A 115343-nucleotide genomic window follows, 5' to 3' on the forward strand; every position below is an offset into this window, starting at 1 on the left:
AGCTGGGTCTTGTGCATAGGTTTTCGCCACAAACACAGTGCTGAGTGCGGCAACACTCAGCGACAGTCCTGTGCGTTCAAACAGTTTGAACGCGCTCATAAATCCCCCTAAGTTTTCGTTGTTATTTCACGTATCAGTTCACTTGTTTAATTTCAAAACCAAGTTCGAGCAATGCTTCACGTTTTGACACAGGTGCGACTACGGCTTTAGATGCTTGCTGCTGACGCAAATATTGCTCCGCAACACGTTTTAAATCGTCTAAAGTCACCGCCAATAAACGCTCACGTAATACTGTGCGGAATGAGGGTGTACGCGCGTGCAATAATGCATAACATGCAGTAATCGCTTCACCTGCAGGCGAACCTGGTTTATCCATACTAGCAATTAAACCTAAAATCGCTTCTTCTAGTTGATGCGGCAATTGCTCTGCATTAAATAACCAATCAATACTCGCTTCAAAGTCTGCGAAAGTTTCTGCCAAGCGTGGATCACGATAACTGTAAAAACGGAATGAACATGCATTGCCATCGTAGCTTGCACCGCCACCGTAAGCACCGCCTTTTTCACGGATTGCGCTGTGTAAGAAACCATTGCGCAAATATGCAGCCAATACCATCAAAGGTGCAGCATCAGGATGCGACACTTCCACCGCAGGATACGCAGCCGCACAGAATTGCACATTGGCTTGAATCAACCATGCCTGATCTTGCGTTGAATGATCTACAGGAACTTGAGTTAAAGCAGCAGGATTTTCTGCAACAATAAGTTTATCCCAAACTTCTTGAACTTCTTCGACCAAACGGTCAGATTGATGTTCTTCACATACTAACAAAAATTGCTTAGGTGCTTGCAGTAATTTATGGTGAATCAATTGCAATTCAGCAATCAATTTCTCGTATTCCGCTGCATCTTTTTCAATTTTAGCAACCAAGTCTGCCAACCAATTTAATGCGCCCAAACCTGTGTTGTTGTAATCACGCTGCGCCAAAGCACTGTGATGACGCCCTGCAATTTGCATGGCATAACTGTGCCCCGAACCCGACAAACGTGACTGCCAACGGGTTTTTCGTTGTTGTAACAGCTCAATAATGCGGTCTTTTTCATCAAAACGTAATTGCTCAAATGCTAATTTCAGCAAGCGGATGGCTTCAAGATTATTCACCAAAGACTTAGTGGTTAATGTGAGCCATGCACTGATCTGATTTTTGTCATCGACTTTAGAACGTAAAGATGCACCCATGCCCAAACCACCGCTAACTGCGGTTTGTAGCTGTTGCAATTCTAAATAGCCGTATTCACCTGCACCCACTTCGCCCATTAAAATGGACAGCAAATTAAAGTATGGCGATTGTACAATTTCATCTGGAATTTGAATCAACACTTGCTGATAGTAAATTCCATTGGTTCCTGCATGATATAAATTTAAAGGATAATCAATGCGGTTACTGATAATTTCACGCAACTCACCCTGCACAATATGCAAGGCTGCAGGCACATCTTCCAAACCAACTTTTGGCAATAAGTTCAAATCATCGGGCGTATCTTGACGGACTTTTAAAGCTTCCGTTTGCGCGACGATTTCTGCTTTTTGCTCATCTGTGAGTTGTGCGCCTATCTCAGCCAGACGTGCTTTTTCAAGTGCAGCATCTTTGGCCGATTTTTCTGCATCTGGAACCAAAGTCATTTGAACACGGTGCGGGTTATCAATTAAATGCGTCTGAATTAGCCGTGATAACCACATTGGATCTTTAAGTTCTTCTTTGACTTGCTCAATCGCAGTATCTACATCCCACACCTGAATTGGGTCATTGTGGTGAATTGCACTGCTTAAACCATTTAAAATCAAGCTCAATCCGTATGGCATACCATCGCCATTAATTTCACGCTGATGCAATTCAATTTGATGCAAAATTGCATCGACCAATGCCGTATCCACAGGCTGTGCAGCCACGTCTTGTAAAACTTTTAAAACGCCCGCCTGAAATTCTGCTGCATGTTCAGGGTTAGAACCTTGCACACCACAGAAGAAGGTCATTTCAAAGTTGGAATCATCCACGCCCGTCAATGGCCCTGTAGATTGTGCATGCGCCCAAGTTTCCAAATAATGACGCAGTGGTGATGCAGAATTTTCAAGTAAAACACCTTCAACCAAACGCATACCTAAGCGTAATTTAATATCGCTTGCTTCAGGCAATAACCACGCCAAAACATGATAAGTTTTATCTTTCAGTTCTTCTGCATCGACTGCATAACTTTCAGTCACTGCCACTGGCGCAGCTAAACGACGCTCAGGCTTCGAATACAACGTTTCGCCCTGTTCAAATTTCGCCAAAGCCAACTGTTCAAACTGTTCTTGTAAATCGTATGCAGGCGTATTGCCAAAAGTCATAAATACCGCATTACTTGGGTGATAATGTGACTTATAAAAATCTACCAATTCTTGATAGGTTAAATCTGGAATATCTTTCGGGTCGCCACCTGAATTGTAGTGGTAAGTTGTTTCAGGGAATAAATGATAAGCCAATTGGTGATAAAGCTGATCGGATGGCGAACTCATCGCACCTTTCATTTCATTAAATACCACGCCTTTATAAACAGGCTCGCCATTTTCCAGCTCAATACGAATACCTTCCTGAGCAAAATCGAGAGGATTTAAATTGGCTGCAAAAGCCGCATCCATATACACCGCAAGCAGGTTTTGGAAATCTTTTTTGTTTTGTGTTGCAAATGGATAAGCTGTCCAATCTGCCGCGGTAAATGCGTTCATAAAAGTATTCAATGAACGACGAATCATTAAAAAGAACGGGTCACGGACAGGGAATTTTTCAGAACCACACAACGCAGTATGTTCTAAAATATGTGCCTCACCTTTGGAGTCCATCGGCTGAGTGCGAAATGCGACTAAAAATACATTTTCATCATGTTCTGTCGCTAAGTGATAATGCACCGCACCTGTAACTTTATGTTTATATTCAGACACTAAAATGTCTAAGGCTTCAACATGGTGTTGACGTACCAACTGAAACGCAGGATGTACAGTCTGGGAAATGGTTTCAGTGACATCTACAGTCATGTGATCTCCTAAAAATAAGCAAATAAAAAACTAAAGCCATTATAGCTTTAGTTCTTTAGATAATTCACGTTGAAAACCCGACTAAATTGATTGAAATTTGCAAAGTATCAACAAAATGCTGCGCTGCACTGGCTGTAGCATGAGCAAAACTAGATCAGGTATTTAAAATAACTATAGTTTGGATGATTTTCGACATACACATAATTCTGTTTTTGATAAAAATGCGCTGCCAATTTGGTATCAGTGTTTAAACACAACGCCGAAAAATTAGCACGTGCTTTTTTCTCTAAATGTTGCAAGAGCTGTTTACCTACGCCATGTTTACGATAATTTGGCAAAACATAAAAACGACGTACACGTCCAATACGACTTTCAATATCTTGCTCATTCCATTGCTGGTTTAAGCCACCACATGCAACCAATTGATCACCATCGTAAACAAACAATAAAAACTCACCAGGCTGATTAAAGCGGTTTTTACCACTTTCCCATTCTTCAATTAAACGATGGACAAAATCAAAGCCTTCTTGAGCAGCATGTTTGGCCAAAGTCTGAATTTGCGTTGGTAACTCTTGTGCTTCTTTAATTTCGATGTTCATCTAACCTTCCTGATAACTCTGCTAAACCCCTATTTTTCATCAATAACATTCATTCAGCTGAATTTTATTCATGAAACTACAGCAATCCTGAGCATTGGTGTAAACTTAGCGTTTTTAATTTTGACTGTGATTTAAAGACATGGCAACTGTTGACCTTTTTGCAATTGGTAATGCATTAATTGACCAAGAATTTCAAGTCTCGGATGACTTTCTCATTCAACATAGCTTGCAAAAAGGTACTATGCAATTAACCGATGGTGAAACACAAGCAAATTTATACAACAACTTAATTAAAACACAAAGACATAAAGGCCAAGCTTCGGGTGGTTCTGCCGCAAATACCACCGTTGCATTTAGTGCTTTAGGTGGTCAAGCCTTCTATGCCTGCCGTGTTGGTAACGATGAATTGGGTGATATTTACCTCAAAGGCTTAAATGAAGCAGGTATTCACACCACAACCAAATCGGTCAGTGAAGGCGTTACAGGGACTTGTATGGTACTTGTGAGTGATGACTCTGAACGTACCATGCACACTTACTTGGGCATTACCGCAGAACTTTCTGCTACACAAATTGATTTTGAGCCACTTAAAACAGCAAAATGGCTTTATATCGAAGGTTATTTATCTACTAGTGATACTGCACGTGCTGCGGTAAAACAAGCGCGTGAAATTGCCAAAGCCAATCAGGTTAAAATTGCACTGACTTTATCTGATCCTGCCATGGTGCAATATGCGCGTGAAGGTTTGGATGAGTTACTAGATGATGGTGTGGATTTGATCTTCTGTAACCAGCAAGAAGCCATGATGTACACAGGAACGGAAACGGCTGAAGCGGCATTAGAACAACTAAAACAAAAAAGCAAATACATTGTCATTACATTGAGCGCACAAGGTGCCCTAATTTATGATGGCAACAACGCTTTTTCTGTACCAGGTCGTCAAGTCACTGCTGTTGATGCCAACGGTGCGGGTGATGCCTTTGCAGGTTCATTCCTGTATGCACTCAATGCAGGCTTAGGTTTCCAAACTGCAGCTCAACTTGCCATTCTGATTTCAAGTGAAGTGGTTTCTCAATTCGGCCCTCGTCTTGCGGTAGAAGATTACGCTAAACTTTTGCATAGCATTCAAAAGGAATCTGCATAATGAATAAAATTTGTATGATGGAAGACATTCCTGAGCGTGAAGCACGTGCCTACGAAACGCCAAATGGTGACACAATTTTTATCACCCAACGTGATGGCATGTATTACGCTTACCAAAACGTCTGCCCACACCTACAAGTGGAATTAGAATTTTTAGAAAACCAGTTCTTAGACCGCGACCAAGAATATATCGAATGCTCAACGCATGGTGCATTGTTTATGGTTGAAACAGGTGAATGTATTTCTGGCCCTTGTTTAGGTCAATCACTTGAAAAAGTCGAGATCAGCGTTCATTCAGATGGTGGGATTTACTTGATCAACGACTAACTTTTTTGCAACTTTCAGAAAGAAGCGAAAAGTTCCAAATCTTAGCTCTATACAAAACTAGATCATTTATCTATGCTCTCTAAGCAGAGCTAGATCAATGATCTGTGTCTAAATAGCATCACCTATAAATATTTCAACACGTGAGTTTAGCGCATGCATGAGTTTTTATCTGATTTGAACTTAATGCCCTTTCACCTCAGCCTAGTTGTTTTATTGCTACTCAGCACTGTCGAAACGATTGGTTATTACTTTAATTTTCGTCCAAGTCAGTTGCTCAAACGTGCATTTTCACAACGAATTACAGAATCGCCACTTTTAGATGTTAAATTTTCTAAAGTACTGATTTTTGTTTTTTTACTGATGAATTTCAGTGTTGCAGGATATTTTTTACAGTTTTTGATTTACTCACAACAACAACATTTCGTTCCTGCTTATTACATTATTATTCCAGCGTTTATTATTGCCATCTTTTTTACAGTCTTCATGATTCACTGTTTAGACCAAGTGATTAAGCCCAAATATAGCGTGCGCCAAGTCGATTTACTCGGACGTTTAGCCACAATTTCCAGTGGTAATGCCCGTCCTGGTTTTTCTGCACAAGCACGTGTACGTGATGAGTTTGGGCAACTGCATTATGTGCAGGTTGAACCTGAATTTGGTGAGCTTGAATTTCAAGCTCAAATTATTATTGTGCGCAAAAAAAGATCTCACTATCTTGCCAAAAAAATTTCGGCATCAAATAACCTATTTAGCAATCAATAAGTTATTTTTTAAGATTTAAAACCAATCTTGCTGACCTAAGAAAGTTAAAATTTTTCACTCAAACTCAACACAATCTGTTTGTTTATAAACGATACATTTCATGTGATCTGAACAATATTTACACAAAATCATTATGAAAAAATGCTGTTTACCCTAGACTAAGCCAAAGACAAAGCACCACTACATTGTAGGGAAATAAAAAAATATGCGGAATCGTCATTAAACTTTAACAAAAGAATGAGAATAATTATTAGCTGATAATATCTCTAATTTATTGCTATTTTTAGATTGATTTTTATTCATAGCAATTTAGTCTGATTTGCTTTTTAAAATATAAGTATTTTAGTCAGATTTTGAATTATTAATTACAAGTGTTTCTGTCAAGTTTAAAAAATATTACTTTCCTCCATTTATTCTCTGCAACACCCAAAAACAAACTATTGATTTATAATAAGTTAACAATATATTTGCATTTTAACTGTGCCAGCTATTTTTTTTTGTATGTTTTTGTTTAATAATATAAAACACAGTTTAAAAAATAGGCTTATAAAAGTGAGCTTAGTTCCTAAAGATTTAAATAGAAAAGTAGTTCGTGAACTCACGATCATTTTAATAATTAAGGTCGTGCTGTTAATGGTCATCAAAAATATTTGGTTTGATGCCCCAACTATTCCTCAAAATTTTGATTCACAAGTTGCTGAGCGTATTGCTGGCAGTCCTTCCTCAATCAAGGAGACACGTTGATGATTTCTGAAAGCGTGGTCGATCTCTCGCGGTTCCAATTCGCAATGACCGCGATGTATCACTTTATTTTTGTTCCACTGACTTTAGGTCTGGCTTTTATTCTTGCCATTATGGAAACCACGTATGTGATTTCTGGTAAAGAAATTTATAAAGACATGACCAAATTCTGGGGAAAACTCTTCGGTATTAACTTTGCTTTAGGGGTAACCACAGGTTTAACCATGGAGTTCCAGTTTGGTACAAACTGGGCATATTACTCACACTACGTGGGTGATATCTTTGGTGCACCACTTGCAATTGAAGGTTTAATGGCCTTCTTCTTAGAATCGACCTTCATTGGTTTATTCTTCTTTGGATGGGATCGCCTCTCCAAAGTGCAGCACTTATGTGTAACGTGGCTGGTTGCGCTTGGCTCTAATATGTCCGCACTCTGGATTTTAGTGGCCAACGGCTGGATGCAAAACCCAGTGGGTTCTACCTTTAACTACGAAACCATGCGTATGGAATTGGTTGACTTCGGGGCTTTAATTTTTAACCCTGTTGCGCAAGTTAAGTTCGTACACACTGTTTCTGCAGGTTATGTAACCGGTGCTATTTTCGTTTTAGCAATTTCAAGTTATTACTTATTGAAAAAGCAAGACTTACCATTTGCGCGTCGTTCATTCGCAATTGCAGCAATTTTCGGTTTAGCTTCTACTTTATCTGTAATTCTACTTGGTGATGAATCAGGTTATGAATTAGGTGATGTTCAAAAAACCAAACTCGCAGCAATTGAAGCAGAATGGGATACTCACCCTGCTCCTGCAGCGTTCACTTTATTTGGTATTCCAAACGAAGAAACGCAAACAACAGATTACGCAGTTAAAATTCCTTATGTCATGGGGATTATTGCAACCCGATCTATCACCGAAGAAGTGTCTGGTATTAAAGACCTGATCGCAAACCACGAAGTTCGTATTCGTAACGGTATGGTTGCTTATCAACAACTTGAGCAATTACGTGCGGGCGACCAATCTCCTGAACTTAAAGCTGCATTTGAGCAAACCCAAGTTGACTTAGGTTATGGTTTATTGTTGAAAAAATACACGCCAAACGTAGTAGATGCGACTGACGAACAAATTAAAATGGCTGCTGCGGATACTATTCCACACGTACCAAGTTTGTTCTGGGCATTCCGTGCCATGGTAGCTTCTGGTTTCTTAATGCTGTTGTTATTCGCACTTGCAACTTTTGCAGTGGCTAAACGCAACGCAGAAAGCAAACCTTGGTTATTAAAATTTGCGTTATTCTCATTACCATTACCTTGGATTGCTGCGCAAACAGGTTGGTATGTTGCAGAAGTTGGCCGTCAACCATGGACAATTGGTGAAGTACTTCCTACACACCTTTCTGCATCTTCACTCAGCACAGGTGACGTATGGGGCTCAATCATTGCATTGGCTGCGTTCTACACCGTATTGCTGATTATTGAAATGTACTTGATGATCAAATTCTCACGTCTAGGCCCAAGCTCGCTTCATACTGGTAAATACCACTTCGAGAAACTTGAAGCTGCGAAAAAAGCCAATGAGGAGGCTTAAGCATGATCGAATATGAATTACTCAAAATCATTTGGTGGGTGCTAGTTGGTGTACTACTAATTGGCTTTGCCCTTACCGATGGCTTCGACATGGGCTCAATGGCAATCATGCCATTTGTAGGTAAAAATGACGAAGAACGCCGCGCTGCAATCAACACGATTGCACCGCACTGGGATGGTAACCAAGTTTGGTTCATTACTGCTGGTGGTGCGTTATTTGCAGCATGGCCTATGGTATATGCAACTGCATTCTCAGGCATGTACTGGGCACTACTCTTAGTTCTGTTTGCCCTATTCCTGCGCCCAGTTGGTTTTGACTACCGCTCAAAACTTGAAAACACCAAATGGCGTACATCTTGGGACTGGGGTTTGGCTGTAGGTGGTGCAGTTCCTGCATTAGTGTTCGGTGTTGCGTTTGGTAATATGTTCCTTGGCGTACCATTTACCCTAGACGAAACTGTACGTTCAACATATACAGGCAGCTTCTTTGCATTATTAAACCCATTCGCTTTAGTGTGTGGTTTAGTCAGCTTGTCTATGCTTTGCGCGCATGGTGGTGCATGGTTAATGCTGCGTACCGATGGTGACTTACGTGCACGCTCTGCAAAAGCAACGCAAATCATGGGCATTGTGTTCCTTGTGTGTTTCTTGGGTGCAGGCGCATGGCTATACTTCGGTGGTATCGAAGGTTATACCCTAGTCACTCCATACGACACGAACGGCGTAGCAAACCCATTGGCTAAAGAAGTTTTAACCAATGCAAACCCAGGTTGGATGAACAACTACTCAGCGTACCCTATTACCATGATTGCACCAATTATGGGCATCTTGGGCGGTATTTTGATTATTCTTGCAGCAGGTAAAAACAAAGCTGGTTTAAGTTTCACAGGTTCATCTTTAGCGGTGATCGGTGCGATTTTAACTGCAGGTTTTGCATTGTTCCCATTCTTAATGCCATCAAGCCTCAACCCAGTTGCAAGCTTGACCATGTGGGATGCGGTATCAAGTAAAAACACATTAACTGTAATGACTGTTGCAGCATGTATCTTCGTACCAATTATTTTGCTATACACCACTTGGTGTTACTACAAAATGTGGGGCGTTATCACCAACAAGCACATTAAAGAGAATTCACACAGCCTTTACTAAGGCTGTGTCTAAGGAGAATAAATTATGTGGTACTTTGCATGGATTCTCGGTATTCTGATGGCATGCTTTGCAGGTGTCTTGAGTGCCCTGTATATTGAATCTCATCAAGACCTTGACGAGGAATAATTAGATGACAGACACTGCAGTGAACGCTGAAACAACAGTTCAAAAACCGAACAAGATTGCGATGGTTATTTCATGTTTATTGGCATTCCCACTCGCAGCTGTACTGCTTCTTCATCCAGCAGCAATGCTGGATGCCAACGGTGAATATAGCCACCGTGCCATGATGTTTATTATGATTGGTATTTCAGGTGGCTTTGTACACGGTGTTGGTTTTATTCCACGCTTTTGGTTTTGGAAATGGTTATTTAGCCCATTTGTGGCTTGGCCATTGATGATTTGGGGTTATTACACTTGGTTTCTTTAATGAGGTGTAAATAAGTTTCTTAAAAAGAGCGCGATATGCGCTCTTTTTTATTGGCCTAATTTTAGGAGCCGCAGATCATTCCTTGCATCTTCATTATAAAAAACAGCGTACAAAATTTTGAAACGCACAATCTAAAAGATGAACTAAGCTCAAAATTCAGGTATTAAAAAGCCAAACGCTGGGGTTTGGCTTCTTTCTCAACAATATTTTTATAACTATCGATGACAATACGTCTTGCTTAAAGCATATTGTTATTTTGGCTGAATGGGTGCAAACGGTGCAACAACATCGGCATTTTGCGCACGATGACGCATGAAATGATCCATCAACACAATCGCAAGCATAGCTTCTGCAATTGGCGTTGCACGCACACCTACGCAAGGATCATGGCGTCCTTTGGTCAGTACGTCTGTATCTTCACGGTTTAAATTAATGGTTTTGCCTGGCGTGGTAATACTGGCTGTTGGTTTTAAAGCAATCGCAACACGAATATCTTGACCACTAGAAATACCGCCTAAAATACCGCCTGCATGGTTCGCCAAAAAGCCGTCAGTGGTCAGTTCATCACGGGTTTCATGCCCAAACTGCGCTGCCACTGCAAAACCATCTCCAATTTCAACGCCTTTCACAGCATTGATAGACATCATGGCATGGGCAATATCGGCATCTAAACGATCAAAAACAGGTTCCCCCCAACCCACAGGAACTTTTTCAGCCACAATTTCCAGTTTTGCACCACAGCTTGTACCCTGTTCACGCAAAGACGTTACCAAAGCTTCAAAACGTGGTACAGCATCGGCATCGCCACAGAAAAATGGATTGTTTGGTACTTCGTTCCAATCTAGCTTTTCAGCTTTTTCTGTACCAATTTGAGTGACGTGACCACGAATCACAATTCCAAATTTTTCGAACAGGTATTTTTTTGCAATTGCACCTGCTGCAACGCGCATTGCTGTTTCACGTGCGCTTGAACGTCCACCACCACGATAATCGCGGAAACCATACTTTTGCGTATAGGTATAATCTGCATGCCCAGGGCGGAAAGTCTGTGCAATATTACCGTAGTCTTTCGATTTTTGGTCAGTATTACGAATCAGTAAACCAATTGAAGTTCCAGTGGTTTTACCTTCAAAGACACCTGAAATAATTTCAACTTCATCGGGTTCTTTACGCTGTGTCGCAAACTTAGACGTACCCGGTTTACGGCGATCCAAATCTTTTTGTAAATCTTCTGCAGACAGTTCAATCCCCGGTGGCACGCCATCGACAATCGCCATCAGACCTACGCCATGAGATTCACCACAAGTCGTTACACGGAAAAGTTGCCCTATACTATTACCTGCCACGTCCAACGACTCCTTATGCTTGAACAGATTGAATAAATAAATCGCGATATTGACGGCATTGTGCTGCAGTCAATGCAAAAATACCTGAACCACCTTTTTGGAATTTTAACCAGTGCAAATCAACCGTGTTGAAATTCTGTTTCATCGCCCATTCAGAATTACCTACTTCAATCACAATCAGACCATCTTCAGTTAAGTAATCTGCCGCCTGCGCCAACATTTTACGGACTAAATCTAAGCCGTCTTGCCCTGCTGCCAATGCCAATTCTGGCTCATGATGGAATTCTTCAGGTAAATCTGCCATATCTTCCGCATCAACATACGGCGGGTTAGATACGATTAAATCATACTGATTTTCGGCTGGGATTTTGGCGAATAAATCAGACTCAAGCAACGCCACTTGGTATTGTTTGTTGTGATGTTCACAGTTAATTTGTGCGACTTCCAAAGCATCTTTTGAAATGTCAGTTGCATCGACTTCAGCATCTGGAAAAGCATAAGCCAAAGCAATCGCAATACAACCTGAACCCGTGCACATATCCAAAATACGTTGAGGGGTTTTAGGCGCAGCATTGGCTGGTAAATTGTTATCTGCTTCGCGCATTTGACCTTCTTCATCTAGGCAATATGGCGCAAAACGATTTTCAATTAGCTCGGCAATAGGTGAACGTGGAATTAGAACACGCTCATCGACATAAAATGGTTTTCCGAAGAAATACGCCAAGTTTAATAAGTAAGAAGTTGGTACTTTTTCATTGATACGACGTTCGAGCAAGCTTAAAAATTCAGCTGCTTCGCTCGGCAATAATTTTGCATCTAAAATTTCAGCGTCTGCATTCCAGTCTAAAGACAAAGTTTGTAACACCAATGCAGAACTTTCTGCAAAATAATCTTCTGTACCTTGACCTAAATGTGCATCGTATTGACGTAGTGCTGTAACCCCAAAGCGAATAAAATCACGAATGGTTGATAGGTTTTCAGCAGCTTCCTGCAAATGTTCAGGGCTAATTGTCGGTCGATCCACTTAAGGCGCTCCAAGGTCAAATTTTAAAACGCCTTATGATACCTTGTTTTGCTCGGTTTTATAATGTTTAAGCAGTTTCCAAGTAATTTATTTACTATGGTTTTACTTATTTGATTCCCACAAACTGACCTTGATAATAATCAGCGCGCTCTGCTGTTTGCAGCAAAACACATTGTGCACGTTGTAATGCGGCAAAATCGCTTTGAGTCGATAAATAACAGCGTTGTTTTACACGGTTTTCCCAAAGTTGATGCTGTTGTTGAATATTACTGGCATTGCCTGCGCTGCGTTTTACATAGGCTTTATAGTGTTTTTTGAGTCGTTTGGTTTGTGCTTTTTGCTCAGTTTTAATACATTTTTGCGATTGGGAAATTTTGCCATAACTATTGTTCATACATTGCGTATAGCCTTGTGAAACGCCATTCGCCCAAACTTGAGCTGTACCCAAAGTCAGCATCCCCAATAGTGTAAATATCCAAACTTTCATATTTTCCCCTGAGCGCAGTCTGTTTTTAAAGCGCGGTAAATTTTCAATATTTTATAATTTTACAAAACCCAAATTGCTGCATTGATGCTACAAGATTCAGGTTAAAAAGCATATAGTCAATCCCCTGCTTTTTATGATTCAGTCTATGATAAATGCACAACAATCATTGAAAAATGTGACAATATCCCAATAATTGAATTACTCATTTTATAGATGAAACTTTCAGCCTTATGAGCTACAAACACAATAATTTGATGGCCATGCGCCAAAGCTATTGGAACGACAACCACTCCGAAGCAGTCTTGATTGAAAAACAATTTTTTCAGCAAATTTTGATTGAAAACGGCATTTTTGAAAATTCGTCATTAGATGATGCCAAATATCTATTTTTTAGTTTGCCCAGCGTGATTATTGTTAAGGGATATGCGCATGGTTTTTTACACGATTCTGTAAAATTGATGATTCTCAAATTTATCCAAGACAACAAAGCGCAATTGATGAAAAAAGCCGAAACCAAAGTGCAATATCGGATGTAAAAGTACTTTTAAGCCGTTTTTCATACTTTTTTCACGAGGAAACTCGTCGTTCAGCAAGTTGAACTTTTTTAATACGTTAAGACGCGCTAATATCCGTTACAATCTAATTTTCCTGCGTATTGCTGATTTAAGGATTGATTTTAATGTCAGATCAGAACGATAAGCTTAAACAACTCAAGACTTCCTCTATGGATCGACGCTTATCCATCGCAAAGGCATCTTTACTTGCAGGAACACGATGGGCAGCCTCGAATGCCACCTCTATGTTTTCAAGCGAAGAAGAAAAAGAACGTAAACGAAAAAAAGCCATGAAAGAACAAGCCGATTACTTGGTGGCTGAAATTGGCAAACTCAAAGGCTCTATCGTGAAGATTGGGCAAATGATGGCGCTGTACGGCGAACATTTTTTACCTGAAGAAATTACGCAAGCACTCAACACGCTGAATAACCAGACTGTCGCATTGGCATGGCCTGCGATTAAACAGCAATTACAGGCACAGTTAGGTGCCAAACTTGATGATCTCACCATTGATCATGAGCCATTAGGTACAGCCTCTTTGGCTCAAGTTCACCGCGCGACCCGCAAGTCGGATGGTTTGGAGTTGGTATTAAAAATCCAATATCCAGGCGTAGCAGATGCGATTGACTCAGACATGAGCCTATTTAGAAATATGCTCAAATTGACACGCATGGTGCCGCAAACCCGTGAATTTGATCAGTGGTTTGATGAAGTGCGTGAAATGATGCATCGTGAAGTCAACTATCAAATTGAAGCGGAAACGACACGTCGTTTTGCTGCCCGTTTAAAAGATGATCCGCGCTACATTGTGCCGCAAATTGTGGATGAATACTGTAGCGACCAAGTGCTGTGTATGACCTTTGAACGTGGCGTACCGATTAACAGCCCTGTCATGCTCTCATTACCTCAAGAACGCCGTAACCAATTAGGCGAAGCCTCTTTAGAAATTGCTGTGCGTGAAGTATTTGAATGGGGCGAAATGCAGACTGACCCGAACTTTGGCAACTACTTAGTTCGCTTAGGTAATGGTGAAGATATTCACGATAAAATTGTACTGCTCGACTTTGGTGCTATTCGTCAATTTGATCAACACTTGCTGACTGTGGCGCGTAATTTGATCAAGGCGGGTTATTACCACGACCCACAAATGATGGTGAATGCCATGACGGGTTATGAGTTTTTTGACAGCATCCCTGAAAGCATTAAACCTGACATGGCAAAAGTGTTTCTATTGGCAACCGAAGCCTTTAGTCACTTAGACAATAACCGCGATTTACCTGCAGGCGTGATGGATGAACAATCGCGCTATGACTGGAAAAAAAGTCAGCTGCATAGCCGTGTCATGCAACAAGCATCTAAATCGATGGCTTCGCGTTACTTTAGTGTGCCGCCTAAAGAATTTATGTTTATTAGCCGTAAATTTATTGGTGCCTACACCTTTATGACCGTGATTGATGCGAAAACCAATGTCCGCAAAATGATTCAAAAGTTTATTTAAGTCCCAACTTTTATTTCTTTGATCAAAGCTGTTATATAGACCTAAATGATTGTTGCCCACTCGATGCAATTGTCATTTAGGTCAATTTATTTTAAAAGCGTAGATTTCTATAAAATTAATAATCTATAAAAATCCACATATTAGTCCAGTTATAAGAAAATTTTTACCGTTTATCTTTGACAATTCTGCATGTCAGCAATGACATAGTTTTTTTATAGTCTGCATGTCAGCATAAAAAACAAGCATTCTCTGTGTAGGACAACACAATCATGAGTCAAATGATAAACAAAGCCCAAGGATTCGGCTTAGCGCTACTCACTAAAATGGCATCGAGTGATCTGCTCGATCAATTCAAATTACGCAAATGGGTTGAACAATCTCTATATCACTCAGCCAAAGCAGGTTTTAAAACCTTTGAAACCACTCAAAAAAATTTTAAAAGCACACAAAAATTACCGCAACAACGACTGACACGTCAATCCAAAGATTTATTTGATTTGTCATTGAGTGAAGAACAGCAAATGCTGGTCGATGCCATGCAGCAATTTGCTACAGAAGTGATCTATCCATTGGCACATCAGGCAGATCATGATGCGAAATTCCCACAAGTATTATGGCAATACAGCACAGATTTAGGTTTGAACACCTATGCTCTGCCCGAAGCTTTAGGCGGTGTTGCCACTGAACAAAATATTGTCAGCCATATTTTAATTGCCGAACAATTGGCACGTGGCGACTTTGGCTTAACCGCAGGATTACTTTCCACATTTGGCGTAATGAATGCCATAACTCGCTGGGGTTCAGAACAGGTTCAAAATCAGTATTTATCTGCGTTTTCCGAAACAGACGCGAACCATCCAACGCCACTTCAAGCCACTTTTGCGATTCAGGAAAATACTGCTGCGTTTAATCCGTATCAGCTAAAAACCAAAGCGACTTTGCAAAATGGACAGTACCTAATTACAGGTGAAAAAACGCTGGTGATTTTGGCCGAAACAGCAGATTTATTTTTGGTTAGTGCAGAGCTAAATGGTCAAGCCGATGTGTTCATTGTGCAACGTGATGCTTCTATTCAATTTAAAGCAGCGCCTGCAATGGGCTTAAAAGCCTGCGAAACGGCGACTTTAAAGTTTAATCAAACCCCTGCGGAGCGTTTAGGCACAGATGATTTCGATTACAGCGCATTTTTAGATTTAGGCAATCTCATGTGGTGCGCCATGGCAGTTGGTTGCTGTGAAGCAGTGAAAAGTTATTGTATTCGCTATGCCAATGAGCGCACTGCATTTGGCGAACCAATTTCACATCGTCAAAGTGTGGCTTTTATGATTGCAGATATGGCCATTGAAATTGAAGCCATGCGCATGCTGTTGCTGAATGCAGCGAGTCTTGCCGAATCGGGTAAAAACTTTCATCGAGAAGCATATTTAGCACGTCTGCTCTGTGCAGAAAAATCTATGCAAATTGCCACCAATGGCGTGCAAATTTTAGGTGGTCATGGCTTTACCAAAGAACATCCTGTAGAGCGTTGGTATCGTGATTTACGTGCGACTGCAATTATGCATTCAGGCTTGCATGCTTAATCTCACACCATCAATAAACGATAGCCAGCTAGAAAAATAAGGAATACATCCATGAATTTACAAAATCCAAAAAAATTCAAAATGTTGGTCGATCAGGCACATGAAGTTGCTTTAAATGTATTACGTCCCATTTCAAGGAAATATGATAAAGCCGAACACGCCTACCCGAAAGAATTAGACATGCTTGCCGCCTTAGTTGATGGTATGAACCAAGCGGGCGATGGCATGAATGCAGGTGCAGCAGTCAACAAACGTGGTGACACATCTACAGGTAACAAAAATGGCGTAAATATGTCTACCGCACTGAGTATTGTCGAAATGTGTTATGGCGATACAGGTTTATTACTCAGTATGCCACGCCAAGGTTTAGGTAATTCTGCGATTGCTGCGGTGGCCAATGAAGAACAATTACAACGCTTTAATGGTGTTTGGGCAGCCATGGCAATTACCGAACCCAACTGTGGTTCTGACTCTGCGGCTATTCGTACCACTGCCACCAAAGTAGACAATGAATATATTTTAAATGGTGAAAAGATTTTTGTGACCTCTGGTGACCGCGCCGATGCCGTTGTTGTGTGGGCAACCTTAGACAAAAAACTGGGACGTGCTGCGATCAAATCCTTTGTTGTGACTAAGGGCACACCTGGCATGACCGTGGAACGCTTAGAATATAAATTAGGGATTAAAGCCTCGGACACAGCAACAATTCGATTTGAAAATTGCCGTGTTCCTGCGAGCAACCTTTTAGGCAATGCAGAAATTGATGTTACCAAAGGGTTTGCAGGTGTGATGGAAACCTTTGATAACACTCGCCCTTTGGTGGCAGCTATGGCCGTTGGTTGTGCCAAAGCCGCTTTAGAGCGGATTAAGGAAATTTTTAAAGACCAATTAGATGCAAATTATGCCACGCCCTATTTACAGTGTTCACATATCGCAGCACAGACTTATCGGATGGAAGCAGAATGGGAAGCCGCACGTTTATTGATGCTCAAAGCAGCATGGATGGCAGACAATAAACAGCCTAACTCACGCGAAGCTTCTATTTCCAAAGCCAAAGCTGGTCGCGTGTGTAATGAAATCACGCTCAGGTGTGTCGAGTTAGCTGCATCGGTGGGTTATAACGAAGATGAGTTATTGGAAAAATGGGCACGTGATTCGAAAATTTTAGATATTTTTGAAGGTACGCAACAGATTCAGCTATTGATTATTGCCCGTCGTGAATTAGGTAAAAGTTCGAGTGAGCTCAAGTGATTTTATGATTTAAGGCATATAGTAAAGTAAGATAAAAGACAGATTTTCATAGAAATATTGCTATAAATTTCTGTCTTTTTCGATATAAATTAATCTTCAGGTGAAAAAATTGCGATATATCTTGCTAAAACCTCATCCAAAACATCTGCGTGCGAGGATTCTAAAAACCGCGCGTGTCTAGCTTCAAAATCTAAAGCTCTAGATTGATCACAACGCACAATACCTGTAGTTTTCCCACCAATAAGCTCTACAGCGAAACCCATATTTCGTGCAAAGTTTCCACCAGAAGTAATAGGCAAAACAATCGGCATTTTAGTAATAAGATTAAATGACTTAGGTGAAATAACAAATACAGGTCGCTTACCTTGTTGTTCATGTCCAAGTGTTGGATCTAATGAAATCAAATAAATATCGCCTTGATTCATTAGATTTCTTCTCGCCCAACTGCTTTTACATCATGCCACGCATCTTGCTCTAATGCTAAAGCTTGATGCTCTTGCAGCAAGTCAGCCAATTTATAAGATGGCTTCGCTTTAGGTTCGACCACTAACTTACCATTCACAATGCTCAGAGAAACCTCCTTTCCCGCATCTAAACCTAAACTTTTTAATAATGTAGGCGGTACGGCAAGCATGACCGAACCACCTACTTTTCTCAAGTTTGTATGAATCATACCCACCTCAATATTATATAAATATATAACTTTATTATGCGCCAAAATGAGATGAAGTCAATTCATAGTAAGATGAGTGAAAATAGACATCTGGTATACATCTCAATCTTTCCTTTGAAAGATATATACAAAAGAAATATCAAAATGAATATTAAAAAATAATCTTAATAATTCAATCAATTATCCACCACACCAAATTTCTTAAAAATTCGTGCACGGCGTTTAGGCTGAATATTGGCTTTGTTTAAATTGCCTTGATAATGTTCAAATACACGTTTATCCATAATTTTAAACCACAAAGGTGGAATCATGGCAGGCAGCAACATGCTGGCATAACCGCTTGGTAATTCAGGCGCTTCATCAAAATGTCGCAAAGCCTGAAATGGTCGGGTTGGATAAGCATGATGATCGGAATGACGTTGTAATTGATACAAAAACAAATTGGTCACAATATTGTTATTATTCCAGCTGTGTTCAGGCATAGTGCGCTCATATTTGCCATGCGCATCTTTTTGTCTAAGCAAGCCATAATGTTCTATATAATTAATTATTTCAAACAGGCTAATGCCATAAAAAGCCTGTGTCGCCAAATACGGAATGATCCCAGTACCAAAACGCGCCAACAATGCAGCATGAAATGCCGCACTCATGCCCCAGCCTTGTAATAATTCATTGTCTTTCGACCAAAAACTTTTGCCTTTACGTTTTAAACGCTGAGTTTCAATTTGCAGTGCAGACTTAAACGAACCTTTTACCGTGCGGGGCCAAAACTCATAAAATGTTTCTCCCATACGTGAAGATGCAGGGTCTTCAGGTGTCGCAGCACGTTTATGATGCCCATACGGATGCTCAACCCGAAAATGGTTATATCCTGTTGGTGCTAAAGCCAAATGTGACAGTAAGTGATCTATTTTTGAAGATTTATGGCTGAGTTCATGCGCAGTATTGACAGCAATACCATTCACCATCCCCATGGAAATACCCAGAAAAATTTTATCGACTAACGAGGTTTGTGGCCGTCCAACCAAATAAGCTGCATAAATATTGGCGGCATATTGCAAAGGAATAAAACTTTTCACCAAACGCGAATAATACCGATCTTCCTCAAGTCGTTTCACATCTTCATTGCTTGGGTTATTGGCATCTTGACCAATTAAAGTATCAATTGTTGGAATAATCACATGCAATAATAAAGGGCCACCTAGAGCAAAAACTTTTTTCGCAGGCTTCGGAGCGAATTGATAACCCGCCAAAATCCCCATCCCCAATACAGGTAAAAATGGGCTGATCAACCATAAATAACGCTTTTTATCGAGTTGAGCCGCGCTTTTATAAGGAACATCCTGTTCCATCTCTTTAAGCAAATGAAGTGGTGCATTCATCTTATTTTCTTCCTTCTACGCTGTTCTACCTATATATTTGAGGAAAGACACGAGAATGAACAGTTGCAGACGTCCAAAAAAGCTATGCAAAAGTCTTTGGCGCAAAAATGCGCTATATTGTCCTGAAATCACAGGTTTATTTTTTATAATGATTTATGCTTAAAATATGGATGCTTTAAGTAAAATTTTTGATGATATACATCTGCACCAATCAGAATATATCTATTTAAATCCTCAAGGAGATTGGTCATTTCAATATCGTGACCAAGGGGCAATGCTGGCTTATGTAGTACTACAAGGCTCGCTGCATATCCATTTATCTGCACAGACACACCTTCACATTGATGCAGGTGATATTGTCCTGATTCCATCGGGTTGCAGTCATTACGCAAGTGCAACTGCAGACACTCACTGGACAGAACACTTTGATATTTCGGATTTATTTCAAATTCAGTCACAGCAGTCAATAAATTTTGGCACGATAAATCACACACAAGCTGAAGACGCATTTATTTTGGTGATTCAATGCCACATGGACACCACCATGGCAAAACCGCTTTTAAGTGCCCTACCCGAATATCTGCATATTCCGCATATCATGTGCAGCACAGCGCCCGAGTGGTTACAAATTGGCTTGCAATTTTTAGCGGTGGAAAGTCATCAAATCCGACCGGGACGGGATAAAATATTAGATCACTTGGTCAGTATTTTACTGATTGAATGTGTGCGTGATTATATTTTTCAGCTTGATGACTCAAATAACTGGCTCGGCGCTTTGGCACATCCTGAACTTTCCAATGCGCTCGCAGCTATTCATGGTCAACCCGAAAAAGCATGGACGGTAGAAAGTTTGGCAGAACAATGTTGCATGTCACGTTCTAAATTTGCCAATTTGTTTAATCAGGTGATTGGTGAGCCGCCTTTGGCATACTTACAACAACATCGGCTACGCTTGGCATCGCATTATTTACAGCAAGGACAATTGTCGATTCAACAAATTGCCCATCGTGTCGGTTATTCTTCCGAAACCGCCTTTAGCCAAACTTTTAAAAAGCAATTCGAGCTAACACCTAGCCAGTATCGGCAGCAGTTTCAAAACAACAATGCAATCACGAAATGAACAGTTTAACGATCTAAAATCGCCAAAATTGCTTGTGCAGGGTCTTCGCTGTTATCGGACAATAATTGCTTATGCATAGTGATATGTTGCATCACTTGAATTTGTGCAGTTTCGATATAAATTAACTTTTCAATTTCTGCTGCCAAACGCTCTGGTGTTGCATCATCCTGAATTAATTCCTGAATCACCTTTTTACCTGCAATAATATTTGGCAATGAATAATAAGGAATTTTCACCAACAGTTTCGCAATCCAGTACGTAATGCGATTGAGCTTATAAAACGTAACCATTGGACGATGTAATAGCATCGCTTCTAACGTCGCCGTGCCTGAAGCCAGTGCAATCATATCGGACGCATTCATTACCTGACGACCAATTTTGGATTCTGTGCCACGATTTTCCATCAATTGCACTTTGTCTTGTAATGCACTCGGATAAGACTGCAGTAACGCTTCAATTTGTTGTTTACGTGCATCATTAATTGCAGGAATTAAAAACTTAAACTGCGGATATTTTTGCGTCAAAATATAAGCCGCATCTAAAACTAACGGCCCTAAACGCTCAATTTCACCACGTCGGCTACCAGGCAATAACGCAATATGTTGTTGCTGTTGGTCTAAACCCAATTCTTGTTTTGCTGCAGCAATTGGATTTTCCAACGGCAACTGACTCGCCAAAGGATGTCCGACAAAGGCTGCAGGCACATCCCATTTTTTAAAAAAGGCTTTTTCAAACGGAAATAAACACAGTACCAAATCTATACTGGCTTTAATGCCATGTACCCGACCTTGTCGCCATGCCCATACCGAAGGACTGACATATTGCACGGTTTTAATCGGCAAGTTTTTCTGTTTTAAACTTTTGGCAAGACGTAAATTAAAATCAGGCGCATCAACTCCGACAAAGACATCGACGGGATGTTGAGTCCACTTTTCGACCAAACCATCCCGTACTGCAAAGAGTTTTTTCAAATCTTTCAGCACTTCAACAATGCCCATTACCGATAAAATATCCATCGGATAATAACTTTTAAACCCTTCCGCAATCATTTGCGGACCACCAATGCCTTCAAACTCAGCATCAATGCCTTGCTCACGAAAACGTCGCATGAGTTGTGCCCCCAAAGCATCACCCGATACTTCTCCCACAACGATACCTATTTTAAGTTTCCGATTTTGCAAGCGTTTTGTCCTCTAAATTTTAATGGATATGAATTTTCGCATTTTAGCATAGCCACTGTATTTTGTAAGAAACAGAAAGTAAGCCGTGGCTTGAATCTGCGATCTTTTGCACTGATTTTCCACATTGACTATATCTGTTTTAAGAATAAGTAAATCATTAATCAAGACAACAGCTTATTGCCAAAAGGCATAATATATTCACGATTTTTGACTTCGGCATATCTTCATGGTTGGTCCTTTAGAGTTTATTTTGGCAGGTGTATTGGTCGGCTTCTGCGTGGGTGTGACTGGCGTAGGTGGCGGTTCACTGATGACTCCCATTCTGATCAGCTTGTTTAAAATTGAACCGCATATCGCAATTGGAACAGACCTACTTTATGCCGCCATTTCAAAATTCTGCGGCTCATTGGTTCATGCCAAAAAAATGAATATTGTATGGCCCATTGTAATTTGGCTTGCAGTGGGCAGTATCCCTGCTTCATTTGCGACCCATTGGGTTTTAGAGAATTATTTAAGCCAATCTACCCATTACAAAATGGTACTGACCGTGGTACTGGGCTTTATGTTGACCTTAACTGGCATCTCAATTGTGTTTCGCGGTCAAATTGAAACATTTTTCAATAAATACCGTAAACAAGAATTGCCTGATATGACTCAAGACCTTGAAAAGGTCAAAATGCAGGCTGCAGATAAGCGTGCCCTCATTGTAATTATGGGAGTTGTACTGGGTGTATTTGTCACACTTTCTTCAGTGGGTGCAGGTGCTTTTGGCATCATGGCATTGGTACTGATGTTCCCGAATCTACCGATGATTCGTATTATCGGTTCAGATGTCGTACATGCAGTCTTACTCACCCTAGTTGCAGGTTTAGGTCACATGAGTTCAGGTAATGTCGATTTTCACCTATTGGTTTGGCTGTTGGTTGGCTCGATTCCTGCAATTGTGGTGGGAACTTTAGTCAGTTCACGTTTACCTGAAAAAGTGATTCGTAAAGTTTTAGGTATTACCTTATTTATTATCGGGATTAACTTTATGGTTAATCCTGTGAAATCAAAACCTATCAGCACACTAGAAACTGCAACAGCAGTTTCTGAGGCACAAGCCAGCCAATAATGAATGCTTTATCTGACAGGATTTTGCTAAAACAGACCGTTTAATTTATCTACCCGATTCATCACTTATTTTTTAAAGAAGTATTCATCTTTTTATAACAAAATACAGTGAAATTCATGTTATATTCAGACTATTAAACAATCTTTTGTATGATCAAACCAGTGACGGCAATGAATACTTTACAGTCTAATCCTCTTACACAATCAGACATCGATGACGTGAATATTGAAAGTATTCAGCCACTCGTGACTCCTGCAGAATTAAAAACTGAGTTACCTTTGACTGAAAATGCTTATCAAACCGTTCTTCGTGGTCGTGAAACAATCCGCAATATTTTAGATGGTAAAGACAAGCGTCTATTTGTGGTGATTGGTCCATGTTCTATTCATGACCCTGCTGCTGCACATGAATATGCAGATCGTTTAAAAGTATTAAGCGAAAAAGTAAAAGATTCTCTTTATATTGTGATGCGTGTTTATTTTGAAAAACCACGTACTACAGTGGGCTGGAAAGGCTTAATTAACGATCCAGACATGAATGACTCTTTTAACATTGAAAAAGGCTTGCGTCTTGGTCGTAAACTTTTACTTGAGTTAAATGAAAAAGGTTTGCCATGTGCGACTGAAGCACTTGATCCAAACTCTCCGCAGTATTATCAAGATTTAATTTCTTGGTCTGCAATTGGTGCACGCACTACAGAAAGCCAAACGCACCGTGAAATGTCATCTGGTCTTTCTTCTCCAGTCGGCTTTAAAAATGGTACAGATGGCGGCTTAACAGTTGCTACCAATGCCATGCAGTCGGTAAAACACGGTCACAGCTTCTTGGGTCTTAATGATCAAGGTCAGGTTTCAGTAATTCGTACTAGCGGCAACCCGTATGCACACGTGGTTTTACGTGGTGGTAATGGCAAGCCTAACTACGATGCAGGCTCTGTTGCAGATGCTGAAAATGCATTAAACAAAGCCAAAGTCAGCACCAAAATCATGATTGACACCAGCCACGCTAACTCAAACAAAGACCCATTCTTACAGCCATTGGTATTAAAAAATATCACTGAGCAAATTTTAGATGGCAATAAGTCTATTGTTGGGATTATGGTCGAAAGTCACCTGAAAGGTGGTCGTCAAGATATTCCTGAAAACTTATGCGATTTAGAGTATGGTAAGTCTGTGACTGACGGTTGTATCGACTGGGATACCACTGAAAAAGCATTGCTTGAAATGCATGAAGCATTAAAAGACGTTTTAGTGAATCGTTAAGATTTAAAAACGCCATCTTCATGATGGCGTTTCTATTTGTAGCATAGGAAATTCTGCGCGCATGAATGACATTGAAACCCAACTTAGCCAAATTAAAAATTTCCAGTTCATTCATGAGCGTTTGTTTTCTTCAGGTCAGCCTACGGCTGAAGAATTAAAACAAATTAAAGAATATGGTATTGGCACTGTCATTAATTTGGCTGAAAGTGATGCGGAACACGCCCTTCCCCATGAAGACAAAATTTGTCTGGATGTTGGACTAAACTATATTCAACTGCCAATTTCATGGGAAACACCATCCTCTGATCAATGTTTATTATTGCTCGATTTGGTCAATCATTTATTAGAAAGCCAAATGGTGTGGGTACATTGCAGCAATAACAACCACGTCAGTAGTTTAATGTATTTGTATCGTCAATATTTTATGGATGTGGATATTGCAACGGCTCAAGACTTTTTACATGATATCTGGAAACCCAATGAAACTTGGACAGGCTTAATTCACGCCGTTTCTTTGCAATTACAAGGTCGTAAAGCCACGCAAGATTTACAACAAGCTTTAGAATCTGCTGAACTTTCTTAATTCAGCAGATTGTATAGATAAAATTCTAACGCGATTATTTTGTATGAGAAATCAATACAATCGCTGTTGCTAAAATACCTTCCTGACGCCCAGTAAAACCTAATTTTTCAGTGGTTGTCGCTTTGATACTGATTTGTGTGACCTCTACATCCAATACATCAGCGACACTTTGGCGCATTTCTAGCGTATGCGGTGCAAGTTTAGGACGTTCGCACGCCACAGTAATATCGGCGTTATTCAGTTTATAGCCACGGTCTAAAATGAGTTGATAAACCTGTTTAAGCAATACCCGACTATCTGCACCTTTATAATTTGGATCGGTATCTGGAAAATGCTGCCCAATATCCCCCAGCGCCAAAGCACCTAATAATGCATCGCATAGTGCATGCAGCACTACATCACCATCTGAGTGTGCTTTTAAACCTTGTGTATGAGGAATTTGAACACCTGCAAGCGTCACAAAATCTCCCGCTTCAAAGGCATGAACATCTAATCCTTGTCCAATACGAATCTGTGCAACCATGTTCAACTCCTGTAGAAATAAATCATTGAAATCTTGTATTCATACTTTCGATTTCGCTATATTAGACCTAGCGCAACATAGTGAAAGTATAAGCGATCATGCTGTTGAAATCTGAGATTCATCTTATCAAAAACTTAAGTACACTGCTGTTATTTGGCTGTTTATATTCATCTTTCTCTTATGCACAAGGGATTGATTGTAGATCTACACCCAATAAAAAGTTGGCGCAGGTGTGCACAGAAAATTTCTCAGAATTGCGTGAAAAATTAAGTGATCAACATTTAACAGCTTATTTGATGAGTGATGCGCCTATTCGCTTGTTAGAAGATACTCAGCAATTGTGGATCCAACGCTTACAGCAATGCAAAAGCTTAAATTGTTATACTCAGCAATTTGATTTTAGAATTGATCAACTGAATTTTTTCACTTCAATGAATCAAAGCATGACTCAACATTATTTAAAATATGAAAATGGTCAATTTGCTGCACAACCCGTACATTTACAAATTCATCAACTCAATAAAAACAGCATTAAAATTGAAGGTATTGCTTATCGCAATCCAAATAACCGCCTTGAAAGCCAAAGTATTGCCTTTTTAGCTTATACAACACCTGATCAAAAAAACAAAATCATCGACAATGAGCACGATTGCAGTTATGAGTTTAATTATTCTAAAGCAATCTTAAAAATTCAAACCAAACAAAAAGGTTGTGAACGCTTTGCGGGCATCTATCGTTTATACGATTAATGCTGAACAATAGATTGTATTAGACAGATTAAATGAGCAACCACAACACAATTGGCAAAGTTAATGCGGCGAATACGGTTTGCAAGCTAATAATTGAAGCCATTAAACGACTATCTCCCCCTAAAACTTGTGTAAGTACATAAGCTGCCGATGCAGTAGGTAAAGCAAAAAACAAGACTAAAATTTGCGACTCCAACACTGGAACATTTAAGCTCTGACAAATTAGCCAAGCCAAAGCAGGCATAAATAACAAACGCCCGAACACATTCAATGCCAATGCGAATACATCTCGTTGCAAGCCATTAAATTGTAATGCTGCGCCCACACACATTAATCCCAAAGGCAAACTGCATAACGCTATTTGACGAATAAAATGCGCTGCACCTTCCCACAAGCTCAAACCTGATAAATTAAATAGACCGCCAACAATACACCCTAAAATTAATGGATTTTTCATTAATGACCATAAGATTTGCTTTGCCTGTAAAGTCTTAGTATCGCTTAAAGCCAGCACAGATAAAACATTCACCAATGGAATGCAGAACACCAAAATAATCGCAAACAGCGCCATGCCCTGCACCTGAAACAATGCTGCGACCAAAGCCAAACCGATATACGTATTGAAACGTACCATGCTTTGCATATACACCCCAAAACGGACTGCGGGTGTTTTGAAATAGCCGCGCAAGGCATATAACAGACAACTTACTAAAGCCACAATAATCCCTACGACCGACAAAATCTGTGCGATTGATTTCGCTTCAATGTTTGCTGTAGCGAGGTTTAAAAACAACATGCTAGGAAACAAAATATAGTAATTTAACTTTTCTGCACCCTTCCAAAATGGCTCATCCAACATACGTGATTGCTTAAGCAGATAACCCATTGCAATTAAGGCAATCAAAGGGAAAAGTGCAATAAAAATTAAATGGGTCATGGGGTGCTCTGTGTTACTGTTATGCTGTTCTTTTTAAATTATTGCTTAATAAATAAAGTAAATTTACTGGATATTATAAGGATTGTTTTGTGTTTATCCTAATTGCTTAGGCTTTTTAAAACCACAAAAAGAGAAAAAGATGATAATAGCAAAACTCACCTACATCATCTTTCAGATGGATTCTGTATTAACGATGAGTATGGATAGACATCACAATCCCCATACTCGCCAACATGGAAATAACAGCCGTTCCACCATAACTCATCAGCGGCAATGGGTCACCCGTTACAGGTAAAATACCACTCACCATCCCTGAGTTTAGAAATACAAAGAAAAAGAAAGTCAGACCAACCGTGCCTGCATACAAACGTCCAAAATTATGGAAACAATTCATCCCAATCATCAAACAACGTAAAATAATGGCAGCAAACAAACTGAACAGTAAAAATACGCCAATAAAACCAAATTCTTCGGCATAGGTCGACATAATAAAGTCAGTATGATGTTCAGGCAGATAACCCAAATGTGATTGCGTTCCTTCTAAATAACCTTTACCTGTAAAGCCGCCTGAACCAATGGCAATTTTAGATTGAATAATATTCCAGCCTGCCCCCAAGGCATCCGACTCTGGGTCAAATAAGGTTAGTACCCTTTTCTTTTGGTACTCCTGCAAAAAGAACATCCAAAGCAATGGTGCTGCGAGCGCCAATGCAGTGATTGCTCCTAAGATTAATCGCCATGACATGCCACTTAAAAATAGCGCAAAGACACCAGGAATAATCAAACCAATGTTTAAATCGGGTTGCAATGCCACCAAGACAAAAGGAATCATCATAATCACTAAAGCGACAATGATATGGATCAATTTAGGCGGGAAAGCACGACGCGAAAAATACCACGCCATCATCAATGGCATGGCAAATTTCATAAATTCACTGGGTTGCATACTGCCAATACCCGGCAAGCTGATCCAGCGTTTTGCCCCCATACGGGTTTCACCAATGACCAAAACCAAAGCCAGCATGATGACTGCAAAGATATAAAAATATGGACTGGCAGCTTGATATACCTTAGGCGGAATTTGCGCCAAAATAATCATGGCGATAAAACCAATGCCAAAACTGGTTGCTTGACGCAGCACCATCCCCATATCTTGCGCGGTGGCACTATATACCACCATTAAACCCAGAATCGCATTTAAAATCAGAAAACACAGCAACCATGGATCTAAATGTAATTTAGTCCAGCGTGAGGAATCATTTTTAATGCTTCTACCATCACGTAATGAGTGACGTAAAAAACGATACTGCTGCGATGGATTCATGCGACTCAAAGGTATTTAAAATAGACAGGATGGACAATTATAGAAGCAAAGCGGCACAGAGTGAATCATTAAAGCTTAATCGTTGAAGATTCAAGTTTAACGCGGTGTTAATTACACTAGATTTTTATCATCCATGTTGTTGTGAGGCTAAAATTAAACGTGCCAGCTCTAAATCATCGGGATAGGTGATTTTAATATTATCCGAACGACCGTGCACAACATTTACAATTTGCCCTGCTGCTTCTAAAGCACTGGCCTCATCGGTAATCGTCAATTGCTGTTTTAATGCAGATTCAATGGCTGTTTTAAGCACATCAAGTTTAGCAATTTGCGGAGTTTGCGCTTGCCAAAGTTGGTCACGGCTTACCGTGGTTTCAATTTTTGTGCCTTGGCTTACCTTTTTTAAAGTATCACGCACTGGAATAGCCAAAATTGCACTTTGATCTGTTGCCAGTGCAGTCTGATACAACTGTTCAAGGCAAGCAGCTGTCACACAAGGACGCGCTGCATCATGCACCAAAACCCAGTCATCTACATGGGCGATTTCAGATAAATAATGCAGTGCATTCAAGACTGAATCCACTCGCTCTGCACCACCTACGCAAAAATGTGCTTTTTCTTTTTGTGCCAAGTTTAGGTTTTGCGCCACATCATCTGCTTGACCAATCGCCAAAACATAACCCGCTAAAGGCAAGTGATTTAAACGTGCGATGCTGTGCGCTAAGACTGTTTGATCTTGAATATACTGATATTGTTTAAGTTCAGTTCTAGAAAAACGACTACCAGAACCCGCTGCGGGAATAACCGCCCAAAGTTTAGGGTGTCGGGGCGGTTGCTGCTGCAAGTTGTTGTGATTCATTGGTGCGTAAATCTACTGTGGAATTCGGTTGAATATAAATTGGTTTATATTGTGTGCTGATGGTGCTCATTTGCACAAAGGTTTCATGTGGCTTAATTAAGCCTAAATCTAAACGGGCATGCTCTTCAATGGCTTCTACCCCATTTTTTAAATCATAAACTTCTGCTGCAAGTACACGATTGCGCTCCTTCAGCTCTGTATTTAATTCTATTTGTTGTTGGATTTTTTCTGTCAGTGCAGCATGGTCACGATAACCACCTTCACCAAACCAGTGTAAATATTGCAACCCTGCGATCAAAAAGATCGCAAGGCCCAACAATGCTTTACTCGCTTTGGAGTCAAATACATTTAATAATGACATCTACTGATTTCGCTTAGTTCAAACCTTTGAACTCAGCTTTACCGCGATATGCAGCATTCGTCAATTCTTCAATACGAAGTAATTGGTTATATTTTGCTACACGGTCAGAACGGCACAGTGAACCAGTCTTGATTTGACCTGCTGCTGTACCTACTGCAAGATCCGCAATTGTAGAATCTTCAGTTTCACCTGAACGGTGTGAAATAACAGTTGTGTAACCATTGGCTTTCGCAAGGTAAATTGCATCAAGCGTTTCAGTCAAAGTACCAATTTGGTTGTACTTGATCAGGATTGAGTTACCTACTTTTTCATCGATACCGCGTTGTAAGATTTTCGGGTTAGTAACGAACAAGTCATCACCGACCAATTGAATCTTGTCACCTAAGATCGAAGTGAGGTAAGACCAACCTCCCCAATCAGACTCATCTAAACCATCTTCAATTGAGATAATTGGATATTGATTTACAAGACCAGCTAAATAGTCAGAGAATTGGTTGCTTGTGAATGCTTTGTTGCCTTCACCTGCAAGAATGTACTGACCATTTTTGTAGAATTCTGAAGATGCACAGTCAAGCGCCAACATGATGTCAGAACCCGCTTTGTAGCCAGTCTTCTCAATAGCTTCAAGAATAACTGTGATTGCTTCTTCGTTAGAACGTAAGTTTGGCGCAAAACCACCTTCATCACCCACTGCTGTGTTTAAACCTTTTTGATTCAATACAGATTTTAATGAGTGGAAAATTTCTGCACCAGCACGTAATGCTTCAGAGAATGAAGTAAAGCCCACTGGCTCAATCATGAACTCTTGAATATCAACGTTGTTGTCTGCGTGTGAACCACCATTTAAGATGTTCATCATTGGTACAGGCATGGTTAAAATGCTGTTGTTACGAAGGTCTGCGATGTATTGGAAAAGAGGAATTTTCTTTTCATCAGCAGCAGCGCGCGCAGCAGCCAAAGACACGGCTAAAGTTGCGTTAGCACCTAATTTTTCTTTGTTTTCAGTACCATCAAGCGCAATCATGGTGTTGTCGATGTCTTTTTGTTCAAACACAGACTTACCAAGTAAAGCATCACGAATTAAAGTATTGACGTTATTTACCGCAGTTTTAACGCCTTTACCCAAGTAACGTGCTTTATCGCCATCACGAAGTTCTAGAGCTTCACGAGAACCAGTTGAAGCACCTGATGGTGCACATGCACGGCCAACTACGCCAGATGCTAAGATTACGTCTGCTTCGATGGTTGGGTTACCACGAGAGTCCAAAATTTCACGTGCACGAATGTCAACGATTTGGCTCATGAACAATTCCTCAGTTGATTAATAACGTGATGCTTTAGGCATCAATGAGTCTATAATTTAATATGGATCTAATTTAGTGTGTATCTAGCTTTTGGAAACCTTTTACCAAGGTATCCAATTCTTTAAGCTGTGCCAAGAACGGCTCAAGTTGTGATAGACGCAATGCACATGGGCCATCACACTTTGCCTGCTCTGGTTCAGGATGTGCTTCTAGGAATAAACCTGCCAAGCCAGTTGCCATACCTGCACGTGCCAAGGTGGTAATTTGTGCACGACGACCACCTGCCGAATCTGCACGACCACCCGGAGTTTGCAAAGCATGGGTTACATCAAAGAACACAGGTACATTCATTTCTTTCATGATGTCAAAGCCCAGCATATCGACAACCAAGTTGTTGTAACCAAATGCTGAACCACGCTCACAAAGAATCAATTTGTCATTCCCTGCTTCTAAACACTTATGCAAAATATGACGCATTTCGTGCGGCGCAAGGAATTGTGCTTTTTTGATGTTGATAATGGCTTGAGTTTTTGCCATCGCTTCAACCAAATCGGTTTGGCGACTTAAAAACGCAGGAAGCTGAATAATATCTGCCACTTCTGCCACAGGCGCAGCCTGATACGGCTCATGCACATCGGTAATAATTGGCACATTAAAATGCTTTTTAATGTCAGCCAGCCATTCAATACCTTTTTCTAAACCGGGACCACGAAATGAGTTCAGGCTAGAACGGTTGGCTTTGTCAAAACTGGCTTTGAATACATACGGGATATTTAAGCGTGTGCAAATATCCACATAAGTTTCAGCAATTTCAAATGCAAGGTCTTTAGACTCAAGTACATTCATGCCGCCAAACAATACAAATGGCAAATGATTCGCCATTTGTATATCACCCAAACGTACAATTTCTTGTGGTTTTAATTGTGACATTTCAACTTCCTAGTTTATCCCTAAAGCCATCTTATTTGGTTTTTTGATGCTGTTGTTTTGCCGCACCGATAAAGCCAGCAAACAATGGATGTCCATCACGTGGCGAGCTGGTAAATTCTGGGTGGAATTGTACCGCAATAAACCAAGGATGTTGCGGAATTTCAACAGTTTCAACCAAGTGCTGAATTGGTGAATAACCCGAAATTTTAAGACCTGCTTCTTCAAGCACAGGAATATAACGGTTATTCATTTCATAGCGATGGCGATGGCGCTCTACAATTTCTGCAGAACCATACACTTCACGAGTTTTGGTACCTTCAACCAATTCAGATTTTTGTGCACCTAAACGCATAGTGCCGCCCAAGTCAGAATCGACAGAACGCTGTTGAACTTCGCCGCGCTCATCTAACCATTCAGTAATCAAACCAATAAGTGGCGACTTAGTCGAACGGTTAAACTCTGTTGAACTTGCATCGGCAATACCTGCCACATTACGTGCATATTCAATCACAGCCAATTGCATACCCAAACAGATTCCCAAGAATGGGACACCGTTTTCACGTGCATATTTGATGGCTTGCATTTTACCTTCGGTACCGCGCTCACCAAAGCCGCCCGGAACTAAAATTGCATCGGCATCTTTAAGTACAGTATTAACGTCTTGGCTTTCAAGGTCTTCTGCATTGACATAGTCAATTTCAACTTTGACGCGGTTTTGAATACCCGCATGCAATAATGCTTCGTTTACAGATTTATAGGCATCTGGCAGTTCAACATATTTACCCACCATCGCCACACGAACGCTGTATTCAGGGTTCAATAATGCATCAACTACGTTATCCCAATCAGATAAATCTGCTTCTGGAAGATCATTGAAGCCAAAACGCTCACAAATTAAATCATCAACGTCTTGTTCATAGAATGTACGCGGAATTTGGTAGATGGTTTTGGCATCTTTACATACCACAACCGCACGTGCTTCTACGTTGGTAAATAACGCAATTTTACGGGTAGTGTCAGCATCAACATCATGTTCAGTACGGCAGATGAGAATATCTGGCTGAATACCGATAGATAACAATTCTTTAACTGAGTGTTGAGTTGGCTTGGTTTTTAACTCTGCCGCAGATTTGATATATGGCAATAAAGTTAAGTGCATGAGCATAGTACGCTTATGCCCTAATTCCACCATCAATTGACGTACAGATTCCATGAATGGGAGAGATTCAATGTCGCCTACTGTACCGCCAATTTCTACGATTGCGACATCGTAGCCTTCGCCAGCGCGAAGTACACGTTCTTTAATATTATCGGTAATGTGTGGAATCACCTGAACAGTACCGCCCAAGTAATCACCACGGCGCTCTTTGTTTAGAACGTCTTGATACACGCGACCAGATGTAAAGTTATTTAACTTGGTCATTTTCGCACGACGCAAGAAACGTTCGTAATAACCCAAATCTAAGTCAGTTTCGGCACCATCCTCTGTGACAAAAACTTCACCATGTTGGAAAGGACTCATTGTCCCTGGATCGACATTAATGTATGGATCCATTTTGACCATGGTTACTTTTAAACCACGGGCTTCTAAAAGTGCAGCAACTGAAGCAGCTGAAATACCTTTACCTAGTGATGAAACTACACCACCAGTCACGAAAATAAAATGGGTCATTGGGTTTCTCGTACAATCGAGCCTAAATCGGCCTGCAATGTTGCGCAATTTTACTTTACTCTGCACCAATAAAGCAAAGTCATTCCGCATCAATTCATAGAACAATAAACAATTGGTTATTCTATCAGCATTTCCTATAAAAAATTAGAACTTCTTGAGAGGATTTTCATCTGTCATTTTATTGCTATAATACGTCCGTCTATCCGATCTTTTATTTTGTGCAATTATGAATAAGAAACTTTTAATTTGTGGTGCAATTGCAACGGCGTTGTTATTAACTGCATGTGTAAAAAAAGAACAGCCAAAGCAAGATGAGCAAGAACAAGTAGAGGTTCAAACTGAACAAACTACTGAAACTGCTCAATTTGAACCACTAGAACCTGTTGAAAACATTCAAGATGCTGAACCAGAAGCGCCTGCACAGGTAGAAGTGGAGCGCACTGAAACAGTGAACACCACAACTGAAATCCGTCGTGAAACACCTGCACAACCTGCTGCTGCACCTGCGCCTGCGCCGAAAGCGGCAGCTCCTGTAGCAGAAGATAAACCAACTCAAGCACGTCCAAGCAATAACACAGGTGCTCAATCTGAAGATGATGCTGTTGCCGCTGCGATTGCTGCTGCAACCCCAGCACTTGAGAACTAAGTGCTCACTTAAAACTAAGCTTTAAGTTAAAGTCAGTTTTAAGGTGTAAGTTCTTATCTTAGATTTGAATTGACGTTAAAAAACCCAGTCATTGTGTACTGGGTTTTTTATTCATTTGGATGAGTCTTCGCTGAGATAACTCGTGAATACATTTGCAATACAGCTACCTATTTCTATATAGGTTTGTGCGCTTCACTTTAACTTGCCTGCAGCAACTGCGATTGCACTTTAAAATAATTAGAAATTAAACGCGATGCCCAAGATTTAGTAAAACCGACACCTTCATAAAAACCACAATGACTGCCTTTACGGGTCGTCACTACCATAATATTTGGCATTTTCCGTATGGTTTCTTTATAAGGATCAAAGTTTTTGATGTGGCACACTGGGTCATCTTCTGCATTTAAAACCATAAGCGGAATTTTGACATTCTCAAACACATAAATTGGGTTAATGGCTTGTGTGTAGCTGTCATAATCTTCAAAACCCGCCAATTCAAAATACGCCTTTTCAAACTCTGCCAATGTAGTCGCACTTAACACTTGCGATAAAGATTTTACGTTTTGCCAAATGTCCTGATGGGGCTGAATAAAAAACTGGAATAATTTTTTGGTCATCACTTTACTGTAAAAAGGATGCACATGCTGAAAGCCTAGTTCAGTGTTATATCCTGGGCACAGTGCAAACGCGGCTTTAATTGGGGTTTGCTCGCCTTCTTCGCCCAAATAGCGCACCAATAATCCTGTCCCTGCGGAAGAACCAACAGCATATAATTCAGATTGTGGAAATTGTTGCTGAATAAACACTATTTGTTCACGCAAATCATGCGTCGAACCAAACAGATTCATTTGTGGTACAGGCATAGGTAAATTGCCATGCCCACGACGTAAACATAAGGCAATACGCCACTGTGTCTGCTGATGTAAATCGCGCACCAACTCACGCATACTTTCCAAAGAACCTGTAATGGTATGCATTAAAACAATTGTGGGAGTATCTGCAGGTAAGTCATAACCCACCCAAGCAACTGCGGTGATACCGCCATCTTGCATAGTGAGTTGATCAACCCGATCATACTGCTGACGAATGGTTTTCTTTTTAATTAAATCAAAATATAAAAGATGCGCATGTGTATTGGACAGCCACGGTGTTGGACGGTATTTTTCTTTGAGCTGTGGTAAATAATCCAATACCCGACGGATTTCTCCATGTGGATGATAATACAACGTCGGTAAATCTGCGCCTGTGACCTGATCTAAAACCGCTTGTGTAATTTTCGCTATTTTTTGTAATGTAGACATCATTTTACTCCCAAGCAATACATGCACTTTCAAGCATGCCAACCCGAAACCGATTTCTATAAAACAACTTCATTGCCATACACACGCGGTATTTTATTTTTCGGTTGGCATAAAGGCAGCCATACGTTGTCCCATTTGCACAGCCAATGCCTCTAAACCACTTTTCGGGCGAATCATCACTTCAAAGTCCACAATTTGTCCTTGTGTATTGAATTGAATCATATCAATTCCTTTAAGTTTTTTATCTCCCACATTGGCGGAAAATTCAAGTACAACATTGCAACCATCTTCAGTATAAAACTCACGGTGATAAGTAAAGTTTTCAAAGACCTGAATTACATTGGTCAAAATAAAAAATACCACTTGTTTACCCGCATAAGGTTGGTACGCTACAGGTGAACGAAACACCACATCATCTGCCAGCAATTCATTCAAAATAGACATATCATGGTTTTGCAGCATTGTATGCCAACGCTGTACCGCTAATTTTGTTGTTTCCAAAGTCATGTTAAGTTCCTTTTTTTTGTTTTGATATTTCATTTCTATGCAGAGTCCCTGAGTGAGACTGAAGCACTGCTGCACTGGGCAGAAGCGATTATTAACTCTCTCCCCAGCCCCCTCCCAAAGGAGAGGGAGAAGGAATTACATTAAATTTTCGCTGCCAATTCAGCACCCTGACGAATTGCACGTTTGGCATCTAACTCGCCTGCTTCTTTCGCCCCACCAATTAAATGCACATTTTTGCCTGCTGCCTGTAATTGCTCATACATGGCGGTGTAAGACTCTTGCCCTGCACAAATCACCACATGATCAACTTCGAGCACTGTACTTTGACCATTGACGGTGATGTGCAAGCCTTGATCATCAATCAGGTCATAACTTGCCCCTGCAATCATTTTAACGTCACGGTTTTTTAAACCTGTACGATGAATCCAGCCTGTTGTTTTACCCAAGCCAGCACCCACGGATGATGCTTTACGTTGCAATAAATAAATTTCACGTGGCGATTCTTCAACTTTTGCTGCTTTTAAACCACCGACATGCGCATAATTGGTATCAATTCCCCATTCATCGTAGAATTTTTCAGGATTTAGACTACCACTTTCACCTTCATGGCTTAAATATTCTGCAGTATCAAAACCAATACCACCAGCGCCAATAATCGCGACACGTTGACCTACAGGCTTACGCTCTTTTAATACCTCAATATAGCTCAGCACTTTAGGGTGATTAATACCTGCGATATCCAATTGACGCGGGGTTACACCTGTTGCCACAACCACATCATCGAAGTCAGCATTGAGCAATTGTTCAAAACTAGCCGTATGATTCAATACCAATTTAATATTCGGTTGCAGCTCAATTTGGCGTTTGAAATAGCGCAAAGTTTCGTAAAACTCTTCTTTACCAGGAATGGTTTTAGCAATATTAAACTGCCCACCAATTTGATTCGATGCTTCAAAAATCGTCACCTGATGCCCACGTTCTGCAGCATAGGTTGCAAAGCTCAAACCTGCAGGCCCTGCACCAATCACCGCAATTTTTTTAGTCTGTGTTGCTTCTTTAAAAATGAGTTCTGTTTCATGGCAAGCACGTGGATTGACCAAACATGAAGCAATCTTCATTGAGAAAATATGGTCTAAACAAGCTTGGTTACAACCAATACATGTGTTGATTTCATCACTGCGACCTTGCTCTGCTTTTTGCACAAAGAAAGCATCTGCCAACATTGGACGTGCCATCGATACCATATCGGCATGTCCTGCAGCCAAAACATGCTCAGCCATTTCAGGGGTGTTAATACGGTTTGAAGTGATCAGTGGCACTTTAACCAAACCTTTTAATTTCTCTGTCACCCATGTAAAAGCTGCGCGAGGGACTTTGGTAGCAATGGTTGGGATACGTGCTTCATGCCAGCCAATCCCTGTATTGATAATGGTTGCACCTGCTTTTTCAATCGCTTGTGCCAATTGCACCACTTCTTCAAAACTCGAACCGCCTTCGACTAAATCCAACATCGACAAGCGGTAAATAATAATAAAGTTTTCACCCACTTCTGCACGGGTACGTTTAACAATTTCAATTGGGAAACGAATACGGTTTTCATAACTGCCGCCCCATTCATCATCACGATGGTTGGTACGCGCAACAATAAACTCATTAATTAAATAGCCTTCCGAACCCATGATTTCGACACCATCATAGCCTGCGTATTGTGCCAATTTGGCACAATTCACAAAGTCGGCAATGGTTTGCTGTACTTCTGCCGATGTTAGTGCATGTGGTTTACTTGGGTTAATCGGTGCCTGAATTGCTGACGGTGCGACAATATCGGGCTGATAGGAATAACGTCCCGTATGTAAAATCTGTAAAGCAATTTTGCCGCCTGCATCATGCACAGCCTGAGTCACCACTTTATGTTTTTCTGCTTCTTGACGAGTATCAAGTTTATTGCCGCCCGCAAAGGTTAAGCCTGCATCATTCGGTGAAATACCACCTGTTACAATCAGCCCAACGCCACCTTTGGCACGCTCTGCATAAAAAGCCGCCATACGTTCGTATCCACCTGGTGCTTCTTCTAGTCCAACGTGCATTGAACCCATTAAGACCCGATTTTTTAAAGTGGTAAAGCCTAAATCTAAAGGCGCAAGTAAATGTGGATAGTCAGACATAGAATCTCCCTGCTGGCAAAAATGCTGGCTGTTTTATGCTTAATGCAACTTGTTGCATACTTTTATATTCTAGATTTAATTTTTATGCAACATGTTGCATAATTAAAGCTGAAAAAAATAAAGTTGCTCTGTTTATGTCGCTCGCTCACGTTTTATTGACCAGTTTAATTGAAAAACCCAGTAACGGTATTGAATTGGCACGCCGTTTTGACCGCTCTATGGGGTTTTTCTGGAATGCGACCCATCAACAAATTTATCGCGAACTAAATACCATGCTGAAAAAAGGTTGGATTTCAACCTTAGAAGATGAAGATTCTAGCAGTCGTAGCAAAACCTATCAGGTAGAAGCTTTGGGGCGGCATGAACTGGCAAACTGGATGGTCGAGCAAAGCCCGCCTGCACAATTACGCGAAGAACTTATGGTACGTTTACGTGCCGAAGCCCAACTTGGCGGCAACAGCGTCTTACCCGAACTAGAACGACATTTGCTGCTTCACAAAGCCAAGTTGCACACCTATCAACAGATTTTTGCCAAAGACTTTAGCCAAGCACCTGCGAACAACCGTACCCTGTATATTCATAAAATGATTTTGCAGCTAGGGATAGATCAGGAAATTGGCTGGATTGAATGGCTAGAAAATGTGATTCCTGAACTGAAAAAGTTTGATGCCGAAGCCTCATCTTAAAAGTATATTTTTAAGTAATAGCAACCACATCAATGTGAAATCAGGGTTGCTCACCATACAGAAATGATCAGGCTATGCTATAAAGAATAACGCATCTTTAATTACAACCATGCAAGGAAATGCTGATGCCTTTTTACCGCATGCCCGATGGCGAAGCTCTATTTGTACGTGAATTTGGTCAAGGTGAGCCTGTGGTTGTGCTTTCAGGTTTAGGCATGCACAGTTGGCAATGGTTGCCATTTCTGTATCAACATAAAAAGCAGTATCGTTTTATTATTCCAGACTGGCGTGGTTTTGGGGGTTCAAACCTGTGTGCCGTTCCAGAACTGGATGCTATTTCGAGCCATTGGCAAGATTTAAACAGTCTGCTTCAACAACAGAACCTGCAACAATTTAAACTGATTGGCTATTCCATGGGGGCAACCACTGCCATGCATGGCATGCAATATGGACAATTGGCTGCGCATTTAAGCAGTTATTTACAAATTGACCAAGCACCAAAAATTGGGGTAGATGAAAACTGGCCTTATGGCTTATTTGGCAATCAACATCAACAATTTAAACAGTTATTGATTCATCTGTCCGAGTTTTTACATGATCACGCGCAATATACTGATATTCAACAAATGGATGTGTTGCAGCGTAAAAACTTAGTCGAACTTTGGCTAGAATTTATAGAATTACAAGCCAGCAATAAAATCAGTCCGTTTTTATTTAAACTGGCCGTCAAACGTCCTGTTTTACAACGCTATATTTTACCTACACAGCGTTTAGATTATTTACGCTGGTATATCGACAATTATTTACACCATCAGGAAGATTATCGTGAGGCTTTAACTCAACTGGGTTGTCCGACAGTCTTTTTTACAGGCGCACAATCGACCTTGTATGCGGCAGAAGGACAACGTCAAGTGGTAGAAGCTATGCCGAATGCGAAACAAGTCATATTTCACCAATCTGGGCATACCCCTTTACTGACCGAACCGTTGAAATTTAATCAGGAAATTAGCCAATTTTTAAAACTAAACAGCTAAAGTAAAACGGTGGAAAATGTGGTTTGCAATATTTTCCACCGTAGCATCATTAGACCTAGATTTAGTTTAGATCTAGATTTAATTGGCAAAAGCCGCGATACCCGTTTGCGCACGACCTAAAATTAGCGCATGCACATCGTGCGTCCCTTCATAGGTATTCACGACTTCCAAATTGACCAAATGCCGCGCCACGCCATATTCATCACTGATACCATTCCCACCAAGCATATCGCGCGCCATACGAGCAATTTCTAAGGCCTTGCCACAGTTGTTGCGTTTAATCAGCGAAGTACCTTCGAGTGAAGCAATACCCTCATCTTTCATACGACCAAAACGTAAAGCAATTTGTAAACCCAGCGCGATTTCGGTTTGCATATCGGCAAGTTTCTTTTGAATGAGCTGATTGGTCGCCAAAGGACGTCCGAACTGAATCCGATCCATCGTATATTGATGCGCAGTATGCCAACAAAACTCAGCCGCACCCATAGCACCCCAAGCAATGCCATAACGTGCACTATTTAAACAAGTGAACGGCCCTTTTAAACCACGCACTTCAGGTAACATATTTTCTTCAGGCACAAAAACATTGTCCATGACAATTTCACCTGTGATTGAAGCGCGTAAACCAACCTTGCCTTGAATGATTGGTGCAGAAAGTCCATCCCAACCTTTTTCTAAAATAAAACCGCGAATATCACCCACTTGCCCATCTGCTGAAACTTCTTTTGCCCACACCACAAATACATCGGCAATTGGACTATTGGTAATCCACATTTTCGCACCGTGTAAACGATAACCGCCTGCAACTTTATGTGCTCTGCTGTTCATACTGCCAGGGTCGGAGCCAAAATCAGGTTCAGTCAGACCAAAACATCCGATCCATTCACCCGAAGCGAGTTTGGGTAAATATTTTTGTTTTTGTGCTTCACTGCCAAACTCATAAATTGGCACCATCACCAATGAACTTTGCACACTTGCCATTGAACGATAACCTGAATCGACCCGTTCAATTTCACGTGAAATTAGCCCATAACTCACATAATTTAAACCTGCACCGCCATATTGTTCAGGTATGGTTGAGCCTAACAAACCAAGCTCACCCATTTCACGGAAGATGCTGCGATCTACCGTTTCATGTCTAAACTGATCACGTACCCGCGGCAGTAATTTTTCCTGACAATAAGCATAGGCACTATCACGAATCATACGTTCGGTTTCAGTCAATTGCTGTTCAAGCAAAAAAGGATCTTTCCAATCAAATTTCACTTTTTCACTGTGAGTTGCAGGCGTGTGATTTGGCGATGGATTGTGTTGTGACATGGCATCCTCTGCACATTATTATAGGTTCTGGTTCATCAATATTTGATTTTGTAGCGTCATACTACTTTACTTTATGTTCTATCATTAAAATGAAATAACAAGCAATAAAAAGTGAACTTTGATTCAATTATTCAGCAAAGTTATAGACAGCACTAAACTTTCACATATTTAGATACTTAAAATTCTGAAAAAATGAGCTGTAGATTTGTGTTTCTATTTTCGGCACTTATACTCAAATCTAACCATCCATCAAGAGAATAAAACATGCGTAAATTAGTAGTTTTTTCGGGTGCAGGTATGAGCGCAGAAAGTGGAATCAACACCTTTAGAGATGGTGATGGCTTATGGGAAAAACATCGCGTGGAGGATGTCGCAAGTCCTGAAGCATGGGCAAGGAATCCTGAATTAGTCCAACGCTTTTATAATGAACGTCGTAAAAACATTCTTAATGCGCAGCCTAACTTGGCGCATCGCTTAATTGCTGAACTTGAAGATGATTTTGATGTACAAGTGATCACCCAAAATATTGATGATTTGCATGAGCGTGCAGGCAGTTCAGAAGTTTTGCATTTACACGGCAATATTCGTTTAGCCAAAAGCTCAGGGCCTCATGCACAATACACGACAGAATTTTTTCCAATTGAAGGTGACTCGCTGAACTTGCAACAGGATCTTTGCCCACAAGGCTATCCTTTACGTCCGCATGTGGTCTGGTTTGGCGAAGCAGTTCCTGCCTATGAAGAAGCACTGGATTTGATTCAAGATGCCGATATTTTTATTGTGATTGGTACAAGTTTGGTGGTGTACCCTGTTGCTGGATTAGTACACGAAATTCCTGCAAATTGTCAGGCTTATTATATTGACCCAAAAGCCATGCAAGCCCAACTTCCTGCTCAATTTCAACGGATTTCCAAAACTGCCACTGAGGGCATGCAGCAATTGTTCGATCAATTACATCAAGTTTAAAGTAATTACAGTATCTAAATTTTTCCACTTGTAAGATGTCATCAACATGCTTAGGCTATTTTGACATCTTGCAGGATTGCATCATTTTCATAATAGTTTTAGGTATCTCTTTAAAACTTTGTTACCATCGCTCTTTCTCTGTGTTTGTGATGTTTACTGCATATGACCTCATCTTATCAGCAACAACTTGATGCAAAAGTTGCCCGTATTTCTGCCCAATTTGCCGAATATAACCCGCCTGCCTTGCAAGTATTTGCCTCACCAGAACACAACTACCGTATGCGGGCAGAGTTCCGAATTTGGCATATTGAAGATGATCTGTTTTATGCCATGTTTGAACGCAGTGAAGATAAGCAGAAAAAAGTTATTCGTGTAGATGAGTTTCCGATTGCAGACCGCAGCATTAACTTATTAATGCCAAAGCTGTTAGCCGCCCTGAAAGCCGATCCCGTATTATCGGCTCGTTTATTTGAAGTGCATTTTTTAGCGACTTTAAGTGGCGAAATGTTGGTTTCACTGCTTTATCACCGCAAACTTGAATCTGATTGGGAGCCTGCAGCCCAAGCTTTGAGCAAAGCATTAAACATTAAACTGATTGGACGCAGCCGTGGGCAAAAATTCGTGCTATCCGATGAGTATGTAGTTGAACAATTACAGGTTTTTGAGCGCACTTATACCTATAAGCAAATTGAAAGCAGCTTTACCCAGCCAAACGCGCAAGTTTGCCAAAAAATGCTGGAATGGGCATGTACGGTTGCCGAATATTCTGAGCAAGATTTATTAGAACTTTATTGTGGTAATGGTAACTTTACCCTGCCGCTATCGACTCGTTTCCGTCGTGTACTTGCCACAGAACTGGCTAAATCTTCGGTATATGCAGCGCAGTGGAATATTGAACAAAACCAGATTGAGAATATTCAAGTGGCACGCTTATCGGCTGAAGAGTTTACTCAAGCCTATAACGGTGAGCGTGAATTCCGCCGCTTGCAAGAAGCGAACATTGATCTTGCAAGTTATGATTTTGATACGGTCTTTGTCGATCCGCCACGCGCAGGAATTGATGATGCAACCTTAAAACTCCTATAGCGTTTTAAGCGTATTATTTATATTTCGTGCAACCCAGACACATTGCATGACAATTTAAAAACCTTGTGTCAAAACCATAAAGTGACGCAATTTGCACTGTTTGATCAATTCCCATACACCCATCATGTTGAGTCGGGTGTTTTACTGGAAAAGATTTAAACAATTTGTTGCATTATTCTTCAATATTTACAAGTTCTCCTTTTTAGCACTTGTAAATATTATGATGTAAATGAATCAGTTAAAGCATTACAAGCCCTTTAACTGTCATAATTTCGTTAAAAAAATGCAATATCATCGAAAATTCTGCAACTCGATTGCTGCTTTTATCACTTAGGTCGACTTGATTTATTTTTTATATTGGCTATATTTCGATCTATGTTAGGTTGTGAATGAAGGCTCTATGAGTTTTTGGCAAAAGTTGTTCTCTACAGAACAGCAAAACGAGCATAAAAATCAAATTGCTTGTGTTGAAAATGATTGCTCTTGCAAGACAAATGAACAACTTCTCGAAGCTTTAACCAAAGCCACAGATGAAGATGTCATTATCGGGATTAAGAAGGTTCTCGCTTCGCGAGGTTATAGCCGCAAAGAGTTGAATGAACTCCAGCATCTACCATTCCAGTAATGGAATATGATAAAAAAGGCATTTAGTTGAACTAAGTGCCTTTTTTAATGGCTGCATATATATTAGAACGATAAATTTTATAAATCGCGACACGTGCTTGAACTTGCACAAAAACGCTAATCTTTTCAAACGCAGTCAATCATATCTTCATAATCATGCGCTAATATTTCTACACATAATCATTACACCAATAAATTCGAATTATTCAAACAGAGAAAATGACAATGAAAAAAACTAGCCTTAGCTGTCTTGCCCTACTCAGCCTAAGTTTAACAGCCTGTAGCCCAATGCCGAAAGAATGTGCCGAAACTTGGGAGAAAATGGAAAGTTTTGCTAAAAACATGGGTATTTCAGATGAGCAACTTAAACAACAAAAAAAGCAATTTGAAAATGAAGTCAAACAAATGAAAAGCGAAGAAGCAGTCAAAATCTGCAGGATGCAAGGCACAGCCTTAGGTTTTATTGGACAATAAATTCAGCCAAGCCAAAACCAAATTCCAATGTTAGGGTTTACAGCCTTGATGATCTATATAAGCTAAAATTGGACCTAAATTGCGATGTGGATGAGTATGACGTTGTAATTGCGGAATATACGCTGTAGAAATCGAACCATCTAAATACAAGGCATTTGGCGTTTGCAGCTCATCTTTAAAAAAGGTGGCAAATTGAAGAAAAGTTACGGGCGTCTTGCTAATCACAAAGTACAGGCTTTGGTCTTTTAACCCAACCCCATTTCTAATTTTATAAGAAGTACTGTCTGCCAAAAAACGTGAATTTAACTGGCGATTAATAACTAACATTGGGCCAGACTGTGTCGCATACTGCGCTTTGAACGCTTGATTGGCATATTGTTGGGTTGTTCCTAAAAACACCCGTTGATGATTCCACGCCAGTACACCATTGGGCTGAATTAAAAAATTCCCCCATCCCTGTTGCTGTCGGTTCAGCTTTTTAAGTTGTCGTCCTTGTTCCACATACAAACCCACAGGCGAATAATCTGGATGAAACATGCCTGCATTCATGGCAAATTGCATGTTTTCACAAGACTGTAGATTTTTTTGTAGTTGTGAAATTTGCAGATATGGTTTCCCTAGCCGATCTTTCAGATATAAGCCTAACTGTGACAACTGTGTCACTTCCACCACATCTGCATTGATTTTACTGTTGTTAACCGTCCATGCGCGAATTTCCGCTTGTGCAGTAGGCGTGCAGAATAAATAACAGAGCAATAAGCACTTCCACCGAGAACAAAACATTATCATCTCCATACCTGCTATGTTACAAATTGTGCATATAACTGAATGGGTTATCGCATATTTGCTTCAGACGCAGTACACTATAAAACCTGATTTCTTTTCTCTACTCATGTTACTTTATTGGTCAAGCGTACGATGCTCAAGCAGAAAACACGATTTCCTTTAGGGGCACATTTAATTGTGAAACACTTCGGCTATAGCCATCATGGTATCTATGCCGGGCGTGGTCGCGTGATTCACTATTCGGGTTTTGCACATCTTTTTAAAAAACACCCGATTGAAATGACCAGTATTGAAAAGTTTAGTCACGGCAAAAATATTATTGTGCAGTCGTATCATGCGCCCAAGTATAAAGGCCGCAAAGTGGTACGCCGTATGCGCTCCAGAATGCATGAAAACAATTATCATCTGATTATGAATAACTGTGAACATTTATGCACTTGGGCAATTACAGGTGTGGAAAGCAGCCCGCAAGTATTTAAGATGATGGATCGTTTAACCACCATTGGTTATGTCAGTTCATTGATGAGTTATATGAACAGTATGATGCTGACCCTGACCACCACTTGCTTTGCTTTAGTGCTCTATATTAAGAAGAAACTACGCGATAAAGCCAAAATGCAGTTACCGCAAATCCTGATGAAGCAGGAACAGCATAAAAACCGCTAATCGCAGTCGTTTTAGCGACACTGTATATCTCACAAAATATTCTATAAACCTCAAATAGATAAAACCAAAAGCCCAACCTGAATTGATCAAGTTGGGCTTTCAAGTTGCAAGCTAAAACTTAAATAAGGTGTTACTTGCCAGGTTTGAAGCTGTCTTTTAAGTCTAAAATGCGGTTAAACACTGGTTTTTCCGCACTGTGATCATACTGATCTGCAACAAAATAACCTTCACGTTCAAATTGGAAACGATCTTCTGGTTGTGCTGTTGCCAATGCAGGTTCAACAATGGCTTGTACCACAGTCAACGATTCGGGGTTTAAATTCGCCAAGAAATCATCACCCACTTCTGGATCAGACTCAGTAAATAAGCGATCATATAAACGAACTTCTGCCGCAACGCCTTTACTTGCAGATACCCAGTGAATCACGCCTTTGACTTTACGACCTTCTGGGTTTTTGCCCAAAGTTTCAGGGTCAATTGAACATTTCAGCTCAATGACTTCGCCGTTAGCATCTTTAATCACTTCATCACACTTGATTACATAAGCATGGCGTAGACGCACCTCACCTTCTGGCACTAAACGCTTGAAACCTTTAGGCGGCACTTCTTCAAAGTCTTTACGGTCAATATAAATTTCAGAAGTCAGTGGAATACTACGCTCGCCCATATCTACATTTGGATGACGTGCATGGACTAAATCCAGTGCTTCAGGCAAATTGGTCAAAGTCACTTTAAGTGGATTCAACACCGCCATGCCACGTGCTGCAGTATTTTCCAATGACTGACGGATGCAATATTCAAGCATTGCAACATCCACAATACCATCCGACTTAGACACACCTACACGCTTACAGAAATCACGCAAACCTTCTGGTGTAAAGCCACGACGACGCATACCTACCACTGTTGGCATACGTGGGTCATCCCAACCATTCACAAAACCGCCTTCAACCAATTTACGCAATTTACGCTTAGATGTGATGGTGTAATCAATATTCAAACGGCTAGATTCATACTGACGCGGCACAGCCTCGGATTTCACCTTTTCCACCACCCAATCATAGAATGGACGATGGTCTTGGAATTCTAAAGTACATAGTGAATGAGTAATGCCTTCAATGGCATCTGATAATGGATGCGCATAATCATACATTGGGTACATTTTCCATTTATCGCCCGTTTGGTGATGCGATGAATGTAAAACACGATACAAAATCGGATCACGCATGTGTACGTTTGGTGAAGCCATATCAATTTTGGCACGGAGTACTGCCTGACCTTCGCCTAATTCACCATTGCGCATTTTTTCAAATAAAGCCAAGTTTTCTGCTACTGGCGTATCACGATATGGCGAATTTTTACCCGGCTCTACAAAAGAACCACGATTGAGCTTAATCTCATCAGGGGTTTGCAAATCGACATAAGCATCGCCTTGTTCGATCAGCTGAATTGCCCATGTATATAATTGATCGAAATAGCTTGATGCATAGCGTGGTTCGCCATTCCACTCAAAACCCAGCCATTTCACGTCATTGGCAATACCATCAACATATTCTTGTTCTTCTGCATCTGGGTTGGTGTCATCAAAACGTAAGTTACACACCCCTTGATATTCTTGTGCGATGCCAAAGTTCAAGCAAATTGCTTTCACGTGACCAATATGCAAATAACCATTCGGCTCAGGTGGAAAACGTGTCACCACCTGCTGAGTGCGACCCGCCGCAATATCATCGGTAATGACTTGACGTATAAAGTCCAAGCCCGGCTGTTGTTCTTGCTGCACAGCATCGACAGAGGCATTTGAACTTGGTGTCGGGGTGTTTGGCAGAGATGCAACAACATCATTTGGCTTCATAGCAATAAAATCACTTCTAAAATAAAATTGGATAAACTAGGTTACAGAAACTTCAGTAGTGAAGCATACATCACCCATTAGAACGCTTTTCCTTGTTTTTAACAAAGAAAATAACGTTTTTACTTGCCTTGTAGTTTACAGTTTGCTTATGCTTCTCTCAACCAAAAAACCCATGGCATTCGTGTCCATGTTTAGGAGATTACACAATGAGTTTTCCTCAAGTCGAATTAAACACCAATAAAGGTCGTATTGTTTTAGAATTGAACGCTGAAAAAGCACCAATTACAGTTGCTAACTTCTTAGAATACGTTCGTGATGGTTTTTATGACGGCGTAATTTTCCACCGTGTTATTGATGGTTTCATGATCCAAGGCGGTGGCATGGATGAAAACTTCAAAGAAAAAGCAACACGTGATGCGATTGAAAACGAAGCAGACAACGGCTTAAGCAACGATGTTGGTACAATTGCAATGGCACGTACCCAAGCACCTCACTCTGCTTCTGCACAGTTCTTCATTAACGTAAAAAATAACTCTTTCTTAAACCACACAGGCAAAACTGCACAAGGTTGGGGTTATGCCGTGTTTGGTAAAGTTGTTGAAGGTATGGACGTTGTAGATGCAATTAAAGGCGTGCGTACTGGCAACCGTGGTTATCACGCAGATGTTCCACTAGAAAATGTGGTGATTGAATCTGCAAAAATCATTGCTGAATAAGAATCTTACCCGACCTCGCTTACGCACATCATTTTAAAGTACTGCTTTAAAATTCGTTTAGGGAGGAGAAATCCCTCTTTTAAAAGAGGGATTTCGGGAGATTCCAAGGAATAATTCGTGACCTATCTGTTTATCGCAGATTTACACTTGTCACCAAATCACCCTCGACTTGTTCGGGGGTTTTTAGATTTGCTAGACGCTTATCAAAATAAAAACACCCAACTGTATATTTTAGGCGACTGGTTTAATGCATGGATTGGCGATGATTACACCGCAGCGTGGCTCGATGAAGTTGTTGCACGTTTAAAGCAATTTAGCCAAGCAGGTAATCAAATTTACTTTATTGTCGGCAATCGTGATTTCGCTTTGGGTCAGAAATTTTTAGATCAGTTTTCAGGACAACTCCTGCCCGATGTGTACACGCTGCATATTGGTTCTCAACAGGTACGTTTAGAACATGGCGATGCACTGTGTACCGATGATGTGTCCTATCAAAAATTCCGTAAAATCATTCGCAATCCCATCATTTTAGGGATTTTAAAGAAAACACCTTTGGCTTTTCGGCAAAAACTTGCACAAGGTTTCCGCAACAAAAGTCAGCAAGCCAATCAAGTCAAAAGTTATGACGTCATGGACGTAAATGCAGATGCTGTGTCACAAGCCTTGCAGCATGCAGATGTGTTAATTCATGGGCATACGCATCGTCCAAATATTCACAATGAACACGGCAAACCTAGAATTGTATTAGGCGATTGGCGCACAGATGCTGCACAAATTTTAGTAGTTGAACCAAATCAAGCCTTAGCAACTTGGCAACTGAGTCATTGGAACTATTAAGCGCAACATCTTTACATAAAAATAATAGATACAACACTAAAGGTACTTAGCTAAACATAGCTAACTAAAACCTCTTTAGCCAAAATCTCTTCAGCTAGCAGATTAATACCCACCTTCCGTTTTAATCACTTCGGCATCAGCTTTATATTTAGCCAACAACTCACGCAGCGAAGTCATCAACACACTGGTATCTACCCCAACTGCCACAAATTCTGTGCCTAAATCCAAATACTTTTGTGTCACTTCATGTTGGGTCGATAAAATCCCTGCTGCTTTGCCTGCTGCACGAATCCGTTGAATCGCATCGACCACAGCGGCTTGTACTTCTGGATGGTTCGGATTGCCTTCATAACCCATCGTGGCAGATAAATCCACCGCACCAATAAACACCCCATCAATCCCATCGACTTGTAAAATAGCATCCAGATTTTCTAAACCTGTGACCGATTCAATTTGAATGAGCAAACAAATATTTTCATGCGCTGTCGCGTAATAATTTGGAATACTGTTCCAGCGAGTTGCACGTGCTAAAGCTGCGCCTACGCCGCGAATACCTTCAGGTGGATAACGTACCGCTTTGACCATCAACTCAGCGTGTTCAACGCTTTCAACCATAGGAATCAGCAAAGTTTGTACGCCAATATCCAACAGTTGTTTAATGAGTTGCACACTGCCAATCGGCGGGCGCACCACCGCTTGAGAGGGATAAGCCGCAATACTTTGTAATTGTGACAAAGTGGTTCTTAAATCACTCGGTGCATGTTCCCCATCAATTAAAAGCCAGTCATAGCCTGCATTGGCGGCAATTTCAGTGCCATACGCATCTGCTAAACCTACCCATAAGCCAATTTGCTGCTGAGTTTTTAATTTACGCTTAAAATAATTGATATATTCCATCCATACACCTTTGGGATGCACCATGCTCAAGTTTATATTTAACGCCTATTTGCTATAAACAACCAATAGTGAAAACGTCTTGCATGATTGAATTTAACACTAAGTTTAAAGATGTTTATGTCGTGCTCATCTCATCTTAACCGCATAAATAGCACATGGATTCATTCCGTTAGCATAGCGAGGCATGTTAAGCTTTTGGCGCACACCTGCCCCAAATATAGTCTTTAAATGGAGATGATTCATGGATTTGCTCAACGTTGCACAAACTCGTTATACGACCAAAGCCTATGATGCGAGTCGCACTATTCCTGCAGAACAATTTGAGCGTTTATTAGAAATTCTGCGTTTAGCACCATCTTCCATTAATATTCAGCCGTGGCATTTTTTTATTGCAGATCGCCCTGAAGCCAAACAACGTATTGCTAAAGCTTTAGTTGGAAAGTACGCCTATAACGCCCCTAAAGTTTTAGATGCTTCGCATACCATTTTATTTTGCACCAAAGCTGACATTAGCGAATTACATTTAGAAAACCTGCTTAATCAGGATGCTGCTAGTGGACGCTTTAAAGATGAAGCCGCTAAACAAGGTCAGAAAGACAGCCGCACAGGTTATGTCGATTACTACCGCAATGAAAAAGGCGATATTCAGCGTTGGGCAGAAAATCAAACCTTTATTGCACTCGGACAAATGCTTTTGGCTGCAGGCATTGAAGGAATTGACGCAACGCCAATTGGTGGTTTTGATGAAGCAATTTTAACTCAAGAACTGCAACTAACTGAGCAAGGACTGATTCCTTCGGTTTTATTGTGTTTAGGCTATCGTAGTGAACAAGATTTTAATGCCAAACTGCCAAAATCACGCCTTGATAAACGTGAGATTTTCACGCAACTGTAAAACAAACATGCGATAACACTAGGGACAAAATTTGTCCCTATTTTTTGGTCTGAGTTTTGCTTTATCTATATTTGCAATCTGTACTCAATCTCTATCAAAAATAAAAATGAGGTGTATGATGCTCAATTTAATGCCGCTAAAACTAGAATGCCGACGTTGTAAAAAACTGTATTTATATCAAGCCAAACCAAGCTATCCAACCCTGCGCTGCCCGATCTGCGATAGAACCACAATGCTGCATGGTCTTGCAGAAACTGCAGATTTATTGCGACATCCTTTTCGCTTTATGTTGAGTTATCTTAAACCGTCATGGCATAAGCGAGGCAAAGCACACTAAGCAATGCCAAGCCTAGCCCAATAGTGGTCGTGCTTTTCAGCTTTTCTTTAAAGAACAATACACCACTGATCACGCCAAATAGCACCACTAAAATATTCATCCCTGCAAATACCACTGCAGGGCTGTCTTTGAGCAGCATGTGAGCTTTGACATACAAGGCAATATTGGCAAAATTCAGTGCACCCAAAATTAAACCTGCACTGATATTTTGCATACTGCCCATGCTTTTATCGCGGATTAAGATATAAGCCATCGCCAAAACAAAAGCACATACAAACATCAAATTCAGTGCAACTGCAAATTGCAGTCCTAAACCTGTGGTGTATTTAAGCAAAACATCAATCAGTGCATAACCCAACCAAACACAGCTCAAATATAAGATGCCTTGTTGCGCTTTAGCAGACTGCACTGCAGCACGATGCGAATACAAAATGCATAAGACCGCGATAATCCCAAGCGCGATTCCCACAATTTTCAGTTGGCTAAAATTTTCCTGAAAAATAAAATAAGCGGCTGCTAAAGACAAAACCACTGACAAACGCTGTGCAATTTCAGTTTTTAAAATACCTGCGCTGTCCAACGATTTTGCTAATGCTAAAAAGACACTGGGCAACAACACACCCAAACTAATAATGAGCCACCACGGCGTATGTTGGATTGAGATCGTGCCCAAGTTGGGTTTAAACCAGTAAAAACACAACACACTGGCACTGACATAATTCCATGTAATCATCTGCATGGGGTTAAAACCCTGCGTTTTGCAGACTTTTAATAAAATAGAGACCAGTACACTACAAAAGGCTGCGGCTACAATCAGTTCCATGACACGCTCGAGGATTGTTTTTGTTCTTGATTGGAAGTTGTGGACTCATCAGTAAAAAGCCCACAAGGACTGTGGGCTTTCGAGTTCTTAATTAAATTAAGAATTATTTGTAACGTTCAACCATTTTCTCTAAAGAAATTGGGCGAATTTTGTCTGCATTACCTGCAGTACCAAATGCTTCATAACGGTCTATACAAATTTGTTTCATTGCATCTACAGTTTTTGCGAAGAATTTACGTGGGTCAAATTCGCTTGGTTGTTCTGCCATCATACGGCGCATTGCACCAGTAGAAGCTAAACGTAAATCTGTATCGATGTTGATTTTACGCACACCATGCTTAATTGCTTCAACCAATTGCTCAACAGGTACACCATAAGTTTCTTTGATGTCACCGCCGTATTGGTTAATCACCGCCAACCATTCTTGTGGTACAGAGCTAGAGCCGTGCATTACAAGGTGTGTATTTGGCAACGCAGCATGAATTTCTTTAATACGGTCAATTGCAAGAATATCGCCTGTAGGTGGACGAGTAAACTTGTATGCACCGTGCGAAGTACCAACAGCAATCGCTAAAGCATCCACATTAGTATCTGCAACGAAGCTACGTGCTTCTTCAACAGATGTTAACAATTGAGAGTGGTCAAGTACGCCTTCTGCGCCCACGCCATCTTCTTCACCTGCCATACCTGTTTCAAGACTACCTAAACAGCCAATCTCACCTTCAACCGATACACCACACGCATGCGCCATTTGCACAGTACGACGCGTCACTTCGACGTTGTATTCATACGACGTTGGTGTTTTACCATCTTCCCCCAAAGAACCATCCATCATTACTGATGAAAAGCCTAGTTGGATCGAACGCTGACATACATCAGGGCTTGTACCGTGGTCTTGGTGCATAACCACTGGAATATGTGGCCACTCTTCAATTGCAGCCAAAATCAGGTGACGCAAGAATGGCGCACCTGCATATTTACGCGCACCTGCCGAAGCTTGAACAATTACAGGTGAATTGGTTGCATCTGCGGCTAACATAATTGCGCGCATTTGTTCTAAGTTGTTGACGTTAAACGCTGGAACGCCGTAAGCATGTTCACCGGCATGATCCAAGAGCTGGCGCAATGAAATAAGAGCCATAATATCCTCCCAAATAATGTTGGTTATTCTACCCTGTGATTTGTTTCAATTCAGCAACAAATCGCCTTTTTCAAAAAAAAGTCCCTGCAAAAGCAGGGACTTTTAAACAAATTACTACAATTTGTCGTTTTTCAGCACTTATTGCGCTTCAGAAGCAGCAACTTCTGTGTCTGCAGTCGCAACGTCAGCAGGTGCATTTGCAACGTCTTCAGGAATATCGGTGTTGCCTTCATCCAAGATTGGTTGGTCAATTGCGTCGATTGCAGCTTGTTGTTCTGGTGTAACTTGAGCGTTATCTACAACTGCAGAAGATGCATCAGTTTCAGTCGCAGGTGCGCTTTCTTTTTTTGCACAAGCAGTCAAGGCTAAAGATGCAGCAATTAAAGCAGCAAGTGTTAGTTTTTGAATCATCGTCATTTCCTACAGTTAGGTCATTCATTTACTACAGTTTATTGCATATTTATGACATTTTGATGACTACGGCATGACATAAATATAAAAAAGTTGACCGAAGTCAACCTTTTTAAAAATTATTGATAAATTTTCTAGATTTAAGCGCGTTCTAATAATACCGCAACTGCAGGTAAGGTTTTACCTTCTACAAATTCAAGGAATGCACCTCCACCTGTAGAGATATAGCCGATTTTGTCTGCAACTTCATACTTGTCAATTGCAGCTAAAGTGTCACCACCGCCTGCAATAGAGAAACCTGCAGATTCTGCAATCGCCAATGAAAGTGCTTTCGTACCTTCACCAAATTGATCAACTTCAAATACACCCACTGGGCCATTCCAAAGAATTGTTTTTGAAGTTTTTAAAATTTCAGCAAATGCTTTTGCAGTTTCTGGGCCTACGTCTAAAATCATATCGTTGTCTGCAACATCTTCAACTTTTTTCACAGTTGCTTTCGCTGCTGCCAATGAACCCAAGAAATCTTCAAAATTAATTTCAGCGGCATCTGCAACTACAACATCGGTTGGCAGTGGTACAGAAACTTTTGCGGCAATTGCTTTGGCAGTGTCAATCAAATCATTTTCACATAATGATTTGCCCACGTTATAGCCTGCTGCAGCAAGGAAAGTATTGGCAATACCACCGCCTACAATTAATTGATCGCAAATATCAGACAATGAAGTCAATACATCTAACTTAGTCGATACTTTAGAACCTGCAACAATCGCCACCATTGGTTTTTCAGGTGTTTTTAAGGCACGACCCAAAGCATCTAATTCTGCAGCCAATAATGGGCCTGCTGCTGCCACTGGTGCTAAACGTGCCACGCCTTCGGTAGAGGCTTCTGCACGGTGCGCGGTACCAAATGCATCCATCACAAATACATCACACAATGCTGCATATTTAGCGGCAAGTTCTGGGTTGTTTTTCTTTTCACCGTGGTTAAAACGGCAGTTTTCCAATAAAACGACTTGACCAGGAGCAACGTCTACACCATCTAAATAGTCAGTGATCAGTTGAACATCTTGACCTAATGCTTGGGTTAAATACGCAGCTACAGGTGCTAAAGATTGTTCAGCTTTTGGCTCACCTTCAACAGGACGACCTAAGTGAGAATACACCATCACTGCTGCACCTTTGGCAACAGCAGCTTGAATCGTTGGCAATGCCGCACGTAAACGTGCATCGCTGGTGATCACACCATTTTTAACAGGTACGTTTAAATCTTCACGAATAAGGACACGCTTACCTGCTAAATCGAGGTCAGTCATACGCTGAAAGTTCATGTATAGCTCACTTTATTGATATCAAAACGCCACGATTTTAAATGATTATGCAGAAAAAGGTTAGCAACTTTTGTAGAATTGCTGTTTAAAGCAAAAGTTTTGATTATGATAGAGAAAAGCCACCATCTTTCTCGCACTTATGTCTATTCATCCTGATCCAAATATCAATCGTTTAAATGTTTTGGGCGAATCTCTCGCCAGTTGTTGCTTTGATCCTATTACTGGATATTTTCGTAACGGTTTTTGTCATACCGCCCCAACCGATTTAGGTCAGCACACCGTTTGTGCACAAATGACCTCTGATTTTTTAAATTTCTCGCAAAAAATTGGCAATGATTTAATCACGCCAGTACCAGAAGTTGGTTTTAACGGCTTACAACCGGGTGATTTCTGGTGTATTTGCGTCACCCGTTGGGTTGAAGCCTATCAGGCAGGTCAAGCACCACCAATTAAAATTCAAGCCTGTCATCAGTCAGTATTGTCTTATGTGCCTTTAGATATTTTGATGGATTATGCGGTGTGATGATCTGATGCAACATCCTGAAATTATTTTAGCGTCTGGCAGTCAAACTCGTCAGCAATTGATGAATCGTCTGCATTTGGCGTATAAGTCAATTTCACCTGATATTGATGAATCTGCACAGGGTGAATTGCATGCAGATAATTTGGCGCGACGCTTGGCTTTTGAAAAAGCACACTGTATTGCGCAGCAATATCCTGATGCAATTGTGATTGGTTCAGATCAAGTGGCATGGCGTGAACAGCAGCCAGATATTTTTATAGGTAAACCGCTCACTTCAGAAAAAGCTATACAACAATTACAAGCCAATTCAGGTCAAACGGTTTATTTCAGCACTGCGCTGAGTGTGCAGCAGCAATCTACAGGCTTTGAACAAACGGTTGTAGAACACTACACAGTTAAATTCCGCAGCTTAACTGACAATGAAATTGCACGATATGTTGCAAAGGAACAACCGCTACACTGTGCAGGTAGTTTTATGTGCGAAGGTTTAGGTATTAGTCTGTTTGAAGCCATGCAAGGCAATGACCAAACTACCTTGATGGGTCTGCCGATGATTCAGTTATGCCGCATGTTAAGAATGCTGAATATTCAGGTTCCTTAAGTTTAAAACTGTGTAATTTAACAGCCGTGAATATTTATAAAGACTATAAATCACCTTGCCCTTTGCAGCGACAAATCAGACAATATTGAGATTATTGATAAAACTTGCTTAGGCTATTTTATGTCGCAACCTTTAGATGTTTTGGGCGGAATTACCGCAGAACAATTCCTAAGTGAATATTGGCAAAAAAAACCACTTTTGGTACGCAATGCACTCCCAGAAATTGCCAACCTACTTGAACCTAGTGATGTAATGGAACTGGCACTTGAAGAAGATGTGACTGCCCGTTTAATCAAACAAAAAGATCGCGATCCAAATCAATGGACTGTGAAATCATCACCGCTCATTAAGGCTGATTTTCAAAAAATGCCAAAGTTGTGGACGCTATTGGTACAAGCCGTTGATCATTACTCTTTTGATCTCGCTGAACTTTGGAAAAAATTTCCTTTTATTCCGCAATGGCGACGTGATGACATAATGGTGTCTTATGCCCCTAAAGGCGGCTCTGTAGGTCAGCATTTTGATTTCTACGATGTGTTTTTGCTACAAGGCTATGGACATCGTCGTTGGCAACTTGGGCAAATGTGTGATGCTGAAACTGAATTTGTCGCAGGACAACCGTTAAAATTATTGCCTGAAATGCAGGTCAATTTTGATGAAGTTCTTGCACCTGGCGATTTACTCTATGTGCCACCGGGTTTGGCACATTATGGCGTGGCGGAAGATGATTGTCTGACGTTCTCGTTCGGTTTCCGCATGCCGAATATTAGTGAAATGATGGATCGAGTGAGCGATAAATTCTCTGCCGATGAAATGTTACGCACGCCACTACAAGACCTTGTTCGTAAAAAAAGTACCCAAATTGGCGAAATGACTGCGACAGAATTGGATTATCTGAAAGCAGAATTGTGGGCGCGTTTACAAAACTCATCGGTGTTGGATGATGCGATTTTAAGCTTAATGTCTGAACCGAAATATCCTGAAAATATTCCTGAAGTAGATGAAATAGGTGTAGGCGATTTAGAAGATGCGCTAGATCAGGGTTATCAAATCATGTTGGAACCCGCCTCTCGCCTACTTTATGCAAATCAGCTAGATGAAGTTTTATTTTGGGCGAATGGTGAAGCGATTTGTGTCGCAGAAGCATCTATCCCTACGCTGCAAAAAATTGCCAATGGTGAACGCGTGCTGCTCGATGAAAACCTTTACGACGCAAATATTTTGGAAGATTTGGTACAACTGCTCAATGAATCCATTTTAATGTTGTTACCTGCTGAAGACGCTTAAAATATTCGTTTCAGCCCCCTCAAGATGATCAATTCATCTTGGGGAATTTAGATAAGCGGGATCTAAAGTTAAAACTGCCTGAATTAACGTATAGCCAGGTGTCGAATTTAATTTTAATTGCCCTCCAACCCGTTCTAAACGCATTTTCATACTGCGCATCCCAATACTCATGCCATGTTCAAGCACGCTATTGGCTTCAAAACCTACACCATCATCCTGAATTTTAAGTACCAATTGCTTAGGCGGTACAAATTGCATACTGACGGATACATGCTTGGCTTGGCTGTGTTTAATCACATTGGTTAAACTTTCTTCTAATACCCGCATCAAAGTTAAGCACTGTAACGAATTCGGCTCAATCACCCATTCATTTGGAAAATCCCACTTGGAATGAATATCCATTTCATCCATCAATTGACTAAAACGATGACGTACTGGCGCAACCCAAATTTTAGGATTTTCAGGCACTTTAGAACCAATGGAAGAACCACTATCAATAATTTGACGTAAATCATCACGCAGTAATTTCAGCATAGATAAGAACTGCTGATTACTCATGTTCTGTTCGCTTTGGTCGACCATAATCATGGAACGTACCAAAGATGCACCCAAACCATCATGCAAATCATGCGATAGATGAATCCGCTCTTGCAAACGCACATTTTCCAATTCTAAATAATGCTTTTCTGACATACTGCGTTTTAAATCATCACTGACTTCAAAAACTTTAAGCTCTAAATCTTGATTAAATTTCTCAATTTTTTGAATATTTCTTTTTAGGCGCATGCCTAAAATAATCGCAATAAATAAAGTAATTACTGGCGAGGTATACGGTGATAATGGCTGATATAAACTTGCCGTTGCCGCATTACTTAAACGAAATACATCTACACCCGCAAAAAAGCCAATCAAGGTTAAACAAAATAGCAGCAGATATACTTCTGTTTTTGGGGATTTATACGCTAAATACGCCAAATAAAAATAAACCACGCCTAGTAAGCTGGCATAACTTAAAAAGACAATCCCAAATACCAGTTTGACATAATCTAAGGGTGTTAAAAACACACAAACGATTACCGCTAAACTCAGAATAAAAATACTTTCTTCCAATATTGGCAAGCGTTGATTGACAAACCTAATTAAATACAGACTAAAAGCTAAAACATAGAGGATAAAAAAGCTTAAATTGGCTTGAGATGCCACCAATACACTTGGGTATGGAAAGGTTTCTGTGGTTAAAAAATGAGAAATAAATAATAACCAGAACATGCAACTCAACGCGAACCAACCAAAACTCTGATCACGGCGTAAAAACAGCCAAATAACCAAACATAAAATGCCTAAAGTGGCAGATAAAATCGCATTAATTTCAAATAAAGTACGTTTATTCCATATACTTTGCTGGTGCTGTTCAATATTGTTATGCACATTATTAAAACTTATTTTTCCTATACCCGCATTTTGAAATGCATATCCATTTACATAGACCAATATTTGATTTTTACCTTGTTTTAAGCCTGAAATAGGTAAAATCCAGTAACGTGGCATATTCCAGTTTTTTGACAAAGGCTCTTCTAAATGTTGACTTGCCCAAAGTAAATCTTGATTCAGATAAACTGCCCCTGCACTATTTAAAAAATTCAGTGCAAAAACGATGGGTTGATTTAAACGATGATCACGCTCACAAAACCACTCCCACTCTATTTTGTACCACGCCCCACCATTATAATTTTTCCAGCGATCATCCCAAACGTCGGGCAGTTGAACATTTTCCCAACCCGTTTCAGGTTTTTTATTATGTGATGCTGTTTTGGCAGAGCTGATTGAAAGTACATGCACATTGCAGTACTGATTAATTGGGTACACCACTTGCTGCGCATAGCTTTGCCACGCACAGAACAATAACAACACGCCCAAACCATACTGCCAAAGCCTTTGAATCATAAAAGACCTAAAGTTCTAGCGGTACTGACAGCCTTAGTGCGTTTAGTGACCGACAACTTCCGATAGATATGTTTAATATGACTTTCAACGGTATAACGCGACACAAATAATTGCTCAGCAATTTCACGGTTACTTAAGCCCTGCGCCACCAGATTTAAAATTTCTAATTCACGATTGGTGAGCTGTTCATAATGTGAGTTGAATGCTTGAGCATCGGCGCGATCTGATAAATCTTCGGTCAGCACGGGTACTTTTTGATGTGAAATTTGCGATAAAATTTCACGGGCGATAAATGGGTCTATCGGTGCACCACCTCTTAAAATGCTGCGTATTGCGATAATAATTTCAGCATCATCACGTTCTTTAAGCACATAGCCTGTTGCACCTGCTTGAATTGCAGAAAATAAGCTGTCTTGGGTGCTCCATGCAGAAATCACCAAAATTAATGCGCTTGGATCTCTAAAATGTAATTGTTCGATTAGTTCTTTACCATTGCCATCGGGCAAGCCTAAATCGACTAAAGCTAAAGCAATCGGATGATCTTCTATACACGTCATTGCAGCTTTAAGATGACTCACGAAAAATAGCATGTCATCTTGATAGCCAATATCATGCAAAATTTTTCTAAGACGTGACTGAATAATAGGCTCATCTTCAACAATTAAAACCGGTACGGGTAATATCGCTTCCATTTCTGCCATCATTCATCCCCTTGATTATGTTTGTAAATATATCAATCGTTTTGATGTAAACACTATCCCTAGAATTAAGGAGTTTTTCAAATTTAGCTTATTTTATAAACATGAGCATAGCACTGAAACATGAAACTCGAGCATGAAATAAAAAATAAATGTGAAGTACTATTTTATTTTAGAAATCGCTTCACATTTTAATGAGCAGCGCAGCATAAATATGCTTTGATGCCGAGAACAGCATCAAAGCAAATGTAGAGCCGTATTTAAAAGATGGTTGATAAATTAATAATAAGTCTTAGAGCTATGTGCATGTAAAAATGCAGGAATCAGCCCTGTTAAAGCCGCACGAATATCCGCACGTTCATTGATTAATTGATGCGAGCCTTCTTCTAACATGAGTAAGGTTTGCAGGCGGAATTTACGCCGAATAAACTCAATGTTGTAGCGCCAATCTACGGTTTGATCTTGCGCCCCTTGTGCCAACCAAACAGGAATACGGCAAGCTGGACGTTCTTCCATCTCCAACATCCATTTAGACATGGCTAAAATCCAATCCATGCCCATCATTCTAGGTTGCAGCGGGTCTTTTAAACGCACAAAGCGTAAAAATTCAGGATTATGATTATTGCGTCGGAAATGTCGCGGCACTTCACGCTTAATCCGACGGATAATGCCCAAACCAACAGAGTTATGCCACCATGCCGATTTTGCAGGACGAATCAAAGGCGATAACAACAACACACGCTCTACAAATGGATTTTCACGGCGCTGAGCAAATTCCAACAAGTGATGCATCCAAATTGCACCACCTGTACTTTGCCCAATGCCCAACCACGGTTTTGGCAATTGATCGGCATTTTTTACATATTGATAAACCGCATGTAATACTTGCTGATAATGATCAAAATTTTTGATGTTGGCAGGATAACCATCACTCAATCCATGTCCGGGCAAATCATAAGTCAAAACACTAAAGCCCTGCTCTAATAATTCTTTGACGATAGGTTGATAAATCCCGCTATGTTCCAAATAGCCATGCAGTAGAAATACCGTGCCCTGCACCTGATCAAATTTGGTTTTGCTTAAATCGGGTTGAAAAATTTGCACATGCAATTTAAACAACGGCATTTGCACATAGCCTTGCCAATGTTCACAGTCCAACAAATGAAAACCATAAAGCTGTCGATAGGCTTGTAACTCAACACTCGGTTCAAAACCACGATTCAAATTTAAAGGTTGTAGAATTTGTGGTGTGGTTTCCCGACTCGGCACTGGCAAATCTAATTGCTTCAACACGCTTGGGTTTAAAAATGGAATATCAGGCATTATGGCACCTCACGACATGCGCTAGAACCAATCAAGACATCCCGAATGGCGGCAAGCATTTCATAATTGGCACGGCGGCTGTGATCATAGTTTTGTTCACTTGGACGCCATGCGGTCAGTTGAGTCGGCATTGGAGCTTCGACAGGAATCGTTTCAATTCCATTTAAAGCAAATAAACGGCGGGTGCGTGGCATGTGATAACGGTCTGTAATCAAAATCACTGTCGGCGCCCCCCCTTTTTTTTGTAATAATAAAGAACTAAAACGTGAATTTTCACAAGTATTCATGCTGCGATCTTCTAATAATTTTGCTTCGACATCATATTTTTTTAACCAACGCTGCATATAAGGTGCTTCTACACCACTCAGTACAATCGGCAATTGATATTGTTTTACCACCGCTAGGGTCGTTTCTAAACGTAAACGTGTGTAGTCATTGACCACAATATCTTTGCCATTATCATCTAAAGTTAAGCCACCACCTAAAACCACAATCGCATAAGGTTTAGAGTTTGCAGGTATTTTTGGAATATTTTGTTGCTGAATTAAAGCAATATCTTTAAAGATTTCTTCATCTACAGGCTCACTTTCGGTTTCGGCAATTTTATGAGTGCTTAAAAACTCCAAGTATTGTTCCATGAGTACCTGATTTTCATGACTATCCAAATTGAGCAAGGCTTTTACATTTTCGGATGGGTCTTCTACAACTGCTTCAGAAGCTGCATTAGACACCAACAATGGGACTTGCGGCAACTCTTGCTCAGATGCTAATTTTTTTTGCGTTTGTTCTTCTAAAATAAGCGCTTGTAAGGCTTTATAACGAGCCTGAATTAAAGTTAAATTTTTCGAATTTTCAGATTGAATCTCTTGCTCCATCAGCTTCAAATAAGCTTGTCGGGCAATCCATAAATCTGAACCGGGTTCCAAGCTGTCTTGATCACTAAAAGCCGCCATTTGCTGACTTTTTGCTGCCACTTGATTCACTTCTACAGGTACCAAAGTGTTCAGCGTTTTGACCACCAAAGTAGAATAAAAAGGTGAATAGATAAAAATCATGAACGCTGCAAACAATACAAATAGCACGGCAGCAATTTGTACCAATCTGAGCATCCAATGATTCTGTTTCATCTTCACTTAACCTACCGGTTGATGTGCACGAATCAAACCTGTTTCATCAAATAACACAGGTTCAGGTTCTAGTGAAATACCAAAACGACTCAAAACATCTTGCTGCACAGCACGATAGGTGTGTTGCACATCTGCCAAAGTGGCATCGGCATAATTGACTAAAACCAACGCTTGTTTATGAAACATACCCACCACACCCAGTTGTTTTCCCTTCCAGCCAGCTTGATCAATCAACCAGCCTGCTGCAATTTTAACTTGCGCATTCGGCTGTGGGTAATGGGGTAAATTTGGAAATTGTGCTGCAATTTGGTCAAATTGCTGAGTCGAAATCACAGGATTTTTAAAGAAACTACCTACATTTGGATATTCTGCAGGATTAGGCAGCTTACTTTGGCGAATTTGAATGACTTGTTGCTGCAGATTTTCAGCAGTTTGCTCATCGCCTACAGCAGCTTTTAAGTCGCCATAATTTAATTTTAACGCAGCCTGTTTTAACAGTTTAAAAGTCACATGGGTAATGATGTAACGGTTGGGATGATCTTTAAAAATACTGTGTCGATAGGCAAACTGACAATCTGCAGCAACAATTGAGCTGAATTGTTGGCATTCACGATCATAGACCTGCACAGATTCAATAAACTCACCGACTTCAACGCCATAAGCACCAATATTTTGCACAGGTGAAGCGCCGACCAAACCTGGAATTAAAGCCAGATTTTGCAGACCATATAACTTTTGTTCCGTACTCCACAACACAAACTCATGCCAGACTTGTCCTGCCCCAACTTTTAGGGTGACACTTGCATCATCTTCAGCGCATTTTTCGATGCCCTGAATATCCATGTGCATGACCAAGGCATGAATATGTTCAGGCAATAACATATTGCTACCACCCGATAAAATCAGCACATTTAATTGTTCTTTCTGGGCAAATGCCAAAGCATCCTGTACATCTTGAATATTTTCAATTTTGACATAATGCGACGCAGTTGCATCTAAATTGAGCGTATTGAAAGGTTTGAGTTGCATGTTGTAGTGAATGTGCATGACTTAAACCTTCAATTCAAATTGTTGTTGTAAAACTTTCACCCATGCGCGACTACTCGACTCGCATTGATCGAGCACCCGCTCAAAACCATCGGCTTCGCCATAATATGGATCGGGTAATTCTTGCTGCGTATAATGCGGATCGTGTTCGCTCATTAAGGCTATTTCAGCGCGCAAACTGCCCAGTTCAGCTTCAGCACGGCGCATTAAAGATTGAATATTGCTTAAGTTTTCAAAATCCATCGCCAAAATCAAATCAAACTCGACAAAGTCTTGTATACGTAACTGACGCGCGCGCAATGTAGATAAGTCATAACCACGTTTGAACGCATGTTTTTGGCTGCGTAAATCTGGGGCTTTGCCTGGATGATAATTACTGGTTCCAGCAGAATCTACCAACACATTGAGTTGTTGTTCATCACAAAAATGTCGAAGTACAATTTCTGCCGTTGGAGAGCGGCAAATATTTCCCAAACAAACACATAACACCTTATATGGCGTTTTGGATGACATAAACAACCTCAAAGCTACTTTATTTTTAAGAGTCTTATGTTAAGTTATTTATGATATGAATCCTATATCGTGACCCTACAATAATGTTGAATTAAGTATAAAAATTAGGAATAAAGACGATGCAGCATTTTCAATTTCAAACAGTTGGCAACATTATTTCTGGATTGGGTTCAATTTCTGAACTAAAAACGGTTTTAACCGAAAAAAATTATAAGCGTTTGTTATTGGTCACCGATGCTGGCATTTTACAACAACAATTACATCAACCTATTTTAGAAATTTTAAAGCAACTGCAACTGGACTATGCCATTTACTCGAATGTGCAAGCCGACCCCGCAGAACAGATTGTGTTAGAAGCAGTTGATTTTGCCAAACAGCAAAATATTGATGTTGTATTAGGTTTTGGTGGGGGTAGTGCGATGGATGTCGCCAAAATTATTGCCGTGCTGAGTCATCCTGCACAAACTCAACAACTGTCAGACTTGTACGGTGTCGGCAATGCGAAAGCACCACGTTTACCGCTCATTCTAGTTTCCACTACAGCAGGCACAGGTTCAGAAGTCACACCTATTTCCATTGTCACCACAGGTGCAACCAGTAAAACAGGCATTGTTTCTCCTATTTTATATGCCGATGTTGCCATTTTAGATGCCAATTTTACCCGTCATCTACCTGCACAGATTACCGCAGCCACAGGTATAGATGCGATGGTACATGCCATTGAAGCCTATACTTCTAAAATCAAAAAAAATGCGTATTCAGATTTTCTGGCAAAACATGCGCTGCGTTTACTTGATCAAAACTTAAAATTAGTGCTTGAAGATGGCAGCAATATGCAAGCACGGCAAAACATGCTGTTTGGTTCAATGCTGGCAGGACAAGCCTTTGCCAATGCTCCTGTGGCTGCGGTACATGCGCTTGCCTATCCTTTAGGCGGACATTTCCATATTTCACATGGGCATAGCAATGCATTGGTACTAACCGAAGTTTTAAAATTTAATGCGCCTGCAGCCAAACAGTATTATGCAGAACTGATGTGTTGGTTAGACCCACGCAGTAAAGGCTGCACAGATGGATTATGTGATTTGTTTATTGATCATTTACAAAATCATTTAGATCAAAGTGGCTTGGTGTTAAAACTCAATGCCCTAGGCATAGCAGAAAACATGCTGCCACAACTGGCAGAAGATGCGATGCTGCAAAGCCGTTTATTGCAAAACAACCCGAGAGCAATGCAAATGCAGGATGCGTTACAGATTTACCAAGCCATTTATGCCTAACATTTACGCTTAACGTTCTGTATTTAACTTTCTACATTTATTTGGGATGATTTCCACCCATTAAAGCATGACACCACGTCGATAAAAATATAGGTAAACTTGTGAAACCTGACACCAAAACCCGTGAGCAATACGCTTTTTTCTTTCCCATCCAAACTCGCTGGGCAGACAACGATATGTATGGACATGTCAATAATGTCACTTATTACAGCTATTTTGACAGCGCAGCCAATGCCCTACTGATGCAAAAAGCAGGCTTTGAACCCAAACGATCACCCTGTATTGGTTTAGTGGTCAATTCCACCTGTCATTTTTTGCAGGAATTGTCCTATCCTGAAATGATTGAAGTAGGTGTTGCTATTCAAAAAATTGGAAACTCATCCTTAATTTATGATTTGGCAATTTTTAAAAACAATCAAAATCTTGCCGCTGCACAAGGACAAGTGGTGCATGTATTTGTAGATCGAATTACACGCCAAAACTGCCCGATTCCTGACTCCATCCGCGAAGCATTACAGCCATATAAAAGCACAGATTCAGCTTGCGCTTAGCAAAAAATAAGGCTGGTTTGACCCAGCCTTAAAATTCTGCAAACAAAAGCTAACAACAGGTTATTTCAACTGAATGTTATGTAATTCGCCATCAAAGTTTTGCAAAATATCTTTCACAATCGGTTCTTGATGCAATAAATTTTCAGCCCGTTGATAAGCGCGTTGTTTGCGCTGTTGCTGCAAAATGTACGGTGTCGTGTCATCCACATTTTCATATTGCACTTTAAACAGAGTTTTACTCCACTGTTCTTTTAAAGCACTTTCTAAAGCATGTTGCAGTTGAGTCAATAACTGCTGATATTGCTCAGGAATATGAAAAACCGATTCAGCATTAATCTGCCCCGTCATTACGCCATGCTGCGCCAATTCTTGCACGGCAGGTGACAACTCGCTGTGTCTAAACCAATATTCCCACTTGTCTAAAGTCCACTCACCTTCTAAAACTTGCGGCTGTAAACGCAGAATATCCTGCGGCATTAATTGATCATCGGCATTAGATGCTATGGTTTGCTGCGGTTGTGCTGTCGCACTGGCAACATTCGGTTCGACTTCAGTCGCTGCTAAATCAAATAAAGCGGTTTCTGCATTACTTACATTTTGTGTAATTGACGGTGAAGCATTATTCGATTGTAGTGTAGATGAAACTAGCGATGTTTCGACTGATGCAGCAAGATCACCTAACGGTGCAACGGCATCAAAACTTTCCAGTAAAAAATCATCATGACTTTGCACATCAGATGTAGTGCTTACCGATGAGGCATCTTCATCTAAACCAAACAATTGTGCATCTGCATTTGGATCAAACACGATAGATTCAGATTGCTTATCCTCAGCCTGTATTGCAGTTTCTTCATTCACTGCAGGTTCTGACATAGATTCTGGTGAAATCGCAGCTGTTGAGTGTAGCGCTTGCGGAGTCGATTGTTGCGCTTGAATCGACTGTTGATCTTGATGTGTTAAAGCTTCAGGCTCATCCTCATCTAAAAAATCATCTGAAGAAGGTTCTGCAACACTGGTTTGTGTCGTGGTGTGATCTGAATAATCGTCATCCTCATAGTCAAATCCATCAAGATCAGGTGTTGCAACCGCATCTAATTCAGTTACATGCTGTTCCGCTTGTGCTGTATTTTGAGTTGCCACAGCTTGTGGAGTTTGCTCCATTTGAGCAACTGGCTGGGAAGCCGCTGTTTGTGCAGTATTTTGTGGCGCAGCAACCAACACTTCATTGGCTTGCAAAGGTCGAAATGCCAGTAAACGCAGTACACACATTTCAAAGCCTTGTTCTTGGGTTACGGCAATTTGTAAATCGGCGCGTCCTTTACAAGCAATTTGATAATACAACTGTAAATCTTGTGCAGAGATCAGACCCGCAAGCTGCTGAATTTTTTGATTAATTTCAGCACTGTATTTTAGGTTTAAATCTGGCAGATATTGCATGATTGCCAATTCATGCAGTGTCGAAATTAACTGATCCAACACCAAAGACACATCTAAAGCTTGCTGTCTAAATTGTAATAACAACTGACTCACACGCTGCTGTTGGTTTTGATGAATCGCTAAAATCAAATCATAGATAATGGTGCGATCAATCAAGCCCAGCATGTCTTTGACATCTTGATGATGAATTTCACCCTGACCATAAGCAATGGCTTGGTCTGTCAAAGACATCGCATCACGCAAAGAACCTTGCGCAGATTCAGCAATCTGCCAAATTGCATCTTGCTCTGCAACAATCTGTTCTTTGGCTAAAATATCCGTTAAATGACTGGTAATTTCATCGACCTGCAATGGACGCAAAGTAAATTGCAAACAGCGCGAAATCACAGTAATAGGGAGTTTTTGTGGGTCTGTGGTCGCAAACAGAAACTTCACATGCTCAGGCGGTTCTTCCAAAGTTTTTAGCAAAGCATTGAACGAATGCGTAGACAGCATGTGCACTTCGTCAATCAGATAAACCTTAAAACGTCCCTGAGTCGGTGCATAAGGTACGTTATCGAGCAACTCACGTGTGTCTTCAACCTTAGTACGTGACGCCGCATCAATTTCGATTAAATCAATAAAACGACCTTCATTGACCGCAGTACAGGTCGGACACACTTCACATGGGGTAGATGTCACGCCTGTTTCACAGTTCAGGCATTTGGCCAAAATACGCGCAATGGTAGTTTTACCTACACCACGTGTTCCCGTAAAAAGATAAGCATGGTGCAAACGCCCACGTTCCAAAGCACTGGTCAATGCCCGTGATACATGGTTTTGTCCCACCAATTCATTAAAATTACGAGGACGATATTTACGCGCAAGTACCTGATACATGAATGCTCCTTTTTACAGGTCTAAGCATACTGTTTTTTTGGCAAAGAGTGAACGTACAATCACGCCTAAAACCAGCCTTTACGCCCTTGCAATTGCCGATCTGCACAGCGAATGGCTTCCTGACTCAGTCCCCAAAGTCGATAATCACCAATTAAAGAACCTGCAGCAAAATTATGGGTATAGGCAAAACTGAGTTGACGGTCAGGATCACACCACGCGCCTGAACCATTAAAACCCATGTGTCCAAAACCGTGAGAGCGCTTACCCAAACTTAATACACGGTGATAGCCTAATCGCCAATGCATCGGGATAGGCATAACTCGATCACGCTGCACATATTGCACTTGGCTTAATTGCTGAAAAACTTCAGGCTGAACCAATTGCTGACCCTGCCATGATCCACCCTGCGCCAACATGGCATAAATACGTGCCAAACTTTGGGCAGTAAATACACCATTGGCAGCAGGAATCACAGCTTGCAAACCAGTATCACTAAAAAAACTAAAATTTTTCATGCCTTTGGGAATCATGCCATCCTGAAAGTCTTGCGGATTTTGCCCACTCCATGCAATGACTTTATCGAATATTGATACAGGACGTTTGCTCGATTTAGCTTGGTTTTGAACTTTAGCTGTCTGTTTATTTGTGGGTGATGAATCTGTTTGCACTGATGTCACAGCAGTTTTAAATGGTCGTGCGACACGCGAAAGCTCAGACGCAGGCACACCAAAATACGCCCCATCCAAAGCCAAAGATTCAACCAAGTATTGCTGCATCAATTCAGCCAATGTTTGACCTGTAGCTTTTTCTAAAATCCCACCGACCAGCCAGCCAAAAGTTAAAGGTTGATACGCTGCCTCACTTGCTACATCAAAACGTGGCTTGGCTTGAGCCAACACATCCAGCATGTGCGACCAATCTGCCATTTCAGTCGCATCGGCAATGATATTACGGATGTCATATAAACCACTTTGATGACTCAGCACATGCCTTAAGGTCATCAATGCTTTGCCATTTTGGGCGAATTCAGGCCAGTATATATAAATGGGAGTATCGTAATCGACCAGTCCTTGACTGACCAAAATATGTGCCAGTGTCGCTAATACACCTTTGCCTGTGGAATAACATACCGATAACGTATCGGCTTGCCAGTCTTCATCTGGCGACTTTTTACCTGTGTAAATATCGACGACTTTCTGACCTTGAAAGTACACCGCTAAAGCAGCCCCGCCCTGTTGGCTACGTGCATTTTGCAAACGGCTAAATTGCATCGCTAAATCATGAAACTCAGGTGCAACCCATCCACGATAATTTTCAGTTTCAGCAAAAATATAATCCTTTAAATGTTGCATCGTCCTGTCTATCTCGTTTTTATTATTAATAAAAAGCTAGCGCAAATAAAAAGCCTAAATCCAAAGGATTTAGGCTTTCGATCACTGAATTAAAGCGCGGTGACAACACCTGTCACGTGCGGTTTTTGGTTTTTACTGTTTCGAATTAAAAAGTCTGTATTTTTAGCGTCCGTTGCAGTTAAAAACTCAACTTTAGATGGCAAATACATAGGTAACTTAAACCACACATCGACTTCATAAGCATCTGGCAAAGTTAAACTAGATAAGGCTTTGGCTTTGCTCCACATGCCGTGCGCAATCGCTTGTTTAAAGCCAAATGCTTTTGCAGTAATCGCGTGGATATGAATTAAGTTAAAATCGCCAGACGTTAAAGCATAACGGCGACCTGTATTTTCAGAAATATCCCATTCAGCTTGAACGGCATAGTTTAGCGCTTTGCTTTCTGCAGGCTTTGCAGCAGCTTTAGTGGTGGTTTTTTGACGTGCTAAATACGTGGTCAAACCTTCCATCACCACCTCATTGCCTACTTTAACGGTGGTAATAAAATCAAACTGTACGCCTTTATCATGTGGTTGCAATTCACCAAATTTACACGACAAGGTCAGTTGTTCATTCAATCCAACTTTACGGCTTTGTTTGACTTGGTTGCGAATATGCACCAAGCCCAAAATTGCAAATGGAAATGCTTCTTGGGTCATCATGTGCATTTGCAGACTTTGTGACAATACAGCCAAATAAATTGCAGGAATATAGCCGTTATTTTTAAAACCTGTCACTGCATTATAGGCTTTTAAGTGCTTTTGATCGACCTTGAATGAATCCACCACATATTCAACTTGCGGCAGAACTTTTTCACCTTTTGGCTTTTTAAAAATTAAGCCCTGAATCACTTTTGGATAGGCTAAATAGGGTTTTGGAAGTTGACTAAAATGGCGAGTATTCATACTGAACCTTTGAGAAGTTTTTCTAATTTATTTAATGGAGTTCTTTCTCCCGCTGGGAGAAAGCTAGAGAGAAGGGTTAATAATCTATCCCCTTATCTCCCTCTCCTAAATCCTCTCCCCAAGGGAGAGAACTTTGAAGGTGTTAAGCCCCTAACAAGCTTTGACCACAAACACGTACCACGTTACCATTAATACCTGTCGATGCCGATGAAGCAAAGTAAGCAATGGTTTCTGCAACGTCTACAGGTAAACCACCTTGACTCATAGAGTTCATACGGCGACCTGCTTCACGAATGGCAAAAGGAATTGCAGCAGTCATTTGCGTTTCAATAAAGCCCGGTGCAACCGCATTAATGGTGATGCCGTTGTTTAAAACAGGTGCGGTGAATTTCACGACACCAATCACGCCAGCTTTAGATGCTGCATAGTTGGTTTGACCCAAGTTGCCTGCAATACCTGAAATTGAAGATACGCAAACAATACGACCATTGGCATTTAAACCATCATTTTCCAATAAGTAATCGTTCACACGCTCAATTGCAGACAAGTTGATGTTAATGACTAAATCCCAAAGCTCTGGTTTCATATTTGCCAAAGTTTTGTCACGGGTAATCCCCGCATTATGCACAATAATATCCAAACCACCTTGCGCAGCGGCAGCTGTTTTAATTTGCTCGCCTGCATCTGCAGCAGTAATGTCAATTGCTAGTGTTGAACCACCGATTTCAGCGGCAACACGGTCTAAATCTGCTTGTTGTTGTGGAACGTCTAGGCAAATAACGTGTGCACCATCACGTGCCAACACATGCGCAATCGCTTCACCAATACCACGGCTTGCACCTGTCACTACAGCAGTTTTACCTGCCAATGGTTTTGCCCAATCTACATCTACAGTTGCAGCACTCGACACACGAATCACCTGACCTGACACATAAGCAGAACGTGGTGAAATGGCAAAACGTAACGTAGATTCTAAGTTTGCTGCAGCACCTTGATCGACATAAATTAAGTTAGCCGCAATGCCTTTTTTAAATTCTTTGCCTACCGATTTTACAAAACCTTCCAAAGCGCGTTGTGCAATGGCTTTTTTCACACTGCCTGCAGTTTCTGGTGTAGTACCAATCACCACCACGCGACCAGAAGCCTGAATTTGACGTGCGATTGGGTTAAAGAAATCATAAAGCGCTTTTAATTGTTCTGAGTTTTCAATACCTGAAGCATCAAACACCACCACTTTAAATTTAGATTCTTTATCGCCCGAATTGAACGCACCTAAATTTAAACCTACTTTTGCCGCAGCTTGTTGCAATTCTGCATTGTTGCCTGCATAACTATTGGCATGTACATTGGCTAAAACCTGTGCAATTTCAGCAGATAAATCACTTGCAGGCGCTGCACCTAAAAGTACTGCACCTTTTACCACAGGCGTTGCAGACTCGAAACGATCTAAAAAAGTTGGGGATGGTAAACCCAAATTTTTAATGACAAATTTACCAATAGGAGATTTTGCAAATGTTTGGTATTGATCAGTCATGATTATTATCTCTCATAAATTCATTTTTTGATGGATTACACGATATCTTTTAACATCAATATGATGCCAAATGCCCACATTTCAATAGCGTTACCCGTTTGTGCTAAATCATACTTGAGTTAATTATCAGATGTCTTGACCTGAATGCATTCTGCAATGTCATTGTAGTCAATTCAGCTGTCATACTATTGTGCTAATGTACGCATCAAGTAGACCCTTAACATGCTTGGAAAAGCCTTATGAGCAAAACAACTCAAGAAAATCCAGCAGTGGAAAATTCTGCAACGGATTCTGTGTCAAATACATCAACTGCTAAACGTACAAGCAAAAGTAGCAACACTGCAACCCGTTCCAACACGAGTACGACAAAAACTACACGTACCCGCACGACTAGCCGTGCTAAAACAACTGCTTCAACGCAAACAAAAGCACCATCTAATACCAATACCTCTGTTCAACAGGATAAAATTATGAGCCAAAACACTGTTCGCCGCGTTGCTATTATCGGTGGTAACCGTATTCCATTCGCACGTTCTAATGGCGCTTACTTTACTGCATCTAATACAGATATGTTTACAGCAGCATTAAATGGCTTGGTTGAACGCTTCAATTTACAAGGTCAGCGTTTAGGTGAAGTGGTTGCTGGCGCAGTACTCAAACACAGCCGTGACTTCAATATGACCCGTGAGTGCGTACTGAATACTGCCCTTGCACCTGAAACACCTGCTTACGATTTACAACAGGCGTGCGGTACTGGTTTGCAAGCTGCATTTTTAGTCGCCAATAAAATTGCTTTGGGTCAAATTGATGTAGGTATCGCAGGTGGTGTAGATACTACTTCTGACGCACCAATTGCCTTTGGTGATGGTTTACGTAAAGCTTTGCTTGAACTCAACATTGCAAAAACAGGTAAAGACCGCTTAAAAGCATTAACTAAAATCAACGTTAAAGACCTGATGGATGCGCCACGTAACGGTGAACCACGCACAGGTTTATCAATGGGCGACCACCAAGCCATTACTACGTTGGAATGGGGCATCTCTCGTGAAGCGCAGGATGAGTTAGCAGCTTCATCTCACCAAAAAATGGCAGCTGCCTATGACGAAGGTTTCTTTGATGATCTCATCACGCCATTCTTAGGTTTAGAACGTGACAATAACTTACGTGCAGATTCTACTGTAGAAAAACTAGCGAAGTTAAAACCTGCTTTTGGTAAAGGCGACGCGCGCACTATGACGGCGGGTAACTCGACTCCACTAACCGATGGTGCATCTTGCGTATTACTTGCCTCTGAAGAATGGGCAAAAGCCAATGGTCACGAAGTCTTGGCATATTTGACTTTCCAAGAAACTGCAGCAGTTGATTTTGTAGGCAAAAAAGAAGGTTTGTTGATGGCACCTGCGTACGCTGTTCCACGTATGCTTGAACGTGCTGGTTTAACATTACAAGACTTCGATTATTACGAAATTCACGAAGCGTTTGCATCTCAAGTCTTGTCGACCTTAAAAGCATGGGAAGATCCAAACTTCTGTAAAGAGCGTTTAGGTTTAGATGCACCTTTAGGATCAATTGATCGTAGCAAATTAAACGTTAAAGGTTCATCTTTGGCAGCAGGTCACCCATTTGCAGCAACAGGCGGACGTATTATTGCCACTGCGGCGAAACTTCTGAATCAAAAAGGTTCAGGTCGCGTATTGGTGTCAATCTGTGCAGCAGGCGGTCAAGGTGTAACAGCCATTATTGAAAAATAATTCTGCCTAGTTCCAATTTAGATAGCAATAAAAGCCACTTGATTCGCTCAGGTGGCTTTTTTATAGCGCTTAATTTATAGCAGCTCACTTTTAATTAGCCACTAGCGTTTTATCTGACTGAATGTTGCGGAGCATAACCCAATTTCGCTTCGATATGGTCATAACAATATTGAAAAATAAAGGTATAGAGCAAAATACTGAGCGTCATCAATAAATCAATCAAAATTGCCTGCAGCATGGATATTTCTAGTGCATACGCCACCATGGGAATAGTGGCGAGCATTAAGCCACCTTCAAAACCAATTGCGTGTAAAACGCGTATTTTAAAAGTTCTGTGTAGCTGGTGTTGCGCTTCAAACTTTTCAAAATAGTGATTAAACAACATATTCCACAGCACCGATGTCACCGCCATCGCAATGCCTAGACCACCTGTCACTTGCATTGGCATTTCAAACACATAACTTAATGCCAAAGCAATGATGACCAATAAAATCACTTCATAACTCAGGGCATGTACCCATCTTCTTTTGGAAATCAACATCTGCTTACTCAAATACTTATCCTTCCCCACTTATTTTATTTTCATTTAATTGACCAATCGAGTTAGAATCCATCAATAATATTGAAAGATAAAAGCCAACCTCTGTCATGAATATCAATCAAGATCAGCTGATTATTTTTATCACCGTCATGGAAACGGGTTCTTTTTCTGCAGCTGCACGCCAATTGGGCAAGGTGCCTTCGGCAATTAGTATGTCCATTGCTAATTTAGAAATTGATTTAGACCTAAAACTGTTTGAACGGATTGGGCGTGAACCTTTGCCTACCCCACAAGCGCAGAGTCTTTACGAAAAAAGCAAACAACTGCTCATAGAAATGAAGCAATGGAAACAACATGCTTTTGCGCTCAGTTCTGGGCTGGAAGCACACTTAAATATTGTGGTGGTGTCTGAATTACTACACACTCGCTGGACAGATTATATTGTGTTACTAGAACAGCAATTTCCTGAATTGCAGATCAATATTTTCTCTGCGCCACAAGAAGATGCACTGCATTTACTCATGACTCAAGCAGCGGACTTGGCCTTTATGTTTGAACGCGAACAATTACAAAGCAGTGAACAATTTGTGGAATTAAAACGTGAAATTTTAGTGCCTGTCGCTGCCCGACATTCACCGCTGGCTGAATCTGATCAAGTCAGTTTTGAACAGATTTTACAAAATCGGCAAATTGTAGTGGCGAGCCGTGATCGGCAGATTAAACCCGAGTTGTTATTTTCTAAGCACTATTGGCGTACCGATAATCATCATTCTGCCTGCAGTATGATTAAGCAGGGTTTAGGCTGGGGTGTCTTGCCCTTGGAAATGCTGAATGAACATCCTGAACTACAACACGAATTAAAAATTTTACAGCTGCTAGATTTCACCCCAAAATTTGAATATTTTGTCGATTTGGTCTGGAGCCGAGAACATCAATTGGGCGCTGCTGCTCATTTTTTGATTAATCACGTCCGAAATCTGAGAAAAACTGGTAAATAATCCACAAACCCTCTTACTTGGTACTTGGGTTAAAAGCTGTTTGTGATATAACTGAATGTATAAGCAATAACCTAAGAACTAGATCTCGAATGACACAGACAGCCTTAAATCAACTAAAAAACTTAACCACCATTGTTGCAGATAGTAGTGACTTGGCTGCGATTGAAAAGTTTCGTCCTTTGGATGCGACCACCAACCCATCACTCATTACGGCGGCTGCAAATCAACCTGAAAATAAAGCGTTGATTGAAGCTGCATTTGAGCAAGCCAAAGCTGAAGGTTATACAAATGATCTATTGGTTGAGCGCAGCATTGATATTTTAACGGTCAAATTTGGTGTAGAAATTTTAAAGCTGATTGAAGGTCGTGTTTCGACTGAGGTGGATGCTTCTTTGTCTTATGACACTGATGCGACCATTGCCAAAGCCAAAGAACTTTTAGCACTGTACCAAGCTTATGGTGTTCATTCAGACCGCATTTTGATTAAGATTGCATCGACATGGGAAGGCATTCAAGCGGCGAAAGTGTTGGAAGCCGAAGGCATTCACACCAATTTAACCTTATTGTTTGGTTTACATCAGGCACATGCTTGTGCAGATGCCAAAGTGACGTTGATTTCACCATTTGTGGGTCGTATTTTAGATTGGTATAAAAAAGCTGAAAATGTCATGTACTACCCTATTGAAAAAGATCCGGGTGTACTTTCGGTGAAGAAAATTTATCAATTCTATAAACAGCATCAAGTACAAACTGAAATTATGGGCGCGAGTTTCCGTAGTATAGATCAGGTTTTGGCTTTAGCTGGTTGTGATTTATTGACCGTTGCACCAAATTTATTGGCAGAACTTGAAGCTGATGAACGAGAAGTCGCTGCAGCGTTATCGACCAATGGCATTCAAGTTCAAGCTGAACCACTGGCAGCAATTGAAAAGGAACAATTCAAAGCGCAACTTGAGGCAGATTTGATGGCGTTCCAATTGTTACAAGGCGGCATTGATGGCTTTATTAAAGCGCGTGAGCAACTTGCCACCCTATTACGCCAGTCTTTCGGCTTAGATGCAGAGATTAAAGCTTAAGCTTTAACCTATCCCAGTAAAATTCCAAAATTTTTACTAAGCCACAAAACCGATGTTGTTATACTGCAACATCGGTTTTTATTTAGGTGAGTTTGCGTGTTTGGTATTAGTGACCTCAGCACTTTTATAATTGGCACAACCTTAATTGTGCTCTTGCCTGGCCCAAACTCACTCTATGTCATGTCAGTGGCTTCACGCTTTGGGATACGCACAGGCTATGCAGCTGCTTTCGGTGTATTTACGGGTGATCTGATTTTAATTGTGTGCACCATTTTAGGGGCAGCCTCATTATTGCATGCTTTTCCATGGCTATTCACCTTATTAAAAGTAGTTGGTGCGCTCTACTTAGGCTATTTAGGTATTAAACTACTGATTGCAGCCTATAAAACATGGTTTCCACAAACCAGAACTTCGCACGCCAATCTTTCTACAACAGCAACGAGCAATACAACTGAACGGGTTCATCCCTACCGAACTGCTTTAATGATTAGCGTTATTAACCCAAAAGCAATTTTGTTTTATTTGTCTTTTTTTGTGCAATTCGTCAATCCTGATTACACCTACCCGATGCTGAGCTTTGCTGTTTTAGCCATCGTCCTACAAATCATTAGCATGGGTTATTTATCTATCTTGATTTTTTCAGGAGTCAAATTAGCCAGTTATTTCAATCAACGCTATAAAATTGCAGCCATTTGCGTTGCAAGCATTGGTATTTTGTTCTGCGGTTTTGGCTTTAGACTGGCAAGCTCAACGCTATAAAAAAAGTATAAAAAACACTTTTGACTATTTGTTCAAATGTGTATGATCTGTTCATAAATTATAGAAAGTATGTCTAAGAAAGCATGCAAAAACTTTTAAATGACTTCTCTGTGCCTGCAGTATTTGCAGGTTTTATTACCTTCTTGGTCGGTATTAGTGTTTCCGCGGTTTTAGTCATTCAGGCAGCACAAATTTTAGGCGCAAGTGCTGAGCAAATCAGCTCTTGGTTTTGCGCGTTGGGTTTAGGTATTGGTCTAAGCGGGCTGATTTTATCTTGGAAATTTAAATATCCTGTGGCGACCTCATGGTCTACCGCAGGCTTGGCACTGATTATCGCCACGGGCAGCGGTTATAGCTTACACGAAGCAATTGGCGCATTTTTGTTTTGTGGCGTACTCACAGCAGTGCTTGGCTTTTTGGGTATTTTTGAAAAGGTACTGACTTATATTCCACAAAGCTTAACCAGCGCCATGTTGGCAGGTGTGCTGCTTAAATTTGGGATTGCCCTATTTACCAGTCTGCAAGAAGCATGGGCATTTATTTTGTCTTTATTGGCAGCCTATGTATTGGCAAAACGATTTAGCCCGCGTTATAGCATTGTTTTAACTGTATTGATTGGGGTCGCGTTATGCCCAATCTTCTTACAATTTCAAATGCCCAGTGTGCAATGGAGTATTGCGCAACCTGTTTGGATGCAACCCGAATTAAGTTGGTCTGCCATTTTAGGTTTAGCCCTGCCTTTGTTTGTCATTAATATGGCATCGCAATATTTGCCCGGTCTTGCCATGATCAAAAGCTATGGCTTTAACCCAAATGTACGTCACTTAATTGGTTGGACAGGCACAGCACAAGCTATTTTCGCGCCATTTGGATGTTTTAGTGTCAATATCGCATCCATCAGTGCTGCTATTAGCTTAGATGATCAATCGCATCCCGATGCCAGTAAACGCTATATTGCGGGAATTAGCTGCGGTTTGTTTTATATCTTGATGGGGATATTTGCGGCAACGCTTACCAGTTTGCTGATGGCATTCCCTGCTGTTTTTATTACAGCTTTGGCAGGAATTGCACTGCTTGGCACCATTGGACACAACATTGCCCTCGCCTTTCAGCACGTTTCAGAACGTGAAGCCGCTTTATTGACCTTTTTATTTAGTGCTTCTGGGGTGCAGTTTTTTGGTATTGGTTCTGCATTTTGGGGACTGATTTTTGGTTGTGTGGTTTTGGCAGTTTCAAAGTTTAAACAAAGCAAAAGCTAAATAACTAAGCGATTAAAACACTTTTTCAGAAGCATCGTATTGATTTATTGTATGCGCGATACATTAAGGGCCGCTGTGCTTCGGATAAATTCCACTGTTTTAGCAAAAGTTTGTTGGCTTTCTTTTTGGTGCATAAAAAATTGATATTCGTGAATTAACCATGCTTTTGTATCTGGATAAAATGCTGTCGTCACAGGAATTTTCTGTTGCTGTAAAGCATGCAGCATCGGCATAGATTGAGTTTCTGTTAAAAAGTCTTTGTTACCACCACTGATAAATACCGCAGGATAATTTGCTGTTAAATGCTGAATAGGCGAAATATTCTTCAGAAATTCACTGTCCTGTTTCCGATCTCCCGTGTAAGCCTGCACCAAATTATAAACACCCCACTCTACGATATTCATTTCATCTGGCGCAGTTTCAACAAACGCTTTTAGATCATAAATCCCGCAGTGCAAAATCAGCCCTTTAAGTTGTTTGTGCTGAATAGTCGGTTGTAAATTAGACTGCTGTGCAAATGCAGGATTACTCAATAATTCGGCATAATGGCTAGCTAAATTCGCCCCTGCAGAATCACCTGCCAAATATAATTGTTGTGGATTAAGCTGATACTTTTCTGCATGTTGCGTGATGTAATTTAAAGCCTGATCAATTTGTTGCAACTGAGTAGGATAAGTTGCATGCGGGGCGAATTGATATTGTACTGCAATTACATTAAAGCCCTGCGCGGCTAATAATTTAAAATAGCCACGTGCATGTGCTTTTGAGCCCGCAATCCAGCCACCACCATGAATCCAGACAATTGTCGGGCGTGCGGCTAAATCTTGCAATTGACTGTTTTGATACAAGTCAAAACTCAAATTAGGCTGCGTTGCATACACAATATCATGTTGCACTTGTATATTTTTGGGTGCATAGCGATCCATGATTTTCTGCTGCAAGCCTGTGGTGAGATTAAATGCACTAGCAATGATTCGACTGTTCTGCTGCGTGGTTTGACAAGCACTTAACAACATAAAACACAGCAACATCCAAATTATTTTCAAACCACATTTCCCTCAAGATTCATACGCCCAATTCAAACCCAAGTAATTTAAAATTAAATTATGAAGGTCTATTTATTTTTGCAAATTTAGCATCTTATTTTATCGTATAGCTTTGCCGTTGAGTTGAGTAAATTCATCATCTTCAGCTTATCTTTTCTTTCAGCAAATTTGGCGGGTAATTAAATGAATTATCAATCTTTTTTCAGATTTTAAATTGAACCTATATAGACTATATGCTATCAATAAAGTGTAAGGCGAATAATCATAATTTCTGGAGTTACCCGCATGTCGTACCAAAATATTTTAGTCCCTGTAGATGGTTCACAAATTTCTTTTTCAGCGGTCAAACATGCAGCTGAAATTGCCAAAGTATTTAACAGTAAACTCACCTTAATTAGCCTTGTTGCGGAAGACCCATTTACTGATTCTGACTTTTACTATAATTATTCATCTGCCATTATGAAAGAATACTTTGTGCAAGCGACAGCCAATGCACAAAAGGCATTAAAAGAAGCAGATGAAATTGCGAAAGCAGTGGGTGTAAATGCAGAAACTCGCGTGGTTGAGGGTTTGGTATCTGCTGAAGGTGTAATCAAAACTGCGAAAGACTTAAATGCCGATGTGATTGTGATGGGTTCACATGGTCGTAAAGGTTTCCAAAAATTATTATTGGGTAGCTTTGCCACAGACGTATTACGTCATACAGAATTACCTGTGCTTGTAGTTAAAGCTTAATCACTATTTTAAGCCATATTTTCATCATAAATTTTTAATAAGGATTTGCCATGACAACTTATAAACACTTACTTGTTCCAGTAGATGAGTCACCTATGTCTTATGCTGCAGCCGAACAAGCACTTTCATTGGCAAAAGATCTAAATTGCCCTGTTACTATTATGAGTGTAATTGCAGTTGATCCTTTTGTAGGCGTGGACTTCTACAAAGTTGCACCAGCAATTACCGATTATTTCATGCAGGCTGAACAAAATGCACAAAATCGTTTGGCTGAAATTCAGCAATCCTTTAGCCGTGAAGGTATTTCGGTAGATACCAAAATTATCCGCGGTGTTGCAGCCTCTGAAGGGATTGTACAAATTGCCAATGAAATTGGTGCTGACCTGATTATTATGGGTTCGCATGGCCGTACTGGAGTGAAAAAGATGATGCTCGGTAGCGTTGCCCAAAACGTACTGACTCAGTCTCCTGTTCCTGTTTTGATTGTTAAGGTTTAATTCATTACCAACTGTGCTCTGCCACAGTAAAAGATAAAATAAAAAAATCCCGTTCGCCAATGAACGGGATTTTTCTGGATAAAACTTTTAAAAGCTTTTCTAAATTACATATTATGCAATCCAGTTTAGCTAGGTTGAATATTCATTTCAGACCAAAACTTAATTAACCCGATGCGGTAAACGGAACATTTCATGCGTATCGGTATAAAAACTGCGACCATCTAAATTCAGTTCAATTTCCTGACCACATTCCAACAACACATGTTTTCCGACTTCGACCCATTTAAAACCATCACGGGTATTTTGCTTTTTCTTTGATGCCACCAAAGACACCATAATTTCGCGACCATTCACTGCTTTCGCAAGCATTGTTTGCATTTTTTTCAATATTTACACCAATTCATTTATAACTTACAAATCAAGCTCAAATTAAAATTTTGAGCATAGTTTTTAATACAACAACATTCATCACACTTAATTTGCAGTGCATAGAAAATAAATGCAGCACAGCATGATGATGAATAACTACGAGAGAATAGAGATATTTTTATTGTACAAGTTATATTATAACATAGATTTAAAGTCTTTGCAGCATGGACTACAAAGTTGTAAAGATAAACTTAATAAAACAAAAATTTCTTAATCAAACCTTAATCATTTTCGTGAGATAATCTACCCCAGACACAATGGATGGTGTTTGATCGCACAAGCCCACTTCGGTGGGTTTCTTATTAGGCTAACTAAATAACGATAACAAACTTTATCTTTCTGACGTTTATCTTCTGATTTTTTATCTACAAATTTCAAAAATAAAAAAGAGTATGGATTTTTTTAACCCATACTCTTTGTGTGCGACTACGCTACTCCATTAGCGCATAGTCACAAATTCTTCTGCAGCAGTTGGATGAATTGCGACAGTATTGTCAAAATCTTGCTTGGTCGCGCCCATTTTGACCGCGACTGCAAAACCTTGCAAAATTTCATCCATGCCATAGCCAATACCATGCACGCCCACGACTTTCTGTTCATCACCAACGCAGACCAATTTCATTTTAGACACTTGACGATGCTGAGTTACAGCCGTGTACATTGAGGTAAAAGAAGATTGATAGACTTTGACCTGATCTTGCCCAAACTGTTCAATGGCTTGCGCTTCACTTAAACCCACCGTACCAATAGGCGGATGACTAAAGACCACCGTGGCAACATTTTGATAATCTAAATATTCATTTGGTTTGTGATTGAATAAACGTTCAGACAATTTACGTCCTGCGGCAACAGCAACGGGTGTCAGCTCAATTTTTCCAATAATATCGCCCACCGCATAAATTCCCGCTTGGCTGGTATTTTGGAATTGATCTACTGCGATATATCCTTTTTCATCAATCTGCACATTTGCAGCAGCCAAGTTCAATGCTTGTGTATTTGGTTTACGTCCAACTGCCCAAATCAGACAATCGACCTCATGCTGTGAACCATCTTCAAGATGTAATAACAAAGACTGATCCGCTTGGCGAGTGACTTTCTTTGGAATGGCTTGCGTATGCACTTGGATATGTTCATCACGCATACATTCAAGTAATGTTTCACCTAAAAATTGATCTAAACTACGCAGCGGCAATTGTTTACGAATAAACAATCCAACTTCTGAACCCAACCCATTTAAAACACCTACTAACTCTACGGCAATATAACCCGAACCGACAATTGCCGTGCGTTTTGGTAATTGTTGCAATTCAAAGAAACCGTTTGAATCAATTCCTAGCTCTGCCCCTTCAATATCTGGACGTGTTGGCTCAGTTCCTGTGGCTATTAAAATGTGATCTGCAGTGTATTGCTGCTGATTTACTTCAACTGTTTTTTCATTTACAAAACGAGCAAAGCCCTGAATCACATCAACATTGTTTTTAGCTAAACCTGATTGATACGATGCATGGATACGCTGAATATAAGCTTGACGATTTTGAATTAACGTATTCCAATCATGCGATTTTAATTCAGTATTAAAACCATAATCTGGGCCGTATTTTTGAATAGCATCGGCGATTTGCACAGAATACCACATCACTTTTTTAGGCACACACCCCACATTGACACAAGTCCCGCCCAAATCTGCAACTTCAATTAATGCACATTTTTTACCATATTGCGCCGCGCGATTGGCCGAAGCAATACCACCACTTCCTGCCCCAATTACCAAATAGTCATAATGTTTAGCCATTTCATGCCTCAATTTTTCGTGATTTTTTAGATACTCATCTGCAGAAATTCAGCGCAGAAAAACATTCATTTTCATCAAAACTAACACATAAAACTGCATTTCCCAAGTCAGCCATATTGTCTAAATACACAAAATCGACACACTGTCATTCAATTGATTTCACTGCCAATAAAACTGACTATTCACTTAAATTTTACGCTTTTAAGGCTATAATATAAATTTGATTTTTTATCATTGGGGTCAATGTGAAGCAGTGGGTTTACGTTCTGATATGTAGCTTTATCACTTTCGGCTGTTCCCCATCCCAACCGTCAGATCAAGCCCCAAGCATGTTTGATGAACTCGATCTCATCAATACCAAAATGAATGAAATCTTGCTTCGCGATTTAGATAACTATTCTGCAGATGAGCGCAAACATATTATTTGTGAAGAATATACGCAGATTTACAAACATGAATATATGCCAATTGTACTTAAAATTCTAAACCTGAAGATCGGCAATATAACGAGAAAAAATTACTTGCTGAATTAAATGAAACTTACACCAACTATAAAAATGAATATCAAATTCGCTGTGACTAAGCTAGATTATTTTTAATGTATTCCAGCCACAAAAAAGCCATTTCAACGAATTGATGAAATGGCTTTTAGTTTTTTAACTTAAACCTCTAACATACTATTTAGGGTTTCAACCACGTTTTTAGATTTCACCACAGACTGCAAATTTAGCAACGCTGCTTGCACTTGGTTACGTTGTGGCTCTGCCAAAGTGTACCAACGCGACAACACCTGCAATAAACGCGAACCTACAATTGGGTTTTTCTCATCTAAATACTTGGCTAAGTCAATAAAATGCTGAACACCAAAACTCCATGTATTCACAGGGTTGCTATTTAAACCACCACTGACTGAACGAATACGGTTAGGTGTACCCAAATCATAATCAGGATGTGCAGTTAAAGCCTGAATGGTTTCAGCTGTCGCTTTTGGATGTGAAGCTTGAACCATAAACCATTGATCAAGTGCTAAAGCTTCATCTTTAAAACGTGTATAAAAATCTTCCAAAGCAGCTTTGGCTTGCGGTGCATCATTCCACACCAAGACACGCAATGCCCCTAAACGCTCAGACATATTTCGAGTGGTATGGTATTGCTGCTGTGCCAGCTCAAACGCTTTGGCATCGCCCTGACGTGCCATTAACGCCAACATGATATTCTTTAAAGCACGTACACCCATTGCCTGAGAGAAATCTTGCTGCATGTCTGGATCAAGGCTTAAATAGGTTTCTTTGCAGAATGCACCAAGTTCGCGCGCCAATGTATCTAACAGCGCATTGCGTTGTTGCTGAATTTTTTCAGGTTGATAATTTTGATCAATACGGCTGCCCAAATAGCCTTCAGAAGGTACATCAAAAATACGTGATGCCAACAAAGGATCTTTTTCAATTAAAGCAGGTACTGTATTTTTCATGGCTTGCAAATAAGTATCTGCTGCATGTTCTTCCAATAAAATACGTTCCAATAGAGTCTGAGTCGCCTGCCACTGGTTAAAGCCATTGGTTTCGTGCTGCATTAAAAATGCCAATTCATCATTAGAATAGTTAAATTCTAAATTCACAGGTGCAGAAAAATTACGCAATAAAGAAACAACGGGATGCGCAGTTATACCGCTAAATTCAATACTTGCTTGTGCCTGATCAAACAAATACACACCATCTTTTACTGAGTTTTCAACCAAAGCTTCAGACTGCAAAATATATTGCTCGCCTGTTTCTGCATTGAACAATGCCAATGCAACAGGAATAGGCAATGCTTTTAAGTTTGGATATTTGGCATTGCTTTTCAGACTTTGTTTTAAATTTAAACGATAAACCTGCGCAGCCGCATCGTATTCGCCCTGCACTTCAAGCTTTGGTGTGCCTGGTTGATTGTACCAAGTCAGGAAATTAGATAAATCGACACCTGAACCTGCGCTTAAAGCATTGACCCAATCTTCAACCGTGACTGCTTGTCCATCATGACGACGGAAATATTCATCACTACCTTTACGGAATTTTTCTTTACCGAGTAAAGTCGACATCATGCGGTTAATTTCCGCACCTTTTTCATAGACTGTTGCGGTATAAAAGTTATTAATTTCTACAAAATGATCTGGACGTGGTGGGTGCGATAACGGGCCAGAATCTTCAGGGAATTGATGTGCTTTGAGTACCGCTACATCATCAATACGCTGTACTGCGGCAGACTGTAAATCTTCAGAGAAAGACTGGTCACGGAATACCGTTAAACCTTCTTTTAAACACAACTGGAACCAATCGCGGCAAGTAATACGGTTACCTGTCCAGTTATGAAAATATTCATGCGCAATCACGGACTGCACACGCATAATCGCAGCATCGGTGGTGTATTCTTCATCGGCCAATACACATGACGTATTGAAAATATTCAGACCTTTATTTTCCATTGCGCCCATATTAAAAGCGCTGGTTGCCACAATCATATAATTGTCTAAATCATACGGCAGACCATAGTGTTCTTCATCCCAGCGCATCGAATGTTTTAACGCTTGCATAGCAATTTTGCATTTTGGAATGTCTTTTTCTTCTGCATAAATTTCCAGCGCAACATTACGCCCTTCAGATGTCACATAATGGTCTTTCATGACTGCCAAATCGCCAATCACACAAGCAAATAAATAGCTTGGCTTTTTGGTCGGGTCTTGCCAAATCGCATAATGACGACCTTCGCCTGCTTCACCTGTTTCTAACAAGTTGCCGTTTGCCAATAACACAGGATATTTTTTATCGGCTTCAACACGTGTGGTAAATACCGACAATACGTCTGGGCGGTCAGGATAGAAGGTAATTTTACGGAAACCTTCAGGCTCGTTTTGGGTAACAAATAAATCAGAACTTGCCTGATATAAGCCTTCAAGTTGCGTATTGCTTTCAGGATGAATGATCACGATGGTTTCTAACGTGACTTGATCAGGTGCATTTGCAATGCGAAGCTGCTCACTATCTAATTGATAGTCACTTTCCGATAATTCCGTGCCATTCAAAATAATAGATTTCAATTCTAAATCACGGCCCAATAACACCAAATCGCCTGCAGTCTGACGCTGCATTTTCAATGTTGCACCCACTTGGGTGTAATCTGCATAGACTTGAATATCTAGCTCTACAGCATCTACCAAGAATGAAGGTTTTTGATAGTCTTTTAAATAGATAGTTTGGCTGGCTTCAACCATAGGATTTGCTGCAATATTCATCTTGTCCTCATTCTTTGTGGCGATGCGCTTGTTTTTGTAAAGTTGCAATGATCATACGACAACTTTCAACATCTGTCTGCGCACAATCTATTTCAGTCTTGTTCAACAATGCTGATTTATATGGGCGCTCAACCCAAGCTTTTCAATCCTATCTGGATTAATCCTGTACAAGTAACATAAAAGCAGACTGTTTAAATCAATACCTGTATTGCTATTACGCGTAAATTTAATATTTTGATATGCAACTTCACTTCAAATACGACCAACACAGGCTAATTTTGATGATGATCAAAAGCACAGAAGCTTCCACCTTTCAGTACACAAGCCATGTATAATGACATATCACGATTTACTTGAGCTTCTATTTCACAATGCTACAAATTCTGCAAAAACAATTAGATGAAAGCACATTATGCCCTTTGTGTCAGGCATCTATGTATTGGGTAGAAGCAGAACAATATGAGCAGGAATTAAATTTTCACCAATGTAGTCATTGTGAACATCGCATCTTTCAAAATAGCCAACAACAAAACTGTCATTGCGCAAGCTGTACCCAACAACGCAAAAAAATCATGGCGGAAACCCGCTTGCAAGAACAACAAAAATTCAAAAAACAGGATGCACCTGAACGCGAATTAAATCAGCTGCGTTTTATAGATAAATTATTTTTATTGAGTATTTTAGATCAGCATGCACAGGAACATATTCCATATGAAGAATTTATAGATTGGGAAAAAATCAAGTATTTAAATATTACCCCCAACTATTTTTTCCAGCACGGCATGATCAAACATTTGCTAAAAGAGCAAATATTAATTGCCAAAGATTTTGCGGAAAATGCGCAGCAATATTATATCAATGTCCGTTTAGATGGTTATTCTGAACCAAGCTTATTCAGCATTGCACAACAATTACGTTATTGGTTTTATGAAAATCTGAGTATGGGCACACCGTTCAAAACAGCAGATGAAGTCAAAGATGCGCTGTATTTATTGCTGTATCAAGAGATTGTGCAGTTTATGCAATTTTATTGTCGGACTTGGGGAATACAAATTGCGGGCAACCATAGTTTTCAGAGCTTTTGCTACCGACTTTTAGATGTCTTGGCGGTTGGGCAAATTTATTACTTGGTGCAAACTGCTTTGGAATTTTTATACCAACAAAAAGCACTCAAACCGCGTAATGAAAACTTTATTAATACCAATTTACTGAAAAAGACTGTGCAGCAATACCGAGAACGGTCAGTGGCTGAAAAATGGGAGACCTCTACCCTGCCACGCCCGCCTAATTTGCCTTTCAGCTATATGAGCGAAATTTTATTCTTCCGCTTTTTGGGTTATGACGAAAGGATTTTCTTTCAACCTGTGTGGCGTTCTTGGCGAAAAATTGAAGCACGACTTAAATTTTATTCACTTAAACGCTGTATGCACTGCGGATCGGATGAACTGACTGTCGATTATGACGCAGAAAATTATGTGTCCTTATTTTGTCGCAACTGCAAACATCAAGATCATTATTTCACTCAATAAAACTTTGGTGAAGATGATGGTTACACCCCATCACTGCCCAAATTCATCATCTACTGCAGTATAGAGTCAACAGGATACGTACAGAGGATTACAGTTTTTCGATGTGATAAGCACCTAATCCACTTTTCTGTTTAGTGCTAAATTGAGTGCCGTTTCAGATAAAGTTTTACCGTCTAATTTACAAATACACATAATGCCCCAACCATCAAAATAATCAGGCGCGTGCTGCAAAAAGAAATTGGAATGTACATCTTGCGGAATTCTCAAATGCATCAGTTGCTCAAAACTTCGTGCTGGAGAATGAGTTTCATGCACATATACGCCTTCACCGCGCTTTTGAATTTCAGGATACCGTGCCGCCATAAGCTGCAAAACTTCATGATATTCCTTAGGCATAGTTTTCCCGACTCTTGGGAAAAAACTTTTAGAACGCGAAGCAAACAAAGAATAAATCTTCGGTTGATTAATGCTAATCACAAACCACAATGGAATAAATGGATTTTTTAAGCGTCGATTCAACATGGCTTTGACTGCACTTGGAATCGTCAAATTTTGTTTTTGATATTCAGACAAAAAACCCGCTCGTGAATTGACCACATGCATAGGCTGTTCATTATAATGAATCAAAATAAAAGGAATAACATTTTGCCCAACCACTTGATCTCGATCATGATATTGAATAACCGTGACTGCGATTGCATCGGGGTCATAAACAAAGGCTTTAAATTCTTCTAAACTCGAATTTGGAAAGATTTTTTGATCGAATTGATAAATTTTTTCAAAAAAATACGATTGCTGCTGCATTGAAAGCGCTTTAAAGTCAAAAACTGTTTCTATTAAATTCATAAAAACAACCCAGTTTCATATTTAAAGAGAGACGCAAAATTTTTTTAATTGGTCAATGCATTAATAATATGACACATTTTAATTACATAATTTTACAATCATTATAGTAAGTTATTAAAAAATATCCAATTTCATTAAAATTAAAACTAAGTAGTTCATTTCAACAAAGTTTTTACCAAAAATTATAATTAAAATTGAATACCAGCATTAATCCATTATATTTTGTGACGCAGTTTACATTATTTTATGACGAACGGTATTGATAGGCAAATTTATATTGTTTTAATAAGTTAAATCCTAATTTATTTCATAGCTTACGCCCCTATTTTTAAAATCAGCTAGGCAAGCTGAAATATCACAATCTATGCTGTTTTAAATGTCATTCATTATTAGATTGAAATTTTACACATAAAAATAAGGGCTGAATAATCAGCCCTTATTTGATCTTGCTTATCGCTCAACACTCGAACAAATCATAGATTTGCTCTTGCGTTTGCTTTTCCTAACTTAGGTCAACTGAGCAGCAGCAATTTTCTTGGTGTCTACATTCGCAGCAGCGTCTGTGTAGCTTTCCATCTGGTCAAAGTTCAAGTACTTGTAGATGTCAGCAGACATGCTGTCGATTTGAGAAGCGTACTGTTGGTATTCTTCTGGTGTTGGTAACTTACCAAGTACCGCTGCAACAGATGCAAGCTCAGCAGAAGCTAAGTAAACGTTTGCACCTTGACCTAAACGGTTCGGGAAGTTACGTGTAGAAGTAGATACTACAGTTGTGTTCGGTGCTACACGTGCTTGGTTACCCATACATAATGAACAACCTGGCATTTCTGTACGCGCACCCGCTTTACCATAAGTGTTGTAGAAGCCTTCTTCCATAAGTTGACGCTCGTCCATACGAGTTGGAGGCGCTAACCATAGACGAGTAGATAAAGAACCACCAGGAACTTTGTCTAATAACTTACCAGCAGCACGGAAGTGGCCGATGTTTGTCATACAAGAACCGATGAACACTTCATCAATTTTGTCACCTTGAACGTCAGAAAGAAGTTTTGCATCATCTGGATCGTTCGGGCAGCAAAGGATTGGTTCTTTGATGTCTGCAAGGTCAATTTCATACACTTTAGTGTATTCAGCGTCAGCATCAGCTTTAAGAAGTGATGGGTTCGCTAACCATTTTTCCATGTTCTCAACACGACGAGCCATAGTACGCGCATCGCCATAACCTTCAGAAATCATCCACTTAAGCATGGTGATGTTTGAACGAAGGTATTCAGCAACTTTCTCTTCAGAAAGTGTGATAGAACAACCTGCAGCTGAACGCTCAGCAGAAGCATCAGACAATTCAAATGCTTGTTCAACTGTTAAGTCAGTTTCCATTTCTGTTAAGTCGATTTCTAAGATACGACCAGAGAAGATGTTTTTCTTACCTTTCTTCTCTACAGTTAAGTCACCTTCTTTAATTGCGTAGTAAGGAATCGCATGTACAAGGTCACGTAAAGTGATACCAGGCTGCATTTTACCTTTGAACTTCACAAGTACAGACTCAGGCATGTCAAGTGGCATAACACCAGTTGCTGCAGCGAACGCTACAAGACCAGAACCCGCTGGGAAAGAAATACCAATTGGGAAACGAGTATGCGAGTCACCACCAGTACCTACTGTATCTGGAAGAAGCATACGGTTTAACCAAGAGTGGATAATACCGTCACCTGGACGTAAAGAAACACCACCACGGTTCATGATGAAGTCAGGAAGCGTGTGTTGCATTTGAACGTCAACTGGTTTTGGATACGCAGCTGTGTGACAGAAAGATTGCATTACTAAGTCTGCAGAGAAACCTAAACAAGCTAAATCTTTTAATTCGTCACGTGTCATTGGACCTGTTGTATCTTGAGAACCAACAGTAGTCATCTTAGGTTCGCAGTAAGTACCTGGACGAACACCTTGACCTTCTGGAAGACCACAAGCGCGACCTACCATTTTTTGAGCTTGAGTGAAGCCTTTGCCTGTGTTTTCAGGTTGTACTGGAGTACGGAACAAAGTAGATGGTGCAAGACCTAAAGCTTCACGCGCTTTAGCTGTCAAACCACGACCAACGATCAAGTTAATACGACCGCCTGCACGTACTTCGTCTAGAAGCACTGGAGTTTTAAGTTCAGATTCAGCGATTTGTGCGCCGTCTTTGAACGCTGTTACTTTAGCAGCAGCATGGTCGATTTTAAGAGTGATTTCATCACCCATGTTCATATTAGAAACGTCGATTTCTACTGGTAAAGCACCCGCATCTTCCATTGTGTTAAAGAAGATTGGCGCAATTTTACCACCTAAGCAGTAGCCGCCATCTTTTTTGTTTGGAATGTGCGCGATTTCATCACCGAAGAACCAAAGTACAGAGTTAGTTGCAGACTTACGAGAAGAACCTGTACCAACAACGTCACCCACGTAAGCAACTTGGTTGCCTTTCGCGATAAGGTCTTTGATTTGGTTTAATGGACCAACTTCACCAGGAACTTCTGGGTTGATGCCATCACGTACGTTTTTCAACATTGCATTTGCGTGCAATGGAATGTCTGGACGACTCCATGCGTCTTGTGCAGGTGACAAGTCGTCAGTGTTGGTTTCGCCAGTAACTTTAAACACTGTAAGTTTGATTTCTTCAGGTACATCTTTACGGCTAGTGAACCATTCAGCATCAGCCCAAGATTGTAAAACTGCTTTCGCGTTTTCGTTACCTGCTTTTGCTTTGTCTGCTACGTCATGGAACGCATCAAATACAAGCAAAGTGTTTTTCAATGCTTCAGCTGCTAAGCCAGCCAATTCAGCATTGTCTAAAAGCTCTACTAAAGGTGCTACGTTATAACCACCAAGCATTGTACCTAGTAAGTAAACTGCGCGCTCTTTAGAAACGAGTGGAGAGGTTGCTTCACCTTTTGCTACAGCAGCTAAGAAAGCAGCTTTAACGTATGCCGCTTGGTCAACACCTGCAGGTACACGGTTTTCAATCAAATCAACCAAATAAGCTTCTTCGCCTGCTGGTGGATTTTTTAATAATTCAACTAATGCAGCTGTTTGCACATCATCAAGTGGCTTCGGTGGGACTCCGAGTGCGGCACGTTCTTCAACGTGTTGGCGGTAAGCTTCTAGCACGGTGTTATTCCTCTTTTTTAAAAAATTATTTGTGAATTCCTGCTTTTAAAGCATCACAAACAATATGGACTGCAAAATTTTACTAAACTTCCGGTTAAAAGTTAATGCAACTAGAGTGTTTCTTTGTGATGCCCATTATTTTATAACTAAATGATGCGCATATTGTTCAATTTACAGACAAAACACGACTTAATTTTAACTTTGTCTGTATGTACACTAACTTTTCGCCTAAAGTTTAACTCGTAAAAAAGGCAACACTCATGTTGCCTGTTCTAATGAATGAATGATATTCCACCTTAGTGTACTGTTGTGGCTTGAAGATAGTGCTGTAATTGTTCGCGACTACCTTCAAACTTGAGTTGAATTTCATCTTCATGCAGCATACAGTGTTCTGCACTGGTAAATGAAATTTGAACTTGATATATCTTTGCAGGTGCATCAATTTGCTGACGTAAATACACCCGATCACCTAAACTTAAAACATAATGACTGCCGCCAATTACCGCGACACCTTGTTCATCTTCTAAGAGCAAATCTGCATTATGCAGGTAAGCAACCACTTCCATTATGCGCTCCTACTGTTTTTGTTATCTTTTTAATTATTCATGAAAAAGATAAGCTTTGCCAGTTTTAAGATTTAGAACTTGTCACAATTTATTTGTTATTTATTTTAGTTTTAGACGTTTTATTTACTTAGGCTATTTTTGATAAAAGATATAGAGGTACAAAACATATTTCAATTTTAATTCATAAAAAAACCGTTCTTTTAGAACGGCTTGTAATCAGGCATTTTATCATGCGGTGTCGCGATACATTTTTCAGTAAATTGCGTACGGACTTTTTCACGTGCCGCATCAACATCACCATTAATTTCTTCAAGTGGCAATGCATAGACTTGCTCAATAATCTCTAAAATAAAATTACGAGTAATGTCATCTTCAATTTTATTGGCATGCTCAATCGCACGTTCTTTTTCAATCGCATTTTGACGATCTAGCATGATGGTACGCGCAGCATTGCCAACACTTCGGCAATAGCCTTGCCATTGTTCTTCAGGGGTTAAGGGTTTCTTTTCTGCACAGCCCATTAATGCAAGCACTGCAGTCACCACCAAAATCTTTTTCATTGAAGCTCTCCTGTTGTGCTTATGATAATCAAAAGTTTGCATAAATACGAAACTATCCATGTACAAGCTTAAAAAATGCGCTCTGATTGAACGCATTTTTAAGTGAAGTTGCCGTTAGAAGCGCCAGTTATAGAAAATATCCACGGCGCGTTCTAAAGCTTGACTAGCTTCCAAATACAGTCGTTTATTCATTTGATAACGCAAAGTCAACTTATTGACAGGTGTGAAAACCCCCACGCCATAACGAATAAACAAGTCTGGGGTGATATAACCCGTCAAACTGACTTGGGTATCATCGCCTGTACCTTGGGCATCAAGTGCCAAACCACTTAAACCGAATGTACGTCCAATTTGATTGGTCAAGGCACGTGTACCACCCAATCCCATACTAATACCTGCCGCGGCAATGGTATTATTGACATCAGACTTAAAGCTTTCAGTCTGACTCAAACCACTAGTACCTTCATTGATACGACCTGTAATCAAGGCATTTAATGCTTCTTGTTCAGATAAGCCTGCATCGTTATACACTTGAATGTTCGGACTACTGGCTGTGCCTGTAACTCTAAAGCCGACCATGCTGCCCTGTACATTTTTATTGGCATCCATATCTAAAGTTGGGTTAGAAATTGGGCCATTAAAACGCGCAATGGCACGGTTCAAATCCAGACTTTGTCCATAGGCTTCAATTTTCACACGCTGGCTGACCCCAATCGCACCATTGGCACGCATCGTAGTTTCTAAACCACGTTGAGATAAATACAAACGTCCAATCAATGGAATACGGCTATTAAAACCTTGGAAAATAACTCGATCACCCAAATTCAGTTCAAGATCGGCACGAATATCCCACGGACGAGCTGAACGTAACAATGCCAGTTGATCTTGTCCTTCATGCACCACACGCACATCCGAAGAAACGTTAACCACAGGTGCCGATACTTCAGGCATAGAAATTAAAGCCCGTGGTACATCTACACGGCCTTTTAAACTCAGTTTTTTCTGGAAAGGTAAAACATCTAAGGATACATCTGGCGTAATCATTGCAGTAATCAGCGGTGCTTGACGAATCAATAAATCTTTACCGTTTAAATTTAACTGAATACGCGGATCATTTTTCCAATCTACACTGCCTGTTAAACGCCCTACACCACCACCGCTGTTAAATGCGCCATTAATACTGGCCTGATCTTGGCGGATAGAGGAATAGACCTGCACATTGGTCAGATTTACAGGTAACGAAATCATGCTGATCGCACCATCTTTCAGGCGCATTTCACCTGTGAGCAATGGTGAAGTTAAAGTCCCATTGATCTTGCCAGCAAAGGACAAAATGCCTGCCATTGATCGCACATCGGCAATAAACGGTTTAAAAACTTTAAGTTGTACCTGATCAAAGGCAATTTCACCGCGCATTGGCATGTTTTTAGTGTAAGGATCAATCAGCACATTGGCATAACCTGTACCAATTTCAGGTGTTTTCACATCTATGCGTAATTTCAAGCCTTCGGCAATGCTTTTTGCGACCACAGCCACTTGTTCATAGCGCAAGGTTGAGCCTATATCTTGTGGATCGTCCGCAGCAAGTCCAATGACGCCATCACGCGTGACCAAATGTGCATCAATTTTTGGCTTCTGTCCTTTTGCCCACGCCGCTTTGGCATACCCATTAACCTTGCCTGTAATCGCCAAACCTTCAGGCATAAATGCAGAAAAGTCATTTAAGTCTAAGTTTTGAGTCACAAATGATGCATTGGCTTTGGTTTTACTCACACGAATAGGTTGATCAAAACACAATTGGCTTTGCTGACTCATCCAACAATGCGCACCAACATACAACTCACTGGTTCTATGTTGATATATCACGGCCGCGTTTTGGCGCTGTGCCAAATGGGTTCTTAAGGAGTCAAAATCCCCTTTCTGAATTTGTCCCATCCAATCATTTTGTGCATTTAAACCACCCGCCAATTGCACATAAAACTTACTCAACTTATTTTCAGCTTCCAGTTTTAAAATATGCGCCTGACGTGTGCCTGCTAAAGAAATCTGCCCTTGCTCAATGCCACGGTTACCACTGCGTAAATTTTCCATGGATGCCGTCATCAGCGTTGGCGTATTTTCAGAAGTTGGCAATTCACCTTGTAAGCGCAACTTACGCACGCTGAAAATATTATTGAGGCTGAACTGATCAACAGCGAAATTGGCAGTGGCTTGTAAGCGTGGCTGCGACTGCACATTGATATAGCCATACGCACGTCCACGTAAACCTGAATAGATTTCGTATAAAGCAGGCGCATTGACTTTAATACGCAGATTTTGTGCATTCCCCGTTGCTTGTAACTGATTTTTGGCATAAGACAAAAATAGATTATTGGCTTCAAACTGTTGTGGTAAAAAGCCTTTTTGATTAGCATCAATCAACATGGCTAAATTCCCCGTACCACGTACAGGTTTATTATTGAGCATGCCTGCCAAATTCAGACGTTCAATGTTGATCCGTTTTTGAGTGTCTGACCAAATACCTTGAGTGCGAATATTGCCCGATAATTCACCACGTACACTGGACACAAAATAGTGCGGCTTAAAGCGAATTAAAGAAGCGTTTAAATTCCAGCTCACCCCCTGATTCAAATGCAGCAAACCATCCGCCACAATTTGCCCTGCAACACCATTATGGCGTAAGTCGCTAATTTTAATTAGTTCCAGCGTACCCGATAATTTTAGTTTTAAATGTCCTTCACTGCCTTGAATGGCACTGGCATTTAACCCACCATCATAATTCACGGCAAAACTTTTAAAGCCACCACCAGCTTTCACATCATGGAACAATAAAGCGATGGTGCTTTGCCCAGTTAAATGTACGTTTTCATTTTGATTGACCAAACGCCCTGTCAAATTAATATCTTTCAAATGAATAATTTGCTGATTCGGCAATGCAAAACCATTGGCTTTAAACTGCCCATTTAACACATTAACAGGTGCTGCGGTGCTGATACTTTGCGGATTAAAGTTTTTCGCAGCCAATACCGCATTCCATTTCAACTGACGTTTATCAGTTGGTAAATTAATGACGGCGCTGCCTGCCAAATGACTATCTGCAGTATCAAATTTAAAATTAGGAATATTTAAACGATTATTCTTTAAATTCAATTTGGCTTGGTACATGCCCGCAGGTAACATGGTTTTTTCATGTGTGCTGACTTTACTCGCCACAAAAATATCTTGCTGACCTTCTACCAAGGCCAATTGCACATCACCCGATTCACTTTTCAACCAACCCACATACGGCACAGCACGGTCTATGTTGTTCCAGCGCACATCAAGCAACATCGGATTTGCCGCTTTGCCCTGCGCAGGTTTTTGATCGAGTTTTAAATTCCAAGTTTCATATTGGTCAAAATCGACTTGTGCAGTTAAGTGTGTGCCTTTTTCCAAATGACCTTTAGATGCTAAATTGGCATCTAAACTTGGCGGTAAAAAGTCTTTGACCACTTGAGGAATTAGTGGATCTTTAGGATTAATTTTATCCAGACGTCCTGTTAAATCCCAATTGACTTTTTTATCCCAACTGACAATGCCCGCTACATTGGCAGCACCTTGCATAAGTTGTGCATTTAAATTACTGATATTCAGTTGATGAACTAAATCGGTATACATCAGACCTGTATATTGACCTTTAGGGATGTGTTTACCGCTCAAATCCGTATTGACATCAATATCTAAACGCTTGATATCGCCTTTAAATTTAGCTGCACCTGCTTGGGTAAAAAGTTCCTGCTCGGTCAAAATAGGCCAACGGTAGTTTTTAAATTGTAACTCACCAAACATTGGCACTTGCTTACGCATTGGATGCAACACTACCCATCCCGTGAGCAAATCAGGCGTATTTGTTGCAACACCCGCCTGAATCGTGTCGAGTGTGCCTTTGCCTACTACTTTAATATCGTGAATATTTAAGCTGTCATGTAAAGAGGGAATATTTAAATCACCCACCACATTAAGCGGATATTTACCTTCAAATTTCATATCGCCTGTGGCATTGCGTACATTCAAATATCCCATATCCATATTGGAATCTTCAAATTTCAGTTCTGTACCCGACCACAAGGCATTATTTAAATGAATATCGTAAAAATCAACCTGCGTACCAGAGGCGGTTTGAATCAATAAATGATCGACATCGGCAGTATCTAAACGCAAAACAAAAGGTAAGCGAATTTCATTGAATTTGAATGGATCATCACTTGGTGGGCCTTTCGGATAAATCCGCAGATTACGCACATCGGCACGATTGAGATGGATTTCTTTATCTAAAATGGCACGCCAACCAAGAATGACATCGGCACGGTCAATTTTGACATCAACAGGTTTTAAACTGACGATGATATTGCGCAGAATAATCCCGCGCCATAAATTACCGCCTTCATATTCATAATGAATAATTTCTTGGCGCTGCAATACGCTGTCTAATAAGAACTTTGAGCCACGGTCTGTTGAGAACATCACCACCAAAGCGGACACCAATAAAACCAGCATCAACAGCAGTGACAGTAAAACACTCCTGAGTATTCGACGCTTTTTAGGTGGCGTTACTGGAGTTTCTGGTTGCTGTTCAACTTCAGCCATAATGTTCTCTAAGTCTTAAATTTATAGTTGAGAGCCAATAAAGAAATGTAAACGGATTGGATGGTTATCATCTGAAATACCAGAAGCCACATCAATCCGAATTGGGCCAATTGGTGATGCCCAACGTACCCCCAAACCTACGCTATATTCGGTGTCGTTGCTAAAGTCTTTATCGTAAGCATTACCAAAATCACTAAATACTGCTGCGCGCCACCCCTCTTTAAATTGATAGTTATATTCTAATGAACCAACCGCCAAAGCCTGACCTCCAATTTTAAAGCCTTCAATTTGTGGTGTTAAAGACTTGTAGTCAAAGCCACGTAAAGACTGGTCACCACCAGTAAAATAACGCAAATTATAAGGCACTTTATTAAAATCTTCGGTGTAGATATAACCTAAGTCACTGCGTCCGACAAACTGATGATCGTCATTTTCACCCAATGAATAAATAAAACGCCAACCTGCATTTAGAATGGCTAAATCTGCATCGCTGAGCAGTGATTCACTCCCCAGTTCTATTTTATAAATTTGGCGGAAACCTTTGCTTGGGTTAACACGACGGTTACTGTCGGTACGTGAAACTTCATAGCCAAGCAATAACGATTGTTGCTCGACATCACCATTGGCAATAAAGGCATCAGGCACTTTTTCCAAAAATACAGTGCCATCTTCAGTTAAGCGATCCAGTCGATAACGCAAGCCAAAAGTATGTTGCCAACTGCCCATTGGGTTTTTAATCACACGGTCTACACCTGCAACCGCAGATTCAATCATCAAGCCGCCACCTTGTGCAACATCGTCACGTTCTTCACGCTCATAACCGCCAACCAACGCGACATAATCATTCAGTGGATGGTTATAAGGAATGTTATAGCGTCCATCAATGGCTTGACGAATTTGTGAAAGCTCCAAGTTGGCATCGAAAGAGTGACCACGTTTATTGACAATGGCACGGCGATATTGCCCACGCAAACGTACGCCTGTGTCAGTTCCGTAACCCGCACCGACTTCGGCACTATTTAAGCGGTCTGCATTTAAAGTCACAATCACAGGAATTTTTTTGTCGATACGTGCCTGTTGTTTTAAGCGTTCTTCTTCTGATTGTTTGTCTTCTTGCTGTGCTTGTAGCATGCGCAGCTTATCGTTGCTCGCACCTTCTTCTGTGCCTGCAAACTCAGCTTCATTCACCACAGATTGCGTCACTTCCTGAGATGACACCACCCGTTTTTGATCGACGACTGTGGCATCGTAAACAGAGAGTTTTTGTTGATCGACCAAAGCCTGAATATCAGGCGGTAATTCCAAAGGATACTCGACAGGATCAGGACGGATCGTATCAACTAAGGTGTAGTTGAAATAACGCGAGTTGGTGAGGTTATTGGCCAAACCATTTACACGCCAAAAAGTATAGTCAGCATTGTCCTGCCAAGTGACCATACTTTGCAGAATATCCATATCCAAAGGGAATTCTTGATTTGGATCGCTCATACGAAATTCAACATTTCCGAGTTTATAACGCTCGCCTGTTTCATAACGTAAATTGATATCGGCTGTATTTTGAGGTTGAGCGACTTTAACGTCATGCAAACGCCAGTAACTGTCAAAATAACCGTTATCTGAAGCGGCATCGGTAATTCGTTTTTTGGTTTGCTCATACAAACCATGATTAAACACATCATCTACTTCTTGATCAGGCAAGACACCAATAACCTGAAATTGTGCCTCGTATTGTCCTTCACCTGTAAATTCAATATTTTGCTGTTTAATCGCCACAGGTGGATTTGGCACAACCTGCACACGCACGCGGCTATCACTGAGTTTTTCAAACTTAAACTCGGCATTATAAAAACCCACCGCCTGCGCAGCCTGATTTGACAACGTACGCAGTTGCGGCAATGCCGATGGAAAATCTGCAAAAGACTCCTGGGTAAAACTGGACAGTTTGGCCTTAATATTGGCACTTAACTGATCTACCGCTGTACGATAAGCATCGGGCGATACCTCTCCAATTGAGTTTTGTGTACCATTGGCGCCTTTTGCGGTAATGACTACATCTGCACTAATACGCGGCACTTTGGCTGTATTTAGCTCCCGCGGTGGACGGACTTTATACAGTAAACGTCTGAAAAAACCGAGTTTATCGGCATTTTCGACCTGCGTCATCCAGCCCAATTCAGTCATTAAGGTATCGTTAGGATTGGCTTCCACTACAAAATTACTGTCTGCCTGAATATTGGTTATGAGCTGATCGACATTTACAGGCGCTTGATCAATTTGCAGTAGCTCCTGCTGTGTTGCGTCTTGAACCAACGTTTCTGGCACTTGACCATTGCGGTCTAGCATCGCTTCTTGTTTGGCTTGTTCTGCCACCTGAAAAATTTCATTGGCAAGCCCCTGATCTACAGGTGCAATGGGTAAATCTTCTAAGTCTTCAAATTCGATAGGCTGAAATTCAGCAAAAGATGCCCCTGCCTGTTGTTGCTGTTGCAGCATTTCTAGACTATTAAATTCAGGTGTTTGCGCTTGCTCTAAAGCTTCTTCTATTTTTTGTAGATCTTGGGCACTGTCTTTACCTTGTGCTGCTGCCAGTTGTTTAATTTCTTCAGCTAAATTTTGTGCTTCTTCTGTAGTTGGAGTCTGCAGTGATGTAGGATTTTCAGCGAGTTGGGTGTTGGAGTTAGATACCTTAAGACTTTCTGCAAAACTTGAGGATGCAACTAAACCTAAAAACAGACTTAGTCCGAGCTTTTTCGGCATATTCCAGCATAAAATTGCATGCATACTGGAACACAGTACTGATTTTTTAAAGTTTGTATTTACAAGCATAAAAAACTCTAAACTGATTTAATTTTTTGGATAAACCCCAATCAACCCACGTATAAACACTATTTGTTCGATTTTTTCATTAGTGAAATACTTGAAACATCATACATGATTTTCTGTACAATTATATCAAGTGGTCACATTTCTTAATAAAACTAAACGAAGTTAATCACGCATGAAAAAAAATGAACATTTGTTAAAGAGTCGTCGCTTTTTGCCGATGTTTCTCACTCAATTTTTTGGCGCACTCAATGATAATGTGTATAAACAAGCGCTGCTTTTGGTCTTTACCTATGGCTGGATTAGCCAACAATCTGCAAATGTCAGCACCCTGAACAATTTGGCAGCCCTGCTGTTTATTTTGCCCTATTTCATTTTTTCTGCCACCGCAGGACAATTGGCAGACAAGTATGAACGCGCTCAATTGGTACGTGCCATCAAACTGCTTGAAATTATCATCATGCTGATTGGTACCGTTGGTTTTATTTTAGGAAATTTGTGGCTGTTGCTGATGGCCTTGTTTTTAATGGGTGCACAATCGACCTTTTTTGGCCCAATCAAATATGCCATTTTGCCTGAAGTACTCAAACCGCATGAACTGATGTCAGGCAATGCAATTTTCCAGTCAGGTACATCCATTGCAATTTTATTGGGGATGATTTTAGGCGGTGCAGTGATTTCAGTATCTGCAGGCAATTTAGTCTGGATTAGCTTAACTGTGGTGATTATTGCACTAATTGGTTATGCCTCAAGTCGTTTTGTGCTGACGCAGCGCGTCACGGCACCCGACATTCAAATTGACTGGAATTTTTTCCGCACCAGTTTCCAGACTTTAAAATATGCCAAAAGCCTGCCGATGATTTTTTTGATCTTACTTGGAAACTCTTGGTATTGGTTTTATGGGGCAACGTATTTAACCCAAATTCCACAACTCACTCAACAAAACTTGCATGCTTCTGAAAATGTGGTGAGTTTATTACTGACACTCTTTTCTGTCGGTATTGGCGTAGGTTCTTTGCTCTGCCGTAAAATAGGCGGTACCGAGGTCAATATTAAAATGGTGCCTATTGGCGCAGTCGGTTTAACCGTCTTTGCTTTTTATTTGGCAGGCACATTGGCTTTTGTACCAGAAAAAACAGGCGCACTACTGGGCTTAGCCGAAGTCTTTCAGCAAGGCTGGAGTTATTATCATGTCATGTGTGCAGTCACTTTACTGGGCATTAGTGGCGGTTTTTACATTGTGCCCTTGTATGCCATGATGCAAGCCTATTCCCCTCGCTCGCACCGCGCACGTGTGGTCGCAGCCAACAATATTTTAAATGCGGTATTTATGGTGTCATCTGCCATTTTTTCGATTTTAATTTTAAGCATTTTAAAAATTGATTTAAAAATTTTATTTAGTATTACGGCTGTTTTAAGTGCTGTTTTCACCTTTTGGCTCTTGTTAAAGCTCAAGCCAATGTTAGATACTGCACAGGACTCTTTGGAGGATTAATTTCATGCGTCATTACACAGGCATCGACAAGTTTATTCATTCATTTGACCAAGCCTTACGTAGTTTAGTACCTGGCACAACTTCGGCTCAACGTGAAAACCCGGGCAATACGGTTGAAACCAAATTGGCTGTGAGTGAAGCACGTCATGTTGCAGGCTTAATGCGAGTAAACCATAGTGGTGAAGTCTGTGCACAAGCCTTATATCACGGTCAGGCTTTAACTGCGAAATTGCCCAATGTACGTCGTGAAATGGAACAGGCTGCAATTGAAGAACAAGACCATTTGGCGTGGTGCGAAGACCGCTTAAAAGAGTTAGACAGTCACACCAGTTTGCTTAATCCTGTATGGTATGGCTTGTCTTTTGGGATGGGTGCAATTGCAGGTATTGCGGGCGATAAATACAGTTTGGGTTTTGTGGCAGAAACTGAACGTCAAGTCAGCTTGCATTTAGAACATCATATTAGCCAATTGCCTGAACAAGATGATCGTTCACGTAAAATTCTAGTCCAAATGAATGAAGATGAATTGCATCATCGCGATACGGCGCTCAAAGCAGGTGGTGTAGATTTGCCTGTACCTGTACGTTTGACCATGACTGCGATTTCCAAACTCATGACCAAGACCAGTTATTATATTTAATGAATTGATAACACTTAAACGCTCACGATTGTGGGCGTTTTTTTATGCCAACAAATAGAAAAATAGCTCAATTAAAACGATCAAGACATAACAAAGAAAGAGCCGTTTGTGAGTTATCCCAAGATTTATCCGCAGAATTTGTGGATAGTTTTTAAGTGCAAAGCCGTATAAATACAGAAAAATATGGTTTTTTAAACAACACGGTAATTTGAATCAAGTCAATTTTAAATTAACTTGATCCCTTGTATACGTCATAATTTCAAACTTTAAACAAGATAAATAACCTTACTATTTTCTAATCTTAAAATTTTTTTCTTTTGTAGTTGAGTAATTATCTTTCCTCTCTCTTCTTCAGAAATTGATCCTTTGAACTGAAACATTGCATCAATAAAATTTTCTAAAGATTTCTGCTTAGAAGGGCGACTTTTAAGTAAGCGTTCAGAAACATAATCAACATCTATGACCTCATCTTCTTGTTGGACTTTTTCTACATATTGTTCCTCTTCTTCTTTTCTTGCGACTTGAATAAGAAGTTGAGCCAATTTCAATTTATCTCGATATCCCAATTGTAGAGCTAGTTCTTTTATTGCTTCGTAAGACATATTATCAAAAAGTATATTTAAGTAACTAAATTATAAAATATAATACCAGCTTATATATTGTTTTAAAAAGCTTTAATACTAATTACCGTAAACTAAATAGCTAAGATCAAGACACTTTCATAAATCAATAATTAATCATAGATCATGAGTATTGAAAGTCCCTCCACCCCAGTTAAGACTATTCTCCAAGAGGATAACTATGTACTAAATGATAATTTAAAGAAGACTTATAAAAGAAATCTAGTATTTTAATTTACTCTTCACAACTCACAATTGGGTAGTCATGCTCTGGATGCACAAAAGCCTCATCTTGCCAAATATCCCACATTGGAATTTTAACATCTAAAGCCAGTGGCAGTTTTTTCGGATTGAATTGCATTTGAGCTAAATTTTCACCCCACGCAATAATATCAATATCCAGCGGAATATCATGCGATGGACGCACACGCCCTGCTGCAACTTCCAATTCCTGAAGGATGACGTTTAGATGCTCAAAGCTTAAACGGCTTTTTAGCAAACAAGCAGAATTCCAATAGTCTGCACCAATTCCATCACGGCACGGAATCAGATAAATGTGCGAAAAATGCACTTCACCCAATGCAGCAATTTGCTGATAGGCATTTTTAAACTGACGCGGTGCTTCGCAGTTACTCGCCAGAGCGAGGGCAAAAATCGTTTCGGTGGCGTTCAAGACGAATTCCTACAGAATTGGCTTCTGGAATAATGGCAGGTTTGCGAATGGTGATGGTAATGGATTCAATGGCGGCAAAAGTCGTAAAAAGTGCATCCAATACCAATTGTGCGGCATGCTCAATCAATTTGGGCGCAGCCTGCTGAATCACTTGCGCTGAAATGCTGCAAATTTCTGCATAATTGAGCGTGTCTTGCAACTCATCTGAAGCTGCAGCTTGGCTTAAATTGGTGGCAATAATCAAATCCAACATAAGCGGTTGTTGAATCTGACGCTCCCATGCAAAACAGCCGACGACTGTTTCTACCTTTAAGCCTTCAATGATAATTGCATCCATGACCACACTCTATATTTCATTTTAAATCCTTCTATCTCTGTCTATTGAAAGGGATATTTTCCGTATTTTAAAGCCACACTGAACTCATAAAACAAAAGATCGGTGGCTTTAAAATATGCAACCAGAAAGCTTGATTCGACCAATATGGATAATTAATGCTTTAACAACAAATTCGGATCAATGCTTTGTACCATCTGCAATCGTTGATCGGCATAAATATCGGTATAAGGTGCTAAAACGCGCATGAAACGGTCAAAGTACAGCATTTGCTTGAACAGTAAAGCAAAGTCACGCGGGAAACGAATCCCATGACGCTCACCCACAGCAACCATATCGAGCATAATGTCATTTAAATCGGCAGGGTTAGAAGTCAGCAACTCTTGAGGATCGGCCAGCAATACGCCACTAAATAAACGCTCTAAATCTGCTGCCAAAACCTGAGTATCAATTTGCTTGTCGGTCATGCCCATTTTGAGCATATTTTCAGCCATAAGCGTGTAGTTGGTATTTTGTAGAGCATCCATAAAAGCCATACATGCAGTCCACACTTCAGGATTCAGCTGTCCAACAATACCAAAATCAATAAAGCCGACACGCCCATCTTCAAGCAACATCAGGTTGCCTGCGTGTAAATCGGCATGGAAACTGTTACACATCATCAAGCTACCAAACCATGTATTCATGGCAGTAATCAACACTTGCGATGGATCGTTAGATACTTGTTTCACCACGTCAAAATCGGTCAAAGGTACGCCATACAAACGCTGCATGGTCAATACGCGACGGGTGGAATATTGATGATAGACCTTAGGTGCAGTGGCTTTTGTATTTTGGGTTAAATTCAGATAATTAATAAAATCATCTAGGTTACGTGCTTCTTCAATAAAGTCGACTTCACGCACCATACGGGTTTTGATTTCTTCGACAATATCGGCCAATGACGCAAATTTGACTTTAGGTACAGCTTTTTCGAGCAGTTTAGTCGCCCAGTGCAAGACGTTTAAATCGGTATAGAGAATGGTTTCTACACCCGGTTTTTGCACTTTAATCACTACATCTTCGCCACTCACCAATTTTGCAGCATGTACTTGTGCGATAGATGCTGAAGCTAAAGGCTTTTCATCTATTGAGGCAAATATTTCATCTAAATTGCGCCCTGCAAATTCAGATGCCAATACTTGCTGTACATAGCTAAACGGTAAAGTTGGAGTTTGGTCTAAACAACCTTGAAATTCTTCGACATATTCACGTGGGAACAATGACGGTGTACTGGCAATAAACTGCCCAAGTTTAATGTAGGTTGAACCTAAAGATTCAAATGTTTCGCGCATGAGTTTGGCATTACTTGGCTTTTCAGTGGCATATTTAATGCCTGCTTTGGCTGCCACTACGGCAGTTTCACCCATGCGAGCAACTGAACGTAAACCATCTAACCAGATATTATTTTTCATCATGTCTGAGTCATATTAAAGTAGTGAGAGTTTAACAAAAAATTGCCAAGTAAAAAGGCTATCTTGCCTGACAAACTGGACAGTTGTGGTCTTGATCAAACGACAATAAGCGTTGTTTCATGCTTAAACCATCCCAAAGTAATAGCTTTTGTTTCAGCGCGGTGTTGCCTAAACCCAAGTACAATAAGGCATGATGCGCTTGTAAACTGGCCATGACGTTGGGAGTGGTTGCCAATACGCCACTGTCAGCGCAGCGCAAACTTTCATTGGCATGTTGTTCTTTCGGGAACAGACATTCATAGCAAGCAGAATCACCTTCGACCATGAACATTTGCCCTTGAAAACCAATGGCAGAGGCACTGAGTAAAGGTACATTCAATTGTCGGCAATATTGATTGACCAAATATCGGGTACTGAAATTATCACAACCATCTAAAACTAGGTCTTGTTGGGCAACTAAAGTGCCTGCATTTTGCGCATCTAACAGCGTGGTTAAACAAACAATCTCGATATAAGGATTAATTTGCATTAATCTTTTTGCGAGAATTTCGGCCTTATAAAAGCCTAAATCTGCGGGGGTATAGGCGATTTGTCGTTGCAAATTACTGGTTTCAATCACATCAGCATCAATCAGAGTGATTTTTCCCACGCCTGCACGTGCAAGTAATTCTGCGCTTAAACAGCCAATCCCGCCACACCCCACAACAAGTACGTTGGCCAGTTTTAATTTTTCTTGGGCTTCAATATCCCAGCCATCCAATAAAATTTGTCGGCTATATAGATGCATTTCTGCATCGCTCAATTCCAACTGAGTATCGAATATGCTTTCCAAGAAAATGCCCTATTCTGCAAAACCAAAACGCCAAGTATAACGGGTATTCAAAGCAAACCGCCATGACGGCGGTTGAATTGTTGCGTATTTGAACAGATGGAGATGTGCAACGACTTGCTTAAAAGTGCATCCGCATGCCTACGTTATAAGTAACGCCATCGGCATCGCCTATATATTCATTATAATAGGCAATTCCACCATTCCAGTAACATGCCGTATTCCCGACTTTGTCTGAGGTTGTCCCATCTTTACAGGTGGTATTCGAGGTGCTGTCATATAACCATTTATAACCGGCAGTGGCGTAAATCGAGAAATCAGGAACAAAGTTCAAACCGACTTCTACGCCCACAGGTAAAGTGACAAAATTGACATCATTGGCAAGCAGCTTTGAACTTGCGCCGCTATAACCTAGACCTGCGTATGTATTGAAATAAAAACCATGATAGCTGATCAGGTTTAAATTCCCGCCCATATTGAATTCATAATAATCCAAATCGTATTCATTGTTTTTTAAGAATTCCAATCTGCCATAAAAACCTGAGCGATGTGGCGTGGTGGAAACACCCAAAGCAAAACCATCTAGTTCTACTGTATCGCCACTGTCAAAATCTGCTTCAAAATTGGCGTATTCGGCAAAGACTGCATAATTTTTTTGTGGCGTTTTTGCTGCTGGATAGCTGGAATAGGCTGTACTTTCAGCAGTTGGCGCTGGGTTCCAGTTTTGTGCATAACTGCCAGAGGCACACAACAGTAAAGCTGCGCCCATCCATATCGACTTCGTAAATATCCGCTTTGACGGCTGCGTGAAATTTAAATGAGCTGTTACCATGATGTTCTCCCCCAATATGTATTGCGCTGCCTACATGCTTTTATCGTAATCGAAGTACATGCAGCCTTGTTCATTGTGTCAGCATAAAGTTGAAAATATCACATCACCAATATGATGCACACATTTTCTATCGATTGAGTTCGTGCTTGCATAATCGGGTGGTTTAAATAAAGAATACAGATTTAAAAAAACGCCAATCTGTATGAATGGCGTTTTTCTTATGGCGCAATAATTAACAGGGCCTATTGGCTGAATTTAGCTCACTTTTTTAAAAGCATTTTGTTTTGCAATTTCTTGTTGCTTCAATAAATTACGCTGAATTTTTCCACTGGATGTTTTAGGCAAACTGCTGACAAATTCAATTTCTTTAGGATAGGCATGTTTCGATAAGCGTGAACGCACATACTGTTGCAGCTTTTCCTGCAATGCAGTGCTTGGTTGATATTGATTTTTTAACACCACAAAGGCTTTTACCACTTCTGTACGCTCTGGGTCTGGCTTACCAATTACTGCGGATTCAAGCACTTCCTCACATTCAAGCAAAGTACTTTCTACATCAAAAGGCCCGACACGATAACCCGAAGTTGTAATGACATCGTCTGCACGACCAATAAAATCAATCCCACCAAATTCATTTAAACGTACCGTATCACCCGTTAAATAATACTGTCCCACAAATGATTTACGGTCATCCCCATCGTAACCTTTGAACCACATTAAAGGCGATTGTGATTCATCCAGTGCAAGTGTGCCAATTTCGCCGTGAGCGACTTCCTGATGCTGTGCATTTAAAACCGCGAAACGATGTCCGGGAATAGCATAACCCGCAGAACCTACTTTTTTCTGATGTTCCAGTGCATGATGATTGGCAATCACCATCCCCAATTCGGTTTGTCCATATTGATCATAAATATTGACTTGTAAATCATGCTTAAACCAATGAATCACTTCTGGTGTGAGCGGCTCGCCTGCACTGCTAACCACACGCAGATGTCGTTGAATATCACCATCAAACTTTTCTTTAAAACCAAAGAACATTCTAAATGCGGTTGGTGAACCTGTTAAATTACTCACCTGATATTTACGGATAATTTCCAGTGCATGATCAACACTAAATGGACGTTCATCCATAATAATGCTATGCCCCAAACTCAGTGGCCCTGTAATACCGTAATACAAGCCATAAGCCCAACCAGGGTCGGCTAAATTCCAAAATGAATCTTCTGCTCTTAAATCGACTGCATGCTGCATATAACCTTTAAATGCCACAATGGCTTTTAAAGGCACAGGTACAGATTTAGCTAAACCCGTAGTGCCTGATGTAAACATCATCAGAAAATCATCTTCAAAACTGCGATACACGGTTTCAAAGTAAGTGTCTTGAGTGCTTAGAACTTGCCAAAAATCTGTATCATGGTTTTGAGCTTGATTTGCTGCGTCCACAGTTAAAATTTTCACATTAGACAAGGCATTTAGTTTTGGACGCTGCTCAGTATTGGTCACAATGAGCTGCGTCTTTGCAGTTTGAATACGGTGCTCAATCGCTTTAGATTCAAAGGCTGTAAATAAAGGCTGATACACTGCCCCAATGCGCCATGTGGCAAAAACCGTAATTAACAATTCAGGCGTACGCGGCAATAATCCTGCAATACAATCACCTGCTTTTAAGCCCAGTTGAGTAAAATAATTTGCCAATTTTCCAGATGCTTCTGCCAGTTGATCAAATGTCCACGATGCAGTTTGACCGTGTTTGCCTTCCCAAATTAAGGCAGTTTGTTGAGTACCCGTATAGCGTCCGCAACATTCTTCATAGGCATTAAGTGCCGTTGGCGTTCCTGCCAATTGGGTTTGAATCAGTTGCTCAATATCAAACTGTTGATATGCCTCTTGCAAAGTTTTCATTCTTTTAAGCTCCGTCTTAAACTGATGACACTGCAATTCATTTGCAGCAATATGCGTTATTGTTTTAACCGTTTTTACAAGTTAGGATTGAATCGCTCTTTAAAATTTAAATTAGGTTTGCTGTGTTGAAGTCGATCATGCAACGCAATCACGACATGATCTTCGCGTATTTTTCAATCAAGTTAGCTAAACATGATTTGAACATTTTCTCAATTTCCACATCCTGCAATAACCTTGCAAGCTTTGGACACCGACTAAAGTTTTAGATACTCAGCTTTAACGCTTAGTCACTTCACGTGCAATCACCAAACGCTGAATATCGGATGCACCTTCATAAATTTGGCTAACGCGCACATCGCGGTAAATACGTTCAACTGGGAAATCAGATACATAGCCATAGCCCCCATGTATTTGAATCGCATCTGAACACACACGCTCTGCCATGGTTGAAGCAAAAAGCTTGGCCATAGATGCTTCTTTTAAACACGGTAAGCCTGCATCTTTGAGGCTTGCGGCATGTAGAATAAGCTGTCGTGCAGCTTCAATCTGTGTTGCCATATCTGCCAAGCGAAACGCGACTGCCTGATGTTGCACAATTTCAACTCCAAAAGCTTTACGCTCATTGGCATAGTCCACGGCTGCATCTAAAGCTGCTCGCGCCATACCCACCGATTGCGCGGCAATACCAATACGCCCCGACTCTAAATTAGAGAGTGCAATTTTGTAGCCTTCACCTTCTTGCCCCAATAGGTTTTCTGCAGGAATACGGCAGTTTTCCAACACGATGGTGGCGGTATCGGAACAGTGCTGTCCCATTTTGTCTTCTAAACGTGCCACGATATAACCTGGTGTGTTCGTCGGGACTAAAAAGCAGGAAATGCCTTTTTTACCCGCAGTTTTGTCCGTTACAGCAAAAACTAAAGCAACATCTGCATATTTGCCTGTGGTGATAAACTGCTTGGTGCCATTTAAAACCCAATCCTCGCCATCTTTTTCAGCTTTACATTCAATCGCGCTGGCATCAGAGCCGACTTGTGGTTCAGTTAAACAAAAGCAGCCTAACCATTCGCCTGTTGCCAGTTTAGTTAAATATTTTTGTTTTTGCGCCTCTGTGCCGTAGCGTTGTGTAATTCCGCATGGCAATGAGTTTTGCACACTCACAATCGTTGAAATTGCACCATCACCCGCAGCAATTTCTTCTAAGGCTAAAACGAGAGATACATAATCTAAACCTGCACCGCCCCATTCTTCTGCAACGGTCATGCCCAAAGCACCTAGCTCACCCAGTTCTTTTAACTCCTTTGCAGGGAATTCAGCAGTTTTATCACGTGCCGCTGCAGTTGGTTTAAGCTTTTCCTGTGCATAACTGCGCAGCATATCCTGAATCATTTTTTGTTCATGGCTTAAAATCATGGTGACCCTCTGTTTATATGGTAGATGTTGTTTTTGTCAGGAATGCGCGCAACATCCTTGTTCTGTATTGCAACGGTTTTTTAGTATCCAGTTTTTCAATACTTGAATTTTTGCTTAGGCTATTTTATGGATATAGCATCGTCATAACTTATTTCGGTTGCATACGAATTGCGCCATCCAAACGAATCACTTCACCGTTTAAATAACCATTTTCAAAAATATGACCCACCAATTGCGCAAATTCTTCAGGCTTTGCCAAACGTGGTGGAAATGGCACCATTTGCCCTAAAGCATCTTGCACATGCTGTGGAAATGCTTTCAGCATCGGGGTTTCCATAATACCGGGGGCAATCGTCATCACCCGAATGGCTTCACGTGCCAATTCACGTGCCAAAGGCAGCGTCATCCCCACAATTGCACCTTTCGATGCAGAATACGCACTTTGTCCAATCTGCCCATCAAATGCTGCAACCGAAGCAGTATTCACAATCACACCACGCTCTTCTTCATCGGCGGCTAAGTCATATTTCGCCATCAGTTGTGCCGCAAAACGGATCATATTAAAACTGCCCGTGACATTAATATTCAGCACTTTTTGGAACATTGCCAAATCATGCAAACCATCACGTCCCAAGACTTTGGCAGACGGTGCAATGCCTGCACAATTCACCAAGCCATTTAACTGTCCGTATTTTTGCTCAATATGGTTAAAAAGCTGCTGTACTTGGTTTTCATCGGTCACGTCTACAGCTACGAAGTCTGCATTTTCGCCCAATTGCTGTTGAAGCTGCTGCCCAAGTTCTTGATTCATATCAACCAAAATAACTTTTGCACCTTGCGCAACTAAATGTTGTGCAGTCGCAGCGCCTAAACCCGATGCACCACCCGTGACCACACAGACTTTTCCTTGAATTTTCATTTTATTTTCCTTATAAATTTTCAGGTTGATACAACTTAAGAAGCAGATTAATCACACTCAAGCTAGAGTACAATTTCCAAACCCTGCATCGACTATGATGTATTTGAACACTCAACTTGTAAATGGAATACCACGCCATCCCATGAATGCAACTCAGCTCACTTACAGCAAAGGTACAATTTCAATTGCTTTAGTCCATGAAGCTTTGCATACTGCACAGCAACGCGGTATGGATACGCATGCGATTTTGCAGACGGCGGGTATTCCTGCAGAGCTGTTACATTCCAACAAAGCGAGGGTGTCAATTCTGCAATATGGTCAATTGTGGATTGCACTGGCAGATGCCATGAACGATGAATTTTTTGGCATGGACAGCCATGCTATGCGTCGTGGCAGTTATCAACTCTTGTCTAAATGGGTGTACCAAGCAGAGCATTTAAAGGCCGCATTACAGGACATTTTAAATTTCTTTAATTTAATACTGGATGATTTTTCAGGTGAATTAAACGTAGATGGTGAATATGCAATCTTAACCATTCACGATAAATATCAAGTGAAACCGATGTTTAGTTATGCCACTTATTTAATGCTGATTCATGGCTTGATGTGCTGGCTGACAGGACAACGTATCGCTATTTTAAACATGCAACTCAAATGTGCTGCCCCGCAGGATGATGCTGATTATCGTGTCCGTTTCTGTGATGAAATTGAATATGCGTGTACAGCGCATAAGATTTATTTTGAGGCAAAACATCTTGATTTAAAAATCAAGCAGGATAAAAAAAGTTGGAAACGCTTTTTAAAACAAACACCTTTTAACCTTTTGGTGCGTTATAAAAACCCACATGCGCTGAGTCATAAAATTCGTAAACAATTAATGCGATTGCCGCCGAGTGAATGGTTAGAACTGAACGAATTAACCCAACATTTCAATATGTCTGAAGCGACGTTCCAACGGCGTTTAAAGCAGGAAGGCACCAGCTATCAGCAATTAAAAAATGAAATCCGTCGAGATACGGCAATTGAATTGTTGAGCAAAACCCAACAATCACTTCAGGAAATTAGCGATCAATTAAATTTCCATGATCCTAGCGCTTTTCATCGTGCCTTTAAAAAATGGACTGGGGTCAATCCTGGTGCATATCGACAATATACCGAAAGCTCATAATTGAAAGCTCATAATTGCGTGACTTATCACCTACTACTCAGCCACTATTTTGTGTATTTTACAAACAACTTAATTATAAAAGAAAACTCATCGCTGTGATTTCAAGGTTGAGCAGTGAACTGGACGTTCATCGGCACTGCATTGTCAAAGCATTAAATTTAGTTTACTTTTCAATCAATTTAAAGCATAAATTTTATGCAATTCGGCTGTCATACTCCCCCTGTAATATTAAATGTACGAGCATCTTTGGAGGTTTCCCCATGCTTAAGATGATGGATGTACTTGAACACAATCTAGTTCAAAATTTCTCTCACTCCCTCAACCAAGCTTCTGACCAATTAGATGAATTACTCAATCAAAGTATTCTAAATACCTCAGAAGAACAGTTACGCAATGTCATGTCTGCGTTTTTCAAACGTGAAGATGCACTTGAAGCAGCGCAAGCCCTAGATATTTGCCAAGAAGATTTACAATCTTTACAAGCAGGTTTAGCACTCAAAGATGAACACCTGTGCGATACCGCTAAAATTGTTGCACTATGTTTAGCTTTAGAAACAGACAGTTTGGCACAAGTTGAAATTCCTGACTGTTTGCAAGATTACCCGATGTAAACTAAAACTTCGGGTATTCATTTGCTGAAAGTATTTAAAAAGTGATGTCTTCATGGCATCACTTTTTTATTGGCTGTTGCAATAATAAATAAGAAAAATTGACTTTAAGCCGCTTGCTGCTTTTTTAAATCAAAAGCTAGCTATCATCTTGCCAAGCGTTGTTTGTCTATGAAACACTAAGGACAGCTTCAAGGATGCATCAAGATGATTATTCGCAATAAAAACAACAGTTTTACCCTACTGTTTGCATGGTATGGGACAATTTTACCCACGGTCTTACCTGCACTTGCAATTGTGGTCTTCCTTTCTACGGTCTTAGTGTATTTGTCTTCTCACCACTTTTTTCAAGTGCCGAGCGTACCAGCCATTGGCTTTACCATTTTCGGTATTATTTTGTCTATTTTCCTCAGTTTTAGAAATAACGCCAGTTATGAACGTTGGTGGGAAGGTCGAAAATTGTGGGGGACGTTAATTGCAACATCACGGCATATTTCACGTGACTCATACGTACTGCCAGATCAACAGCGTCGGGTCTTGATGTATCGGGTCATGTTGTTTAGTAATTTATTGCGTAACCGTTTACGCAATCAAAACCAACCTATCGATTTTTATCAAAACAAAGTCAACCTCACATCTGCAGATTATGAAGCATTATTTCCGCATATTAATGCCGCACAGTTTATTTTAGAAAGCATTCAAAAAGAGTTAGTCAGCGCACTGAAAACAGGTGAAATTTCCGATATTATTTATCAAGGCTTGAATCAACATATTGTTGAATTGGGTAATGTGCAAGCAGGTTGCGATCGAATTCTCAGCACACCCTTGCCTTTTTCTTATTCAGTCTTGTTGCACCGCACTGTGTATTGCTTCTGCTTTATTCTGCCTTTTAGTTTAGAAGCAAGTTTAGGAATCTGGACACCAATTTTGGTGGGTTTAATTGCCTATTTATTCTTAGGTTTAGATGCTCTCAGCGAACAACTTGAAGAACCTTTTGGCCTGCAAGACAATGATTTACCGCTCAACTCCATGGTGCGATTAATTGAACGGGAAATGCTGAGTTCACTTGGCGAAGAACTGCCACCTGCAATTTTGGCAGTGAAAGGCAACCTAAGCTGACATCAGTTGAGTTGAGGCTCATAAATTGGTCTTGCACTTAAACTTTGCTAATCATTCGTCTATGTTTGCAAGCTGATAAATAGATCTCACAAGATTTTTAACTGATATAACACATCAGCCAGCAAGCCATTGTGCTAAAGTCACCCGATCATTGCCTGCATAATCTTTGACTGTACGAATGTCAGAAAAACCGTGTTCTGCAAAAATCGCTTGCACTGCTAAAGCTTGGTCATAGCCATGCTCTAGTGCAATCCATCCATTTGCTTTCAGCCAGTGCTTACCCTGCGAAATAATCTGCAGAATATCTGCCAAACCCTGATCTGCTGCCACCAATGCACGTTCAGGCTCTGCTGCCAAAGCAGACATGTGTGCATCATTAGCATCTATATACGGCGGATTAGATACAATTAAATCAAAACGTGGCTCGGCTGCTGAACCCAATGCCTCAAACCATGCACCACAGGCAAATTGCACCTGATTTAAAGCATGCTTGCTTGCATTTTCTTGAGCAACTGCAAGCGTTGGCAGGTAAATATCGGTTGCGGTTACCTGCCAATCTGGACGTTCAGATGCTAAAGCCAAAGCAATCGCCCCTGTACCTGTGCCTAAATCGACAATTACAGCATCACGTTGTAATGACAAAGCCAACACAGTTTCGACCAAAACCTCGGTATCAGGACGTGGCACCAAAGTATCGTGCGTGACTTTTAAATCCAGTGTCCAAAATGGCTGTGAACCTGTGATATACGCCAAAGGCTCGCCTGCTGCTATACGTGCCAAAGCCTGCACATACATCTGCTCTTGCGCGGCACTCAATTCCTGATCTGCACGATATTTTAATTCAAGCGCACTGAGTCCTAAAAAATGCTCTAACAACCAAATATTTTCTTGACGCTCATAGCTATCGACTTCACCACGTAGCGCCAAGGCTTGTGCAATATTCATTAACCACCGTTTTGCTGAGCAAGCATCGCCAACTGATCTGCCTGATATTCACGATGCAGACTATCTAGTAGTTCAGTTA

The 115343-nt window shown here is 40.6% G+C and carries 108 protein-coding genes and 1 pseudogene (2 of these 109 cut by a window edge); 48 read left to right on the forward strand and 61 right to left on the reverse strand.

Going from position 1 to position 115343, the window contains the following annotated elements:
* From FTU39_RS03240 to FTU39_RS03250, 3 genes are all read right to left on the reverse strand, one after another.
* On the reverse strand, positions 1 to 99 hold the beginning of the coding sequence (locus FTU39_RS03240; protein ID WP_180051720.1) for a phospholipase A. It extends 1050 nt beyond the left edge of the window; the window shows 99 of its 1149 coding nt (coding positions 1-99); its start codon is at positions 97 to 99; the stop codon falls past the left edge of the window.
* Between the two features lie 34 nt (positions 100 to 133).
* A complete protein-coding gene (locus tag FTU39_RS03245; RefSeq protein WP_179988620.1) occupies positions 134 to 3073 on the reverse strand; it encodes an insulinase family protein in 2940 nt (979 codons plus the stop codon).
* 149 nt (positions 3074 to 3222) lie between these two features.
* Positions 3223 to 3672, reverse strand: a complete 450-nt coding sequence (locus FTU39_RS03250) for a GNAT family N-acetyltransferase (protein WP_180051721.1) — start codon at positions 3670 to 3672, stop codon at positions 3223 to 3225.
* Positions 3673 to 3811: 139 nt separating this feature from the next.
* On the opposite strand from FTU39_RS03250, the gene FTU39_RS03255 reads away from it, so the two are divergent.
* From FTU39_RS03255 to FTU39_RS03290, 8 genes are all read left to right on the forward strand, one after another.
* Positions 3812 to 4816 (forward strand): adenosine kinase, encoded by a 1005-nt coding sequence (locus tag FTU39_RS03255; protein WP_004973415.1) that lies wholly within the window; start codon positions 3812 to 3814, stop codon positions 4814 to 4816.
* A 14-nt stretch (positions 4817 to 4830) separates the two neighbouring features.
* The gene (locus FTU39_RS03260) at positions 4831 to 5142 is read left to right on the forward strand and encodes a Rieske 2Fe-2S domain-containing protein (RefSeq protein WP_179988655.1); all 312 of its coding nucleotides are present in this window, start codon (positions 4831 to 4833) and stop codon (positions 5140 to 5142) included.
* Between the two features lie 153 nt (positions 5143 to 5295).
* Positions 5296 to 5904: an OB-fold-containig protein gene (locus FTU39_RS03265; RefSeq protein WP_096900848.1), complete on the forward strand. Its 609-nt coding sequence runs from the start codon at positions 5296 to 5298 to the stop codon at positions 5902 to 5904.
* A gap of 552 nt (positions 5905 to 6456) precedes the next feature.
* Positions 6457 to 6648, forward strand: a complete 192-nt coding sequence (cydP, locus tag FTU39_RS03270; RefSeq protein WP_070155611.1) for a cytochrome oxidase putative small subunit CydP — start codon at positions 6457 to 6459, stop codon at positions 6646 to 6648.
* Positions 6648 to 8228: a cytochrome ubiquinol oxidase subunit I gene (locus FTU39_RS03275; RefSeq protein ID WP_180051722.1), complete on the forward strand. Its 1581-nt coding sequence runs from the start codon at positions 6648 to 6650 to the stop codon at positions 8226 to 8228. The genes cydP and FTU39_RS03275 overlap by 1 nt, the downstream gene beginning before the upstream one ends.
* 2 nt (positions 8229 to 8230) lie before the next feature.
* Positions 8231 to 9376: a cytochrome d ubiquinol oxidase subunit II gene (cydB, locus tag FTU39_RS03280; protein ID WP_004973405.1), complete on the forward strand. Its 1146-nt coding sequence runs from the start codon at positions 8231 to 8233 to the stop codon at positions 9374 to 9376.
* A 24-nt stretch (positions 9377 to 9400) separates the two neighbouring features.
* Entirely contained in the window at positions 9401 to 9502 is a 102-nt protein-coding gene (gene cydX / locus FTU39_RS03285) for a cytochrome bd-I oxidase subunit CydX (RefSeq protein ID WP_004860610.1), read from the forward strand.
* Positions 9503 to 9506: 4 nt separating this feature from the next.
* Positions 9507 to 9806: a cyd operon YbgE family protein gene (locus FTU39_RS03290; RefSeq protein ID WP_004973403.1), complete on the forward strand. Its 300-nt coding sequence runs from the start codon at positions 9507 to 9509 to the stop codon at positions 9804 to 9806.
* A 251-nt stretch (positions 9807 to 10057) separates the two neighbouring features.
* Here FTU39_RS03290 and aroC read toward each other — a convergent pair whose 3' ends face one another.
* The 3 genes from aroC to FTU39_RS03305 form a co-directional block, all read right to left on the reverse strand.
* Positions 10058 to 11152: a chorismate synthase gene (gene aroC / locus FTU39_RS03295; RefSeq protein WP_180051723.1), complete on the reverse strand. Its 1095-nt coding sequence runs from the start codon at positions 11150 to 11152 to the stop codon at positions 10058 to 10060.
* Positions 11153 to 11165: 13 nt separating this feature from the next.
* Positions 11166 to 12176, reverse strand: a complete 1011-nt coding sequence (gene prmB / locus FTU39_RS03300; RefSeq protein WP_004973398.1) for a 50S ribosomal protein L3 N(5)-glutamine methyltransferase — start codon at positions 12174 to 12176, stop codon at positions 11166 to 11168.
* Between the two features lie 106 nt (positions 12177 to 12282).
* Positions 12283 to 12663 (reverse strand): DUF1311 domain-containing protein, encoded by a 381-nt coding sequence (locus FTU39_RS03305; protein WP_004973395.1) that lies wholly within the window; start codon positions 12661 to 12663, stop codon positions 12283 to 12285.
* A 230-nt stretch (positions 12664 to 12893) separates the two neighbouring features.
* Between FTU39_RS03305 and FTU39_RS03310 the strand changes: the two genes are divergently transcribed.
* The 4 genes from FTU39_RS03310 to FTU39_RS03325 all read left to right on the forward strand — a co-directional run bounded on the left by FTU39_RS03310 (position 12894) and on the right by FTU39_RS03325 (position 17547).
* The gene (locus FTU39_RS03310) at positions 12894 to 13199 is read left to right on the forward strand and encodes a hypothetical protein (RefSeq protein ID WP_154320717.1); all 306 of its coding nucleotides are present in this window, start codon (positions 12894 to 12896) and stop codon (positions 13197 to 13199) included.
* A gap of 143 nt (positions 13200 to 13342) precedes the next feature.
* Positions 13343 to 14716, forward strand: coding sequence for an AarF/ABC1/UbiB kinase family protein (locus FTU39_RS03315; protein ID WP_004973390.1), 1374 nt, complete (start codon positions 13343 to 13345; stop codon positions 14714 to 14716).
* Positions 14717 to 14985: 269 nt separating this feature from the next.
* Entirely contained in the window at positions 14986 to 16296 is a 1311-nt protein-coding gene (locus FTU39_RS03320; protein WP_004973388.1) for an acyl-CoA dehydrogenase family protein, read from the forward strand.
* Between the two features lie 51 nt (positions 16297 to 16347).
* Entirely contained in the window at positions 16348 to 17547 is a 1200-nt protein-coding gene (locus FTU39_RS03325) for an acyl-CoA dehydrogenase family protein (RefSeq protein ID WP_180051724.1), read from the forward strand.
* Between the two features lie 89 nt (positions 17548 to 17636).
* Here FTU39_RS03325 and FTU39_RS03330 read toward each other — a convergent pair whose 3' ends face one another.
* The 3 genes from FTU39_RS03330 to FTU39_RS03340 form a co-directional block, all read right to left on the reverse strand.
* Complete coding sequence (locus FTU39_RS03330; protein ID WP_096900853.1) at positions 17637 to 17972, reverse strand: type II toxin-antitoxin system PemK/MazF family toxin; 336 nt, start codon at positions 17970 to 17972, stop codon at positions 17637 to 17639.
* Positions 17972 to 18220: an AbrB/MazE/SpoVT family DNA-binding domain-containing protein gene (locus FTU39_RS03335; RefSeq protein WP_004973383.1), complete on the reverse strand. Its 249-nt coding sequence runs from the start codon at positions 18218 to 18220 to the stop codon at positions 17972 to 17974. Before FTU39_RS03335 ends, FTU39_RS03330 begins: the two co-directional genes overlap by 1 nt.
* Positions 18221 to 18396: 176 nt before the next feature.
* Entirely contained in the window at positions 18397 to 19602 is a 1206-nt protein-coding gene (locus FTU39_RS03340) for an alkane 1-monooxygenase (RefSeq protein ID WP_004973378.1), read from the reverse strand.
* Between the two features lie 166 nt (positions 19603 to 19768).
* On the opposite strand from FTU39_RS03340, the gene FTU39_RS03345 reads away from it, so the two are divergent.
* Entirely contained in the window at positions 19769 to 20722 is a 954-nt protein-coding gene (locus FTU39_RS03345) for an AraC family transcriptional regulator (RefSeq protein ID WP_096900855.1), read from the forward strand.
* A 5-nt stretch (positions 20723 to 20727) separates the two neighbouring features.
* Here the strand turns inward: FTU39_RS03345 and lpxB are convergent, their stop codons facing one another.
* Positions 20728 to 21903, reverse strand: a complete 1176-nt coding sequence (gene lpxB / locus FTU39_RS03350; RefSeq protein ID WP_180051725.1) for a lipid-A-disaccharide synthase — start codon at positions 21901 to 21903, stop codon at positions 20728 to 20730.
* Between the two features lie 226 nt (positions 21904 to 22129).
* Here lpxB and FTU39_RS03355 point away from each other — a divergent pair, with 226 nt between their 5' ends.
* From FTU39_RS03355 to FTU39_RS03365, 3 genes are all read left to right on the forward strand, one after another.
* Positions 22130 to 23017, forward strand: a complete 888-nt coding sequence (locus FTU39_RS03355) for a sulfite exporter TauE/SafE family protein (RefSeq protein WP_180051726.1) — start codon at positions 22130 to 22132, stop codon at positions 23015 to 23017.
* Between the two features lie 170 nt (positions 23018 to 23187).
* Complete coding sequence (locus tag FTU39_RS03360) at positions 23188 to 24279, forward strand: 3-deoxy-7-phosphoheptulonate synthase (protein WP_042068745.1); 1092 nt, start codon at positions 23188 to 23190, stop codon at positions 24277 to 24279.
* 61 nt (positions 24280 to 24340) lie between these two features.
* Entirely contained in the window at positions 24341 to 24862 is a 522-nt protein-coding gene (locus FTU39_RS03365; RefSeq protein ID WP_004973370.1) for a protein tyrosine phosphatase family protein, read from the forward strand.
* A 34-nt stretch (positions 24863 to 24896) separates the two neighbouring features.
* Here FTU39_RS03365 and ispF read toward each other — a convergent pair whose 3' ends face one another.
* The gene (ispF, locus tag FTU39_RS03370) at positions 24897 to 25385 is read right to left on the reverse strand and encodes a 2-C-methyl-D-erythritol 2,4-cyclodiphosphate synthase (protein WP_004973369.1); all 489 of its coding nucleotides are present in this window, start codon (positions 25383 to 25385) and stop codon (positions 24897 to 24899) included.
* Between the two features lie 98 nt (positions 25386 to 25483).
* On the opposite strand from ispF, the gene FTU39_RS03375 reads away from it, so the two are divergent.
* On the forward strand, positions 25484 to 26134 hold the full coding sequence (locus FTU39_RS03375; RefSeq protein ID WP_004973366.1) for a hypothetical protein: 651 nt from the start codon (positions 25484 to 25486) through the stop codon (positions 26132 to 26134).
* A gap of 28 nt (positions 26135 to 26162) precedes the next feature.
* Here FTU39_RS03375 and FTU39_RS03380 read toward each other — a convergent pair whose 3' ends face one another.
* The 7 genes from FTU39_RS03380 to FTU39_RS03410 form a co-directional block, all read right to left on the reverse strand.
* Entirely contained in the window at positions 26163 to 27071 is a 909-nt protein-coding gene (locus FTU39_RS03380) for an AEC family transporter (protein WP_154320714.1), read from the reverse strand.
* A gap of 187 nt (positions 27072 to 27258) precedes the next feature.
* Positions 27259 to 28395: a rod shape-determining protein RodA gene (gene rodA, locus FTU39_RS03385; protein WP_154320713.1), complete on the reverse strand. Its 1137-nt coding sequence runs from the start codon at positions 28393 to 28395 to the stop codon at positions 27259 to 27261.
* Positions 28396 to 28522: 127 nt separating this feature from the next.
* Entirely contained in the window at positions 28523 to 29254 is a 732-nt protein-coding gene (gene ispD, locus FTU39_RS03390; protein WP_179995380.1) for a 2-C-methyl-D-erythritol 4-phosphate cytidylyltransferase, read from the reverse strand.
* The gene (locus FTU39_RS03395; protein WP_154320711.1) at positions 29211 to 29615 is read right to left on the reverse strand and encodes a septum formation initiator family protein; all 405 of its coding nucleotides are present in this window, start codon (positions 29613 to 29615) and stop codon (positions 29211 to 29213) included. The genes ispD and FTU39_RS03395 overlap by 44 nt, the downstream gene beginning before the upstream one ends.
* Before the next feature lie 13 nt (positions 29616 to 29628).
* On the reverse strand, positions 29629 to 30918 hold the full coding sequence (eno, locus tag FTU39_RS03400; protein WP_180051727.1) for a phosphopyruvate hydratase: 1290 nt from the start codon (positions 30916 to 30918) through the stop codon (positions 29629 to 29631).
* 73 nt (positions 30919 to 30991) lie between these two features.
* Positions 30992 to 31849 carry a 3-deoxy-8-phosphooctulonate synthase gene (gene kdsA / locus FTU39_RS03405; protein ID WP_004973345.1) on the reverse strand — a complete coding sequence of 286 codons (858 nt, stop codon included), beginning with the start codon at positions 31847 to 31849 and terminating at the stop codon, positions 30992 to 30994.
* A gap of 31 nt (positions 31850 to 31880) precedes the next feature.
* The gene (locus FTU39_RS03410) at positions 31881 to 33521 is read right to left on the reverse strand and encodes a CTP synthase (protein WP_004973343.1); all 1641 of its coding nucleotides are present in this window, start codon (positions 33519 to 33521) and stop codon (positions 31881 to 31883) included.
* A 226-nt stretch (positions 33522 to 33747) separates the two neighbouring features.
* On the opposite strand from FTU39_RS03410, the gene FTU39_RS03415 reads away from it, so the two are divergent.
* Positions 33748 to 34167 carry an internalin gene (locus FTU39_RS03415; RefSeq protein ID WP_096900861.1) on the forward strand — a complete coding sequence of 140 codons (420 nt, stop codon included), beginning with the start codon at positions 33748 to 33750 and terminating at the stop codon, positions 34165 to 34167.
* Between the two features lie 197 nt (positions 34168 to 34364).
* On the opposite strand, the gene FTU39_RS03420 is transcribed toward FTU39_RS03415, so the two are convergent.
* From FTU39_RS03420 to FTU39_RS03430, 3 genes are all read right to left on the reverse strand, one after another.
* The gene (locus FTU39_RS03420) at positions 34365 to 35471 is read right to left on the reverse strand and encodes a YheT family hydrolase (protein ID WP_026438425.1); all 1107 of its coding nucleotides are present in this window, start codon (positions 35469 to 35471) and stop codon (positions 34365 to 34367) included.
* Positions 35472 to 35561: 90 nt separating this feature from the next.
* Positions 35562 to 35975, reverse strand: coding sequence for a nuclear transport factor 2 family protein (locus FTU39_RS03425; protein ID WP_180051728.1), 414 nt, complete (start codon positions 35973 to 35975; stop codon positions 35562 to 35564).
* 140 nt (positions 35976 to 36115) lie between these two features.
* Positions 36116 to 38140, reverse strand: coding sequence for an NADPH-dependent 2,4-dienoyl-CoA reductase (locus tag FTU39_RS03430; protein WP_004973335.1), 2025 nt, complete (start codon positions 38138 to 38140; stop codon positions 36116 to 36118).
* A gap of 134 nt (positions 38141 to 38274) precedes the next feature.
* Between FTU39_RS03430 and FTU39_RS03435 the strand changes: the two genes are divergently transcribed.
* Positions 38275 to 38826 (forward strand): PadR family transcriptional regulator, encoded by a 552-nt coding sequence (locus FTU39_RS03435; RefSeq protein WP_004973333.1) that lies wholly within the window; start codon positions 38275 to 38277, stop codon positions 38824 to 38826.
* 125 nt (positions 38827 to 38951) lie between these two features.
* Positions 38952 to 39860, forward strand: a complete 909-nt coding sequence (locus tag FTU39_RS03440; protein WP_096900864.1) for an alpha/beta fold hydrolase — start codon at positions 38952 to 38954, stop codon at positions 39858 to 39860.
* Between the two features lie 78 nt (positions 39861 to 39938).
* Here FTU39_RS03440 and FTU39_RS03445 read toward each other — a convergent pair whose 3' ends face one another.
* Entirely contained in the window at positions 39939 to 41180 is a 1242-nt protein-coding gene (locus FTU39_RS03445) for an acyl-CoA dehydrogenase (RefSeq protein WP_096900865.1), read from the reverse strand.
* Positions 41181 to 41444: 264 nt separating this feature from the next.
* Between FTU39_RS03445 and FTU39_RS03450 the strand changes: the two genes are divergently transcribed.
* The 4 genes and pseudogenes from FTU39_RS03450 to FTU39_RS03465 all read left to right on the forward strand — a co-directional run bounded on the left by FTU39_RS03450 (position 41445) and on the right by FTU39_RS03465 (position 44330).
* A complete protein-coding gene (locus tag FTU39_RS03450; RefSeq protein ID WP_004973326.1) occupies positions 41445 to 42146 on the forward strand; it encodes an NAD-dependent deacylase in 702 nt (233 codons plus the stop codon).
* Between the two features lie 162 nt (positions 42147 to 42308).
* Positions 42309 to 43391: pseudogene (trmA, locus tag FTU39_RS03455) on the forward strand (tRNA (uridine(54)-C5)-methyltransferase TrmA).
* 241 nt (positions 43392 to 43632) lie between these two features.
* The gene (locus FTU39_RS03460) at positions 43633 to 43857 is read left to right on the forward strand and encodes a hypothetical protein (RefSeq protein WP_004973321.1); all 225 of its coding nucleotides are present in this window, start codon (positions 43633 to 43635) and stop codon (positions 43855 to 43857) included.
* Positions 43858 to 44081: 224 nt separating this feature from the next.
* The gene (locus FTU39_RS03465; RefSeq protein ID WP_004973320.1) at positions 44082 to 44330 is read left to right on the forward strand and encodes a hypothetical protein; all 249 of its coding nucleotides are present in this window, start codon (positions 44082 to 44084) and stop codon (positions 44328 to 44330) included.
* Positions 44331 to 44360: 30 nt separating this feature from the next.
* Here the strand turns inward: FTU39_RS03465 and FTU39_RS03470 are convergent, their stop codons facing one another.
* Positions 44361 to 45113, reverse strand: coding sequence for a phosphodiester glycosidase family protein (locus FTU39_RS03470; protein WP_257224388.1), 753 nt, complete (start codon positions 45111 to 45113; stop codon positions 44361 to 44363).
* A gap of 135 nt (positions 45114 to 45248) precedes the next feature.
* On the opposite strand from FTU39_RS03470, the gene FTU39_RS03475 reads away from it, so the two are divergent.
* A complete protein-coding gene (locus FTU39_RS03475) occupies positions 45249 to 45782 on the forward strand; it encodes a lecithin retinol acyltransferase family protein (protein ID WP_096900868.1) in 534 nt (177 codons plus the stop codon).
* A gap of 130 nt (positions 45783 to 45912) precedes the next feature.
* Here FTU39_RS03475 and FTU39_RS03480 read toward each other — a convergent pair whose 3' ends face one another.
* Entirely contained in the window at positions 45913 to 47637 is a 1725-nt protein-coding gene (locus FTU39_RS03480) for a glutamine--tRNA ligase/YqeY domain fusion protein (RefSeq protein WP_154320707.1), read from the reverse strand.
* A gap of 206 nt (positions 47638 to 47843) precedes the next feature.
* On the opposite strand from FTU39_RS03480, the gene FTU39_RS03485 reads away from it, so the two are divergent.
* Positions 47844 to 48353: a peptidylprolyl isomerase gene (locus FTU39_RS03485; protein ID WP_004973310.1), complete on the forward strand. Its 510-nt coding sequence runs from the start codon at positions 47844 to 47846 to the stop codon at positions 48351 to 48353.
* Positions 48354 to 48470: 117 nt separating this feature from the next.
* Positions 48471 to 49190, forward strand: coding sequence for a UDP-2,3-diacylglucosamine diphosphatase (locus FTU39_RS03490; protein WP_180051729.1), 720 nt, complete (start codon positions 48471 to 48473; stop codon positions 49188 to 49190).
* Positions 49191 to 49292: 102 nt separating this feature from the next.
* Here the strand turns inward: FTU39_RS03490 and hpaI are convergent, their stop codons facing one another.
* Positions 49293 to 50087, reverse strand: coding sequence for a 4-hydroxy-2-oxoheptanedioate aldolase (gene hpaI / locus FTU39_RS03495; RefSeq protein WP_096900940.1), 795 nt, complete (start codon positions 50085 to 50087; stop codon positions 49293 to 49295).
* A 241-nt stretch (positions 50088 to 50328) separates the two neighbouring features.
* On the opposite strand from hpaI, the gene nfsB reads away from it, so the two are divergent.
* Both nfsB and FTU39_RS03505 read left to right on the forward strand, forming a co-directional pair.
* Positions 50329 to 50982, forward strand: a complete 654-nt coding sequence (gene nfsB, locus FTU39_RS03500) for an oxygen-insensitive NAD(P)H nitroreductase (RefSeq protein WP_004973304.1) — start codon at positions 50329 to 50331, stop codon at positions 50980 to 50982.
* A 118-nt stretch (positions 50983 to 51100) separates the two neighbouring features.
* Entirely contained in the window at positions 51101 to 51319 is a 219-nt protein-coding gene (locus tag FTU39_RS03505) for a hypothetical protein (RefSeq protein WP_004973302.1), read from the forward strand.
* Here the strand turns inward: FTU39_RS03505 and FTU39_RS03510 are convergent.
* The 4 genes from FTU39_RS03510 to FTU39_RS03525 all read right to left on the reverse strand — a co-directional run bounded on the left by FTU39_RS03510 (position 51282) and on the right by FTU39_RS03525 (position 55022).
* Positions 51282 to 52142 (reverse strand): DMT family transporter, encoded by an 861-nt coding sequence (locus FTU39_RS03510; RefSeq protein ID WP_154320705.1) that lies wholly within the window; start codon positions 52140 to 52142, stop codon positions 51282 to 51284. The genes FTU39_RS03505 and FTU39_RS03510 overlap by 38 nt on opposite strands.
* A gap of 103 nt (positions 52143 to 52245) precedes the next feature.
* On the reverse strand, positions 52246 to 53283 hold the full coding sequence (fba, locus tag FTU39_RS03515) for a class II fructose-bisphosphate aldolase (RefSeq protein WP_004973298.1): 1038 nt from the start codon (positions 53281 to 53283) through the stop codon (positions 52246 to 52248).
* A gap of 138 nt (positions 53284 to 53421) precedes the next feature.
* Complete coding sequence (locus FTU39_RS03520) at positions 53422 to 53694, reverse strand: hypothetical protein (RefSeq protein ID WP_131260911.1); 273 nt, start codon at positions 53692 to 53694, stop codon at positions 53422 to 53424.
* A 140-nt stretch (positions 53695 to 53834) separates the two neighbouring features.
* On the reverse strand, positions 53835 to 55022 hold the full coding sequence (locus tag FTU39_RS03525) for a phosphoglycerate kinase (protein ID WP_004973295.1): 1188 nt from the start codon (positions 55020 to 55022) through the stop codon (positions 53835 to 53837).
* A gap of 139 nt (positions 55023 to 55161) precedes the next feature.
* On the opposite strand from FTU39_RS03525, the gene FTU39_RS03530 reads away from it, so the two are divergent.
* The 3 genes from FTU39_RS03530 to FTU39_RS03540 all read left to right on the forward strand — a co-directional run bounded on the left by FTU39_RS03530 (position 55162) and on the right by FTU39_RS03540 (position 57433).
* Positions 55162 to 55545: a DUF2237 family protein gene (locus tag FTU39_RS03530; protein WP_004973294.1), complete on the forward strand. Its 384-nt coding sequence runs from the start codon at positions 55162 to 55164 to the stop codon at positions 55543 to 55545.
* 7 nt (positions 55546 to 55552) lie between these two features.
* Positions 55553 to 56146 (forward strand): nucleoside triphosphate pyrophosphatase, encoded by a 594-nt coding sequence (locus tag FTU39_RS03535; RefSeq protein ID WP_026438423.1) that lies wholly within the window; start codon positions 55553 to 55555, stop codon positions 56144 to 56146.
* 120 nt (positions 56147 to 56266) lie between these two features.
* Positions 56267 to 57433, forward strand: coding sequence for a cupin domain-containing protein (locus FTU39_RS03540; RefSeq protein ID WP_004973287.1), 1167 nt, complete (start codon positions 56267 to 56269; stop codon positions 57431 to 57433).
* Positions 57434 to 57466: 33 nt separating this feature from the next.
* Here the strand turns inward: FTU39_RS03540 and FTU39_RS03545 are convergent, their stop codons facing one another.
* The 6 genes from FTU39_RS03545 to FTU39_RS03570 form a co-directional block, all read right to left on the reverse strand.
* Complete coding sequence (locus FTU39_RS03545) at positions 57467 to 59377, reverse strand: ATP-binding protein (RefSeq protein WP_180051730.1); 1911 nt, start codon at positions 59375 to 59377, stop codon at positions 57467 to 57469.
* Positions 59374 to 60078 (reverse strand): response regulator transcription factor, encoded by a 705-nt coding sequence (locus FTU39_RS03550; protein ID WP_004973283.1) that lies wholly within the window; start codon positions 60076 to 60078, stop codon positions 59374 to 59376. Before FTU39_RS03550 ends, FTU39_RS03545 begins: the two co-directional genes overlap by 4 nt.
* 276 nt (positions 60079 to 60354) lie before the next feature.
* Complete coding sequence (locus tag FTU39_RS03555) at positions 60355 to 61398, reverse strand: alpha/beta hydrolase (protein WP_096900878.1); 1044 nt, start codon at positions 61396 to 61398, stop codon at positions 60355 to 60357.
* Entirely contained in the window at positions 61398 to 62525 is a 1128-nt protein-coding gene (locus tag FTU39_RS03560; protein WP_154320702.1) for a YdcF family protein, read from the reverse strand. The genes FTU39_RS03555 and FTU39_RS03560 overlap by 1 nt, the downstream gene beginning before the upstream one ends.
* Positions 62526 to 62531: 6 nt before the next feature.
* Positions 62532 to 63572, reverse strand: coding sequence for a UDP-N-acetylmuramate dehydrogenase (gene murB / locus FTU39_RS03565; protein ID WP_004973280.1), 1041 nt, complete (start codon positions 63570 to 63572; stop codon positions 62532 to 62534).
* Between the two features lie 3 nt (positions 63573 to 63575).
* A complete protein-coding gene (locus FTU39_RS03570; protein ID WP_004973278.1) occupies positions 63576 to 64085 on the reverse strand; it encodes a low molecular weight protein-tyrosine-phosphatase in 510 nt (169 codons plus the stop codon).
* Between the two features lie 119 nt (positions 64086 to 64204).
* Here FTU39_RS03570 and FTU39_RS03575 point away from each other — a divergent pair, with 119 nt between their 5' ends.
* Positions 64205 to 65365: an iron-containing alcohol dehydrogenase gene (locus tag FTU39_RS03575; RefSeq protein ID WP_004973276.1), complete on the forward strand. Its 1161-nt coding sequence runs from the start codon at positions 64205 to 64207 to the stop codon at positions 65363 to 65365.
* 101 nt (positions 65366 to 65466) lie between these two features.
* Positions 65467 to 65916: a thioesterase family protein gene (locus FTU39_RS03580; protein WP_004973275.1), complete on the forward strand. Its 450-nt coding sequence runs from the start codon at positions 65467 to 65469 to the stop codon at positions 65914 to 65916.
* Between the two features lie 60 nt (positions 65917 to 65976).
* On the opposite strand, the gene dnaX is transcribed toward FTU39_RS03580, so the two are convergent.
* The 4 genes from dnaX to FTU39_RS03600 form a co-directional block, all read right to left on the reverse strand.
* Positions 65977 to 68232: a DNA polymerase III subunit gamma/tau gene (dnaX, locus tag FTU39_RS03585; RefSeq protein ID WP_180051731.1), complete on the reverse strand. Its 2256-nt coding sequence runs from the start codon at positions 68230 to 68232 to the stop codon at positions 65977 to 65979.
* A gap of 65 nt (positions 68233 to 68297) precedes the next feature.
* A complete protein-coding gene (locus FTU39_RS03590) occupies positions 68298 to 69584 on the reverse strand; it encodes a serine hydrolase (protein ID WP_180051732.1) in 1287 nt (428 codons plus the stop codon).
* 89 nt (positions 69585 to 69673) lie between these two features.
* Complete coding sequence (locus tag FTU39_RS03595) at positions 69674 to 70528, reverse strand: MaoC/PaaZ C-terminal domain-containing protein (protein WP_131260931.1); 855 nt, start codon at positions 70526 to 70528, stop codon at positions 69674 to 69676.
* Positions 70529 to 70670: 142 nt separating this feature from the next.
* Positions 70671 to 72062: a 3-oxoacyl-ACP reductase gene (locus FTU39_RS03600; RefSeq protein ID WP_179989514.1), complete on the reverse strand. Its 1392-nt coding sequence runs from the start codon at positions 72060 to 72062 to the stop codon at positions 70671 to 70673.
* Between the two features lie 239 nt (positions 72063 to 72301).
* On the opposite strand from FTU39_RS03600, the gene FTU39_RS03605 reads away from it, so the two are divergent.
* Entirely contained in the window at positions 72302 to 73813 is a 1512-nt protein-coding gene (locus FTU39_RS03605) for an acetyl-CoA C-acetyltransferase (protein WP_180051733.1), read from the forward strand.
* A gap of 109 nt (positions 73814 to 73922) precedes the next feature.
* On the opposite strand, the gene aceI is transcribed toward FTU39_RS03605, so the two are convergent.
* Positions 73923 to 74354, reverse strand: coding sequence for a chlorhexidine efflux PACE transporter AceI (gene aceI / locus FTU39_RS03610; RefSeq protein ID WP_179996420.1), 432 nt, complete (start codon positions 74352 to 74354; stop codon positions 73923 to 73925).
* Positions 74355 to 74461: 107 nt separating this feature from the next.
* On the opposite strand from aceI, the gene FTU39_RS03615 reads away from it, so the two are divergent.
* From FTU39_RS03615 to FTU39_RS03630, 4 genes are all read left to right on the forward strand, one after another.
* Positions 74462 to 75352: a LysR family transcriptional regulator gene (locus FTU39_RS03615; protein ID WP_004973259.1), complete on the forward strand. Its 891-nt coding sequence runs from the start codon at positions 74462 to 74464 to the stop codon at positions 75350 to 75352.
* An 89-nt stretch (positions 75353 to 75441) separates the two neighbouring features.
* Positions 75442 to 76428: a transaldolase gene (gene tal, locus FTU39_RS03620; protein WP_136144603.1), complete on the forward strand. Its 987-nt coding sequence runs from the start codon at positions 75442 to 75444 to the stop codon at positions 76426 to 76428.
* Positions 76429 to 76524: 96 nt separating this feature from the next.
* Positions 76525 to 77187, forward strand: coding sequence for a leucine efflux protein LeuE (gene leuE / locus FTU39_RS03625; protein WP_004973255.1), 663 nt, complete (start codon positions 76525 to 76527; stop codon positions 77185 to 77187).
* Between the two features lie 83 nt (positions 77188 to 77270).
* A complete protein-coding gene (locus FTU39_RS03630; RefSeq protein ID WP_180051734.1) occupies positions 77271 to 78446 on the forward strand; it encodes a benzoate/H(+) symporter BenE family transporter in 1176 nt (391 codons plus the stop codon).
* Between the two features lie 44 nt (positions 78447 to 78490).
* Here FTU39_RS03630 and FTU39_RS03635 read toward each other — a convergent pair whose 3' ends face one another.
* Complete coding sequence (locus tag FTU39_RS03635; protein ID WP_180051747.1) at positions 78491 to 79462, reverse strand: alpha/beta hydrolase; 972 nt, start codon at positions 79460 to 79462, stop codon at positions 78491 to 78493.
* Positions 79463 to 79777: 315 nt separating this feature from the next.
* Here FTU39_RS03635 and FTU39_RS03640 point away from each other — a divergent pair, with 315 nt between their 5' ends.
* A complete protein-coding gene (locus FTU39_RS03640; protein ID WP_004973248.1) occupies positions 79778 to 80227 on the forward strand; it encodes a universal stress protein in 450 nt (149 codons plus the stop codon).
* A gap of 50 nt (positions 80228 to 80277) precedes the next feature.
* Complete coding sequence (locus tag FTU39_RS03645) at positions 80278 to 80724, forward strand: universal stress protein (RefSeq protein WP_004973247.1); 447 nt, start codon at positions 80278 to 80280, stop codon at positions 80722 to 80724.
* Positions 80725 to 80883: 159 nt separating this feature from the next.
* Here FTU39_RS03645 and FTU39_RS03650 read toward each other — a convergent pair whose 3' ends face one another.
* Complete coding sequence (locus tag FTU39_RS03650) at positions 80884 to 81102, reverse strand: hypothetical protein (protein WP_004973244.1); 219 nt, start codon at positions 81100 to 81102, stop codon at positions 80884 to 80886.
* A gap of 490 nt (positions 81103 to 81592) precedes the next feature.
* Positions 81593 to 82945 carry a glutathione-disulfide reductase gene (gene gorA, locus FTU39_RS03655; protein ID WP_180051735.1) on the reverse strand — a complete coding sequence of 451 codons (1353 nt, stop codon included), beginning with the start codon at positions 82943 to 82945 and terminating at the stop codon, positions 81593 to 81595.
* Positions 82946 to 83190: 245 nt separating this feature from the next.
* Here gorA and FTU39_RS13780 point away from each other — a divergent pair, with 245 nt between their 5' ends.
* The gene (locus tag FTU39_RS13780; RefSeq protein WP_179991086.1) at positions 83191 to 83478 is read left to right on the forward strand and encodes a hypothetical protein; all 288 of its coding nucleotides are present in this window, start codon (positions 83191 to 83193) and stop codon (positions 83476 to 83478) included.
* 128 nt (positions 83479 to 83606) lie between these two features.
* Here FTU39_RS13780 and pepN read toward each other — a convergent pair whose 3' ends face one another.
* Complete coding sequence (gene pepN, locus FTU39_RS03660) at positions 83607 to 86216, reverse strand: aminopeptidase N (RefSeq protein WP_179988639.1); 2610 nt, start codon at positions 86214 to 86216, stop codon at positions 83607 to 83609.
* 371 nt (positions 86217 to 86587) lie between these two features.
* Between pepN and FTU39_RS03665 the strand changes: the two genes are divergently transcribed.
* Positions 86588 to 87745 carry a hypothetical protein gene (locus FTU39_RS03665; protein WP_180051736.1) on the forward strand — a complete coding sequence of 386 codons (1158 nt, stop codon included), beginning with the start codon at positions 86588 to 86590 and terminating at the stop codon, positions 87743 to 87745.
* A gap of 114 nt (positions 87746 to 87859) precedes the next feature.
* On the opposite strand, the gene FTU39_RS03670 is transcribed toward FTU39_RS03665, so the two are convergent.
* The 6 genes from FTU39_RS03670 to FTU39_RS03695 all read right to left on the reverse strand — a co-directional run bounded on the left by FTU39_RS03670 (position 87860) and on the right by FTU39_RS03695 (position 100316).
* A complete protein-coding gene (locus FTU39_RS03670; RefSeq protein WP_004973230.1) occupies positions 87860 to 88591 on the reverse strand; it encodes a hypothetical protein in 732 nt (243 codons plus the stop codon).
* Between the two features lie 507 nt (positions 88592 to 89098).
* Positions 89099 to 91738 (reverse strand): bifunctional aconitate hydratase 2/2-methylisocitrate dehydratase, encoded by a 2640-nt coding sequence (locus tag FTU39_RS03675; RefSeq protein WP_096900892.1) that lies wholly within the window; start codon positions 91736 to 91738, stop codon positions 89099 to 89101.
* Between the two features lie 296 nt (positions 91739 to 92034).
* Complete coding sequence (locus FTU39_RS03680; protein WP_004973220.1) at positions 92035 to 92304, reverse strand: hypothetical protein; 270 nt, start codon at positions 92302 to 92304, stop codon at positions 92035 to 92037.
* A gap of 200 nt (positions 92305 to 92504) precedes the next feature.
* Positions 92505 to 92864 carry a hypothetical protein gene (locus FTU39_RS03685; protein ID WP_004973219.1) on the reverse strand — a complete coding sequence of 120 codons (360 nt, stop codon included), beginning with the start codon at positions 92862 to 92864 and terminating at the stop codon, positions 92505 to 92507.
* A gap of 114 nt (positions 92865 to 92978) precedes the next feature.
* On the reverse strand, positions 92979 to 97490 hold the full coding sequence (locus FTU39_RS03690; protein ID WP_180051737.1) for a translocation/assembly module TamB domain-containing protein: 4512 nt from the start codon (positions 97488 to 97490) through the stop codon (positions 92979 to 92981).
* A 21-nt stretch (positions 97491 to 97511) separates the two neighbouring features.
* Positions 97512 to 100316 (reverse strand): autotransporter assembly complex family protein, encoded by a 2805-nt coding sequence (locus tag FTU39_RS03695; protein ID WP_180051738.1) that lies wholly within the window; start codon positions 100314 to 100316, stop codon positions 97512 to 97514.
* 172 nt (positions 100317 to 100488) lie between these two features.
* On the opposite strand from FTU39_RS03695, the gene FTU39_RS03700 reads away from it, so the two are divergent.
* Positions 100489 to 101808 carry an MFS transporter gene (locus FTU39_RS03700; protein ID WP_180008506.1) on the forward strand — a complete coding sequence of 440 codons (1320 nt, stop codon included), beginning with the start codon at positions 100489 to 100491 and terminating at the stop codon, positions 101806 to 101808.
* A gap of 4 nt (positions 101809 to 101812) precedes the next feature.
* Positions 101813 to 102448, forward strand: coding sequence for a 2-polyprenyl-3-methyl-6-methoxy-1,4-benzoquinone monooxygenase (gene coq7 / locus FTU39_RS03705; protein ID WP_004973212.1), 636 nt, complete (start codon positions 101813 to 101815; stop codon positions 102446 to 102448).
* A 266-nt stretch (positions 102449 to 102714) separates the two neighbouring features.
* Here the strand turns inward: coq7 and FTU39_RS03710 are convergent, their stop codons facing one another.
* The 9 genes from FTU39_RS03710 to FTU39_RS03750 all read right to left on the reverse strand — a co-directional run bounded on the left by FTU39_RS03710 (position 102715) and on the right by FTU39_RS03750 (position 111424).
* Positions 102715 to 103050 (reverse strand): hypothetical protein, encoded by a 336-nt coding sequence (locus FTU39_RS03710; RefSeq protein WP_180051739.1) that lies wholly within the window; start codon positions 103048 to 103050, stop codon positions 102715 to 102717.
* A gap of 253 nt (positions 103051 to 103303) precedes the next feature.
* A complete protein-coding gene (locus tag FTU39_RS03715; protein ID WP_180051740.1) occupies positions 103304 to 103741 on the reverse strand; it encodes a 2-amino-4-hydroxy-6-hydroxymethyldihydropteridine diphosphokinase in 438 nt (145 codons plus the stop codon).
* On the reverse strand, positions 103698 to 104078 hold the full coding sequence (gene folB / locus FTU39_RS03720; RefSeq protein ID WP_004973210.1) for a dihydroneopterin aldolase: 381 nt from the start codon (positions 104076 to 104078) through the stop codon (positions 103698 to 103700). The genes FTU39_RS03715 and folB overlap by 44 nt, the downstream gene beginning before the upstream one ends.
* A gap of 152 nt (positions 104079 to 104230) precedes the next feature.
* Positions 104231 to 105529 (reverse strand): AarF/ABC1/UbiB kinase family protein, encoded by a 1299-nt coding sequence (locus FTU39_RS03725; protein WP_026438367.1) that lies wholly within the window; start codon positions 105527 to 105529, stop codon positions 104231 to 104233.
* 58 nt (positions 105530 to 105587) lie between these two features.
* On the reverse strand, positions 105588 to 106316 hold the full coding sequence (locus FTU39_RS03730; RefSeq protein ID WP_096900943.1) for a HesA/MoeB/ThiF family protein: 729 nt from the start codon (positions 106314 to 106316) through the stop codon (positions 105588 to 105590).
* Positions 106317 to 106479: 163 nt separating this feature from the next.
* Positions 106480 to 107190 (reverse strand): hypothetical protein, encoded by a 711-nt coding sequence (locus FTU39_RS03735; RefSeq protein ID WP_004973205.1) that lies wholly within the window; start codon positions 107188 to 107190, stop codon positions 106480 to 106482.
* Between the two features lie 255 nt (positions 107191 to 107445).
* Entirely contained in the window at positions 107446 to 109092 is a 1647-nt protein-coding gene (locus FTU39_RS03740) for an AMP-binding protein (RefSeq protein ID WP_131260808.1), read from the reverse strand.
* A 276-nt stretch (positions 109093 to 109368) separates the two neighbouring features.
* On the reverse strand, positions 109369 to 110505 hold the full coding sequence (locus tag FTU39_RS03745) for an acyl-CoA dehydrogenase family protein (protein WP_004973203.1): 1137 nt from the start codon (positions 110503 to 110505) through the stop codon (positions 109369 to 109371).
* A gap of 148 nt (positions 110506 to 110653) precedes the next feature.
* Positions 110654 to 111424 (reverse strand): 3-hydroxyacyl-CoA dehydrogenase, encoded by a 771-nt coding sequence (locus FTU39_RS03750; protein ID WP_004973201.1) that lies wholly within the window; start codon positions 111422 to 111424, stop codon positions 110654 to 110656.
* A 142-nt stretch (positions 111425 to 111566) separates the two neighbouring features.
* Here FTU39_RS03750 and FTU39_RS03755 point away from each other — a divergent pair, with 142 nt between their 5' ends.
* The 3 genes from FTU39_RS03755 (at position 111567) to FTU39_RS03765 (ending at position 114319) form a co-directional block, all read left to right on the forward strand.
* Positions 111567 to 112592, forward strand: coding sequence for an AraC family transcriptional regulator (locus FTU39_RS03755; protein WP_180051741.1), 1026 nt, complete (start codon positions 111567 to 111569; stop codon positions 112590 to 112592).
* A gap of 260 nt (positions 112593 to 112852) precedes the next feature.
* Complete coding sequence (locus FTU39_RS03760) at positions 112853 to 113203, forward strand: hypothetical protein (RefSeq protein ID WP_104852119.1); 351 nt, start codon at positions 112853 to 112855, stop codon at positions 113201 to 113203.
* Between the two features lie 204 nt (positions 113204 to 113407).
* Entirely contained in the window at positions 113408 to 114319 is a 912-nt protein-coding gene (locus FTU39_RS03765) for a bestrophin family protein (RefSeq protein WP_004973196.1), read from the forward strand.
* Between the two features lie 114 nt (positions 114320 to 114433).
* On the opposite strand, the gene prmC is transcribed toward FTU39_RS03765, so the two are convergent.
* Together prmC and prfA are read right to left on the reverse strand one after the other, a co-directional pair.
* The gene (gene prmC / locus FTU39_RS03770) at positions 114434 to 115264 is read right to left on the reverse strand and encodes a peptide chain release factor N(5)-glutamine methyltransferase (RefSeq protein WP_131260809.1); all 831 of its coding nucleotides are present in this window, start codon (positions 115262 to 115264) and stop codon (positions 114434 to 114436) included.
* Positions 115264 to 115343, reverse strand: the 3' end of a protein-coding gene (gene prfA, locus FTU39_RS03775; RefSeq protein ID WP_004973192.1) for a peptide chain release factor 1. The gene runs 1009 nt beyond the window's last position; 80 of the gene's 1089 nt are visible here — the last part of the coding sequence; the start codon falls outside the window, past its right edge; the stop codon is at positions 115264 to 115266. The genes prmC and prfA overlap by 1 nt, the downstream gene beginning before the upstream one ends.

It is taken from the genome of Acinetobacter sp. YH12099, assembly GCF_013419195.1.
In the GTDB taxonomy this organism is placed as follows: domain Bacteria; phylum Pseudomonadota; class Gammaproteobacteria; order Pseudomonadales; family Moraxellaceae; genus Acinetobacter; species Acinetobacter towneri.

Excerpts from the sequence above, each read along its gene's own strand:
- FTU39_RS03245 (WP_179988620.1), bottom strand. The coding sequence starts at position 3,073 with ATGACTGTAGATGTCACTGAAACCATTTCCCAGACTGTACATCCTGCG.
- FTU39_RS03250 (WP_180051721.1), bottom strand. The coding sequence starts at position 3,672 with ATGAACATCGAAATTAAAGAAGCACAAGAGTTACCAACGCAAATTCAG.
- FTU39_RS03255 (WP_004973415.1), top strand. The coding sequence starts at position 3,812 with ATGGCAACTGTTGACCTTTTTGCAATTGGTAATGCATTAATTGACCAA.
- FTU39_RS03260 (WP_179988655.1), top strand. The coding sequence starts at position 4,831 with ATGATGGAAGACATTCCTGAGCGTGAAGCACGTGCCTACGAAACGCCA.
- FTU39_RS03265 (WP_096900848.1), top strand. The coding sequence starts at position 5,296 with ATGCATGAGTTTTTATCTGATTTGAACTTAATGCCCTTTCACCTCAGC.
- FTU39_RS03275 (WP_180051722.1), top strand. The coding sequence starts at position 6,648 with ATGATTTCTGAAAGCGTGGTCGATCTCTCGCGGTTCCAATTCGCAATG.
- cydB (WP_004973405.1), top strand. The coding sequence starts at position 8,231 with ATGATCGAATATGAATTACTCAAAATCATTTGGTGGGTGCTAGTTGGT.
- cydX (WP_004860610.1), top strand. The coding sequence starts at position 9,401 with ATGTGGTACTTTGCATGGATTCTCGGTATTCTGATGGCATGCTTTGCA.
- FTU39_RS03290 (WP_004973403.1), top strand. The coding sequence starts at position 9,507 with ATGACAGACACTGCAGTGAACGCTGAAACAACAGTTCAAAAACCGAAC.
- FTU39_RS03305 (WP_004973395.1), bottom strand. The coding sequence starts at position 12,663 with ATGAAAGTTTGGATATTTACACTATTGGGGATGCTGACTTTGGGTACA.
- FTU39_RS03310 (WP_154320717.1), top strand. The coding sequence starts at position 12,894 with ATGAGCTACAAACACAATAATTTGATGGCCATGCGCCAAAGCTATTGG.
- FTU39_RS03315 (WP_004973390.1), top strand. The coding sequence starts at position 13,343 with ATGTCAGATCAGAACGATAAGCTTAAACAACTCAAGACTTCCTCTATG.
- FTU39_RS03320 (WP_004973388.1), top strand. The coding sequence starts at position 14,986 with ATGAGTCAAATGATAAACAAAGCCCAAGGATTCGGCTTAGCGCTACTC.
- FTU39_RS03325 (WP_180051724.1), top strand. The coding sequence starts at position 16,348 with ATGAATTTACAAAATCCAAAAAAATTCAAAATGTTGGTCGATCAGGCA.
- FTU39_RS03330 (WP_096900853.1), bottom strand. The coding sequence starts at position 17,972 with ATGAATCAAGGCGATATTTATTTGATTTCATTAGATCCAACACTTGGA.
- FTU39_RS03335 (WP_004973383.1), bottom strand. The coding sequence starts at position 18,220 with ATGATTCATACAAACTTGAGAAAAGTAGGTGGTTCGGTCATGCTTGCC.
- FTU39_RS03340 (WP_004973378.1), bottom strand. The coding sequence starts at position 19,602 with ATGAATGCACCACTTCATTTGCTTAAAGAGATGGAACAGGATGTTCCT.
- FTU39_RS03345 (WP_096900855.1), top strand. The coding sequence starts at position 19,769 with ATGGATGCTTTAAGTAAAATTTTTGATGATATACATCTGCACCAATCA.
- FTU39_RS03355 (WP_180051726.1), top strand. The coding sequence starts at position 22,130 with ATGGTTGGTCCTTTAGAGTTTATTTTGGCAGGTGTATTGGTCGGCTTC.
- FTU39_RS03360 (WP_042068745.1), top strand. The coding sequence starts at position 23,188 with ATGAATACTTTACAGTCTAATCCTCTTACACAATCAGACATCGATGAC.
- FTU39_RS03365 (WP_004973370.1), top strand. The coding sequence starts at position 24,341 with ATGAATGACATTGAAACCCAACTTAGCCAAATTAAAAATTTCCAGTTC.
- ispF (WP_004973369.1), bottom strand. The coding sequence starts at position 25,385 with ATGGTTGCACAGATTCGTATTGGACAAGGATTAGATGTTCATGCCTTT.
- FTU39_RS03375 (WP_004973366.1), top strand. The coding sequence starts at position 25,484 with ATGCTGTTGAAATCTGAGATTCATCTTATCAAAAACTTAAGTACACTG.
- FTU39_RS03380 (WP_154320714.1), bottom strand. The coding sequence starts at position 27,071 with ATGACCCATTTAATTTTTATTGCACTTTTCCCTTTGATTGCCTTAATT.
- rodA (WP_154320713.1), bottom strand. The coding sequence starts at position 28,395 with ATGAATCCATCGCAGCAGTATCGTTTTTTACGTCACTCATTACGTGAT.
- ispD (WP_179995380.1), bottom strand. The coding sequence starts at position 29,254 with ATGAATCACAACAACTTGCAGCAGCAACCGCCCCGACACCCTAAACTT.
- FTU39_RS03395 (WP_154320711.1), bottom strand. The coding sequence starts at position 29,615 with ATGTCATTATTAAATGTATTTGACTCCAAAGCGAGTAAAGCATTGTTG.
- eno (WP_180051727.1), bottom strand. The coding sequence starts at position 30,918 with ATGAGCCAAATCGTTGACATTCGTGCACGTGAAATTTTGGACTCTCGT.
- kdsA (WP_004973345.1), bottom strand. The coding sequence starts at position 31,849 with ATGTCACAATTAAAACCACAAGAAATTGTACGTTTGGGTGATATACAA.
- FTU39_RS03410 (WP_004973343.1), bottom strand. The coding sequence starts at position 33,521 with ATGACCCATTTTATTTTCGTGACTGGTGGTGTAGTTTCATCACTAGGT.
- FTU39_RS03415 (WP_096900861.1), top strand. The coding sequence starts at position 33,748 with ATGAATAAGAAACTTTTAATTTGTGGTGCAATTGCAACGGCGTTGTTA.
- FTU39_RS03420 (WP_026438425.1), bottom strand. The coding sequence starts at position 35,471 with ATGATGTCTACATTACAAAAAATAGCGAAAATTACACAAGCGGTTTTA.
- FTU39_RS03425 (WP_180051728.1), bottom strand. The coding sequence starts at position 35,975 with ATGACTTTGGAAACAACAAAATTAGCGGTACAGCGTTGGCATACAATG.
- FTU39_RS03430 (WP_004973335.1), bottom strand. The coding sequence starts at position 38,140 with ATGTCTGACTATCCACATTTACTTGCGCCTTTAGATTTAGGCTTTACC.
- FTU39_RS03435 (WP_004973333.1), top strand. The coding sequence starts at position 38,275 with ATGTCGCTCGCTCACGTTTTATTGACCAGTTTAATTGAAAAACCCAGT.
- FTU39_RS03440 (WP_096900864.1), top strand. The coding sequence starts at position 38,952 with ATGCCTTTTTACCGCATGCCCGATGGCGAAGCTCTATTTGTACGTGAA.
- FTU39_RS03445 (WP_096900865.1), bottom strand. The coding sequence starts at position 41,180 with ATGTCACAACACAATCCATCGCCAAATCACACGCCTGCAACTCACAGT.
- FTU39_RS03450 (WP_004973326.1), top strand. The coding sequence starts at position 41,445 with ATGCGTAAATTAGTAGTTTTTTCGGGTGCAGGTATGAGCGCAGAAAGT.
- FTU39_RS03460 (WP_004973321.1), top strand. The coding sequence starts at position 43,633 with ATGAGTTTTTGGCAAAAGTTGTTCTCTACAGAACAGCAAAACGAGCAT.
- FTU39_RS03465 (WP_004973320.1), top strand. The coding sequence starts at position 44,082 with ATGAAAAAAACTAGCCTTAGCTGTCTTGCCCTACTCAGCCTAAGTTTA.
- FTU39_RS03470 (WP_257224388.1), bottom strand. The coding sequence starts at position 45,113 with ATGTTTTGTTCTCGGTGGAAGTGCTTATTGCTCTGTTATTTATTCTGC.
- FTU39_RS03475 (WP_096900868.1), top strand. The coding sequence starts at position 45,249 with ATGCTCAAGCAGAAAACACGATTTCCTTTAGGGGCACATTTAATTGTG.
- FTU39_RS03480 (WP_154320707.1), bottom strand. The coding sequence starts at position 47,637 with ATGAAGCCAAATGATGTTGTTGCATCTCTGCCAAACACCCCGACACCA.
- FTU39_RS03485 (WP_004973310.1), top strand. The coding sequence starts at position 47,844 with ATGAGTTTTCCTCAAGTCGAATTAAACACCAATAAAGGTCGTATTGTT.
- hpaI (WP_096900940.1), bottom strand. The coding sequence starts at position 50,087 with ATGGAATATATCAATTATTTTAAGCGTAAATTAAAAACTCAGCAGCAA.
- nfsB (WP_004973304.1), top strand. The coding sequence starts at position 50,329 with ATGGATTTGCTCAACGTTGCACAAACTCGTTATACGACCAAAGCCTAT.
- FTU39_RS03505 (WP_004973302.1), top strand. The coding sequence starts at position 51,101 with ATGCTCAATTTAATGCCGCTAAAACTAGAATGCCGACGTTGTAAAAAA.
- FTU39_RS03510 (WP_154320705.1), bottom strand. The coding sequence starts at position 52,142 with ATGGAACTGATTGTAGCCGCAGCCTTTTGTAGTGTACTGGTCTCTATT.
- fba (WP_004973298.1), bottom strand. The coding sequence starts at position 53,283 with ATGGCTCTTATTTCATTGCGCCAGCTCTTGGATCATGCCGGTGAACAT.
- FTU39_RS03520 (WP_131260911.1), bottom strand. The coding sequence starts at position 53,694 with ATGATTCAAAAACTAACACTTGCTGCTTTAATTGCTGCATCTTTAGCC.
- FTU39_RS03525 (WP_004973295.1), bottom strand. The coding sequence starts at position 55,022 with ATGAACTTTCAGCGTATGACTGACCTCGATTTAGCAGGTAAGCGTGTC.
- FTU39_RS03530 (WP_004973294.1), top strand. The coding sequence starts at position 55,162 with ATGTCTATTCATCCTGATCCAAATATCAATCGTTTAAATGTTTTGGGC.
- FTU39_RS03535 (WP_026438423.1), top strand. The coding sequence starts at position 55,553 with ATGCAACATCCTGAAATTATTTTAGCGTCTGGCAGTCAAACTCGTCAG.
- FTU39_RS03540 (WP_004973287.1), top strand. The coding sequence starts at position 56,267 with ATGTCGCAACCTTTAGATGTTTTGGGCGGAATTACCGCAGAACAATTC.
- FTU39_RS03545 (WP_180051730.1), bottom strand. The coding sequence starts at position 59,377 with ATGATTCAAAGGCTTTGGCAGTATGGTTTGGGCGTGTTGTTATTGTTC.
- FTU39_RS03550 (WP_004973283.1), bottom strand. The coding sequence starts at position 60,078 with ATGGCAGAAATGGAAGCGATATTACCCGTACCGGTTTTAATTGTTGAA.
- FTU39_RS03555 (WP_096900878.1), bottom strand. The coding sequence starts at position 61,398 with ATGCCTGATATTCCATTTTTAAACCCAAGCGTGTTGAAGCAATTAGAT.
- FTU39_RS03560 (WP_154320702.1), bottom strand. The coding sequence starts at position 62,525 with ATGAAACAGAATCATTGGATGCTCAGATTGGTACAAATTGCTGCCGTG.
- murB (WP_004973280.1), bottom strand. The coding sequence starts at position 63,572 with ATGCACATTCACTACAACATGCAACTCAAACCTTTCAATACGCTCAAT.
- FTU39_RS03570 (WP_004973278.1), bottom strand. The coding sequence starts at position 64,085 with ATGTCATCCAAAACGCCATATAAGGTGTTATGTGTTTGTTTGGGAAAT.
- FTU39_RS03575 (WP_004973276.1), top strand. The coding sequence starts at position 64,205 with ATGCAGCATTTTCAATTTCAAACAGTTGGCAACATTATTTCTGGATTG.
- dnaX (WP_180051731.1), bottom strand. The coding sequence starts at position 68,232 with ATGTATCAGGTACTTGCGCGTAAATATCGTCCTCGTAATTTTAATGAA.
- FTU39_RS03590 (WP_180051732.1), bottom strand. The coding sequence starts at position 69,584 with ATGCAACATTTAAAGGATTATATTTTTGCTGAAACTGAAAATTATCGT.
- FTU39_RS03595 (WP_131260931.1), bottom strand. The coding sequence starts at position 70,528 with ATGAATACTCGCCATTTTAGTCAACTTCCAAAACCCTATTTAGCCTAT.
- FTU39_RS03600 (WP_179989514.1), bottom strand. The coding sequence starts at position 72,062 with ATGACTGATCAATACCAAACATTTGCAAAATCTCCTATTGGTAAATTT.
- FTU39_RS03605 (WP_180051733.1), top strand. The coding sequence starts at position 72,302 with ATGAGCAAAACAACTCAAGAAAATCCAGCAGTGGAAAATTCTGCAACG.
- aceI (WP_179996420.1), bottom strand. The coding sequence starts at position 74,354 with ATGTTGATTTCCAAAAGAAGATGGGTACATGCCCTGAGTTATGAAGTG.
- FTU39_RS03615 (WP_004973259.1), top strand. The coding sequence starts at position 74,462 with ATGAATATCAATCAAGATCAGCTGATTATTTTTATCACCGTCATGGAA.
- tal (WP_136144603.1), top strand. The coding sequence starts at position 75,442 with ATGACACAGACAGCCTTAAATCAACTAAAAAACTTAACCACCATTGTT.
- FTU39_RS03630 (WP_180051734.1), top strand. The coding sequence starts at position 77,271 with ATGCAAAAACTTTTAAATGACTTCTCTGTGCCTGCAGTATTTGCAGGT.
- FTU39_RS03635 (WP_180051747.1), bottom strand. The coding sequence starts at position 79,462 with ATGTTGTTAAGTGCTTGTCAAACCACGCAGCAGAACAGTCGAATCATT.
- FTU39_RS03640 (WP_004973248.1), top strand. The coding sequence starts at position 79,778 with ATGTCGTACCAAAATATTTTAGTCCCTGTAGATGGTTCACAAATTTCT.
- FTU39_RS03645 (WP_004973247.1), top strand. The coding sequence starts at position 80,278 with ATGACAACTTATAAACACTTACTTGTTCCAGTAGATGAGTCACCTATG.
- FTU39_RS03650 (WP_004973244.1), bottom strand. The coding sequence starts at position 81,102 with ATGCAAACAATGCTTGCGAAAGCAGTGAATGGTCGCGAAATTATGGTG.
- gorA (WP_180051735.1), bottom strand. The coding sequence starts at position 82,945 with ATGGCTAAACATTATGACTATTTGGTAATTGGGGCAGGAAGTGGTGGT.
- pepN (WP_179988639.1), bottom strand. The coding sequence starts at position 86,216 with ATGAATATTGCAGCAAATCCTATGGTTGAAGCCAGCCAAACTATCTAT.
- FTU39_RS03665 (WP_180051736.1), top strand. The coding sequence starts at position 86,588 with ATGCTACAAATTCTGCAAAAACAATTAGATGAAAGCACATTATGCCCT.
- FTU39_RS03670 (WP_004973230.1), bottom strand. The coding sequence starts at position 88,591 with ATGAATTTAATAGAAACAGTTTTTGACTTTAAAGCGCTTTCAATGCAG.
- FTU39_RS03680 (WP_004973220.1), bottom strand. The coding sequence starts at position 92,304 with ATGGAAGTGGTTGCTTACCTGCATAATGCAGATTTGCTCTTAGAAGAT.
- FTU39_RS03685 (WP_004973219.1), bottom strand. The coding sequence starts at position 92,864 with ATGAAAAAGATTTTGGTGGTGACTGCAGTGCTTGCATTAATGGGCTGT.
- FTU39_RS03690 (WP_180051737.1), bottom strand. The coding sequence starts at position 97,490 with ATGGCTGAAGTTGAACAGCAACCAGAAACTCCAGTAACGCCACCTAAA.
- FTU39_RS03695 (WP_180051738.1), bottom strand. The coding sequence starts at position 100,316 with ATGCTTGTAAATACAAACTTTAAAAAATCAGTACTGTGTTCCAGTATG.
- FTU39_RS03700 (WP_180008506.1), top strand. The coding sequence starts at position 100,489 with ATGAAAAAAAATGAACATTTGTTAAAGAGTCGTCGCTTTTTGCCGATG.
- coq7 (WP_004973212.1), top strand. The coding sequence starts at position 101,813 with ATGCGTCATTACACAGGCATCGACAAGTTTATTCATTCATTTGACCAA.
- FTU39_RS03710 (WP_180051739.1), bottom strand. The coding sequence starts at position 103,050 with ATGTCTTACGAAGCAATAAAAGAACTAGCTCTACAATTGGGATATCGA.
- folB (WP_004973210.1), bottom strand. The coding sequence starts at position 104,078 with ATGGATGCAATTATCATTGAAGGCTTAAAGGTAGAAACAGTCGTCGGC.
- FTU39_RS03725 (WP_026438367.1), bottom strand. The coding sequence starts at position 105,529 with ATGAAAAATAATATCTGGTTAGATGGTTTACGTTCAGTTGCTCGCATG.
- FTU39_RS03730 (WP_096900943.1), bottom strand. The coding sequence starts at position 106,316 with ATGCATCTATATAGCCGACAAATTTTATTGGATGGCTGGGATATTGAA.
- FTU39_RS03735 (WP_004973205.1), bottom strand. The coding sequence starts at position 107,190 with ATGGTAACAGCTCATTTAAATTTCACGCAGCCGTCAAAGCGGATATTT.
- FTU39_RS03740 (WP_131260808.1), bottom strand. The coding sequence starts at position 109,092 with ATGAAAACTTTGCAAGAGGCATATCAACAGTTTGATATTGAGCAACTG.
- FTU39_RS03745 (WP_004973203.1), bottom strand. The coding sequence starts at position 110,505 with ATGATTTTAAGCCATGAACAAAAAATGATTCAGGATATGCTGCGCAGT.
- FTU39_RS03750 (WP_004973201.1), bottom strand. The coding sequence starts at position 111,424 with ATGAAAATTCAAGGAAAAGTCTGTGTGGTCACGGGTGGTGCATCGGGT.
- FTU39_RS03755 (WP_180051741.1), top strand. The coding sequence starts at position 111,567 with ATGAATGCAACTCAGCTCACTTACAGCAAAGGTACAATTTCAATTGCT.
- FTU39_RS03760 (WP_104852119.1), top strand. The coding sequence starts at position 112,853 with ATGCTTAAGATGATGGATGTACTTGAACACAATCTAGTTCAAAATTTC.
- FTU39_RS03765 (WP_004973196.1), top strand. The coding sequence starts at position 113,408 with ATGATTATTCGCAATAAAAACAACAGTTTTACCCTACTGTTTGCATGG.
- prmC (WP_131260809.1), bottom strand. The coding sequence starts at position 115,264 with ATGAATATTGCACAAGCCTTGGCGCTACGTGGTGAAGTCGATAGCTAT.